The sequence below is a fragment of the Ruegeria sp. AL3 genome (genome assembly GCF_056536065.1).
Genome location: NZ_JBQFJG010000002.1, coordinates 114865 through 228066, shown reverse-complemented (window position 1 = coordinate 228066; position 113202 = coordinate 114865). Strand labels below are relative to the sequence as shown.

Here is a 113202-nt window from a genome sequence, read left to right as displayed (position 1 = left end):
GGTTGACGCTGGGGGTGGGTGCTTTGATTGTGGCGTTTCATAGGACATGACCTAAACGTTTCAATAGATCATTTTGGCTGGTGATATGAGAATACGGCCTCGGATTTCTTCCGGGGCCGTTCGCTAGTCTAAAAAGGACAGACGAATGAGATGGTACTGGGCTGACGACATTATCAGGCTTTGATACAAGGGGCGGGAAGCAGAAGTTCGCTGCGAGTGCAAAGATTATCTCATCGGGAGCCAAGAGCAGACCTTTGTCTGTCCATCACACACCCATTCGGTATCGATGAACTTTGTTTTGATCTCGTCTGGAGGTTCGTCCACTTCACAACCAACGCACCTCCTCCTTGGAAGCGCATGCCTCTGAACGAATTATTACAAACCCTATAGAAAATCGTCAGGGCTTGGCGGGTCCTGACCAACCTGCAGCTATCATTGCACTGATCAGCTCTTGAACTGGCTGTGGGTCTACAAACACCCGAGCCTTTAGTTTTTCGAGGGGGAAGCTTGGCCAAGTGTCCGAAAATACTCTTGCAAGCCGCTGTGCCTCAGCTTGTTCTCCGTTCCTCCAGTGGGCTGCCATAAGGTAAGCTGCGGAAATTGGTCCGAACGGCCCACCGCGAGATATTGTTTTATCAAACGTTCGGATTGCGGCAGCATAGTCTCCCGTGTGGAACTGAGCCGCACCCAATGCGTTGTCAAAAACTAGCCCTCCACCGTTTTGGGCCAGTGCTCTATATCTCACTGATTGCGACAGAACCCGATCAAAATCGGACGTGTAAAGGGAGATCAGGGCGTCGAATTCAGCAACATGTGAATCATCGGGTGCCAAGTCTACGGCCCTTTGGGATAATCCAACCGCGCTTTCATAATTGCCCACCCCAAATTCAAACCAGGCCCGAGCTGAAAGCGGCCAAGGTGCATTCGGAGCCATTTCCAAAGCGTAAGCACTATTCTTGTCCGCTGCGTGCAAAAACTCGTCTGAACCGGGCTTGCCCGATTGCATAATGGCGAGCATTGTTTCGACCTGAGAAGCACCAGCATATCCCCCGTAATATAACGGGTCTCGTTCAATCGCTGTTTTAAAAATCAACAACGCGGGCTGAAGCCGGGCCAGATCCGTAACAGGGAAAATCAGATCCCGGCCTGCGTCGCTTAGGTTCATTGCCTCGACACGGGCAGGTGACACGTCGTAGATTGCAGTTTTGCCGGTTTTGGGTGCTACAGATTGCGAATTGCGGCCAATCAGGACACCAAAAAGAATGCTGACTATTAATAGTGAAAGCGAGATAACGACTGCGGTAGCCCGTCGCCTTCCGCGTAAGCTTCGTCTGCTTCGACTGGAGCCCGGCAAAAATTCGGGTGCGTAACCCCCGACGGGCAGTGAGATAACCAATTCGTCAGCAATCCCTTTACCGTCATAATAAGATTGCAGCTTTCGCCGAACACGCCCGGCATCCACACGCACGACGCCCTCGCGTTTCAATAACTCATCCGCGTCGTATCCATAAACATCCATCGCAATGGTCTTGGCACGTATTTCGTCGGAACGACCCTCCAGCGTTTCCGTCACCACGTAAGATAGGAATGATCGCATGCGGGCGGATCCTTTGAATTCATCCGACCTCAGAACCTTGTCCAACGCGGCACGCAACTGCTCGCCCGAGAACGATTGAGTACCAGTCTGGCCCTGGTTGCCCACGCTGACGTTCAAAAACTATCCTTTCACAATAAGGGTTTGACGTCACGTTGCTACCGTAGCATGCGGCTTGAAACGTGCAATACATATTCTTTTGGATGCATGCTTAGAGGGAGAATGCCTAAAAAGCGCTGCCAATGACGGATGATGAATTCTTTGAATCTCAATTTCCCAAAGCGGGTCGTCTGCTACGGAACCTGCGGGAAAAAGACCAAGAGTTCGATCAAATTTGTCGCGACTACAAAGAGGTCTTCGCAGAAATGGCGATGCCGCCAAAGTCGCATTCAGTTCTACAGATGCGCTATCTCGCGGATCTGGCAGAAAGCCTCTCGGACCTGCGCAGCAGTATTGACGGACACCTGCGGGCTCAGGGCGCGCGTGCGGAATCGGTACGGAACAAAGATTTGGAGGTTTGACATGAAACTTAGATATATCTTGCCTACGTTGTTGATTGGTGCTGGCTCCGTGCTTGCTCAGGAAACCCCAATTGTTCATGACGGCGAGTTTGAATTCCTCCGCGCGCAGTTTGGTGAGGCATGGGATGCACAAGACGTTGAAGTCGACGCCAAGCTGGCCGAAATTCGTGCGGCCAATGGCGATAAGCCCCCTAACCTCCTCTACATCCTGATTGATGACGTCAGCTTTGGTCAGATGGGTGACCGCAAGATGAATTACGTCATGGGGATCGAGACACCCAGCATCAATCAATTGGCCACCGAAGGTTTGTCGCTGATGCGCATGTATACCGAACCTTCCTGCACTCCCACACGCACTGCCATGCTGACCGGGCGCCACCCAATTCGCGCCGGTGTGGAAGAGGTCAAAGTGGCTTTGGTCGGAGAGGGCCTTCCGGCCAGCGAAGTGACATTGCCGGAGATACTGAAACAGGTCGGCTACAATACGGCGCATGTCGGAAAATGGCACCAAGGCGACATTGAACAATCGTACCCACATAACCAAGGGTTCGACTGGGCCGCATTTCCACTACACCAGCAAGTACAGCTGAGCCTCATGACCCCCGAGGCAATGCGGTCCAACACTATGCTCGGCTATGTGCCCGAGGGGCAGAATAATCAGTTCCAACTGGATGAACGGTTCAAGCCATATGGTCTTGTCACAGGTGTCGAAGCCGAAGCCGGTGGTCCCGCCCTGGAAGTAGACATGTCGGCCGGTGAGGTGTGGACGCAGGCCAAATATGAAGAGATGAACGAGCGATATCAACGGCAGGCGCTCGAGCAACTTGAACGCGTAGCTTCCGAGGATGCACCGTTCTTCTTGCAATATTGGCCGCTTTATCCGCTGAACTTCGTTTACCCGGATCAGGCAATTTCACGAAATGGCGGATTTCACGCCGACAAGCTGCAACTGCTTGATGGTTGGATCGGAGATCTTTTGGCCAAGCTTGAAGAATCTGGCAAAGCGGACAACACAATTGTTGTTTTGATGGCGGATAATGGCCTGATGTATCACTACGAAGGCTCATCCGGTCTGAACCAGCTGATCTATCGCGGTGGCAAAACCCAGCATCTTGAAGGCGGCGTAAGAACCGATGCGTTCATTCGCTGGCCCGGTGTGATCGAAGCCAACAGCGCAGCCGGTGACATCTTTCACGTCTCAGATATCTTCACCACGATGGCGCGAATTGCCGGAGCCACAGACTTTATCCCAAGGGACCGCGTAATAGACGGCATCGACCAGACGGCCTTGCTGTTGAACGGCGAGGGAAATGGGCGGCGCGACTATGTCTATATCTACGAAGGACCTGTCTTGCGCTCGGTCGTCAAGCAGGAGTTCAAGATGCATCTTCCTGCCCCCGGTCAACCCGGCGCGGCTGCTCCGACTTATAATATTTATAGGGACCCCCGAGAGGAACACCCTTTGGTGGGCTACTCGCTTTGGGCCGGGGCATCTTTTCAAGATATGATCAAGCGTCACCAGAAGATGATCGCCAAGTATCCGCATTCAGAGATTGGCAAAGGTACACCTTATGAAGGCATTGAAAACCTGCGCCCGGAATCCGAACTGACCCGCGACGTATTCACGAGTTGGCAGTGAGATCACAAATTTAGTAATTATTCGAATATATCGATGTTACTGATGGTAATCACATCGAAGTCAAAAACCGAAGCTCGGCTTCGAACCCTGGGGGAGATGGAATGAAACTACAATGGCTTATGGTTTTGTGTGCAGGCATTGCCGCCCCACCTTTGCAGGCTCAGGACGACCCTATTCAACACGATGCTGAGTTTTATATTCTGCAAGCCCAACGCGCGGAACAATGGGTGCAGGATGACGCTGCCGTTGATCAGGCTTTGGCCGCTTTTCGTGACGGCAACAATGGGCAACCCCCAAATATCGTCAGCGTTCTGATTGACGATATGGGCTTTGGCGATATGGGTATACCCGAGCTCAACGCTGTCCGTGGGTACGACACTCCGAACATCAACGACTTTTCGGACGAAGCGTTGCGTATGGTTCGGATGTATACTGAACCGTCCTGCACCCCGACTCGCGTGGCACAAATGACCGGCCGCTTGCCCGTGCGTATGGGAATGGGTGATACGACCGTCGATATCGCTGGCTTTGGATTGCCCGATAATGAAGTGACGCTGGCCGAAGTCTTGAAACAGGCAGGATATGCAACCAGCCACGTCGGCAAGTGGCATATGGGCGATATTGCCGAAAGCTGGGCAATGAATCAGGGTTTTGACTATGCCCAGCACGCCATCCACCAGCAGGGCCAGCTGACAATCTTTAATGATGATGCGATCAAAGAACAGGTCTCGGTCGCGATCCGGGACTATGAGGATAAATACACACTGGACGGCTGGTTCCGACCGGATGCCTCGGCGATGATGACCGTCATCGAGGGCGAGACCGGCGGCGCCATTCGCGAAATCCGCATGGAAGCCGGAGAACGCTGGAACGCCGAAAAATACGACGAAATGAACCAGGCGTTTCAGGATAAAACACTTCAGGAACTGGAACGCCTTGCAACTGGGGACGCGCCCTTCTTCCTGCAATATTGGCCGATGATCCCGCTGGACAATACCCGCGCCGGCCGTGACGGGCCGGAAAGCGCGAATGGCGGCTTGTATGTCGACAAGATGCAGCTACTGGATCAGTGGCTGGGTGATCTGTTCGCGCGCATGGATGATCTAGGGCTCAGCGAAAACACCATCGTTGTGGTTATGGGCGACAATGGGCATTTTACCAAATACGCGCCGCAATCCGGGTTTACCCCACTGATTTACGCGGGCGGTAAAGGCGACACGACTGAAGGTGGCGTGCGCGTGGACGCCTTCATCCGCTGGCCGGGCATGATTGAAGCTGACGGGTTGTTAAACAGCATCATTCATGTTTCGGACCTCTATACCACGATCTCGCGCTTTGCCGGGGCGGATGGATTCATCCCAAGGGATCGTCTGGTCGATGGTGTCGATCAGTCGGCGGCGCTACTGTTCGCGGATGAATCGAAAGCGCGACGCGATCACGTGATCATCTATTCGGTCGCGAAACCCGAGGCGATCGTTAAGGATCAGCTTAAGCTCAAACTGCCGGGACCCGGCGAGAGCGCAATTTTAGCAAAATTCTTCGATCTTTACCGCGACACCCGCGAAGAATACTCGGTCTCAACCGAAGTCGGGTCTTGGGGTGGGCAGGAATTCGTACGTATACTGGGCCGCCACAAGGCGCGGAAAGAGAAATACCCCGATACTCCGCCCGCCTACGGCATGCCTTATGAGGGGATTGAGAACATTCGTCCCGAGACACAGCAAGCCGTTGAAGCTTTCATGATCAAGCGCGCGTCGCCCCAGAAGTAGGCCTGTTCTTTCGTAATGAACCGCGAAGGACTGTAATCACCAAAATCGAGGATCTCAGCATGGTTGGTAGCATAATTTTCGCACTGGGATTGATCGTGTCACTCGGAATCGGGTTTGTCTATTTCCGCGACCTTGGCGATGTCTCGCAAATGCTGCTGAAAGTAAAGCGCGAGAATATGGTGCGCTTTATCCGGCATGAATACCGCCTGATTGGCATTGGCCTGGGCGGATTTGTAGTGGCAACCCTTGCACATTTCCTTTTGGGGGGCGGCCCTTTCTGGCTTTGGCTCGTAACGGCTGCGCTGACCTTGCTTCTTTATGGGTTTCCCTATGTGTGGGTGCATTTGGGCCTGAGAAACCAGCTCAACGACGCCCAGTATTTTTCTATCGAGGAAGCGCGAAAATATGTCGGTCCAACAGCGCCAGTCATCGTCATCGAACACAATGGTCACGCGCGCGCGCACCCGGATGCGCAGATCATGCGCCCTCATTTGGCGGGCGATGTAGATGGGCTGGGGGGCGAGGATGTGGTAATGACTTACTGCGCGATGGCCAATCTGGGTCAGGGGTACACACCGCGAATAGAAGGACGGCGCCTGAACCTTGAGGTTCTGGCCCAGCATGGCAACAACTTGATACTGCGTGACAACGACACGGGCGATCCGATCCAGCATATCTACGGTTTTCGCGAGGCGGATCGCGACCCCAACTCCGAGGGTCCTGCTTGCCCTCTCCGGCCCGAAGCGCAAATGAGGCCTTGGCCCACCTTTCGAATGACATTCCGCGGGTTTCAGAAAGCCTATCCAGAAGGTGAGGTGTTTCTGAACAAACCATCCACGAACCCTTTGCTGCGTCTGCTGGACATGATGACCGAGATCACCTTTGGCTGGGGCATCGGACGCCAACATCAGGAAGACGCTCCTGTGATGGACAACATGGATCGTTCAGACCACCGGTTGCCGAACAAAACCTACGTCTGGGGAATTACGATTGGTCAAGATGTCGCTTGCTGGACCGACGATTTCATCATCGAGAACAACTGGATCGTGACCGCCAAAGTCGGAGGACGGGATGTCGTGGTCAGCCTGGATCCGAAATATGAAAGCCTGGGCATTTGGTATAACGACTCGGGTCAACCGGTGGCCAAATGCGATTTCTGGGGTCACTCGGATCAGGGTCAGCTAAAACGTGTAGAAACCCTGCGCGCAGGCGTATTCTGGCACGTTTGGTCCGAGTTTTTCCCGAACACAGATATCAATCGCGTCGGCAACAGTTCGATGGCGACGGAAGAAGCTGCGGAATGAAAATCAGGACCACACAATTTCAAACCAACGACAATTTATTGAAACTTGTATGTTTGTCGGGAGGAACAGAATGTTTTCGTCACTATGGGTGAAAAGTTGCTTGTGCGCGGCAACGCTATCGGCATCGGCAGCCACAACGGCTGCGGCACAACAATCCGATTGGTCCTACGAGGCCACGATTTATCTGTTCATGCCGGAAACAGAAACATCCTTAAGCACCCCCATGGGGACACTGGACGGTACACTCAGTTTTTCTGATGCATTGGAAAACCTAGATTTCGCCTTTATGGGAGCGTTCTCGGCCACCGACGGACGATGGCTTATACTTGCAGATTACAACTACACAGATTTGTCGTTCAGCAACAGCACTCCCGGCCCCGCCAGTTCGGGCCTCGAGACATCATTTACCACGCAATACCTAAGCGGTTATGTCGGCTACCGAGTGTATGAAGCACCAACTATCTCGGTGGATGTCGCCGGAGGGTTCCGGTGGTTCAGCACTGATACAGAGTTCACCCTTCTCCCTGGCGCGGCACCGGGGAGGACAACAACCGCCGACGACAGCTGGACCGACCCTGTCATCGCCGCCAGAGCACGCGTCCGGTTCTCGGACAAATGGTCCGGCACCGGTTTCGTCGACTACGGAGGTTTCCGCAGCGGCAGTGAAACATGGCAGGTTCTGTTGACCGCCGAATATGCCATCAACAACAGATGGCTGATCCGCGGCGGCTATCGCTATATCTCGTTTGACCATGAGATCGACGGTAGCGATTTTACATTTGATCAGTCAGGGCCAGTGTTAGGCGCGACTTATCGTTTCTAGAATTCTTTATTGGTGAACTCGAGACTGGGTTGTGATGTTACGAACATCGTTTGATTGGCGCGAGTAGACTGCAGAAAGTTCTAGAGAATCATATTCGCTGTGTCCTCAGATTTGTCTTCGTGTCTGGCACCAGTTCTTGAACCCCAGCATCGATAGCTGGTTGGAGTTTGTTCTCACTCTAGAAATCAAGCGATGAATGAAGCAAGTCTAAGTCGCGATGCCACTTTCAACCGCAGAGTGAGAATTCACCTCGGCTGGCTTTCGCAACCACAGCGAATGGCTGCAAAGCGGGCTGCGACCGCAGCATTGAAACATGTAGGCCAACGGCAGCTCAGGGCCGACCCGGGAAATCGATTGTGGACGCCGATGCCGAGTGATCTTGCGGCCAATCAAATCAAGGTTCGTTCGTTCTTCGGTATCTTTCAGGGGTGGTTCGTGTCCATTCCCTGAATGCACGATTGAACGAGCTGGGGTCGGCATAGCCAAGGAGGAATGAGATTTCGGAGAGCGGGAGCTCTGTGTTCCGAAGATAGGTCTTGGCTAGCTCGGATCTTGTGGAATTGACGAGCGCTTTGAAACTGGTCCCTTCCTGTTGAAGTCGACGTTGCAAGGTGCGCGCGGTCATCGAGAGCGCGCTTGCGACATGCTCGGCACTGGCCTGGTCGGCGGGAATGGCGCGGTGAAGGGCGACGCGGACCCGTTCCGAGACCGACGCGCTGTTTTGAAGTTCGGACAGTTGGTCCTTAAGCGCAGGTTCAAACGCGCTCCAAATTGCATCGTTTCCGCAGATGAATGGATGCTCTGCATCACGATTGGCAAAAGTGATCGACACGGCCTCGTCCCGCCTAATCGGAGCGCCAATATAGTCGAGATATGCGGGGGTGGATTGCGGCAACACTGGTGTCGAGATTTCGAGCGGATTGATGGCCATGCGCGTGCATTTCCGGGCGAGAAACACCCAGAACAACACTTCACTCATCAAAAGCGGATAGGGCGGCTGAAGGTGCGGCGGCCAATTCCACGTCAGCTTCAATCTGGACGCTCCATCATCGACATCTATCGTGATCGGCCCGGTCAAAGCCTTGAACTTTGCGACGCGATGCGTCGCCTGCCGCAGGTTGTGAGAACACACTGCCGCGTAGAGTGGAGGCGAAAACACTTCGACATCAAGCGCGTTGGCAAGCGCCAGCGGGACATCCTTGTTTCCACTATATGCCTCCATCGCGTCCCAAAACCGGAAGTAATTTTCCGCGTCTAACATGACGGGCAGTTCATCAAAGAGTTTCGGGGAAAGTCCGGCTGCCCTGAGCGTGTCGGCAACCGGCAGGCCCATCTCGGCAAATAGAATGCGCCAGCCGGGGTTGAGCACGAATGTTTCTGGTCTTTGCACAGGCATGGATGGACCATAACTCTACGTTCTTTGGGGTGACAGCTGGGAAAAGCGGCCCGCATTGCGCAGGCCGCCCATATGCTTGGTGCTACATGCCCATCTGGCTACGGATCAGTGCCAGGTATTCCGGGTCGTCCATGGCCTTGCGTGCCGCGATGATCTGTTCGGCGTCCTGGCCCGAGACATAGCGCAGCTGATCCGTTCCATCCGTCGCCGCTTGCCAGATCGTCTCGGCTACCTGGATCGGATCGCCAGCCCCGTCGCCGCCTTCGGCCATCGCAGTGGTAACACCGGCTACAAAGTCGGCGTATTCGGTCAGCGCCGGATCAAGGTTCATGTCGAAGGATGAACCGCCAAAGTTCGTGCGCATCATGCCCGGCTCTACCAGCTTCACCCTCACGCCGATGGCGGACAACTCGAAGGACAGGGCTTCGGTCATGCCTTCGACAGCAAACTTTGACCCATGGTAGAGTGTCCCAAGCGGGAAGGTAATTTTTCCGCCCATGGACGAGATGTTGATGATCGTGCCCGCGCCGCGCTCCCGGAAGTGTGGGATTATCGACTGCATCACCAGCATCGTGCCGATGACGTTCACGTCGTATTGCATCCGCATTTTGTGCTCTGGCGTGGCTTCCAGGAGACCGTAGGAGCCGTAGCCCGCGTTGTTGAGAATAACGTCGATCTTGCCGAACCGCTCGATCCCAGCGGCAATGGAGGCATCAATGGTGTCTTTCTTGGTCACATCGAGTGCCGTTACCAGAACGTTTTCGAGCGCGTTTAGCTCCGCATCGGCGTCAGGTTTCGAGCGCACTGTGGCGATCACGTTCCAGCCGCGCTCCTGGAAGTACTGGGCGGTCAGACGTCCGATGCCGCTGCTGCAGCCGGTGATGAGGATGGTTTCATTGCTCATGGGATCTCTCCTAGTCTTGTTCGTGCCAACAATCCGTCAGCCAGTAATCTTCAGAAGTCTTTCTTGCGGAAACTGTCGACGATGCCGTCGCCGACGAGACAGGCGAGATTGCCCCAGGTCGGCTCAACAGCGAAACGCGACATGTTCTCAGCCATGTTGTCGAACGCCTTGCGGTTGGTGTTCATCATGTGACCTGCTGACATGAAGTTCGCCTCGATGATCGACTTCTCGACGTTCTCGTAGTTCAGCAAGTTACCGAAGTTCCCGACGCCCGAGACAAACTCTTTGCCCTCTTCGTTGCCACCCCAGGTCAGATAGGGGCTGAGGAAGATGAAGGGCGGCATGGTGTTGATGGCGATGCCGCCATACTCCATGTCGGTGACGGCCTGATCGAGGACCGCGCGATGCGCTTTCGCCGTGTCATCGTCGATGATGATCGCACTGCCGAGGGTGCCGAGCAGCTCATTGTTGCAGAACTCAACAGCCTTCGGCAGGAAATCCGCCGCGTTGGCGAGCACGTCGAGCGGCACCTCGTCGATGACTAGCGTGAAGGCTTCATGCGTGCAGGCGTACCCACCCGGCTCAACACCTGTGATCAGTATCACTTCGCTGTTGGGGTGCTTTCCGCCCTCGGGCCTAAGTACTTTGGCGTCTGGGTAGGCGTCGCGAAATCCCTCGATCACCTTGTCCGAACCGGGGTAGTAGATACCCGTCGCCGGTGTCTGATCCTCCAACGCCCTTGCCAAGGCATCGAGAAATGCTTGCCGTTGTGGCCAGTGTTTCGATGTCACGAGTGTCTGGATACGTCCGCAAACCGCGCCGCCGTTCAGCTTTGACATAGTCGCGATCTGCACCGCCTGATGTTCGATCTCCTTATCGGTCCAGGGTCGGTCGCCAGGCACGATGATGCAGGGATTGTTGCCACCGCATTCGGAGATGAGCGGCGTGTCGGTGGCGGACATGATCGCTTGTGCGGTGCCGGTTCCGCCTGTGAAATAGATCTTCGACAACCGTGGATCGACCGTCAGATCACGGCCTTGATCCGAGGCGCAAAAACTCAGCACCCCATGATCAATCAGAGGCTGCATGATCTTGGCCCAGACCGCGTCGGTTTCTTCATTCAGGTGATGCGGCTTGTGCACGACGGCGCAGTTTTCAAAGAACATCGCCTTCATCATCTCAAGTGAGGACGAGTAGTTGCCTGCTCCCAACACAGCGATGATGCCTGCAGGCTTGTCCATCGGGTTGACCTGCTTCGGTTCCCCTTTGACCCGGATGCGATCCTTGCGGTCTGCATACATCAACTTGTCTTTCCGGGCTTGCGGGAAGACGTAGATGTCATAGAGATCATCCCCGACCTTCTCGACCTTGATCGGCTGAAGCATCTTGCCTTCGACTATCGCCTCATAGAGGTCGATGGCCGCTGTCACGGTGTTGGCCATGGGCACAACCGTGCCGACCTTCGACACCGGGTCGGAGTAGAGCGCCACTCCAAGAATATCGTTCTTCATCTTGCTATCGGCGGCGGCGAGATCATTGCCGTAGCGCTTCATGTTCTCGCGCACTTGCTCGAGCAGATGAAGGCGCTCTGCAGGCGGCGTGTCCGCCCATTTCTGCGGATCAAGTTGGTCTATGGCGTCTTTGGCTTTCATGAGAGCTTCTCCCGGTATCTATCTGTCGATCCCGACCTTGGCCTGGACCGCGATGGTCGGGATACCAGTGAGATAGACGCTTGGGAGGTGCACATCATTCGCCGGACGCGCCAATCGATTGACATAACGCGCCACTCTACCTTGCAGTAATTCGAAGCCGCTGGGATGATCTTCAGTTTCAATAAGACACATCTTCAGGATGTGCCTGAATTTCCCACGAGGCAGGTGCTCTCCCCAATAATGCCGAAACGCCCACAGCAAATGGCGACTTGCAGAAAACGATACTGGAATTGATTTCTTCATCATTTCATGATTTCATGAAATGATGAAAAATAATATTACTCAGGTTCTTTCTGCAATTGCCCATGATGGGCGTTTGTCGCTTATGCAAGAACTCCTAAACCGTGGTGAGCGCGGTGAGATCGCTGGCGGTCTAGCGCAAGCACTTGCCATCAATGCGACCACCGCATCGGTACAGCTTCAAACACTTGCTCAGGCGGGGTTGGTTACGTCGCGCCGTGTTGGAAGAAACGTCATCTATAAAGCGAATACGGAAACCATGAGACGACTTGTATGCCATCTCAACGCACTCTGTTGCCGCCCTGACGCCTGCTGCAAATGCTGCGAAAAAAGGACGTCTCGGAACGGCTCGGATAAGTGACACTGCTTTCCACTTCAACTGCAGTTGTTCTTGGCGCTCTTGCGCTCTTGCATGTCCTATGGGGTGCACGGATTTGGTGGCCGATCAGGAACGAGAAAGCCCTCGCGCGGGCAGTCACGGGGTTCCCGAAAGTCTCGACCATGCCACCTACTGTCGCTTGCCTTCCCGTTGCAATCGCTTTGCTACTTGCGGCATGGCTAGCGATTGCTTTGAATGGGGAGGGTCCTGCGGCTCAAAGTCAGATACTGACGGTCCTTGGCGTTATGGCAGCGACGGTGTTTCTTTTACGGGGTTTGTTCGGCTATTTGCCATTTTGGGCACGGCTTACCTCTGAACAGCCCTTCTGCGCGCTGGATGTGGTGCTTTACTCACCTCTGTGTCTTGCGCTCGGGAGTTCGTTTCTGGTCCTGGCATAAAGTCTACCTTGCGGGATGCTATGGTGCCCCTTGGTGGAGGTCTCCTTCGTCCCGAGAACTGCGCGCCCAATCTCATGCAGTTCTTGCGGTTGCGGCGATCGTCAGCCCTTGGAGACCTCAAGTCCGCGCACAGTCGATGCATATGTTCTGCTGACAGGGAGTTCTCGCCCATCCATGAGCTTTGCAAAGAGTTTGCCCTTGCGCCTGACAAGGCCACGGTAGGCGTCCGTTGCGATCCAGTGTGAGCGGTGTATGCGCACCCCGCCATAGCTGCCGGCTTCTTCCATCGCGTCACCAAGCGACATCAAGATCATCGTCGTGCCTTTTGTCGTGGTCACTTCGACGTAGTGATCCTGCATCGAAAACGAGACTAACTCCTTACCCAGTTCAAACGGCAGCCGATCCAGAAAAGGTGCTGGCGACCGGTCGGTTTGCGGCATTTTGCCGATACGCTGATTTATTCGGAAATACATCGTGGTCACGATCAGACCGCAAACCACGACAATATTCAGGGCAAAGTGAACAATCGGGATTGGGTCACGCTCGGGACGAAGCCACTCTTCAACCGCTTGCACACCCCACGCGATCGGAGCTGTTGCAATGGCGACGGCCAGTGCCGCCCTTGCCGCACCGGGCCAGTCATCCAGATCGGGATGTCGCAGAACCAGTGTCATGGACGCAATTATTGCCACCCAGCCAACGGCGAGTGCGAGGCTCCAATACAAGATGCGGTCAGGGGTTTGCAGCGAGAATGTCCCAAATGGGCCAAGCGTCGTAAGAACGGCAACCGCAATCAGGTACGCGAGGCATTGCTCTCGCCACTTCCAGATCTTGAGCTCCCAAACTGTTCTTCTGAGAAAGGTGTAGTTCACGAAGAAATCCCTGCATTTGACGCATCCGGTGTTGATCAGCGACCGGATGTAGCAGTTGTTCGCGAAAACCAGCGAAAATTCAACGGAGCGCAACGATGGACGGCATCAACTGGGTCTTGATGATCTTGATCGGCGGTGTGGCGGGACTGCTTGCCAGCCGCATCACAAACACCACACACAGTGTCGCAGGAAACGTGGTTCTGGGTATCCTGGGAGCGGTCGGCATGAACGCGCTTCTTCAATCCGCGTTTGGTGTCCATCTTGGTGGGTTCATCGGCCAGTTTGTGACAGCGATGCTTGGCGCCGCCGGGATCATTCTTGTGTTTCAGTTTATCCGCAACAACCGCACATAGCATTTCAGTCTTTGGAGCCAAGATGAAAGCCTACATCGTCGCACATGTATTTTTGCTGCCGTTTCTCGTTTTCACCATTCTCGCACCTTTCGGTTATCCGTTGCTCGGCGCGGTACTTGGCGTCGTGATTGGTGTGGTTGCTTGCGCAATGCGCTACGGGGCGACGATCCCGCCAGTGTTCATGGCGGCTCAAGTTCTGGGCGTGTTCACAGTCCTCGTCATCTTGCTGCTGGTGCCTGATCTGAAGGAAATCAATGGGCTGGCGATTGTGTTCGCATTCCTTGCAGGTGGTGCCTTGATCAGTGTTGTTCAGCGCAAGCCGTGGACAGCCGAGTTGTCTGCTGCCGACGTCGGAGATTTTGCAACGCATCCCGCGTTCATCAAATCGAACATTCTGTTCTCTGCCATGTGGATGGTGATCTTTGGGTGGTTTGCTTTTGCGAACTGGCAAGAGCTTTCGCCATGGTTTCGGTGGGTTCCGATGATCGTCGGGGGCATAATCACTGTTGTTGGCCCAAAGGTTCTCATGAACATCGGGATCACGCGTGGAATCGTGCCGCCGCGACAATAAAGGGTCTACCCAATGCAGTCGTGGGCGCAGTTGCAGCGAAAGTCTCAAATGTCCCGCAGACTGTGAGTCTGGCTACCTTTGGATTTCGCTATCACGGCGAATGACCTCAAAGCGGGTTGCGACCGCAGCATCTGACTTGGCTGTTGGATGACCGCAATATCTGCAAACCGCGAGTTAAACGAAGCCCAGAGTTCGCGTGCGCAGCGAATGACCGCAAAGCGGGCTGCGTCTGCAGCATTCTAAGACCGTGCTCAAGGTCGGCTTAGGGCCGTTCCTATCGGCTGACTTGGAGGGAGGCAGGCCTAATCGCCACTGTGCCAAACCGAGCTTTGGTAAGCTGTTAGACTTTCTCGTATTGAAGCTCTGTCCCCAGGAAGCCATTGTTGCCGCATGCATCCAGGATATGGCGCCGTACCGCCGCAACCTGGGGAGCAGCCAAACGTTCAGGACGGCAAAGCAAAGTCAGTGCCACTGGATCGGCAGACCAGTCAGGGATCAGGCGCACGAGATTGCCAGCTTGAATATGCACCTCTGTCAGTAAGGACGGGAGCAGTGCTGCTCCTTGCCCGGCAAGGACAGCTGCAAATGCAAGCTCCATCGAATTGACGCGCAGGCCGATCGTCGGCTCGATGATCTCCTGTTGCCCTTCCTTATTTCGAAACGCCCATTTGCCGGATTCTTGGGTGCGCAATACACAGGGCAACCTGGCCAAATCAACAGGCCGGGAGAGACGGGGCATCCTTTCTGCAAAGGCCGGGCTGGCAAGAGGCGCGCGCTGCGCGGACGGCAGGGCAGCCGAAATATATCGCCTTTTATCTGCAGGGCCGGTTCTGAAGGACAGATCTATGTCCTCTGCCGCAAAATCCGATTTTGAATCATCGGCATGCAATTCAAGTTCAATAGCCGGGTAGCGGGACCGAAGGCCTGCCAGAAGCGGGACAAGCACGGTGCAAAGAAGACTGTTGGGTCCTGAGACTGACACCCGTCCTGCAATCTTCCCGCTTCGGGCGAAGCCAAGCTGCGCCTCGGCCTCAAGCGCTGCATCCACCGGGCCGACGCAAATCTCGAAAATCCTGCGCCCAGCCGCGGTCAGGGCCACCGCCCGCCCAGACCGGTCCAGCAGGACCAGCCCCAATTCGGCTTCAAACAACGCAAGCTTTTGGCTGATCGCCGATTTCGTGGTGTTCAGCTCCGCAGCTGCCGCACTCATCGACCCGGCGCGCACAGTGGCCACCAGGGCCTTGGCGCAGGAATAGAATCTATCGTTCATAAATTCGAACAGTAGTTAACAAACGGGTCATTTTCCAGAACGAATGAGATCCCTAAATTCTGTCTCAGCGAACAGGCCAGGAGATGAGAAATGCAGACAGAGATGGTCTATCACCCCGCCGAGACCCGTGAGTTCAAGGACTTCGGCTTCATGCAGGCGCATCTGTCGTTCAAGCCGCACCTTGCAGAAGGGCGCCGGCGGTTCGGCCCGCTGATCACAATTGACGACGGCACGCTTGCACCGGACGCCCGAGGCTTTGGCCTGCATCCGCACCGGGATGTCGAAGTCGTCACCTTCATGGTCAGCGGAGAGGTTTCGCATGTCGATCCGGTGGTGCCCGTTCACAACGGTACTGTGAAGGCGAAAGGCCTTCAGGTGATCACCGCCGGCACAGGCATCCTTCACAACGAGGTGAACAACTCGCGGACGAAGCCGATGCGTGCGCTGCAAATCTGGTTCGAGCCGCTGGCCAGAGGCCTGGCACCGGCTTATTCCAGCAAGGAGCTGGAAACCGCGGACCACAGCAACCGGTTCCAGCTGGTGCTGTCGCCAGACGGCGCCGAGGACTCACTTGTCGTGCAGCAGGAGGTGCGCCTGAGTTACGGCAACTTCGACCGCCGCAGCGTGCTGAACTTCAGCCCGTCCAGCCCTGACCGCAGCCTCTACATCTTTATGATCGAAGGCGAGGCAACTGCTGCCGGCCGCGCCCTCAGGAAAGGGGATGGGCTGGGACTGCTCCGCGCCGGGGACGTCGCGGTTGAGGCTGCAGCCGGCGCTGAGCTCCTGATCTTCGAACTGCCCGCATCCGAAATCTCTTAACCAGGAAAGGACATCAACATGACCTCCAAAAAAGTGACCCCCGACAACGCAGCCATTGTTCTGATTGACCATCAGGTTGGCACCATGAACTGGGCAAAGTCCGTTGACCGCGATCTGATCGAAGCCAACACACGCGCCCTGGCGCGGACGTCGGCGGCGCTTGGCATGCCGCTGGTGCTGACTTCCAGCATGGAAGACAACATGCAGGGGCCGCTGATGCCCGCGCTGGAAGAGATTGCGCCGGATGCCTTCGCCGCGCGGATCAAGCGCCCTGGCGTGGTGAACTGCTGGGATGACAGCGCCTTTGCCGCTGCCTGCCGCAACACCGGGCGCAGGTATTTCATCATGGCAGGCATAACCACTGACGTGTGTCTTGCCCCGCCTGCGATCAGTGCCGCCGAAGAAGGCTTTGCCGTGACCGCAGTGGTTGATGCTTCCGGTTCTCCCACTGCGCTGACGGATGAGATGGCGTTCCGCAAAATGGAGCGAGGCGGTGTCGAGCTCACCACAACCAGCGCGCTGCTTGCAGAACTTGCGGTCAATTGGGCCAGCGAGGCCGGACAGAAAATCATGCAGATCCTCGGCGAGGAAATCCTGAGCCGCGGATAGGCTCTCCGCCCCATTGAGAGTAATGCAGGAGCGGCCGCCTCATTCATGGGGCGGCCATTGAACTTCGCAGGTGTTGCCAACTTCGAGAAAAAGCTCCCGATCAGGCATTTAAAGGAGCTTGAAAACGGCTGCTATGGGTCGGCTGCGCAGGTGGTGCCATGCGGGGTCGAAGGGGTTGTTCGCAGTGACACCGAATGGCTCATTCGAGCCCATTGAAGCTCATTAATGCTTGACTGCAGCAATAAAATTTCTGGCCAAATCAGGGAACGCCAGCAGCACAAAGACGATAAGCTTCAATGATCTCGGATGACAGAAGATCAGTATCCTCTTCCCTCATATCGTATCCGATTACAGAGACTCGAATGATCTTCCGACCCGCCCATTCACCGTGGGTGGGGTATACCTTTCCATTGTCTTGAACGCGCTGCAGGACCCGCATGGTCAGATCGTCGCCATCCGGCCCCTCGCCGCAGCAAATAGCGACCTGATTGCTGTGGATCTGGTTCAGAACTGTCAGGCCGGGCTCGTTCGAAACCGTTCGGGCAATTCGCTCCGCCAGCCGGCAATGGCGTGCTACCAGTTCGCAAACTCCCGTCCGGCCAAGGTGCCGAAGTATCGCATAGCTCGGGACACCTCTTGCACGCCGGGAGAGTTCCGGCGTTGAATCACTTGGTTCCCAATGCTCTGTTGTTTCCGGGAGATAGGCGCCGCGGGCAGACATTGACGCAACGAGCGGCGCCCGGTCGCGCACGATAACCATGCCAGCGTCGAATGGAGCATTAAGCCACTTGTGCAGGTCAATCGCCCAACTGTCCGCTTCAGCAACCCCCTCCAACCGGTTTGCCAGTTCGGGTACAGCAGCGAGCCAGAGCCCGAAAGCACCATCCACATGAACCCAGCCGTTCCGCTCGCGCACCATTGGTATGAGCTCGGCAAACTGATCAAAGGCGCCGGTGTTTATTTGACCTGCCTGCAGGATAACAAGCGGCGGGCTGCTGCAGCTGTCCAGAGCAGCCCGGAACGCATCCGGCTTTATCCTCCCTTCGCCGTCCGCCGCGACGATGTTTGTCCGGCCCGCGCCAAAGCCAGCATAGCGCAGGGCAGCGAATGGGGCGGAATGCGCATCCTGCCCAATCAATACAGAAATCTCGGGTGCAGAAAACAGCCCGTCAGCTTCAACATCCCACCCCTGGGCAGCCAGCAGCGCATTGCGTGCGGCCATAACGCCAACCATGTTTGCCACTGTGCCGCCTGTGACAAGACCGGCACCGCTTTTGGAAGGCAGTGACAGCAACTCAATAACCCAATTGCAAACAGCGCGTTCCATTCCGGTTATCGCGGGCGTTTCAAAAGATGAGCCCGCGTTCTGACCCCAGGCTGATACCAGAATGTCGGCAGCTACACCGACGGGATGCGACGCGCCGAGGACATAGCCGAAGAAGGTCGGCCCCGCCATTTTGTGCAGACCGCCTTCAGAAAGTTGCACGATGTCCCCAATTACCTCACTTTCCGGCGCACCCGTTTGAGGAAGAGGGTCCAAAAAGCGGCTGGCAGCTTCACCAAGTCCCAAGACAGGCCGGGCCGGCCCATTTGGCAGTTCCTCGCGGTAGGTTTTGGCTGCCTTGAAGGCTGCCTCTAAAGCTTGCACCTGCCCTTCACTCAAACCTCGCCGCACTAGTCTCATCTCAAATACCCGCTACCAGAATACTATCCGTGGGAAGGTAGCATGGATTGCACCGGAATGCCTTTGTTTACATGTGGCCAAAGAGCGTCTCGTCCCGGCCTAGGCATTGTTTGGATGGAAATGCTGCATCTGGTTGCTAATGGCCGCTTTGGGGAGGCCGCACTGCGGCGACGGGAACCCTGACAAATGGCAGGTGAGGGCCGGAGCCTTTTTGCATTATGTACCCGCCATATGCTGGACCAGTGAGGTCAATTGTCTGTCGCCATAGCCATCGACCCAAGCCGTTTTGGTGCGGTCATGCATCAACTGGATGAACTCGGCTGGGGCATTCACAGACTGGAAAGTCTTCAGCGCATCCTCCTGCGCCAATGCGTAGACTTTCAACGAGGCTTCGGCCTTATCGTAATCTTCGGTCGGAACAGTTCTGGCAAAGAGATCATGGTAGTCATTGACCAATTTGATCGTGGCAGGGAGTTGATCGGCATAAACCTGCATCGGGATGCCCGCTTTTTGGCAGACAAGTGCACCGTAGATCATTCCGAACATGAACCCCTGTCGAACCGTGAAGAGGCCGGCAAAGAGCGCGGCAAGTGCCGCTGGTTTCTCTCCAACATGGGCGGACTTTCCACCCAATTCTCTGATGATGCTGCCATAGCGGTCCCAGGTTCCGGCGCTGCCCACCGTGAGGATTGTGGTTTCGTCACCGCCAATGCCGGAAGGGTAGGCGTTGATCATGCCCAGCATGTAGCCAGCTCCCTGACCCTCCAGGATGGCGACAAGGCTATCAGCATCCGAGGTATCGCCCGTGCTCATGTCGCAGATGGTCTTACCCTTAAGCGAAACACTCAGCCCGTTGACCAGTTCAACAGTTTCCTTGTGGCTCTTGATACAGATGATAGCAAATTCAGACGCCGCAATGGCATCATCCGGTGAAGAGCTGATCGTGGCTCCAGCCTCAGCAAAAACCTCTGCCTTTTCCGACGTACGGTTCCAAACGCTGACATCGTGGCCTGCCTTGAGCAGGCAATTTGCCAACGCTGAACCCATATTACCCAGTCCCAATACAGCAAGTTGCATGATGTACGCCTCCAATGTCCGCCAGTAACTTCCTGCAGCAGCATGCGGCGGCATCGGGGGAACGCATAGTTGTAAATTCTTCTATATTGTTAGATAATTTTACTTATGGATTGGCGTACGCTTCCCTCGCTGACATCTCTCAGAGCCTTCGCCGCCGCAGCCGAGTATCGAAATCTGACCAGGGCGGCAGAGGCACTGAACGTGACTCATTCCGCAGTTAGCCAGCAAATCCACGGGCTCGAACAACATCTCGGCACCCGGCTTATCACTCGTACGCGGCACGGAATTTCACTGACATCCCAAGGCGAATTCCTGTCGGCTGGCCTGATTAAATCCTTCGCCGAAATGGCCTCCGCGACCGAAAGCGTTTCGAGTGCACAGACGGTTCGGCCGTTGGTGGTCAGCGCGACTCCGATGTTCTCAAGCGCGTTCCTGATGCAGCGTCTGTCGACGTTCATTGACGAATTCCCCAATATCGAATTGAGGATCGATTCAACGATCCAGGCTGTCGACCTCAAGCCGGGTGGAATTGATATGGCTATCCGATACGGAACAGGTCGCTGGCCAGGGCTTGTCTCGCAGATGCTGCTCCCCGGCTGCCTGACGGTCGTCGCGTCCCGCGAACTGATCGGAAACCGGGTGCTCAAGAATCCTGCAGAATTGCTTGATTTCACTCTTCTTCAGGAACAGGCATCGGTCGAATTTGACCTATGGTTGGAAAAGGTCGGAATTCCGCTCGAAGCCGACCGGAGAGTTGTCCGCATGCCGGGCAACATGTTGCTGGATGGCATCCGCCGGGGTGACGGTATCGGAGCGACGGTCCCGGCCTTTATCTCTGACGAGTTGAAATCAGGTCAACTCGTCGCGCTGTTTGATGATCCAATTCCGCAGATCGGCTACTACCTTGTCACGCTGCCTGGTCCGGTTCGGCCAGCGGCAAAGCTGTTCATGCAGTGGCTCTCGAATTCAACTACCGAATATGAGAAAAGCCTTTTCCGATGGACGCCCTCGCACTTGCTATAGGCAGTAAAGAGCACTGACCAGAGTCAAACTGGGTCTGACTTGCCGTATACGACTGTGCGTACAGTGCGCGAATTGGCGCCGGATATGGTCAAGCTCCCGCAACTTGGCGTTTATAATCCACACCATCGTACCAACCGAGCGATTTGGTGACGTTCAGGTTGTCGTCTAAGTACCATTCTTCCCAGCCCGAGAAACGAACATGGTTACCAGTTTCTTTATGATGGCCTTCGAAAGTCCACGCATAGACCATGTGGTGATCGGCGACGAGAACCGTGTCGAGGCTAAGAACGAGGTCAGGGAAGTCAGCCATAAATCCCGCCGCCATGTCGCCAATCTCGGTCCGACCCTTCATTGGGTCGCCACCGTTCATTATCATGATTGTATGTTCAGCATATCTTCCGGCGACATCGCCGGGCGCCCGGTTTGTCCAAGCAGCGCAATGATCTTGAGCTATGCGGCGGGCGGTTTGTACATCAGGCGTCATCTATATCTACATGTCCTAAAAATCGCGAAAATACATGGTTGCAGAAACGTTAATCGGGTCTCTAAAAGCAATCAAGTTTGCTTAACAGCGCTTCTCAACGATGGCAGGTTTGTTCGCCTCACGGCCATCCGCTCATTGAAATTGCCGCGCTTTGAACGAACGGCAGTTCTCGGAAAGCCGATGGGTGGACTCTGTGAGATATCTAATGTCGGCTGTGGGCCGCCCTAAACCTGTGAGCGCGGGTGTTTCCCTGTCATTCGCTGCTCCAAAACTGATGATCTGCTCCCATCTTTGATCGGCAGGTGAGCATAGTTTCTTTCAGACCGCAGCACATACCCGCAAGGCATCGAGAATTGCGGCATGCATATTGCGGCTTGTAACTGCGTCGCCAATGCGGGCCAAATAGAATTGACTGCACTGATTGGTGTCAACGAATGGAAACCCTCCGTCAATGAGCGCCTTGTGTTCAACCTGCCCATGATTGCGCGAGATTGGTTTGAGGTCGAGATAGAGTTCGGCCATCGGAGACAGACCATGTTCGACAACTACGTGATCAACAAGACGTTCTGTGACATTCCCCGTCAACACATGACGAAGGCTGGCGCGAACTCGGTCATCTTCGCGCACCAGGGAGGCGAGCTCCTGCAGGCAGGTAAAGGTAACTCCATTGGCGGCCAGATCGCGTAAGGCGACGGCAGAGGTCGTTGGGCCAAGGTCATACAGAATTGCCCGGTCCGGGGTCACGAGATTGACACTGCAACCATTGCCTGCCAGCGCATCGGCCGTGACGGCCGCAGGGTGGCCTCCAACCTCGTCGAACAACAGCACCTCGCCCGAGACACGTGCCTCACCAGACAACATCTCCCAGCTGGAGATCGTCAGATCACCACCGGGAATGGCCAAAGGTTCGGGCCAGCCGCCTGTCGCAATAATCACGACATCGGGGGCTTCGGACAGCACGTCATTGGCCTCGGCATAGGTGTTCAAGCGGATATCGACGCCAAGCACCGTCACCTCGGAAATCAACCAGTCAGCGACTCCCCAGACCTGTCTGCGCGTTTTCCCTTTAGAGGCCAGAACCAACTGCCCGCCCAGCCGATCCGATGCCTCGAACAGCACGACTTCGTGACCGCGCAGGGCGCAGACCCGTGCGGCCTCCAGTCCGCCGGGCCCGCCGCCGACGACAAAAACTTTCTTTCGGGTGTCGCTGTGGGCGATGATATGAGGCAAGGTCTGCTCACGCCCCGTGGCGGCATTGTGTCCGCAAACGGCAGGTTTGCCCTGATTGACCCGGTCCACGCAGTAGCCCAAGCCGACACAGGGGCGGATGCGTTCTTCTCCTCCACGCGCGAGTTTTTCTACCAGATAGGGATCTGCCATCTGTGCGCGGGTCATGCCCACCAAATCGACGAAGCCACCAGTGACTGCGTGGCGGGCCGTGGCAATATCTGCAATCCCTCCCGCGTGCAGGATCGGCAGATCCACGGCATCACGGATGCGTCCGGCCACTGTGATATGTGGGGCCGCCGGCAGGCCCATGGGGCGCACCCATTCGGCCAAGCCCAGGTCATCGTAGGGCGCGCCGGCAAGAATGTTGAGCAAGTCGACATGGCCGGATTTTTCCAGCATCCGGGCGACGGCAATGCAATCTTCGGCGCTCAGCCCTCCTTCGGTCAGTTCATCGCCGGTGATGCGCATCGACAGGATGAACTCAGAACCAACTTCAGCACGTACTGCGTCAAGAACTTGCAGGGTCAGACGCATTCGGTTTTCCAACACCCCACCATATTCATCGTCCCGCTGATTGGTCAGCGGGGACAGGAACTGCCCCAGAAGATGTGAGTGGGACAGAATCTCGATCCCGTCAAATCCACCCAGCTGACAACGTCGCGCAGCAGATACGAAATTACCGATCACGCGGTCGATGTCTTCTTGCTCCATCACTTTTGGAAAGGCGCGGTGAGCGCGTTCGCGGATACAGGAAGGGGCCAGAACCGGCAACCAATGCCCATCATCCCAGGCTGTGCGGCGCCCCATATGGGTGATCTGACACATGATGGCGGCACCATGTTCATGAACACCATCCGTCAGTTTCCGGAACCATGGAATGATACTGTCATCGCCGGCATAGAGCTGGCCGAACACCGATGGGCTATCAGGGGCGATATTGGTTGACCCGCCGACCACGGTCAGGGCAACCCCGCCCTTTGCCTTTTCCTCGTGATACAACCTGTAGCGGTCCCGGGGATGGCCATCTTCGACAAAATTCGGCGCATGGGACGTGCTGACGATGCGGTTGCGCAAAGTCAGGTGTTTCAATTGAAACGGATCGAGTAGGTGCGCCACTTTCGTGCCCCTTCGGCCAAATCTGCTGTTTGAAAACTATCCAGGGTCGGCTCCGCTGGTCAGTTTCAACACCTGATAAGTTTGGTTGTCGAAAGCACTTTACTTGGGAAGCTATGCGTAAGAATTCACTGCTTCCGACACTGCTGTATGAAAAGGCGACCCGACCAGGAAATCCAATGGTGGAACACCCTTTGAGCAGAGAAGGGAACCTGGCAGGGGCCGCTCGATCCGTCAAAGTCTTCAGCAGGCCGCGAGCGTGTGTAATCTTAGATTGGAGGTGCCGCATGCTCTGTGACTATCTGTCTGGCGACAACCCTTTCGCGATGTATCATGTACAGCCCTGCACTAATGATGACGGCAATACCAATCAGGCTCAGTGTGTTCGGAAAGTCATTGAAGACAAGGTAGCCAAACAAGGTTGCTACTGGCAGCTCAAAATACTGCAAAGGAGCCAATGTGGCAGACGGGGCAAACGACAGCGCATAGGTCATCATCATGTGGCTCACCGTCGCAAAAAACCCAGCTCCCAGAAGCCACAACAACGCGATGTTTGTCGGCCAAATGGGATCGAACAGCTCGGAGCCAGAACCTTGGGCAACAATAAGCATTGGAATGCAAAACAGACTGGCAATCAGGCCAGTGTGGAACTGTAGGGCCACGGGGTGCATCCGACGCGACAAGCCCCGCGTAACAAGAATGTAGAAAGCGAATGCAACTGCTGTACCAAGCGGAATTATTGCAACCGCGCCGAAAGCCGCGAAACTGGGTTGGATGACGAACAATACGCCGACAAACCCCACAAGAGCTGCCCCGACGCGACGAGGACCGACATCTTCACCAAGGTAAAACTTGCCGACCAGCAAGACAATGAACGGTGCCACAAACACGATGGCAAGGGCATCAGCAAGCGGCATCACTCGGATAGCCGTAATGAAACAAAAAGTCGCGAACAACAAGAGTAAGGAGCGGAATACGAGTACCATCAAATCACCCCGCGCCACACGCAATGACAGTCCCATAATCCAGACAAACGGCGCCATCAACGTGCACTGCACCACAAAGCGAGCAGCCGTAATCTGCCCAACTGGCACACTGGTCGATGCGAGTTTCGCAGCTACATCCAGCAAAGGAGCAGTCCGGCAAAATCCCAGCATCAGTGCAACACCGACAAGGATGCGATCTGTTGATTGAGGTATGGAATTAGGGGTGGTCATCCCATCATGTAGAAATATCGCCAATTGCGTGTCTGTTCTCAATGCGACGCCAGGCAAAAGTCCCGATATTCCCGTGTTCAATCTGAGCTGAAATTTGCACCCGCAGCGAATGGCAGCTTCAACGGGCCGCACCGCGGCAACATAGGTAGTGGATCAACGGCAGGTGTGGGCCGCCCCATGTAGGCGGCCCAACTTCACTAGATTTCAATGGCTTCAGCGATGGCTAGGGCATCCTCGAGTTCGACGCCCAGATATCTGACCGTACTGTCCATTTTGGTGTGGCCCAAAAGGAGCTGAACCGCACGAAGGTTTCCGGTCTTCTTGTAGATCTGAGTGACCTTGGTTCTTCGCATCGAATGCGTGCCATAGGCGCTTGCTTCTAGACCGATCGACGTGACCCAGTCGCGGACGATCCGCGCATATTGACGGGTCGAGATGTGCAGCCGCTCATGGAAGCGACCCGGCCAAAGGTACTCGGAGCCGACCATGAGCTCGTCTTCCATCCACTTCTCGACCGAGGCGCGTGTGCCTTCGGATATCTCAAATCGCACAGGCTTCTGTGTTTTGCTCTGTAGGACCGATGCCCGCTCCTTGATCTGACCGGACGCCATGACATCAACGACTTTCATCTTCACCAGATCGCAACCGCGGAGCTTGCTATCGATCGCCATGTTGAACAGCGCCAGATCGCGATGATTCTCGGCGAGTTCGCGCCTGACGCGGATCGCCCAGACATGTTTTGGCTTTAGTGGTCGCTTTTGACCAACGATGCGGCCTTTGTTCCAGGCTGGGCGCAAAGCGCGAATGGCAGGTAGGTTTGGTGTGTCCATGACTTATCCTCCGATCCGCCATGCCCTCCCAGAACGACAACCCGACGTTGACCGATGCAACATATCACAGGATGCTGCGCCGCATTTGAGGTCTGGAACGAGCCCACTTTGACCGATACTGCAATCAGCAACAACTGGAAGAAAGGGCGGAAAACGGACTTTCGCTGCAGGACGGACTAATGTCCGCTTGCGGCTACCCAAAGTGACCTGCAATTGCAGGTCTGTGTGCTTTCGCCACGCATTCCAAAGATCAAAGAGGAGCCGCAGCAACTGCAGACACATACTTCGATGAATTATTCGCTATGCCGCAGCTTAGCTGAATGCGCGAGAACGGTACTGTGTCGGCGATTGTCCAAACCACGTGCGGAACGCACGCCGGAAGCTGTTGACCTCGGAGAAACCAAGATAAAAGGCGATTTGAGACAGGTTCAGGTCGTTTTCACTCAAGAGCATCTTTGCCCGGCTAACTTGTTCGGACAGCGCGATCTCCTTGAACGTCACATCTTCGATCCGAAGCTGACGCTGCAATGTCCGAACCCCCACACCAAGTGCCGCCGCGACATCGTCGACTGCGGCGCTGCCGTTGTTGAGTTGCATGCGAAGCGCTTGGCGTACCGTTTCGGCATGTGTGCGGGGCGGGCGGTTCAACCGCAACCTCTCTATGCCTGCAGCCGTCATTTGCACGCGTCCGCCTTCGTCAAGGCGGGTCGGCGTCTGAAGTTGCGACATCGGTATTGCGATCCCCGGAAAATCTGCATTGGCCCGGACTTCTGTGCCGAGCAATCGTGCAAATGCAACTTTCTGAAGCCTGTGCTCAGCCGGAAGTTCGACCCAATCTGGCACCCAGCTTGTCCCAAGGTAGGGACGCACAAGAGCGATTAGGATCGAAGGAATTTCCTGCTCAAGCAATTGAGCCCCGATGCTCTTTTCAAATTGCACCCCGAAACTGAATACCAGACAATTTCCGTCGGTTCGTGTGCGAATTTGGGTCCCTCGTTGGATAAAGGGCAGCGCCCGGGCGGCCCGTTGAAGGGCGATGTCCAACCGAGAAGCCCCAAGTGCATAGCTCGAAAACGGATCAGGCCGGTTGAGAGAAGAGTAGGCAAAGTCTTTCGCCATGATCGCCCCGAGATGGCGCTCTCCAATTTTGCCGGAAACCGTTTCCAGAAGCTGTGCATGATACCGTATCGGCAGCGGAACCGGAGGGCCTTCAAGCACCGTGCGGGTTAACCCAACATCTTTGAGCGCACGTTCAACGAGCCTTGGGGACGCCATCTGGCCCAGGGCGTCGAGTGTCGGGAGTAAACCCCTTGAGTTCTGCATCGGGTCGCGCACGCGCTCACTATGTCGTCGATTGATCACTTTGAGAAGTGTTTGGCCCATCCCAACGCCATTCTTGGCCGCCTACCTGAGGAATGAGCCAAACAAAGCGGCCGAAATTGGAACGGTCGCGCTCTGACCCCAAAGGAGATTGAAATGAAAACGGTATCCTCTTTCCTTGCCATCGTTGCCGCCGCAGGCCTTGCCGTGCCTGCTTTTGCGGAGGCCCCGGTGACGGTGAATGTGACCAATTTTGTGCGAGCTGAGACCGACATGTATCATCAGCGCATTGTTGATCTGGGTGGCTTTGGTGGGTTGATGCATATCCGCGAACCGGTACCACTGGATGCGCAGGATGTGATCCGCATGAACCGTGATACACTTTATTCCGGCGTCGTGATCAATCTGACCGAGCCCGCCTCGATTGTGCTGCCAGACTCCGAAGGGCGCTTTATGTCCATGCTGATTCTCAACCAGGATCACTATGTGGTTGGCGTTGTACATGACGCGGGCACCTATCATTTCACTGAAGAGGAGGTCGGCACGCGTTATATGTCGGTCCTGTTCAGGACGTTCGCAGACGAGAATGACCCATCAGACATTGCCCTGGCCAACACGCTTCAGGACGCCATTGAAGTACATCAGTCTGACGCCGGAAGCTTTGAGGTACCAAACTGGGACGCCGCCTCCCGTGATTTGACACGCGAACTGCTGCTTCCGTTGGCGCAAGGGCTCAGTGGTAACACGTTTGAGGTGTTTGGGACGGCCGACGCCGTAAATCCAATCTCGCATTTGGTCGGCGCGGCGGCCGGATGGGGCGGCAACCCACCTGCGGCGGCGGTTTATGACGGCCAATATCCGGTGTTGGGCGATGGCACAATTCCCCACATCCTGACTGTCGGCGACGTCCCTGTAGACGGTTTCTGGTCGGTCACAGTCTATGATGCGAGCGGTTACATGGTGCCCAACGACGCAGGGGCCTATTCGGTCAACAACGTGACTTCCGTTCCCAACGAGGACGGCACCGTGACCATACATTTCGGGGATTGTGAGGATGGTCGGGTGAACTGTTTGCCGATCATGGACGGGTGGAACTACGTCGTGCGCCTGTATCAGCCGGGTCCAGAGATCCTTGAAGATGGCTGGGCCTTCCCGATTGCCCTGCCCATTGATCAGACATCCTGATCAACGCTTCGCGTCATTGCCTCGGTCGGCGGTTGTCCGACCGGGGCTTTATTTTGCCACCTGCCTCCCTTGGTTTGCACATCACAGGTCTGCTTCAAGACAAAAGCCCCAAGCAGACGCCCTTTTGTCGTCAAATGATCACTTTCGGCGGTCGCAAGGTGCAAGGCGCGAAATTACCTCAGGTTCATCAAAGACAAACACGGACACCTAAAACGTAGGAGATTGAAATGAAACGTCGTTCCGTTCTGAAAACTGCCCTGACCACTGCTCTTGTTGCAGCGCTTTCGGTACCGGCCTTTGCCGCTGAACCCCCTGTGAAAACCGCGGCTGATGGCTTGCCGTTGGCAGAGCGCACGGTGCCTGTCCCAGTGGGCGTATCCCCAGAATTGGCCGAGTTGATTGGCTCGCGCGAGATCGTAGGAATGCCGGCGGTTCCGGAGACACTGGAAGAGTGGCTGTCTTTCCAAGCCCAATTTGATGCAGCGTCTGCGCAAGGGGCCGAGGCGATGTTGGCCAAAACCGGAGCCAATTTCAGTGTTGGTCAGATCGCGGGTGTTACGACATATCTCGTCACGCCTGAGGAAATCGACCCGCGTTGGGCCGACACCGTTTTTGTTCATGTTCATGGCGGCGCTTTCGTGTTCAACGGCGGCAAAGCGGCAATCATGGAGGCCGCTTGGTTGGCAAATGGGCTGGGTGTAGAGGTGATCTCTGTAGATTACCGTCGCCCGCCCCTACACCCGTTTCCGGCAGCAACCGATGACGTGATTGCGGTTTGGGGCGAGATCACTCAGAACTATGATCCAGCCAAAATCGCCATGTTTGGGACATCGGCGGGCGGCAACCTGACGCTTTCTACAACTCTGCAACTGCGGGACGCAGGTCTGCCGGTGCCGGGTGCGATCATGGCTGGCACGCCCGCCACCGATCTTGCCAATGTGTCTGACAGCTGGACAACCCTCGAAGGTCTTGATCCGCTTGGCCAGCATGAGGGCGTAATCGCGGGCACTTTTGAGCTGTATGCGGGCGGCAAAAACGCCGACGATCCGTATCTCTCTCCGGTCTATGGCGACCTTGAGGGGATGCCGCCTGCAATCTTCCTTAGTGGCACGCGGGATCTGTTGCTCAGCGATACAGTGCGGATGCACCGCGCCATGCGGGATGCGGATGTAGCCGCCGAACTGCACGTCTATGACGGTCAGGCGCACGGCGACTACATCGCAGGTTTCATGGTCGATGCCCCGGAATCGCAGGATGCTTTGCGCGAGCTGAACGCCTTCTTTGACCTTCATCTGAAGTAAGCCCACGGCCCAAGGCAATCGACACAGTTGCCTTGGGCGTCCAACCCCGAATTTTTCTCAAAGGTGCGCATATGCCCAGTTTCAGCGCTCAAATTCACACTCTCAAATATCTCTTCATTGCTGTTGCCGCGATCCAACTGGTGACCGCGGCGTCCGGCACAATTGTCGCCCTGTATTTCGCGGAAACCGGTGCTTCGCAGGAAATCGCCGCGCTTGCACCGGCGGCCTACTCGCTGGGGTTCCTGATTGGCTGCTTTTACATCGCTGGTTGGATCACCAGTATTGGCCACATCCGCGCCTTTTCGGCGGCCGCCGCTATTTGTACGGCTGCGGCTTTGCTCTTTTCGGTCACAGATCACGAACCCACCCTTTTGTTTGTGCGGCTTATGACAGGCATCGCCACAGCCGGGCTGTTTGCCATCGGCGACGCTTGGATCAGCGAAACTGTGGATGGGACGTCGCGCGGGCGCCTGCTTGCGGTGTTTGCCATCATTCTGGGCCTGATGTCGGTGTTGAGCCAGGTTATCGTGATCGTGACTCCAGACGATTTGAACCAGTCTTTTGTGTTGGTGTCTTTGCTGTACTGTCTCGCTATCGTCGTGATTGCAGCCGCGCCAAGCACGCCACCGGAAGGCAAAGAGCGGGCCAATGTGCGTGTAAAAGCCCTTTTCATAGATGCCCCCACAGCTGCCTTTGGCGCGCTCGCTGTTGGCATAGTCTCCACGGTTTTCATGAATGTTGTGCCATATCGGGCGGCGACCATGGGCGTCGACGCCGTGGACGTAGCGATCGCAATGGGCGCGGTCTACGTCGGGCGTATCCTGTTTCTCTACCCGCTGGGGCTTGCCTCTGACCGGATGGACCGCCGGAAGGTCATTCTGGTCGCCTCCGCTGCGGCAACCTTCGCGCTCTTGATCTTCGCATTCTTTTCGACCGGAGACGGTGTGCAGTATGCGAGCACGGTGGGAACACCTCTTTATCGTCTGCTGTTAGCCGGTCTGGTTCTGTTGGGTGGTTCGATGCTCACGCTTTACTCGCTCTTGCTCACGCACGCGATGGACCGGACAGTACCCGTCTACGTTGCATCGAGTGCGGTGACCATGCTGTTTGTGTTCACCATTGGCGGCATTATCGGCCCACTCCTGACAAGCGTTGTCTCCGCAGTATTTGGCGACCTGGCCATGAACTGGATGCTCGTCATCGTGATGGCCGCTTTCACAGCCTTGGTTGTTGTGCGGATCAAAACGGTCGCACCTGCAGCAAAAGCTGAACAAACCAACTTTAAGGCGGCAGAGACCACCAGTCTCAAATCCGCACCAACCCAGAAACGCTAAGGCAGGAGACCCATAATGACCTTTTCTACTTCAAACATCCTGCGCGCGGAGAAAGCGACGGTATTGATCTGGTTGGTGTTTGTCGCATTGATCTTCGCCGGTGATCTGATCAAGCCCACCGCCATGGGCTCTGGCATGTCCTGGCTGCTGCTGGGCGGTATCTTTGGCGTGATGTTGGCTGCGGTGTTTCGTGTGGTGCATCACGCGGAATGTCTGGCCGTCATCTTCGGTGAGCCTTATGGCACACTGATCCTGACGCTCTCGGTGATCGGCATCGAGGTGGCGCTTATCACAGCGGTCATGTTGACTGGTGACAACAACCCAACACTGGCGAGGGACACGATGTTCTCGGTCCTGATGATCGTGATGAACGGTCTGGTAGGACTGAGCCTCTTAATTGGTGGTCTGCGCCACGGGCTGCAAGCGTTCAACCTTTCGGGTGCAAATGCTTATCTCGTGGTTTTGCTGCCAGTGGCCATCGTGAGCCTTGTGCTGCCAAGCTTCACCACATCCGCACCCGGCGGCGGCCTCTCGGCTCTGCAAACGGTGTTCATGATCGGGATGTCGGTTGTACTTTATGGCATCTTCCTCGTCTACCAGACCGCAGGCAAACCAGAAATCTTCCGCCAGCCCGCAGACGAACTCCCGACCACAGCAGGATCGGACGCCCACCATCTTGAAACCATAAGTGTTGGCTTTCACGTGGTCTGGCTGGTTCTGGCAATGTTGCCACTGGTTCTGATGTCCAAAAAGCTCGCGCTGTTTGTCGACTTCAAACTTCTGGAATTTGGCGCGCCCGTTGCGCTTGGCGGTTTCCTCGTGGCAGCCATGATCCTGACTCCCGAAGCGCTGGCTGCTCTGGACGCAGCGCGCGCCAACAAGCTGCAACGGGCCGTCAACATCTGCCTTGGCTCAGCACTGGCCACAATCGGCCTGACGGTGCCCGCGGTTCTGGTCGCTGCGCATTTTGTCGGCCTTCCGATTGAGCTCGGCTTGGGAGGCGCTGAGATCGTGCTACTGGCTCTGACCCTTGGGATCAGCATTCTGACCTTCGTAGGAACCCGCACAAATGCGCTTCAGGGCGTCGTGCATCTGGCCGCCTTTATGGCCTATGTGTTCCTGATTTTCGACGGGTCGTGATGGGGCCAAAACCTCTCTATCCATTTGGGAAGCCACGTTTCAGTGGCCTTCTAATCTCCTTCCCGCGAGCGACGCAAAAGCCGACATTGTCATTGGGTTGTGCCAACGACGGCTTTGGGCCGGTCGCGATCGTTCAGTCCGATTGACCGAAGGCCCGAAGCGTCCGGCTCTGCGGTCGCTTGATCCAACCTGGATCGTGCTCTCGCAGCGAAAGTCGGGTCTGACGGGCCGCACTGCAGCGATCAGGACTTGTGCTCAATGTCCGGAACGGACCGCTATAGATCTGGTGTTGTAAACAAGGTGGGCCCGTGTACGTGATTTTGCCAGGGAGAAACCCAGGCTATTTTCTCAGCTAATCATTACCGATGAACTAGAAATCCACCTTTCAATCAGTGTCTGAAGCCCAATTGGATACCTGCACAGGGTTTTTTGGTATTGCCTCGTGTTGGCTGTAACTCAGTGAATTCGGTAGCCGGCCTCGTTTTTAACCATCGAGCATCGCGAGAACGGCGTCGCGATCGGATAGCACTAGCAGCAAGGCAATATCACCCGGCTCCACCCTCTCAAGTATCACTGAAGCGGCCTGTGAGGGCGACGTAGCTCTGAGTATTTGTTTCGCTTCATACCCATGTTCCAAAGCTGTTCGTTCGATCAGATCAGAAATTTCTCCTAATTCGCGACCTCTTAAGTACCCTTCCAACTCCGTTGCGACGACCACATCAGGTCGGAAGTTCAGGGCTGTCGCTGTTACGTCACAGATATCTTGATCTGATCGATCCCCTGCATGGCTAAGCATGATGAAACGCCGTTTTGCCGGCAAGCTCGACAACGCATCGCAAACTGCCGAAATTGAATGCGGATTGTGGGCAAAATCCACGAAAACCTGGGCTCCGTTATGCCGAAACTCGTTGCAACGTCCTGGGTTATCTTTGGCGTCTGGCTTGAACCCGGCCAGCCCGTCGCGCAACGCCTGTTGCGGCAGACCCAGTGCCAGAGCAAGGCACAGGGCCGCCAGCGCGTTCTGGATGTTGTACTTTGCGGCCCCGCCCATTGTCAGGGGAACGTCGGCGACGGGGATCACCATTTGCTCGGTCGTGCCGTCGAAAAAGACAATTTTCCCGTGTTGAACATATGCACAGCAAGTGCCGGTTTCCCGCGCCTGACGGATCAGATCATTCTGTGCATCCAGAGAAAACCACCAGATGTTCGCCGACGTGTTTTCTGCCTCGGCGCGGACATACGCATCATCGGCGTTCAGCGCCAGCACGCCACCCTCCGCCAAGGTCCGGTGGACGGCGAACTTTGCCTGCGCCAGTTCTGGCACGGTGTTGACTCCATATTGCCCCAGATGATCATTCGCCACATTGGTCACTGCCGCCGCCGTCGCCGCGCGGGTCGGCAGGCCCCGGCGCAGGATCCCGCCCCGGGCCACTTCGAGGCAGGCAACCTCGAGCCGTTTGTCGCGCAGCAGCATCCGCCCGCCCCCGGGGCCGGAATAATCGCCGCGGTCCAGAATATCGTCACCCACCCGCACAAATTCGGTCGAGGTCAGCCCCGCCACTTTGCCCGAGGCGCGTGCAATCGCTTCGAGCAGCCGGGTTGTCGTGGTCTTGCCGTTGGTTCCGGTGATGAAGGCAACGGGGATGTTGTGAAGGCCGGACCAGTCCACATCATCGGGGGCGGGCAGCGCATCGACCGACCAGACCTGACTGCCGGTGCCGTGCCCGATCGAGATCTCATCATCGTCGCACAGGATATCCACGCCATGCGCCTCGGCCGCCTCGATCAGGGCGATCAGGGCGGGGTTGGCTTCGCTGGCCATGACACCTTTGACATCACCCACCATCTGATCAAAGTCGCCGGAGGGTGCGGCCAACAGCTCGGCGGCGCAGAAGTGCCAGGCAGTCTGCGCCGCGAAGATCGCGGAATAAAGCTGATCCATCGGGGCCGAGATGGCCAGATTGACGCCGCCGGTGAAGGTACGGTGGGTCACGCTCTGATCCTGCCAGCCAAGCGCATCCATCACCCGGCGCGCATGAGTTTCCCACAATGTCGTGACCTGCGCGGCGTCGATCCCGTTGAAGAACACATCCATCACCGCGCCGGGCTTGTTCCACAGTAGGCCGGGCCCGGTCAGGCGTCTGGCATCATCCACCCGGATATGATCGGCGGTCGCGCTTTCGATGGTCAGCGCGGTTTCAAGCTGTTCGATCCGATCCATTGCGATGCCCCCGATCAGTCCGCGTCTTCGCTGATGTCGCGGGCCAGACGCACGCCGCGCGCGTCCCGGATCAGGTTCTGGTCGCTTTCGAACATATCCTCAATCGAGGTGTCGACAGGTCGAGCCTTGGGTACAGCTTCGACTTCGGGGGCTTCGCCGTCGGAGTTAAAATATATAATCTGCTTCCAGCACCGCGTGGTGTCGTCGCCGAAGATCACCAGCAGATCGCCCGGCGCGGCCTGATCCAACCCGGCCGTCACCGCCTCGACCTCATCAGGGATGATTGTGATCGCAGCGGCGTCTACCCTGTTGTCGATCAGGGCCTTTCGCATCATCTGGGGCACCTCGTCATGGCCACGGCCCCGGCGGCGGTCGTCGGCCTTGCAGATGAATTGGTCAAAATGTCCGGCCAGCGCGGCGGCACCGTCGATGATATCCTCATCGCGCCTGTCGCCGGGCATGGCAACCACACACAGTCTTCGCCCCGTGATCTCAAGCTGGTCGGCCAACGCTGCCATCGCCTTGAGCGCAGCAGGGTTGTGGCCATAGTCCAGGATCACCTTGAAGGGATGTTCGTCATAGACATTCATCCGTCCCGGTGCCTGGAAATAGCTGGTGTCAAAGGTCCGCAGCCCGTGGCGGATATTGTCCAGATCCACACCGAAACTATATGCCATCGCAGCAGCGAACATCGCGTTCTGCACATTGAAGATCGCCTTGCCCTCAAGCGTGGCGGGGATCAGATGCGACCACAGAACCGGGATATGAAGCCCGTTGTCATAGATGGTCAGCATGTCGCCATTCATGCCTTTTTCCAGCACGATGGCCCTACCGCCCGCCTTGATATGTTCCTTGACCAGACTGTGACCCGGGTTTGTCGTTACATAGAAAATCTGACCCGCTTCTGCGTAATCGGCCATTTTTAGACAGTTGATGTCATCTGCATTCAGCACCGCCGTATTGGTGGCGCTTTCAACCACGACGCGTTTGACCACGGCCAGTTCCTCGACGGTATTGATGCCGCCAAGACCCAGATGATCCGCCGAGACGTTCAGGCAGGCCGCCACATCCGAGCGCTGATAGCCCAGGCCCGACCGCACCAGCCCGCCGCGCGCGGTTTCCATCACGGCGAAATCGACCGCCGGATCACGCAGGACGATTTGAGCAGATTTGGGTCCCGTCATGTCGCCCTTGACGCTCAACTTACCGTCTACATAGACACCGTCAGTGGAGGTCATGCCAACGGTCTTGCCGCTGGTTTTCATGATATGGCCCAGCATCCGCGAGGTCGTGGTCTTGCCGTTGGTGCCGGTGACTGCCGCAATCGGGATGCGGGTCTGTTCATTAGCCGGGAACAGCATGTCGATCACTTTGCCCGCTACGTCGCGCGGCTGACCTTCGGACGGGGCGACATGCATCCGGAAACCGGGGGCGGCGTTCACCTCGACAATCGCGCCACCGATATCCTTGTAGGACTTGGTGATGTCATCAATCAGGAAATCGACGCCGCCCACGTCCAGCCCCACCGCCATGATGGCACGTTCGGCCATGTCGCGGTTGTCTGGATGCACCACATCGGTCAGGTCAATGGCTGTACCGCCCGTCGACAGGTTTGCCGTGGAACGCAAATAGAAAACTTCGCCATCCGGCAGCACCGTCTCTTCGGTTACGCCCGCGTTTTCCATCAAACGTTTGGCCTGATTGTCAATCTCCAGCATGGTCAGTACTTTTTCATGCCCAATGCCCCGGCGCGGGTCTTCGTTCACGATGTGGACCAATTCCGCAATCGTGTGCTTGCCGTCGCCGACCACATGGCCTGGCACCCGCTTGGCCACCGCGACCAGCTTGTTGTTCACCACCAGCATCCGGTGATCGAACCCGGTGATGAAGCTTTCCACAAGAATGGCGCGGCTGCGCGAATGTTCCTTGGCCTCAGCAAAACCTGCCTCAACTTCAGCGTCCGAGTTCAGATTGATTGAAACCCCGCGCCCGTGATTGGCGTCCAGCGGTTTGACAACCACCGGATGTCCGATCCGTCCGGCGGCGCGCACTGCCTCGCGCGCTGAATAGACCATGCGCTGCTGCGGCACCGGAAGGCCCAGATCGTTCAGCAGGTTATGAGTGTCTTCCTTGTCGCAGGAAATCTCGACCGAGATATGTTTGGTCTCGGATGTGATGGTCGCCTGAATGCGTTTCTGATACTTGCCGTGTCCGAATTGCACCAGCGAGCCCGAGTTCAGCCTGATCCAAGGGATATCCCGCTCCTGCGCTGCCTTGACAAGCGAGCCGGTCGAAGGGCCGAATTCCTTACGCTGCGCCCGCAGGACGAAGCTCCGCAATTCGTCATCCCAGTTGAAATCAGGGTCGAAATCATAATCCACCTGATCCTTGAGGGATTGCGGCAGCAGGTGCATCAGCAACCGCAATGCCAGCTTGCCCGCGTCCAGACCGACATCGCGCTGGCGGTATTCATAGACCATGTTGTACTTGCCCGGCTCGCCCGTGCCACGGGTCCGGCCAAAGGTCACATCGGTGCCCGCCACATTCTGCACTTCGATGGAGCAATGTTCCAGTACATGACCCAACCAAGTGCCTTCATCCTCACGCAGGCGGCGGATGAAACCACCGGGTTCGCGGTAGGAACAGCCATGTTCCGCAAGACCGGGAAGTGCCTCAACCAGAGCGTCGATGAACTCTGAACCAATTTTTGCCGAGGGCCAATCTTCCAGAATACCCAGATCGATGACATGGCGGATGACCGGAAAACTTGCCCAGACATTCGGGCCGACAAAGACATTGGTCGAGATTATTTTCATGAGGCTCCCCGTTTGTTAGCTTTTTGTTTCCCCCCCGCTGGCGGCCTCATCCTCGGACAGGTCCGGCAATGTGCAGAACGCCAGATGCTCATCCGGCGGAAAAGCCTGGCGAGCCGTCAGATCATAACGGCACCCTTCGCCCAGAACGTCAAGGCGAAGTCCCAGAAGGCTCAGCGCCTCACCCGCGCGCGCGTCCCACATGGACGAATGGGTCAGGTGGCTGGCGTCCACCACCGTGACTGTTCCGCTGCCAACCACTTCCAGAACGTTGTCGGGCCCGATGAAGGCCGCCGTGTCTTCATCAATGCCCAATCCAATCAAAAAAGGGTTGAAAGATGAAGCCGTTAGCAGACGCCCGAGCCGGTTACGCTGAGTAAAGTGCTGATCTATGACGACGGCGTTGGTCAAGCCCATGCCCGGGGCCAGCGTTATATTGCCTTCTGCCGGGGCGGAATTGCTGCTGCCACCGGCAATCATATGCTCGGACATGATCGAGGCCCCGGCCGAGGTTCCGGCAACCGGCACGCCCGCCGCGTTGCGACGGCGGATTTTCTGTGCAACCAGCGTGCCTCCCAGAATCGCCGACAGGCGCAACTGGTTGCCGCCGGTCATGAATATGCCGGTTGCGCGGTCCAGAATCTCGACATAGTCCGGATTGTCGCAATCGGCCCGGCGCGAGATCGGCAGAAACTCGACTTGCCCTGAGCCAAGCTCGGAGAAGATGCGGTGATAATCCGGCCCTGTCTCCTCCAACATCGAGGCGGTCGGGATCACCACGATATCGGCGTCCGCGCCGCCCGACATCTCGACAAACTTGCGGTGGATCTGCATTTCCTTGACGCGGTCTTCGCCGCCGCCAACTGGAATGATGAACCCGCGCGGGGTTTCTGCATCAACGGGTGCAGGGCACATATCTTAACTACCTTCCGGTGCTGAAGCGGGCAGCCACCGGGGGCCGCGCGGGCGCTTACATCTGTTCATACATGCCCCGCTGGGCTATCTGGCCACCGCCGACATGCCATTCCCCCCCAGGCCATCACATGCCGCACGGTAAGGTTTTCGTCAAGAACCACCGGCTCCGCGTCCATTCCCACCTTCAGACGCCCATTGCGGCGCAGTTTCAGCAGATCGGCCACATTAGAGGTGAACGGGGCCAACGCGTCGGACAGCCGCGTAGGCAAAAGGCGGGTCTGTCCTCGTTCCGTGAATTCGATCTACTCCGGGATATTGCGGTCGCGGCGAATGGCGGCTACGCGGGCTGCGACCGCAGCATCTTGACCCGTTCGCTAACGGCAGGAACGGGCCGCTTGCCCCAACGATAAAGTTACCGATTTCGCCTTGCGCTTAGGGCAGCAAAGTCCGACATCGGCAAGAGATAAGCGGAGTCGTTCAAGTGCCCAAGGCTGTTCTGTATCGCATGGACCTACCGAACTATACATGTGGTTATGGGACGGCAGCCCGCGATCTACTGCGGCAACAGAACTTTGAGATTAAAGAACACATCTTGCGGACACGGCGGGAAACCGATGCGTTCAAAGACATGCACCACATTGCTACAACACCTCTCATCTTCATTGATGGGGTAAAGGTCGGTGGCTTCACCTATCTGAAGAAATATCTCAAAGCTAAAAAACCGAAATCTAAGTGCTTCTGGAAACGTTGATCTGATATGATCAATGCCCGCAAAGCACCGTACGTCTACCCGGCGATCATCGGTCTTCAGTTGACCTGTTGATACGCTCAAACTCCTCAGGTGGCAGGATTACATGTCGCTGACCATCCTCTCTCACGATGAAAACCGGCTCTCGCTCCGCAACCCTCAAGATCGCTTCCAGATTTGCCTGAAGTTGCGTGATCGTGATGTCAACCTTACTGCTATGCCAGAATTGAGCGACCGCATCACAAATGACGTCCTTGGCGTAGTCCTCCACTGACAACTCTGATCGGCGCGCCAAGGACTGCAATTCAGCGAAAACTACGTCTGGAATGTCGGGAAGCTCGAGATCGGCCATATCACGTCACTCGCATCGCACAGGTTTTGCACGTCTAAACGATACCAAAGCGATGCCGCTCAGAATTTGGCAAACGGCGGCCTGTTGTCGGATCGAACAATTTCCCGGTTTCGGTATACATAATTCTCGCATGTTCGTTGATTTCTTCGACGCTGCCAGGGAGCGGGTTTGACCCGTCTTCCTTGCGTAACTTCGCGGGCCCTCCACGCACCGGTACCTCAAACAGAGTTCCATTTTTTCGGATCGCCCAGCCATAGAATGAAAGCTGCGCATTCAGTCTGGAAAGCGCGAGGTGGCGTCTGAACATCGAACCAAGACCCGCGCCGGGAATACCGTTCACTTCAGCTAGGCGCGATCTGGCAATCCCGCTCATCTGCGCAAACTGTTCTGAATCGGCTTCGATCTTGCCGTCAGGGTACGCATCAAACATGTGAACATCCTCAGAATAAAGCCTTCCCCACAATATGATACGATAAGTCCGTAGACGATTAAACATCTTTCTTGCCGTTTCAAGGGATGAGAAATCGGTTCACAGCAGATGATTTCGGGAACAACCTGAGATCAGCCCGCAAGGCGCAAGGCTACTCGCAAGAGAGCTTTGCCCATGCGGTGGATCTGGACCGGACATATATTGGTGGAATTGAGCGCGGGGAGAGAAATCCCGGTCTCAAAACCGTCATCAAAATAGCCGACGCTCTGAATCTTGATGTCGCGGACCTCTTCCGGTTGAAAGATTAAGCCGCGCCTTCCTGGAGCCGGCATGTCTACATCGGCTTCCAAATGTAAATCAGCTGCTACCAACTCCTCTTTCTCGGCACCTCTCGTGGTCTCAGAGACAGTGCCGTGCGGCAGCCCCGGGTTGTGGTCGTCTGAGCTCACAACGCATCGAGGGCGTGACCGCCGCAAGGCATTTCCCTCGTCCAGAAACGTCTGTTTCACCACTTAAGTTAATAACAGAATTGAACATTCACGTAGTGCGCTCCTAACGTAAGTTAATAATCAAAACTAACATTGAAAATCATGCATTTACGGGGTGTTTGAGGTCGGATTGACTCTTGATTGTCCGACGGAGATGCCACTAGAATCGGGGGCGTTGGAACGTTCGTTTCAGCACCAGCGTAAACGCCTGTCCCGGACGGAGGCCACGAGCCATGGATGCCAACAAAATGCGCCAGCAGATTGTGAAACTGCATCTCGGGATGGCTCAGACCACAATCACCGAGCTCGCCGAGAGCATCGGGTATAGTCGTTCGGCGGTGTCGAACGTGCTTGCCGGGCGCAGGCGGTCGGCGGAGATCGAAGCAGCCGTAGCCCAGCGCACAGGATTTCGTGTCGAAGACCTGTGGCCAGTGGCTGCCTCTGGAAAGAAGGGGGATATGAAGCGATGATCTAGTAGAAAATAGAAAAGCCCCGAGAGCGGACTCTCAAGGGCCTTCATGTCGATTGGTACCCGACACACAGAAGGTCTCTCGAATCCCCTCAAAAGTCAAGTCTGGCGGCCGGGTCTTTTGACACGACTGGTCGAGCTCGGCCGCCTTCCATCATTCGACAAGAGGAGTGGTGCGGTTCACCTTGACCCAATTGGTCAGGGAGCGATCCCGCACAGCATCAAAACACATGGAAAAAGAATTCTTCATGGCCCCTCGGGCCAATCGTGCATCACGCAACATGCCAGAGCGCTCGCGTGTGCGTACTTTCGTGGAGACTGGCGCATTTCGCCCCAATGGGGGCGAAAGTCAGAAAGTGGTGTTCGACAGCCTTGGTGAATTTGACACCTTCACCACGACAACAGCTCTATACCCCGTGGCTGACATGGTCGAGCAGCCATCTGCCATTGACTACGTCGATGCTGATGGTCGCAGGCGACGGAAAGTAATCGACCAAGTCTACACGCTAAAGGACGGAACCAGAATCGCCGCTGAGATTAAGCCGGCAGAACGCGCCAGAGCTCAGAACCTTGAAGAGAAACCAGGTTATGTAGCGGCGGCAATGCCAGACGATTTTGCTGATTATCTGGTTCTAATCACAGAGGAAAACTACGACCAATGGGAGGCCTTGAATGCGCGTCGGCTGCTTGCCTACCGGCGAGAGGATGACCCGGAGGCGGCCGCGATAATCGCAGAGCTTGCGGATGAGATCGACCTGCCGGTCACGATCCACGAGTTGATTACGAAAGCCGCTATTGGCGGCAGGGCTTGGCCGGAAATCTTCAAAGCGATCTATGCCGGTATTCTGCGCCCGATCCAGGACGGGGTTATTGATCTCGACATGCTGGTCGAGGGAGGCTTGCAATGACTGATATCATTCGTCTCGAGCCCTATTCGCAGATTCAGCAAGGTGACGTCCCTGGTCTTCTCGTGGAACAAGGGTCGCTAGGTGTCATCATCAGTCGCTGGAGTGAAGGAGAAATTGTCTTTGACGAGCTCACCTATAATGAGATCAACGAAGGTCTGAAGACCGGTCACATCACCATTCGTGATGGCTATCACAGTGAAGAGGCCGTCCGACAGCGCGTGCAGTTTGCCGATCAGATTGTCACCCATCTGCCTGCAAAACAGCGCTCAACGGTCTTCTTCCGTCAGGCCTGGTGCGATCTCTTTCTGGATGCTGAAGCACGCGGAGAGATTGGCCGCTACTGGAAAGATGTGGAGATCTGGATCCGGAGTGTGGCGCAGGAAATCACGGTGCAGATTCCACAGCCTGATAAGGATGCCGGGAAGCGCAAATATGGAGGAAAGAAGCTGTCAAGCAACGAGATTGACCCGCCAGGCTCTTCGGCCTTGCTGCGTTGGGTCCGCGCTTATGAGGCTAGTGGTCGGTGCGTTCTAGCGCTCATAGACAAACGCTATCTTGCGGGGCGGACGAAGGTCAAATTTGGTCCGGAGAGCGCCGCCCTGCTTCGCAAATGCGCGGATCGATATGCGAGCTTCAAGCGCCCGTCGAAGAAGAGCGTAATTCGCCAGACAAAACGGGCATTCCGGCTGGCGAATGCGTACCGGATCGATCGCGGCTTACCGCCTTTGGCCGTTCCCGCAGAAAGCACAATCTACAGGGAGATATGTCGTCTTGAGCCTTACCATGTGATGTGCCAGCGCCAGGGGCTCGAAGCAGCCAACCGGCATTTTGCAATCATCGGCGAGGGACTGAACGTATTGCGCCCCGGGGAGCGGTTAGAAATCGATGAATGGAAGGTCGATCTGATCACCTTCTTTGCCGAGGCCGGTGTCTTCGGTCATCTGACAGAGGAGCAGATCAAAGCATTGCCGAAAGGACGACGCTGGATCTATGTCGTGATCGATGTGCGAACGCGACTGATCCTCTCGGTGAAGGTTTGCGCAACCCCGAATACCGAAGATGCGATCGCAGCGCTGGACCTGGCAACCCGGGATAAAGCGGACCTTGCCCGCCTTTTTGGCTGCGCGCTTCCAGACTGGCCGGGCACTGGTTTTGAAACTGTTGCCTCGGATCAGGGGGCGGCCTTTGCGAACTTTGATTTCCGGGGCGCTGTGACGGATCTTCGCGGAACGGTCATGTTCCCGCCTGCGGGTGTGCCCAAGCTTCGTGGACATATTGAGCGCTGCTTCAGGACCTTCGGGGTGGAGCTGATGGAGTGTTTGAGTGCGCGCACCTATTCGAACATCGTAGAAAAAGGTGACTTCGTACCTGAAGACTATGCTGCACTTGCTGGTGACGAGTTGACCCGGATCCTGGTTCGCTTTGTTGTGGATGTATATAACAACAAGCCCCATGGGGGCATCGGTGGACAGAACCCGCTGAACTGCTGGCGGGAATTGTGCTCAACCGTTGGCAAGCCGCGCCCTCCCAGCCGAATTGAGCGCCTCGGGGCCTTCGGTCGGAAATACACCCGGAGTATTTCCGGGCGTGGGGTTCGCTTTGCGGGCATCTTCTACACCTGTGAGATGGTCCGGCACCATTTCCTGGCCAGTCCCGATCTCGAGGTTGAGATCCGGGTGGATCATCAGGACCTTGGCCTTATTGAGGTCAATCTCGATGGTGTCTGGGTTGTCGCCCGCCCCCTGGCAAAAGGGTTTGATGGTCTGTCGCTGGATCTCTGGACCGAGGCCTGCAGCAATCTGCGCCGCCGTTTTGAGGCGGAGGCAGAACTGACGCAAGATGTCATTGATCAGGCATTCGCAGACTTCTCGGAGGAGGATCGCGCTGCCTCTCAACGGCTCGGGCTCTCAGCGCTTGCTCCGACAAAAGCCGATGTTGAGCGCAATCGGGAGCATCTCTGGCTTGGGCTGGAGGTCGTGGCGGGCATCACCCCCACGGTTTCCAGGAAAAAACGCGGCCTCCTTGATGGCGTAATTGCCAGGGCAGAGGTGGCGCCACCACAGCTGCCGGAGATCACTCCCTGGGAGGATGATGCGGAACAGGCCATGCCGATCTCGCGTCCGCGCTGGCGTATGGAGGACGGGCAATGACACATATGTCCCGTGAGGAGGTCAGCCACATCGTGGCTGACCTTGAACACCGCTTTATCGCCCATGACACTTATCTGGAACTCCGGGATCAGATCGACGATATTCTCTACCGGCGCAAAGCGCATACAGCTGCTGGCCGCACAACAGCGCAATGCGGCATTGTTGTCATTGGCAATGCAGGGGCCGGTAAGAGTTTTGGCATCGAATACCTTCTGCTGAAACACCCTCATCTGGCTTATGGGAAACCATTTAATGAGGCTTTGACAGTTCGCTTGGCGTCAGAAGCCACGATCAAAGGTGTCGGTCGCGATACCATCGAGGCATATGGATATGAGAGCAAGGGATCGCGGACAGGTCATTCGATCTGGCGGCAGGTGATGCGTTATGCGCGCTCGCATAAGACGCTTTTTCTGCACTTTGACGAAGCGCAGCATATCCTTCGAACCAAATCGAAGTCTGAATTTGACCAGGTGATGCTGGTCTGGAAATCGTGCCTGGAATACGCTGAGTGGCCGGTCAGCCTGATCCTCAGTGGCACCTGCGAACTGCTGGATCTGATCAACCGGGATGAACAGCTCAGCCGGCGGTTTGAGCCCGTGCATTTTGCGCCCATGAGCTATGCCGCCCATGGGCATGAGGTGATGGGCGTGCTGGGTGCCTATCTCGATGCGGCAAAACTGTCGCGCGGCAAAACGCTTGAGACATCGGCATTCGCGCGACGACTTCTGCATGCGGCCCGCTACGAGTTCGGGTCGAAAATCGGGCTGATCATATCGGCTATCAAATTGGCATTGCGCAATGGGAACCAAACCCTTGAACAAAGTCACTTCGCGGGGGCCTATCGGAAACAGAAGCGCTGTGTTGATGCATTGAACCCATTTATTGCTGAGAATTTCCGCTCCATTAAGACGGGTCAGCTTCTCAGCGGCGCAGAGCTGGAGATAGCGCCAGCAACCAAGAGGGGGGCTGCATAATGCCTGTGTTGCCGATCCTTGTTCCCTTGATGCCGGGGGAGACCCCGGCATCTTTCGCATCCCGCCTGGCCTGGGCGAATGGTCTTTCCTTTGCCTCGGAGTTCTGCACCGATCAGGGCTTTACGCTTCAGGCCATCGCCGACGGCGATGAACGGGCCCTTTCGATCCTCGCCCGGCTCGGCGGAGTGGAACTTGCTCAACTGATGTGTGGTGTCGTTTGCAAAGTGTCGACTGGGCAGTACCGGCTGGCCGGGCAGCTTATCGAGAAACGCTGGATCACGCGCAGGCGTCTGCGGTTCTGTCCGGAGTGTGTCGCAGATGACATCATGACAGACAATGGCGGTGGCGCGGCGCAGAGATGCGCCTGGCATGTGCCCTCGATCCGGACATGCCTTCACCACCAGGTCAGGTTGTATGACGACGACAGCTATTCGCACAGCCGTGGTCCCCATGATTTTGCCGGGCGTATCCGCGATCTCAAATTGGGGGCTGATCAGTTGAGAGAGCTGGTTGCATCTCAGGTCTCAACAGGTTTGGAAGACTATCTCACCCGCCGGTTGACGGGTGAACAACAGGGCACATGGCTCGACAATATCGGGTTCGGTGCGGTTGCGCTTGGCGCTGAGATCTTCGGAGTTGTTGATCTGTTTGGTGTCGATGCAAAGCTGAAGCATTTATCCGATAATGAGAAGCGTCGTGCAGGTGCGCGGGGTTTTGAGCTCCTGTCCGAAGGCGAGAAAGGGCTGTTTCGCCTGCTGCGGCGACTGCATGCTGAGGCCGGTTCTCCCATATCACTTTCGCGCGGAAACTTTGGCTGCCTGTTCAATTGGCTGGAACAATCCCATGCGGCGCAATACGAGCCGTTGCGGGATCTCGTTAGGAAATTCTTCGTCGAAACCTATCCCATTGGAGAAGGCGAGCTGGTGCTTGGCAAACCCAGTACAGCCCGTCGCATTCACAGTGTTGAAACCCTGCGGCGCGAACTGGGGCTCGGCCGCCGTCAGACAGTGGAACTTCTTGGTGCGAACGGGTTTCTGAAGCCGGAGGGTCAAGTAGGTAGCTCTGCGAAAGGTGTTGTGCTCGACGCACAGGCATTGGCGCCACTGGTCAAGAACTTTGCGAGAGCGATCTGTCAGGTTGCGGCTCAGAAAAAGATCAATGCGCCAAGGGCACAGTTTGGCGCTCTTGTTGAAGGTGGGATCATCAGCCCCATCGCAGGCTCCCCTGTCGGGAGACCATACTACGATGAAGGGCAACTCGATGCGTTCCTTGCCAGTATTGTGCCACGCACACAGGCGGCAAAAGCGGATGGGCTAGTCGGTATTCAGTCCGTCTGTCGCAAAGCCGTTGCTGGCGCGGTTGATGTGGTGCGACTGATCCAGAGCGGCGAGCTGAAGACCGTGGTCTGGGATGCCGAGCAGGACGGCTATTTGTCCGTGCTTCTGGACCCGGCAGAGGTCGCTGAGGCATTGCGTTTGATCAGACCGGACGGATACCTGCGATCGACCCTGGCGGGGTTCTTCGGGATCAATGCATCTGCAGTCCGCTATCTGGTGGACACAGGCCATCTGAAACTGGTTCGGGCGCGTCATCCGGTGTCCCGGAAGTCGGTGCAGGTGGTCCCGTATAGCTCTGTTGACCGGTTTCTGGAGCGCTATATTCCTGGAAAACACTGTGCGGAATTTCTTGGGGGCAGCACCAGGAAAGTCGGCGACCAGCTCATAAAGGAGCGGGTTCCGTTTATCCGAATGCCGGAAGAGTGTGGTGGACGCATATTCAGGCGGAGCGAGGTGACCTCCGGAGTAGAAGAGCTGGCCAATCGCCTCCCGCTCTCGCATGATGAAATTGCCTGGCCTGAGTTGTGAAGGTGTTGAGATGAGTAGAGAAAGCAAATTTCTGAGTCTGGTGCTTCGGCACAAACCTGAAGAGATCGGTCTTCAGCTTGATAAACACGGGTGGGTTCGTGTTGATGATTTGCTGCGGAAGCTGAAGAAAGCCAATCGCAAGCTAAGCCGCGACGAACTCACTCAGCTTGTCGAGAGCAACGATAAGATACGCTTCACTCTGTCTGATGACGGTCAGCGCATTAGGGCAGCCCAAGGACACTCAATTGATGTGGATCTGGGCCTGGAACCTCAACGCCCACCGGATGAGCTGTATCACGGCACGGCCAGCGCAAATTTGGATGCGATATTTTCCGAGGGGTTGAACCCCGGACGCCGTAAGCAAGTCCACCTTTCGCTTGATCCCGATACAGCTGAACGCGTCGGGCAACGACACGGAAAGCCGGTTGTTCTGCGTGTCGAGGCACAACGCATGTTCGAGGACGGTTTTGAGTTTTTCCGCGCCGACAACGGTGTTTGGCAAACTGACAAAGTGCCAACGACCTATTTGGGATTTGGCAGGATCGCTGAGAAATACAAGAGCACATGACAAACAGAAATCCGTAAAACTGTTTGTCAGTTCGCCTGCATGTATTGCCTTGCCAGCTTCATGGGACGTTTCGTGGGTGAGAGCAACGACAATTGGGGCAACTACGTCTAGACCGCATGGGGCCGAAGGCACCTTCGCCCTCTCAACCTAATCCAACCACGCGAATGCCGAGCGGGGCGTTCTCGATAGAGAATGCCAGATTTAATCTCATGCGGTGATACTTCTTCCAAAAACAAAGGGAAGGAGATCGACATGCGATTTGGTTTTGTCGGTTTGGGTCAAATGGGTGCGCCAATGGCGGTGAACCTTGCTAGCTCAAACAACGTAATGGTCTTTGATCTTAGCGAAGACGCTATGAATGCCGCCGCTGAAGCCGGCGCCAAGAAGGCCGGTAGTGCTGCAGATTTCTCAGAAGTGGACGTGCTGATCACTTGTTTGCCAAGTGGTGGGATCGTGGAAAAGTCACTGTTCGACCCTGAACATGGGATTGCACAGCATCTTTCAGCCGACACGGTTGTCATCGATACCTCAACCATAGAATACGGACTGACGCTCAGTATTAGCGAGCGTCTTTCAGCCCTCGGGTTGCGTTTTTTCGATGCGCCCGTCTCTGGCATGTGGAAGCGAGCCCAGGAGGGCACGTTGACGATGATGATCGGAGGAGACGGTGAGATTGTCGAGGCGCTGCGGCCAGCTCTGGCAAAAATGTCGAACCGCATCCTGCACACTGGCGCTGTTGGCTCAGGCCAGCTCACCAAGCTGATCAATCAGCTTCTCTTCGATATCAACGTGGCGGCTCTGGCCGAAATCCTGCCGATGGCAAAGAAGCTGGGCCTTGATCCGGAAAACACCGCCGAGGTTGTGAATTCAGGGACCGGCCGCAGCTATGCGTCGGAATATTTCATTCCCCAGGTCCTCGAAGGCAAGTTTGACACCGGCTACCCGCTACAAGCGGCCTACAAGGATCTGATCAGCGGTGCTGAAATCTCAGCCCGTTATCAGATCCCGGCACCTGTGTTGGCCGCTGCGACAACCACCTATCAGCAGGCACTTCTTGAGGGCCATGGGGACAAAGACAAGGGCGCGATGGTGCTCGTCTACGAACGACTGCTTGGTGTCGATTGCCGGAAGGAGGAACAGAATGTCTGAAGGAAAAGGTATTCAGGGCGGGCTGACAAACTACGGCGACAAGGATTTCGCCGCGTACCTACGTCGGTCTTTTGCTCGCTCGATGGGTCTGTCGCGGGAAATGCTCGACAAACCGATTGTCGGGATCGCGATGACCCCTTCGGGCTTCAACAACTGTCATAGAGCAATGCCTGAGCTGGTCGAAGCTGTCTCTCGCGGTGTGCTGGCTGCAGGGGCTTTGCCGCGGCCGTTTCCAACGGTGTCACTCGGCGAGGTCTTTCTGAACCCAACCAGCATGGTCTACCGGAACCTCATGTCAATGGACACTGAAGAGATGGTTCGTGCGCAGCCAATGGACGCAGTGGTTTTGATCGGCGGTTGCGACAAGACAGTTCCGGCCCAGCTGATGGGTGCGGCGTCTGCCGACATACCGGCCGTGCAACTTGTGATTGGCCCGATGATGACCGGTCGCCACAAGGGTGAACGCCTGGGAGCCTGCACTGACTGCCGCCGTTTCTGGGGTAAGTTCCGCGCTGGTGAGGTCGAAGGCGAAGAAATCGCGGAGATCGAAGGGCGGCTGGCGACAACGGCCGGCACCTGTGCTGTCATGGGAACAGCGAGTACCATGGCGTGCATCGCCGAAACGCTAGGGATGTCCTTGCCTGGCACAGCGGCTATTCCATCTGTTCACGCTGACCGGCTGGTTGCAGCTGAGGAATGCGGTAAACTGGCTGTTGATCTGATCCAGAACCCTCGAAAACCAAGTGAGGTGATCACCCAGAAGTCGGTAGAGAACGCTTTCCGCGTGCTGATGGCCGTCAGCGGGTCCACCAATGCCATCGTCCACCTTACAGCTGTTGCGGGTCGTCTCGGCATCCGGATTTCACCCGAACGCCTCAACGAAATCTCGGACGAAACGCCGGTTCTGGTTGATCTGAAGCCAGTCGGTGAAGGGTACATGGAAGACTTCTATGCCGCTGGCGGTGTCGGAGCAGTCTTGCGCGAGATCCGCCATCTACTGCACCTCGATACGGTGGATGTAACAGGTCAAACCCTGGCGGAGCGTCTAGACGACGAACCTGATTGGGTTGATCGCCGGGTGATCCGGTCGTTTGAAGATCCTGTTTCAAATGAGGGCGGATTGATAAGCCTTCATGGGAACATCGCCCCGCAGGGAGCCATTTTCAAACGCGCTGCGGCGACACCAGAGCTTTTTGAGGTCGAAGGCCGCGCCGTTGTGTTCGACAGTCTCGAAGATCTCGCCAGGCGCGTTGATGACCCGGATCTCGACATTGAGGCCGATGACATCATGGTTCTGAAGAACGCGGGACCAGTGGCTGCGGGAATGCCGGAGGCCGGGTATCTGCCGATCCCAAAGAAACTGGCACGGAAAGGTATAAAAGATATCGTGCGAATTTCAGACGCGCGGATGTCTGGCACGGCTTTCGGAACCATCGTTCTTCATATGTCACCCGAGTCCGCGGTTGGCGGGCCATTGGCTGCTGTCGAGAATGGAGATCGTGTACGTCTCTCGGTCGCTGACAAGCGTATCGATCTGCTGGTTGATGACGCCGAGATCGCCCGCCGTCTCGAACAGCACAAGCGCCCGGAGCTGCAAAATCGCGGTTATCGCGGGCTTTATAGCCGGACGGTTCTGCAGGCCGACGAAGGCTGCGATTTCGATTTCCTCACGCAAGAAGGCTGGTCCAAGGAGAACGCCGAATGAACCTCTTTACGAAACTTCAGGAGCGCGCAGCGAATGGTCAGCCGGTTCGTGTTGGAATGATCGGCGCAGGCAAATTTGGCACTATGTTTCTTGCGCAGGCACTTCGATTGAAGGGGATTCATATCGTTGGTGTCGTCGATCTGCGACCAGATGCGGCCAAATCCAATATGAAGCTCGTTGGATGGGATGCTGCGGCTTACTCAGCATCCAGCTTGGATGATGCGGCAACATCAGGCGCAACCTTTGTCGGTGATGATTGGGAAGCGCTGACAGCGCATCCGGATATTGAAATCATTATTGAATGCACCGGGAACCCGATCGCAGCTGTCACGCACTGCCTCAAGGCGTTCGAGAATGGCAAGCACATCATCAATGTAACAGTTGAAGCAGACGCATTTGTTGGGCCTGGCCTGGCTAATAAAGCTCGGGAAGCGGGTGTGATCTACAGCATGGCATATGGAGATCAACCTGCGCTTGCCAGTGACTTGGTTGATTGGGCACGGGGCTGCGGTTTCAGCGTCGTTGCGGCTGGTCGCGGCCACAAATGGATGCCACATTACCGGCAGTCGACGCCTGACACCGTGTGGGATCATTGGGGTCTAACGAAGGAGCAAGCGGAACGCGGGCGGCTGAACCCCAAAATGTTCAATGCGTTTTTGGACGGCTCGAAGCCAGCCATTGAAAGTGCGGCCATCGCCAATGTGTGCGGGTTGGACGCCCCTGAAAATGGCCTAGTCTTCCCTTCGGGTGGGATCGATGATGTTCCAAATCTGGCGCGGCCGCGCTCAGAGGGTGGGGTGCTGGATCACAAGGGCATGGTGGATGTTATCTCTTGCCTCACACCAGAAGGCGAGCAGATTCCGCATGACATTCGGAAAGGCGTTTGGGTCTGCTTTGAGGGGGACACCGAGTACCTGCGCAACTGCTTTGAAGAGTACAAAGTCGTGACCGACGACAGCGGACGCTACATGTGCAACTACAAGCGCTGGCACCTGATCGGGCTGGAGCTCGGGATCTCGGTCGCATCAGTGGGTATTCGCAAGGAGCCAACAGGGGCGGCGCATGAATTCCGCGCCGATGTTGCCGCCGTCTCAAAGCGAGAGCTGAAGAAGGGCGAAATCCTTGATGGCGAGGGTGGATACACCGTGGCCGGTGGTCTTCGCCCAGCATCGATTTCTGTTGCCGAGGGCTACGTCCCACTCGGCCTTGCCCACAATGTCACGTTGATCAGAGATGTTACTGAAGGTCAGCCGGTCAAATGGAGTGACGTGCAAGCAGATACGAACACGGACGCCTATCGTTTGCGGCGTGAAGTCGAAGCGAGTATTTCGAAGAACCTCGCGGCATGACCAACGAACCAAGCATATCCTATATCGGAAAAGGTTTAAGCCGTCCGGAATGTGTGCTTGCGACCCGTTCTGGCGATATTTTTTGCTCGCATAAAGGCGCTGGCGTCATGCGGATTCTTCCGGATGGTCGCCAGTTCCTGTTGCAAGACGACACTGAGTTTGGCGGAATGCCGGTCGTGCCAAACGGGATTGCGCTGCGGCAAGACGGCTCGTTCCTCATTGCCAACATCTCTGATGCAGGGGGGATATTGGAGCTGGATGCGGATGGTGTGAGACCACATGCCATCGCTGCCAAGGAAGACGCGCTTCCACCGGCGAACTTTGTCTATGTCGATGAACTTGGCAAAACTTGGGTGACGGTCTCATCGAAGCTGCGGCCGCGCTCACGGGCCTATCGGCGTAATGTGAAGAACGGCTATGTCGGGCTGATCAATTCCGACAATTCCTTTTCGATTGTCTTGCAAGGGCTGCACTACACCAATGAACTGCGTCCCGACTATGGAAACGGGTGGCTCTACATCGCGGAAACCTTTGGTCAGAAGATCACGCGCGTGCGCCTTGATGAACACGGCGTGCATGGTGAGCCGGAACTCTTCGTCCAGTTCGGGCCTGGCACGTTCGTGGATGGTATTGAACTGGACGGCGCTGGCGGTCTTTACGCAGCCTGTATTGTATCGAGCGAGCTTTATCACATTGATCCCGAAGCAGCACCTACCCTGGTTGTCGGGGAACGCGACAACAATTGGGTAGAAAGTGTTGAAGCAGCACTCGATGATCACACGATGGATCGAACGCACTTTGATAGTTCGCCTGCCGAGAGGCTTAAGAACATATCTAGTCTGGCTTTTACGGGAGAGAGCCGCGACCGGATTGTTTGCGGAAACTTGTTGGGGGATTCACTACCAGTTCTTGATGCTCCCCATAATGGACCCGAGCCACCATACTGGAATGTAGAGGTTCCAATTTGGGGCACACAAGTTTCCTGATCTTCCCGATAAGGGGTATCCACCGGACCAAGAGTTAGCTCTTCTATGTCCTCAGAAAAACTAAGGGCTCGCGCTTGAAGCAGAATTTTCCATCATCAATCTCTCACCACCTGGACTCGACTCAACTAACATATCAACGAGCGCGCGTGCTGCGGGCGGTAAGTTGGTCCGATCTCTAACGAGGACAGATCGGGTACGGATTGACCAGTCATCTTGCAGATTCAACAAGGCGATGTTCATCGTTTTTCTGTGGCGATTGGCTGCGGATTCCGGAACGATACCTATCCCAACTCCGGCTTCGATAAGCCGACACATCGCTTCAAAGCTCCGGACTTGTAAGCGAAGGTGCTTTTCATATCCACTACGCCGAAATTGTCGCCCTAAAAAGTCAAGGAGTGTACTGCCCTCGTGCAGCGAAATATGCTCAAAATTCAAGGTATCTTTGAACATTACGCCGTCGGATTTGGTCAATGGATGATGAGCTGACGTTGCGAGCATCAATCTATCAGTTGAGAATGGAATGATGTCGAGGTCATCTGTCTTGGGGTCACCGGAAATTATTCCGAGATCGGATGTGCCATCTGCAACTGAGCGAACAATGTCACGTGTCAGACGTTCCTGTAAATCTACCGTAACTCCCGGCCATTTTGACAAAAAATGCGCCAGCGTTTCTGGCAAGAACTCAGTCAATGCAGTGGTGTTTGCCGAGATTCGAATGTGGCCGGAATCCGGGTTGATCATTTCCTCGATCAGAAAGTCGACTTGACGGAGAACCAAACGCGCCTGACGTAAGAACACCTTGCCTGCATCGGTCAGCGTGACGCCTTTGTTGCTTCGTAAGAACAATTGCTGCCCGGTTTCCTGTTCGAGCGATTTTATACGGGCACTGGCTGCCGGTGGCGACAGAAATGCTTTTTCGGCTCCATGTGTAAGATTTCCACATTCGGCAATGCATACAAAGAGCTTCAGATCGATGAGTTCAAGGTTCATGGCGTTCACCTAACACGAACGCGGGCTTATTTATATGCGAATTTTCTGAAGGCAAGAACTGTGTAACCCTGTCTTTGAAACTGACTGTCGAGGGTGCTATGGAACAGGAACAACTCCAGGAATGGGTGGGGAAAACGGAACAAAGGATTGAGCGTATCGCGCCATTCCCGGCGAACGCGTTGGCCGCGACACTCGATCGTGACGACCCGGTCTACAGCAACGAGACCGCACTGCCACCGCTTTGGCACTGGTTGCATTTCCTGCCGGTCTTCAAACTGTGTGATGCTGGGTATGATGGTCATGCTGCCCTTGGTGGTTTCCTTCCCCCGGTGCCTTTGCCACGTCGGATGTGGGCAGGCAGTAGACTAAATTTCCATGCTCCAATGCAAATTGGACAAGAACTAAAGAAGATTTCGACAATCAAATCGGTGAAGGCAAAAACAGGGCGGTCCGGTCAATTGGTCTTCGTAACTGTTGGCCACCAGGTTTTTGACGGCGGCACGCTTGGTATCGATGAAGAGCATGACATTGTCTATCGCGAGGAACCGAAGGCGGGTGCCCAGGCCCTGACACCGCCGCAAGCCCCGAGCGCTTCCGATTTCTCCCGCGACATCAATCCGGATCCGGTTCTCTTGTTCCGTTACTCCGCGCTGACTTTCAATGGCCACCGGATTCACTACGATCAGCCATTCTGTGTGAACTCAGAAGGCTACGCTGGGCTTGTCGTTCACGGACCGCTGCTGGCAACTCTACTGCTTGATCTGCTACGCCGCGAAATGCCGGAAGCGACTGTAAAGAGCTTCGAGTTCCGAGCAGTTTCGACAATCATCGATAATGAAACCTTCTCGGTCCACGGCACGGCTGAAGAGGGTGGGACGAACTTCCGTCTCTGGGCCCGTCGCCAGGATGGCGCGCTAGCCATGAACGCCAAAGCGACAATTGCTTGAGGTTTGGCATGGAGTACGACCACACAGACATCCGTGAAGCCGTTCGGGCACTTTGCGCCACATTTCCTCCAGAGTATCACCGGACAATCGACGAACAGCGCGGCTATCCAGTGGCTTTTGTCAACGCCCTGACAGAGGCTGGTTGGCTTGCCGCCATGATCCCGGAAGAATATGGCGGCTCGGGCCTTGGACTCACCGAAGCCAGCGTCATCATGGAAGAGATCAACAGGGCTGGGGGCAATTCAGGCGCTTGTCACGGCCAGATGTACAATATGGGCACGTTGCTGCGCCACGGCTCGGACGCGCAAAAGCAGCGATATCTGCCCCGGATCGCCAGTGGCGAATTGCGACTGCAATCCATGGGGGTAACAGAACCCACAACCGGGACTGATACCACCAAGATCAAGACGACCGCGGTTAAGAAGGGGGACCGCTACGTTGTGAACGGCCAAAAGGTCTGGATCAGCCGAGTGCAACACTCGGACTTGATGATCCTGCTGGCACGCACCACCCCAATTGATCAGGTCAAAAAGAAATCGCTCGGCATGTCGATCTTTATGGTCGATCTCAAAGATGCCATCGGCAATGGGATGGATGTGAACCCCATCCCGAACATGGTCAATCACGAGACCAACGAGCTCTTCTTTGACGATCTGGAAATCCCCGCTGAGAACCTGATCGGTGAAGAGGGCATGGGCTTTCGGTATATTCTGGACGGGCTCAATGCGGAACGCACCTTGATCGCTGCCGAGTGTATCGGTGATGGTTACTGGTTCATCGAAAAGGTGAGCACCTACGTCAAAGAGCGCGAGGTCTTCGGGCGGCCCATCGGCCAGAACCAGGGCGTTCAGTTCCCGATTGCAGAAGCTAAGATCGAGTTGGAAGCCGCCAACCTGATGCGGTTTCGCGCCTGCCAACTCTTTGATGCTGGCCAGCCCTGCGGTTCTGAGGCCAACATGGCCAAGTATCTCGCTGCAAAAGCCAGCTGGGAAGCGGCCAATGCCTGCCTGCAATTCCACGGGGGCTTCGGCTTTGCCAATGAGTATGACGTGGAGCGTAAGTTCCGCGAAACCCGGCTTTATCAAGTCGCGCCGATCTCCACCAATCTCATCCTGTCTTACATCGCCGAGCATGTTCTCGGCCTACCGAGGTCTTTCTAATGCTCCCACTCGAAGGAATTACAGTCGTCAGTCTTGAACATGCGATCGCGGCTCCTTTCGCAACTCGACAGCTTGCCGATATGGGCGCGCGGGTCATCAAAGTCGAGCGCCCCGGCGTTGGGGATTTTGCGCGCAACTACGACACGCGCGTGAACGGGATGGCCTCGCATTTCGTCTGGACGAACCGGTCCAAAGAAAGCCTGACGCTGGATGTCAAACACCCTGACGGGGCCGAGATTCTGCAAAAGCTGGTCGCGAAAGCGGATGTTGTTGTTCAAAATCTCGCCCCAGGTGCAGCGGCGCGGCTGGGTCTAGGATATGAAGAGCTCTCCAAGGTCAACCCCGGTGTCATCGTCTGCAACATCTCTGGATACGGCAAAGGTGGGCCGGACGAAAACCGCAAGGCCTACGATCTTCTGATCCAGTCGGAAGCCGGTTTTATGAGCACGACCGGAACGCCGGATGATCCAAGCAAAGCCGGGATCTCAATCGCGGATATTGCGGCCGGAATGTACGCTTATACGAACATCCTGACAGCGCTCATGCAGCGTGAAAAAACTAGCAAGGGCTGCGAGATTGATCTGTCGATGCTGGATGCGATGACAGAATGGATGAGTTATCCGCTCTACTACGCCTATGAGGGGGCTGAACCTCCTGCGCGTGCCGGTGCCAGCCATGCCACTATTTTCCCTTATGGCCCCTTTTCTGTCGGGGACGGGCGCACGGTCATTCTGGGCCTTCAAAATGAACGCGAATGGAAAGCCTTCTGTAAACTGGTGCTTGAAGCACCAGGGCTTGCAGCAGACTCGCGATTTTCATCGAACAGCCTGCGCGCCGAGAACAAGATCGCACTTACCCAGATCATCACAACCAGTTTCGATGATCTGACAACCGAAACGGTGATCGAGCGGTTGGACCGGGCCGGTATCGCCAATGCGAACATGAATGACATGTCCGACGTCTGGCATCATGTGCAATTTGAAGCCCGCAATCGTTGGCGCGAGGTGCAAACACCAAAAGGATCAATTCCTGCGCTGCTTCCCCCAGGTGGAATTGGATCAGAGCCCCGTATGGATGCCGTACCTGCGCTAGGTGAACATTCCGCTGATCTCCTTGCAGAGTTTGGCTGCTCAGGCAGCGAAATCTCAAAGTTGCAAAAAGAAAGGGTGATCTGATGCCTAATCTAAAGTCAGCCCGCAGCTTTCTCTTCGTTCCCGGGGACCGGCCAGAGCGTTTCACCAAAGCGGCAGCCTCAGGTGCCCATGCCATCATCATTGACCTTGAGGATGCGGTGTCACCCGAGACCAAAGTGAAAGCACGCTATCATGCGCGAAGCTTTCTGGACAAGGCTGTCAGCCAGGACATACTGATCCGGATCAATGGCACTGACAGCGAGTTCCACCATGAAGATCTTGCACTGGCAAGTCACAAAAACTTGGGAGGCATCATACTTCCCAAAGCTGAAGCAAAGAGCTGTTCGGAATTGACACGAAGGTCAGGAACGCCTGTCTGGCCACTCATTGAAACCGTGCATGGCCTCGTCGACCTGCAGGAGATCGTGGCTTTACAAAACCTTGGTCGTCTTCTGCTTGGTACAATTGATTTGTCCCTAGATCTGGGGGTGGATCTATCCCATGCTGCCAGCCAATCCACACTCGACACAGCCCGGTTCATGCTTGTGTCAAATTCTCGGCTGGGCAACCTTCCTCCGCCGGTCGATGGTGTTTTCACGGATTTGAACGACGAAATCGGGCTTCAACGTGTAGCAGAGCATGCGAGAGCGTCTGGAATGGGTGGTATGATGTGTATTCATCCGCGCCAAACAAAAATTGTTCATACTGCATTTTCCCCGAGTTCCAGTGACTTCGAATGGGCAAATGCTGTTCTCCAAGCCTCTAAAACTGAAAAAAGCAGCTTCCAATTTCGTGGCCAGATGGTTGACAAACCGGTGCTTGCCCGTGCGCAACAAATTCTCGAAACGCAGCAAGCACAAAGCTCTTGAAGAGCTTCGTCAGTCGCCGGTTCTAGTGATTCTAGGTGTGCTTAACCAATCCAGAAGCGAAAGACCCCAAAAAGGCTCCTTAGCAAGAGAATGAAACAAAGCTTATGTTCATCGCGAAACGCGATGGCTCCGTTATCGAACCAATTCTGGGCAGATAACAGGTTTCGGCTGATCCTTCTGGGACCATAGAATTCTCGGGAGGAAACCATGAACTTCACACGACGCACTGCGATCAAAACTCTTGCAGCAGCAACGGCAACGGCCGCACTGACAACACCCGCTCTTGCTCAAAACAAAATCACAATACAGGTCAATACGACCATGAAACCGGGCGGCTCGGAAGAAGCCGGTATTATGCGCTTCAAGGCTGCGCTCGAGGAACTGGCTCCGGGCCGGTTTGAGGTTGTTCCATTCCTGAGTGGTCAGCTGGGCGGTGAAAATGCTGTCCTGGAACTGCTGAATATCGGTGAGACCCAGATCTCTCTGACAGGTGGTAACTGGCGCGCTCAGTACGCACCTGACTACGATCCGATCTCGATCCCGTTCCTGTTCCCGAACGGCGCGGCTGTCGAAGCCTTCATGGCCAGTGACTCTGGCAAGGCTCTACAGCAGCGCGGCATGGATCAGGGCGGTATCGTAGAGATGGGCGCTCAGATGCGTGCACCGCGCCATATGACCTCGAACAAGGCCATTACGACACCAGAAGACCTCGACGGGTTCCGGCTGCGTCTGCCGAGCATTCCTGTCTGGGTCGATGTATGGAGCGGTCTGGGCGCGCAAACTGTCGTTGTGCCCGCTACGGAGATCTACCTTGCAATGCAGACCGGTCAGGTCGATGGCCATGAAAACTCTCTCGTCTCGCCGTTCTCGCGCAAGCTCTATGAGGTGCAATCGCATCTCATCATGACCAGCCACGTGCACTTCCCATGGCATTGGGTGGCATCGAACTCCTGGTTCTCGGGCCTATCCGATGAAGACCAGGCCGTCGTCCGTGCGGCCGTCGAGATTGCGCGTACTGAAGGCACTGCTGTCGAAGCACAGAAGGATGTGTTCTATCTCGAAGAGCTCAAGAAAAAAGGCATGACCGTGGTTGAGCCTGACGTGGCTGCATTCAAAGCCAAGGCACAGCCCGCTATCGACAATGCAATGTCATCGCTGGCTGACGGTGTGATCGAAGACGTGCAAAGCGCGATCGCAGCAAATTCGTAACCTCCCTGAAACTGGACGCCCGTCTTTATGGCGGGCGTTTTTTTGAAAGCGCAGGGGGAAACCACATGCAGCTTGAACATGAAGATACGGACGCTGCGGCGATGCCGACACGCAACGTGGGCCGCGTCGAAAAGACGTTGGTAAAGATCACAGATCTGTTCTCGGGCATCATGCTGATGGGGCTTGTTGGATTGCTGGTCCTGTCGATCCTGTCGCGAGATGTCATGCGCTTTCCCGTTCCGTGGCTCGAGGAAATCGCTACGCTGATCACGATCTACGCCGTTGCCTTCGCCTCGATCGGCGCGTGGTCTCGCGGGGCCCACATTGCCGTTGAGCTGGTGCCTATGGCCATAAAAGGTGTCTGGCATTCACGGTATGCGCTCTTTCTGCAAATCCTGTCGATTGTATTCCTCGTGCTTGCTGCATGGGGAGCTGCCGAGATGATGCAGCGGAGCGTCAACAACCGCACAACGGCTCTCTCAATGAGTTTTTCGATTTACTATGGGGGACTGCTGCTGGCCTTCGCAGGCATGGTCTTTGCATCCCTTCTCCGTCTTGTCGGTGTTTTTTTCGACAAGCCAAAACAGGAAGGGTAGAGATCATGGAAATCTTCTTACCATTTGTTGGTGGCCTGATCTTTTTCATGGCGTTGGGTCTGCCAGTCTTTGTTGCACTTGGGGCAACCTGTCTTCTCGCCTTGGCGATGACATCCGCGTCCGGTGGCTTACCGGTGGAGCTGATGTCTCTGAAGATTACGCAGACGCTCAATAGTTTCCCACTGTTGGCAATCCCGCTCTTCATCCTCGCGGCAAACCTGCTCAACCGAGGCAGCGCCACGACACGGATTTTTGACTTTGCCAATGTCATGGTCGGGTTTGTCCGTGGGGGGCTGGGGCACGTGAACGTGGTGGCTTCAATGATTTTCGCCGGCATGTCTGGCACAGCGTCCGCCGACGCGGCCGGCCTTGGCGCGTTGGAAATCCGGGCCATGCGGGAAAAGGGATATGACCTGAAATACAGCACCGGCATCACAGCGGCATCCAGCGTGATTGGGCCGATCATTCCGCCAAGCGTTGCCATGCTTGTCTATGGCTGGCAGGCAGATGTGAGCGTCGGGGATCTGTTTCTTGCTGGCTTTGTACCTGGTGTACTGATGGCAATGTTGTTGATGGCGACGACGTTCATCATGTCGTACAAAATCGACATGCCGACGCGCCCGCTGCCAACAGCGCGCGAGGTGTTTGAAACCGGCCACCGGGCCGTGCTTCCGATGCTGACGCCGTTGATCATTGTAGGGGGCATATGGAGTGGCATTTTTTCACCCACCGAAGCGGGTGCCGTAGCCTGTGCCTACGCGATCGCTCTCGGCGTGTTTGTCTACCGCGATGTAAAGCTCAAAGAGCTGTTCCAGGTCTTTGTGCAAAGCATGGAGTTCAGTGCCGTCATTCTGCTGATTATCGCGATCTCAGGGTTCTATGGTTGGCTGCTGGTGCGCCTGCAGGTGCCGCAAGCTTTGGCTGCCGGTCTGGTCGCTATGGATCTGCACACGACGATCCTTCTGCTGATCCTGATGGTGTTCTTCGTCTTGGTCGGCTGCTTCATGTCTGTGATCGAAAGTGTGTTGATCCTGACGCCTATTCTGGTTCCGGCCGTCGCCACATCAGGAGTGGACCCGCTGTTCTTTGGCGTGTTTATGGTGATCACACTATCGGTTGGGGTGATAACGCCGCCATTTGGGACGGTCCTCTATATTCTTGTTCCGATCACGGGAATGCGGTTTGAAAAGGTCGTGCTATCGGTCCTGCCGTTCCTGATCCCGATCCTTGCAACCATCCTGCTGGTGCTGTTCTTCCCGCAGATCGTCTTGATCCTGCCAAGGCTGTTCTAATGGGGAAGCCACACCGCATCGCGTGGGCAGCACTGGATCACGCAGTGATCACTTGCGCCGACATCGAGAAGTCCGTCGCCTTTTATGGCGGCGGGCTTTGCATGGCGATCAACCGGTTGGATGATGGCCGTGTCGAAGCGACGTTCGGGCGCTGCAAGCTCAATCTTCAGCCCAACAATCGGCACTATGGGCCGCCCAAAAATGCTGGAAGGTCTTGGTCTGCAAATATTTGTTTGCTGGTCGAGCATGGCCTTTCTCATGTAGAATCCCACCTTAAAGAGATAGGTCTCCGCATAGAAGAAGGACCCGTGGAGCGCGTTGGCGCTCAAGGCGCAATCCTTTCGCTGTATTTGTACGATCCGGACGGCAATCTCATTGAGATAAGTGAGTACCTGAGCCATGCGGAAAAGATTTGACCTCGTTACCCTAGAACTCTTCCTGGCTGTGGCTACGTCGAAGAGCATCGCGCAGGCCGCTGCAACTGAGAACATCGCCGCGTCCGCCATCAGCAAGCGGATATCTGATTTTGAAGCCCAGGTTGGTACTGCTCTTTTTTACAGACAGCAAAAAGGCGTTGCCCTCACGCCTGCCGGCGAAGAAATGTTTCGCCATGCCAAAGACCTGCAGCGTCTGTTAGATCGTATCGACGATCATATGAGCGACTTTGCGCAAGGCTTGCGTGGAACTGTGCGGATCGCGGCCAATACGTCTGCGATTACACAGTTTTTGCCGGAGGATCTGGCGTTGTTTGTCGCGGATCATCCCGACATGCGGATCGATCTCACCGAGCAAACGTCAGATGAAATCGTAACCGCCGTCCGCGATGGTATTGCAGATGTCGGCATTTTCTCCGGCATGATCCCAAACCCGGATCTCGACGTGTTCACCTATCGCAGAGACACACTTGTTGTCCTGACACCGAAGGGCCATTCCCTAGGGACCGACGGGCCAGTTTCGTTCAACGAATTCTCAACACATGATCTTGTCGGCCTTCAGAAGGGAAGCTCTCTGCAGGCCTTCATCGAGAAGCGCGCCGCAGAGCAGGAGTTGGAGCTGAGAACACGGGTTGAAGTCCTCAGCTTCGATGGAGTGCGACGCATGGTCGAAGCGGGTCTTGGCATCGCGATATTACCGCTTGGAGCCGTGGAGCCATACCTGACGGCCTCTAACCTGCGGATGGCTCCTGTGGCGGATAGATGGGCTGAACGCACGTTGAAGGTGGCCGTGCGTGATGCTGAAGCACTGTCGCGGCCCATTAGATCGCTCATGGTCCATCTGACCAGTGAGTTCCCGAGGCCTCTTAATCCCGGCATCTGAGATCGAGATGGGGTCTGTCTTCATTGATCAATGGCTTAGGACGAAGGCAAACACCTATTTTGTCTGCAAAAGTATGGAGACCAAGCAATGCAAATTGATCGCGTGGATCATTTCGTCCTGACAGTCGCCTCGATCGATGCGACCTGTGACTTCTATTCAAAGGTTCTGGGAATGGAGGTGACGGAATTTGCGGGAGGACGTAAGGCGCTTTCGTTTGGGGCGCAGAAGATCAACCTTCACCAACATGGCAACGAATTTGAGCCCAAATCCCTGACACCGACACCGGGTAGTGGCGATTTTTGCCTGATCTCGGCTGTCCCGATCGCTGAAGTTGTTGCGCATCTCGAAAATTGTGGCGTCGAGATTGAAGAAGGTATCGTTCCGCGCACAGGCGCAACCGGACCCATCAAATCCGTGTATCTGCGAGATCCAGATCAAAACCTGGTCGAAATATCAGTGTACGAATAAAAGGCAGAGTGCGCTGCAAGGAGATAGCCGAATGGACGGTTCACATCTGCCCGAGACACATACGATGAACCGGCTTGTGGGATATGTCGAATTCCGCCAACGCTGCAGCGCCGATTTTCATCAACTCCACATCTCCAAAACCTGCATTCTACGTATCCGCTCCGGGCGTAAAACGGTGCGGACCTTTGCGGGTGCTGAGACCACGGTTGAGCAAGGCGAGTTTGTCTATCTGCGCCGTGGTGAAAATCTGACGATCGGGAATATCATCGGTGATACTGGCCTCTACTTCTCGGAAGGCTTGGTGATTGACGACAGTGTTATCTCTGATTTCCTGCAACTGCATCCAAACCCAAGCACTGCGCGCGAAGTCAGAAAAGGGATCATGCCGAACGGCTTCAACGACGCTTTCTCGCGCGTTGTCGCAAGCCTGGATGATCCCGAACTCTGTGATGGCATCTTATCCTATCGAACGCAGGAATTGCTCATGTGGCTACAGCTTCAGGGTGCCGCGCACCGTATTCACTGTTGTGAAGGACTGAAGGATCGATTGCGGATGCTCTTCGAGGGTGATCTGGAGCGCAGTTGGAAAGCACCGCAAGCAGCCCGAGAGCTTGGTATGAGCGAAGCTACATTGCGGCGGACGCTCAGCAAAGAAGGCACCGGTTTCACCGAAATGCTGCGTGATGTGCGCCTGTCGTTTGCATTGATGCGCATACAGACGACGCAACATCCATTGGCGGAGATCGCTTTTGAATGCGGGTTCAGTTCTCAATCGCGCCTCAGCGAAGCGTTCAAAGCACGATTCGATATCACGCCGGGAAAACTAAGGGCATCTGAGGCTCAACTTGAGCGAATAGCGTAAAAGCTTGATCGATTCCGGAGATAAAAGGCGCGGCCAGAGTGGCACATTACGATCATCCGAAATACTTCTGATGGAGATCGAAAATGAAACACCTGATCACAACTGTTGCACTGGTTGCTTCCCTCGTTACCCCGGCTTTTGCAGACGAAGCTTTCACCCTGTCCAGCCCTGACATCGCCGAAGGGCAACAGCTCGACAACACATTCGTCTTGAACGCCTTTGGCTGTGAAGGCGACAGCATCTCGCCCGCACTAGAATGGAGCAACGCTCCCGAAGACACCAAGAGCTTTGTCGTCACTGCATACGACCCAGACGCGCCGACTGGCTCCGGCTGGTGGCATTGGGTTGCCTTTGACATCCCTGCGGATGTGAACTCGTTGGCGCAGGGCGCAGGTTCTGAAGGTGGCAACATGCCTGACGGCGCAGTCCAGAGCCGTACTGACTTTGGAGCCACCGGCTTTGGCGGCGCATGTCCTCCTCCGGGCGAAGTACACCGCTATGAGTTCACCGTTCACGCTCTGGGCGTTGAAAACCTTGGCCTCGACGAGAATGCCAGCGCTGCTCTGGTGGGTTTCATGACCGGCGCGAACTCTTTGGGTTCTGCAGATATCACAGCTGTCTACACACGCTAAACCACTCACGGCACCAGTCGCCCGGATCTCCGAGCGGCTGGCTCATTTCCCATCTCCGCTTCACGTTGCTGATAGCGGATGGATTAATAACAGGATCAATTCCATGGCCGAACCAGAACAAGTTATCCCCGACAATACCGCATCCTTCGTGCTGACCAGCACCGACATCGCCGAAGGTGAGAGCCTTGGCAAAAAGCACGAGCTGAACGTCTTTGGTGGCAATGGCGACAACCTTTCACCTCAGTTGACTTGGGCGGGGGCGCCGGAGGGCACAAAGAGCTTTGTTCTCACCTGCTTCGATCCCGATGCACCGACAGGTTCCGGCTGGTGGCACTGGGTTGCGTTCAACATTCCTGATGACGTGTCTTCTTTGGACACTGGCGTTGGCACAGTGACCGGTATGCCAGCAGGAACTATTCAGGCGCGCAACGACTTCGGTGAAAAGAACTTTGGTGGAGCATGTCCGCCGCCAGGCGTGGTTCACCGTTACGAATTTCGTGTACACGCATTGAATATCGAAGCGCTTGACCTTGATGAAGACGCCACTCCGGCTTTGGTTGGGTTTATGACGCACGTTCATACGATTGCGACAGCGAAGCTGACTGCGGTTTATACTCGATAGAGCAGCGTAATGTTCCAGCAGTCGCATATGATTGACTGCTGGAGACAAACTAGAAAAAGGAAGTACTGGCGAATGATGCCCGGGTCTTAAGCTAGCGTTCGATGCAATTTCTCATATTGTTCCAATACGCAATCAAATCAAGCATGTCATTGAATTTCATAAGCCGAACGCATGTCACTAGTTGGACCGTGAAATACACGTCTGCATTAGCCATCGATTCAAGCGCCGCTGTCGATAGTTCTGCCTCTATAGCAAAGGGCTAGACCCATGGGCGAGCAGACATAGGTGGAAGTGCATCGAATGCCGGTTTGTCCGAACTACTGACTTTCAGGAACGCTTTGGCAAACGGGGGCGTGCCTGAACGTTGATAAGGCGCTTCTATTCAGATTGTCGGCTCTGTTTCTATCAAAACCTATGGCAACGAGTGAGGATTTGTTTTTCAAGAGGGTGGCGAGGCAATCGGTCGCGCCACTAAATGAAGGTAATTCATTACGAAAATTTTGGTCAGTATGCCACGCCGATGTGATAAGAGCGTGTTGATCTGAAAAGGCTTTATTGCGTGTGGTTAGGTAATGTCAGATGGTACGTCACATTGATGAACCGCAAGGCAATACGAACCCATCTCGACGATTTTAGCGCCCATACACAAGGTCATTAGCGCCCACAATTCGTAACTCTTCGGTTTTGCAGGAAAAAAGGCGCCGGAATTTAGGTCACCGGCGCCTTGTTCTTTGCTGGTGCGAGATTGAAAGTGTACCCAGAAATCTCACCAGAATTGATGCCGAGAGAGGCGATCAATAGTAGCCGGAGCTAACAATCGCTAGCCAATCGGAAAACCCACTTGGAACCTCAGCGAATTTCAGGGCGTGTTGTGAGGGTTGATAGGTTTTGGGACTACTTGCTTGCCGAGGTTGTCTCTTGCGCTGGACGACAGCGTGGTGACGCAACACCATCGACAATTAAAACTCTTCAACTTCACCCACTCCAGTATAAACACTAGAAGTGCTTACCTGCACACTGTCAATGATCTGGGTTGTTATCCCGCTCAACACACGCCGGTCATCGACACGCGGCTTACCGTGAGACTTGGGAAAGAAGGGCTCAAGACGCGCCATCTGCGCGTCGGTCAACCAGAAAAGATCAGACATGTTCACCGCTCGGTTTTCAGCCGTGAATCATGCCGCTCGCTGAAAATCAATGGGTCCTGACCCTAGCTATCGACTCCGAAATCCAATGATCCATGCCTACACTCAATGGCGCTGTTCAGCGCCCATCAAGCTCGGCAAAATCGTTTCAAGGCTTGACCTTTTGCGATTGCTTCTGCGCATAGGTGGGTATGGTCGGAATGTAAAACCCGGCTTGTCTTGTCTCGCAGTAAATGCACGAGCAGGTCTGCGTTGCGCAGACCTTCCCGTGTTGTGAGCTTGCTCATATGCCACAACAAAAAATCCAAAAAGATAAACTTTGTTTTTCTAGTCCTAAGTTGAGGTAGCTTCGCTTGTACCGCGAGAGGAGAAAGTTGGTGATAAATAATAGGCCGTTCCCACTAAGTCGAATTGCTCAGCGCATCACTCTGGCGAATATCGCATTCTTAATCTTGGCTTATTTGATGTCGCCAACCAAAGTGCAAGCCCAAAGCTCACAGGCCTGCGTGGAATTAGGTGCTCCTCGAATTGAGTACTCTTCTGGATCTGAAAGCATTCGCGTTAATCAAACAATCTCCACGACGGAACGCACGTGTCTCCCGATCCCAAACGGACCCATTACAGGACTTACAATTGGAAACTCCTCGATCACGTCCTCAGGTGAAATTGAGTTGTATGTTCCTGGCCAAAATACCGTTTCAAGCAATGCTTCAGTTTTAACTCTTCTGAATGTTGATGTCGCCGCAGGCAGCGGAGACTTCGTATCTCGGGAAGCGTTGGCAACAAACATCAATGGAAAGCTCAGAGTGAACCTCATTGGAACTTCGATTGGTTCCGGCAGATCAATGACGTTCGCTCCCTTCAACGGCGCGAATATCGACCCCACTGAAGTCTACTTCCAGTCTGACCGCCCGCTAACCTATGACAACCTTACCGTTATGGGAGCGACCGAAGTAGTTTTTGGGGCCTACTATATTCAGACTCGGGTTGCTGAGGCTTCTGATTTCACACTGACGAATAGTTCAATTTCTTCAACCAGTGACCTGGCGATAGCGGCAGGCACGACTGTTCGGCTTGATGCAGCAAGTAGTTTGAACACCGTAAACTTTGAGAATTTTGGCACGTTGGCCGGCACGGGAACCGTGAACGCATTCAACTTCACAGTTAAGAACGGGGGGGTGCTTTCGCCGGGCTTTTCAATTGGTACACTTAATAACAGTGGCGGAATCGCCTTTGAAACTGGGTCAAGGCTCTTAAGTGAAGTCGATCCAACTGCCGGGCAGAAAGCTGACTTGGTGTCATCCAGCGGGCGGGTGACAGGGATTGACAACGCCACAATCCAAGTCGAAGCCGCTCGTCCCGGTCTGACTGCGCAAGACTATGCGGCCGGCAACAATTACACGGTCCTTCAAGCCTCGAGTATTGATGGAGATTCGCCAACACTTGTTGCAGGTGGATCTCTGCCGGCTTTGTCTAATCTGACGATAGCCAATACGCCCACCGCAGATGGTCAGGTCGACATTGCATTCACCGCACAACCGGTCTCAAGCTTACCGCAGAACCCGGCGGTTACCAGTTCGCCAAACGCCAGCAACCTCGCTGGAGCGGTTGCTAATACCACAAACACATCACCGGGGACGGGGCTCAGTAGCGGTTCAACAATTGGTGCCGCTGTCAATACGCTCACCAATTCAGGTCTGGCTGGGTTTAATCGCGTGCATGCAGAACCCTATTCCTCCAACCTGACTATTGGGCTTGAGCAACTAGACCTGATAACAAACACTGTTCTGAGCCATGCTGACTGCCGCAAATATCAAGCAGTTGGTTTCAACAATCAAAACAGACCCGTTGCATCAGGTGGCATCGACACGGTCCGCAGCCCTAGTGGCGCAATCGACTGCTCTGATCGGCGCTGGTGGATCGACACGGCCTATGTGAGCGGGGACGTTGATGGAAGTAACGGCCTTGGCGCATTCGACTATTCGCTGGGCACCATTTTGGTTGGAGCGGATGTCGCAAGTACCAATAGAGGTGTGGTCGGTGTGTATGCAGGTTTCGGAACGTCCTCCATGGATGAGCACGATCAAGTCGACCAAGATTTTTCGACCGACAACTATCACGTGGGCGTCTATGGGCGAACAACACCCGGAACTTGGGAGTTCTCCGGACTGATCGGTTACATGTTCGGTGAAACCGACGCCAAGCGAAACAACCCTTCTGTTGATGGCTTTACGGGAGGCGAGGCTAAATCGGATTTGGACCAAGAGGGAATCCACGCCGGTATCCAGGCACGGAAGTTGTTTAACCTGGACAGCGGTGCAAGGGTTTCTACGGTTTTTGGATTGAACTACGGGCGTATTCAACAAGGTTCAGGCACAGAGACTGGCGGTGGTGACTTCAACTACTCAATTGAAAAAGCGGATGCAGAGTCTCTGGTCGCGTCCATTGGAGTTGACTACCAACGGGACTTCTTGACAGAGAATGGTGTGCTAACCCCAATTGCCTTTGCTCGTTATGAGTATGACTTCTTTGCCAACAAGGATAGTGAGCACGATATCACTGTAACGAGCCCGATATTTGGCACTTTCACACAAGTCGGACAAAACCGAGGGGCAAATGGCTTCGTGCTTGGTCTGGGGCTAGGGTATCAGATATCTGATCTGGCCAGACTAACGGCAGGATATGGCTATTCAGTTCGCTCCAACGGCCAAGAGCATGGCCTCGGTGCAAACTTAAGTGTTCGGTTCTGATTAGGGCGGACCAACGAAGAGGAGTGGTAAGCTAGCTGCAACAACTTGCGGAAGCTATCGTGGCAATGTGAGCGTCATTCTCTAGCGACTAAAATTTGGGGATATTAAAAACATAAAGCCGCGATTTCTTGGCGTCGTCTGTCAGGATGTAGAGAAGCCCTTTGGTCTCATCGAGAGCGATACCTTCGGGATGTTTAACTTCCTTTTGTTTGCCATCTTCTGTGAACGTCAAACTGATAGATTTTATGGACTTGGACTCTGGATTATAGACAAAAATTTGACGGCCTTTGTCACTTAGAATCCAAAGAGAACGTGAAGACGGGGACCATGCCAGGCCGCTCAAATCCAGTTCATCATTATCTACACGCTCGGAGATAAAACCTGCATCGCGGGCTAAAGGAATCATCTCAATAATTTCATCTAGCTCTGGTGATACGACCATTAACAACCTTGGTTGTCCCTCAATGCCAATGAAGACCCGCCCGGATTCCGGGTCGACGGCGATGCCCTCAGGTCCCTTGTTCAAAGGGTTACCGACGAGCAATTCAGCGGCGTCCGAGTAGCCTTTGAGAGATGTTAGGGGGATTGTAGTTAGTTGAATGGGGTCAGTCGGGTGAACGACTAGAATTGATCGATCAGTTTCCTGAAGTACTAAAACAGACCCATCTTTTCGTGATGCGACGCCCTCCAGATCTGATCCCGCCAATGAAGGCAGCTTGAATGAGTTTCCTAATGCCCCATCGATTCCAAGTAGGTGCAGTTTAGGTTCAGCGTCGCTTACTGACCATAAGAAGCCTTCCGCGTTGGACAGAGACAATCCGGAAGGCTCCGAGAAGCCTTCCGATTTATCCGCCACCTTGAAGGAGTCGATGAGAGTCAAACCGGGACTCTCGGCGTGGGCGAGCTCGATCCATGCCAGAAATGCAACAGTAGCGCTTGCAAAAGAAGCGAGTTCTCCAAGCTTGGGTAAGCACCGTGAAAACCCAAGTTTCGACCGAAGCAGCTTGTGTTCTGACATTGGATTTTCTCGCGCTTGGACCATATCCTTGTATCAGCGTTCGTATCACAGTCCGGACGCGATGTCCGAAGAATGCACGGTAATCTCTTTACCTGATCCCGCCTGTTGCGATTGAATTGAATAGGGCACGATGTGCCTTTGGTGAAGCGTAAGCTTTTGGCGTGAGCAGGAAGGAAGACAAGTTGAATACGACCCTCACATTTGTGACCGTGTTGTTGATGCTGCTGTTGCCAGGTGCTGCGGTGTCACAAGTCGACCCTGCGACGATGCTGGCCGGGGCTTCGGGGTCGGAAATCGTTATCGAACGCCGGTGGACGCAGTTTCGTGGCAAACAGGAACTGTATTTCTTTACTCTCGATGTGATCGTAACGATCATTCTGGCTGGCTTGATCGTCTATCATCCGGTGAGACGTAAAGCCCGTAGAAGTGTCAGCGATATCGTCATGCCGCGACTGTTCTTCCTTTATGCGCTTGTCGGCATGGCGGTTGGGTTTCTGGTCGTACAGCACGGATCGATGATCGGGTTCGTGATTTTTGGAATAGGAGCTCTGTTAAGGTTCCGATCAAATATGGATGACCCGGTCGACACGGTGGAAATGATTATAGTCACCGTGCTTGGGCTGGCGGTAGGGCTGGGCTTACCCTTGATGGCCACACTGGTGGCGATTGTATGTTGGTGTTTCATTTGGCTCGGTGGGCGAAACAAGGGCGTGGAAATTTCGCTCAAGGCTTCAAACGAAGAGCACTCATTGAAAGTCAGCGGGGACATTGAAGCCATGGCCGCAGACGCTGGCTGGAAGTTGGTCCGAAAACACCACGTTCCCGGCAAATCTCGCGTTTCATTGCTTTTCATTACTTCGGGAGGACTTTCAGAAGCCCGGATCGAAGAGATGGTAAACGATCTGGTCCCAGAAAAAGTTGAACTGAAACTCAATCTCTAGTCATTTGACAAGGTCTAATCGTTTCAACACCGCATTCGGGGATCTGATCTCTTTAGGGAGCGACTTGAAGTTTACCGACCTTTCGAAATCAGGTCCTCGATATACTGCTATCCCAAATTCGCCGTTTGGCTGGAACGTAACATGAGTGAAGCTGTGAGGTGATCTGGCTTTTGAGCCGATAAGCCGTCGGGGGCCACCTCCCAGACAAGCTTGGGAGACGTAAGCAACACCGTCTTTCCAACCTGGATAGAAGGCATGATGGTGGCCTGACAGATGCAGAACGACACCGCTTTCCAGGTAGATCTTCTCAAGTGTAGGGTCACCGATGATTTCTCGTTCGCGCTGGATCGCGAACGGCCAAAGTGGGAGGTGGCTGAAAGTAACAATAGGGTCTCCGTCTGCACCCAATTCCTGTAGCCGGTCCTGCTGGTCGCCGGATAGGGGACCTAGGGTCGTTGCATCCAGAGACGCAAACGTAATGCCCTGCATCTTAAATGCGTAGAAGAACGGGTAGTCATCTGAAACCAGGAAATCGACGCCTGGTTTTCTCGGCGTCCATTCCTCTGCGTATATTTTTCTTTCACGCTCGAACCCACGATAGGCGGAGGCATCGTGGTTTCCAGGCGTGACCGCAAATGGAATGCCGGCAGTCTCTAAAGGGTCTGATACGGCCTCGTGAAACGCCTTCCACATCTCCCTGACCTGTTTGTCGGACAAGTTGGGAATGCGCTGTCCCGCAACCATATCTCCGGTCGAAATAACCAAATCGGGATCAATCTCGATTATGCGCTCAATCGCTTTGTCGACGCGGGCATCGTATCTTACCGAACCATAGCTTCCATTCAGATCCGATATGACGATGACATCCAATGCCGCCGCTTTGCTGGCGAGCAGAGCGGTCCAAATGAACGCCGCAAAAAGGGTGGAAAGCTTACGGGGCATTACAGTCCACAGCCTCTACCTCGGTGTCGTTTCTCAAAAAGAATGCGACAGGATCCAAGTCGAACATCAAATCACCATTAGAACAATTGTCCCAGAGAATGGACGTTGCCAGCTCGGTGTTTTTCACAACTTGGGCAATCTGCCTATCTGACAACCCAAGGCTCCGCGACAACCAGCCGTAGACGAGACCTTGAGATTGAAGATCACTATTCAAAGCAACCAAGCGCCGATACGTGCTTGGAGAGAAGTGGCGAATTTTCTCCAGCATTTGGGTAGATTTCGCGAAGTTGGCATACTCGACACGCCCACCAGCATCGTTGTCGTTTAGATTGCTGCGACGGATCAATAACGCGTCGGCGGGAACGTCTCCATCGTTTGGCTCATGGTTCTTGGCTTTCTTATGCTTCAGCTTTCCGTCTTCGACCCAATACCAATAGGGTGTAAAGTCTATGTTTCCTACGCGGTCCTGCTGGCTAAAGATGAAATCGAGTAGAACAATCTCGGTAAGTTCTTGCATCCAAAATGCCATCTGTTGGTCGCTGACATCGGGGCCGAGATCCTTGTTGATCATCCGGTCTTTTCTGCCTTCTCTGACGCCCTCTGCAATGGCCTCTGACAAGGGTTTCGAAGAACGCAAAGCCAAGAAAGCGGGGGTTTCCTGAAAGTCACGGTTTTGGCCTTTCCCCCAACCAGACTTGCGAGTGCCGTTGATTTCCGAACCGTATCGATGCCCAGGACTATCAAGCAGGACACCGTAAATCTGCGTTCGATCTGCGGTGAATAGATCATCGGTCGGTTGGTATGAGTTCGGATCGGCGTCCGCAGCTGCAAAGACCCGCCAGCCTTCATGGTTCATGCGCCCGCCATGAGAGCCGCCAGAAATCGCAAGGCCAGGCTCTGCAACCTCGGAGAAATGCGCCTGGGCGTCCATGCTACGCCAAACGGCGACTGGAACTTTGACAGTTGCGTCGAAATATCTGGAGAAATGATAGTAAAGCAGCGACGAAGTGGAAAACGTTCCACTGGTGCCCTTTTGGTTCATGGTGGACTTGAATTTAGCGACCCTGTCCTTGGCCAGATCTTTCGCCGCCTTTCCCTCTTTGCAAGCGTTTCTCTCGAATTCAGAACGGTTCCTCGTGTAGGGTCCTTCCGAAATATCGTAGACGGCCATCCCTGGGCTGGTGCTCCAGGTTTTTGGGCAAATGGCGATTTCGGGCGCATAGAAATCGATTTCGCAATAGGCAGTTTCTTCCTCAAGATCGCTGTTCTTGTACTCGCCCGTTGGGACTTTTTCGATCCGAATGCAGTGTTCCGTAACACCATTGGGACTATCAAATGTCGTGGCTTCTCCGCGAACATCGTCGCTCGCCCACAAGGCAGTGGGCGCAATGAAAGCCAGTGACCCCAGAAGATTGAACCTCATTTGGATAGTCCTCCCGATGTCATTTGGGGCAAATCGCGGCCTGTTGTTCGCCGGAGATCTTCAAACTGGGGTCGACACTGAAGTTAGAGAACTTCGAGTCAATCCACTGGTCACACCCGCCTGAACATGGGGCCCCGTTTCGGGCATCATTCCAATATTCCTTGGCCCTTTCTTCCGTCCATCCGCAAAACTGAACAAGCGCCATTGCCGACAATGCACCAGAGGAATGAACGCCCCACATGCAGTGCACCAGGACAGGACCCTTTCCAGGGTCCTCAATCACCTCGTGTATGGCGGCCATGACAGTGCCGGGTCGGGACGATCTGGCGTTCTGATAGTCAAAGGATCCGTTTCCGCAACTGGTGCGGCCGTATTCGGTGTTCTTGCCGAAGTCCGCATAAAACCCGGCCGAAAACCCTTCATCGCACAGTGTTTCGCGCTGAGCGTTGCTCAAGCCCGTTCGACCCTTGTCGCCGCCCTTGAAGCCAGAGCGATACAAAACTCCGCTTAGGACTGGGCGAAAGAAAGCGACGCCATCGACGCCTCCGTCGCTGCCCTTTGAGAGCATCTGGCTGTTGCTTGGGCCACCGTTCCGACTGGTGACGTCAGAATTCGCCGCAGTTGCCAGAACACCGATGAATATGAGGGACGTCAAAAACCGCATGCCAGTTCCTTTCTATTCTTAAGCGCTATATGCTCAAACTCTTCCCACTTGGTAATCTATTGGAGCGGCTCATTCTCAGCAGCCGTATCAAGTGCGCGATAGACTTTCCGAACTGAAGCTTTAAATTGGCCACACCAGATTGATGATAAAGACGACCACGAAGTAGGCCAGAAATACTTTCCAGTTCAATTGGTCTTTGTTTTCTTCGTTTATCACGCCGGCCAATTTCAAGGCCAGGTTTGTTACAATTAGAGCGACGATGGTAACCGCCGCATGTGCCTAGTCGAAATGCAAACTGAAGCTCCCTTTTGCAGATGTTTGATTGATGAAAAATGTGTCAGCAGTCACCTGATGGCAGCATAGTTACATCTGAGTACCTTCCGTCAGATGTCGTGATCCGAGCACATGCACCAGTATCTCTGTTAAACCAGTACGAGGTCAGCCCTTCGCTGCGGATGAGTTCAAATCCGAGACTTTGGATGCCCATTTCAGCTTGGCCCGCTCTTGCCCCTTCAAATGACGAAAGATCGCTAGAGCTGCCCACAGTTGGTGCACTTGCATCCACTGATCCAACACTGTCGTCGCATGCTGCAAGCGCAGTAATACACGCCGTGCCGATCACCAATAGGACCTTGGGTTTCATCTGTTTTTCCCTCGCTTGTTTGGACTTGCGTTCCAGGGTTTCTGATTGACCACCTATTCAATTCCGAAAATGACGTTGTAGTCGACAGAAGAGTTGCTGCGATTGATAACCTCCACAACATGATCACCGGATTGCCAAAGCTGTCCTCGATACTCTTTGTCCGCCGACATCAATCCTAACAATTCAGATCCATCAGGGTTACGAATAACATAGTCCAAGGAGCCATTTCGCGGCGCAACTCGGACGTAAAGAAACTGTTCGTTCTTTGCACCGAGAACATATTGCTGCGACGCTCCGGGCGCGAGTTCACCAACTAGTTCGGCGCCGGTGGAATCAGCATCGAATTTGACACGTTGGCTACCGGTAGAACCGGCGGCGCCTGCCACTGCTCCACCGCCATCATCCATCGCTTCGACAACCGACATCTCGCCGATGCTTCCATCCTTGTAAGCGATGCAGCGCCAAAGTGTTCCACCTGCATCACGCAGCATAACGAGCGTACCAGCTTCCGAGAACTGAGAGCTTTCAATCGTTCCGGATTGACCGTCTGGTCCACCAACCAGCCGCAAATGGTCGATACACGCGTCGTCGGCTTCTGACATTGCAAAAGCAGCTGTGCTCGCGATTGCGAACATGGGTGTGAGGAGTTTGAGTAAAACGAGTTTCATCAGATGGTTCCCTGTTGGCTTGTCCTTGAAGTTTTGTTCCGTACAAAGCGGAACCTCACTTTGCTTCTCGTAACTTTGACAGAAATTCATCGCATGCCTGTGCGCTGCCGACGATCTCATCTGTCGTTTCAATTCCTTGCAGAGATGCCATCTCGGAATTTACGCGATTGAGGATTTGATCCGCTTGCTCGGCGGTGATCAGGTTCTCGGCTTGTGCTCCTTTCAATGTGGTGCAAACACCGGCGGACAAGCCTGTCGCAACGCCGACCCCCATTGCGGCCCCGCCACCCAAGGTCATCGCTCCAACCACGCCGAGGACGAGCCCGATCACAATTCCCAAGATTACTTTTCCCATGTTTTCCTCCTTTTGGGTGAGACAGAGCTCCGCCTTCACTTCTGGCGCAAACTGCGTACCCATCTGCAAATCAAGACCAGCGCTAACAGGTTGAGCACCGGTACAATCGCCGCAAACCACGGTTTGGCTGACTCTGAGACCAAATCCACTAGAATTATCCAAGGCAATCCCAACGGCAAAAGGAACACCCCGGACAAGGGATCTCGTTCCTGTCCCAACCAGCCAAATGTGCCGGTCAAGAATGCAATCAACGCCAACAGGTACAGGATCGAGAATACGATGATGGTGGTTCTACAAACCAAGTCGAGCCTCAGCAGATCAAGCCAGTGCTGCGCAGCCATTATTGGCCACGCATCAGACTGCTCACAATGCGCCTTCGTCGCCCAGGAACTCGATACCAGCCGTCGCGCCATCACTGTAGGCAATACAATTCCACGGAGCCCGATCCTCTCCAACGCCGACGGTGACCTGTGTTCCAGCTTCGCTGAATGCGGATGAGAGCACCACGACTTGCGAATTGTTCGTTGTTTTGGCCACATCTCGCAAACACGCCTGCTGAGCGGGTGTGAGTTCGGCGGGCGCACTGGATGTACCCGTGTCCTCACAGGCCGCAAGCAGTGTGAAACAAGTTGCGCCCGCAATCATCACTATCTTGTTGGTCATTTTCTTCTCCCTCTGAGTCTGGTGAAATTAACGAAGTTGGATACGCTTGTTTGAGGATCTCGCGTTTGGGCAGCCGACAGAACATACCTCGATCCTGTGACGACCTTTTCCAAAACTTGCTGCGGGGGGGCTTGGCGGGCAGATCACTATTACGTTGACTGCCAAGACCTCCAACAACGTGGGATGGCCGAATGACGTCACTAGCAAATGCTAGAGCAAACTCTGGAAAGAGGGCGAGTACGTTAAGTCTAAGCATCGCGCCCTCCCAACGACTGATCCGTGTAAAATGCCTTCCGACCGCCAGCACTCACACCAGCAGTCGGAAGGGCCCGACAAATCGGGCGACAGCGACAACAACGGAGGTAAAATGAAAGCTGTGTCGAATTCGCATGTTTGAATCTATTTTCTAATAAATCAATGTTTTTTCCGCGCGTAAAATTCATTACGCTCTCGTGCGATAGGCTTCTGCTTTCAAACAAAGGTAAGAAGGAGCATCCGTAGGGGCGAGTTCGCTCTCCTAAGCGGCGCAGCGTTTAAGGCCGCACAGAAGTTAAGAATGGAGTGAAATATGGGATTTAGCGAAGCCGTTAAAACGTGTTTCTCGAAATACTTTCAGTTCTCCGGTCGGGCTTTACGCTCAGAATACTGGTGGTTCTTCTTGTTCGTGGTTCTCGCGAGCGCTGCTTTAGCTGTGCTGGATACGATCATATTCGGGACCAACCCCGAAACAGGGCAGGGATCTCGGGTTCTGTCCTCTGTTTTCCAACTGGCTGTTCTCATACCCATGCTGGCCGCCGGTTGGCGGAGGCTGCATGATACAGGACGACCTGGCTGGTATTTGCTGCTGCCGATGGCGCTCAGCATTACAACGCTTTTTGTTATGCTGGGCGGCGTGGCGTTCTTCTCGGTATTGGAGCAAGGGACGGAAAACCCCGATGCATTACGAGGACCCGCGGCAGTCCTGGGCGTGACCGGTATTGTTGTTGTCTCAATTCTTCAATTCATTCTGTCCATCCTGATGATCTGGTGGCTGACGCGACCTTCCCAAGAAGGCGAAAACGAATACGGCGCACCTGTTTCCTAACCTTGTTGCCCGGGTAACGGACCGGAAACTTTGGCTGAATGACAGTACGAACCACACCCCTGGAGAGAGAAAATGAGGTTCAAAACGATTTCCATTGGAATGCTACTGATGGCTATGGCGACCACAGCATCAGCGGAGTGGTCGTTCAACTCCGGGCCTAATCCCAATGCATTTATTCAGACCGGAAACATGACGCTGGAGCTTCAGTGTGACCGTATCCGCTTTGCTCCGGCTGGATATGAGGACAGCCAGGACATTGTACAGAAGCAAGGGCTTTCCATTCGGTTTTTAAAGAATGGCACCACCGAAGTTGGGGCATTTCAGGTTGGCGCAGAAAACGCGGCTTTGCAGATCGTCGACAATTATCCTGTCGAGGTCAGTTTCAATAGTCAGCAGGATTATGGTTTTGTACTGGACCAGCTCGCGGCCAATGCATCCGTTAACCTGTCCATGATTGATCAAGATGTCAGCTACGGAATCTTTGACTTGAAAGGTTCCAGCGCGGCAATTCGGTCCCTTCGTTCCGCCTGCGATTCAGGAGCTAGCCAAGGGGCCTCCTACGAACCCCCAGAAGGCATCGTCTATTGTGGTGGCGGAGCGGTAGAGCGTGTCATCGAACCGGTAATTTTGGACAACCCGGACGGAGAATGGGACGCGCGAGTAACGGTCAACGGCGCGTCCATCAGAGCCATGACAGCCTACAGCTATTTCGGAAACTCTGAGCCACCGGCCGGATTTGTCGTTGCCCTGCTTGGGGAAGACAGGTCCGAATTTCTGATTTTTAACGAAGGCTTGGCAAACTGGCTGGAATATGGGGACTACAGGTATGATCAGTGCAACTGAAGCCACCTTCCAACCGGCTTCCCAACTGGCAAACTACTTGAAACGTTTGGTATCTGCGATCCTGCTTGGTTCGGGCCTGGTTTGGACCTCACCAGTTGTCGCGGCTGACGTTTCGCAACTTCCAACCGGTTTGCGAGCAAAGGTTGATCTGGCGGCACGAGCCTGCGCGGAGTTCAACAACGGTCAGTTTGGCTTAGATTGGGGCGCGGTCGAAAGGGTCGATCTCAACGGAGATCTACAACGCGACTGGGTTTTGAATGAGTCTGGTTTTGCGTGTTCGAGCGCCGCATCTCTTTACTGCGGAACTGGCGGATGCATGTCGCACTTTTGGGTTAGCGAAGAGGTGCACTCCTTGCTCAACCAAGGCTGGACGGTCGTTGATTTTGGGCGTCGACGCGTTGTCGTAGCGGATATTCATGGATCCAATTGCGACGGAATAAACCCAACGCCATGCGTCAGCGCTAGTGTTTGGGATGGCGAAGCCGACACTTGGCGCTCATCTGCTGGCGATTGGGAGTAAGCTGCATTTGGGCACCGCAGATAAGCCTGACGGCCTGTTTATTCGATGAGTTCTCTGTGGCACGCAATGAGGTCATTGGCCATGGATCTACCGAACCAATCTCTGGTTTGTGAGTGATCAAAATCAACGCATTGGACAAAGCCACCAGTCACTCTGTCCAGTGTTGGAAACTAGTACCGAGCGTGGGCTCTCTTTTCGACGATCACGATCCTCTTCGTCTGACACTCCCGCAAAAAGACAAACAGTCCTGATCCCAAGATTAGCGTGACACCAAGCGGGATGGGAAGGTTCTGTATTTCTACCGACCTAAATTCCTTTCTCTGGTCACAATACGGACTGACCATTCCAAAAATTTCCTACCGCCACCTTGATTTTCTGGATCAATCATTCCAAATCATGCGCATGAGCAAAAAAACTCTACCCAATGGCGACATCAAATCATCCGCAGGTCCAGGCAGACCTCGTGCCTTTGACGAAGCTGAGGCTTTGGAAAAAGCCTTGTGCGTATTTTGGCACAAGGGCTACGAGACCGCGTCCGTGGACGATTTGACCAAGGCCATGGGTTTGAGCCGGTCCAGCTTCTATGGAACGTTCGTCAACAAGCAGACTTTATTTCACAAAGCTCTCAGGCACTATTCAAGGCGTGGTTTGAAAAATCTGCGTGACGTTGCAGATGCGAGCGGAAATGACCCCGTTGGTGCGATAATGGAAGCTTTGGCGAACCCACAAGGTGGTCGTGACGGCTGCATGCTGATCAATTGCCTTACGGAGCTTGCTCCTCATGATGATGAAGTGGCGGCTCTCGGGCGACAGCATTTGGAGAGTATTGACGAGATTATTGCGAGAGCGCTTGAGCCTTCAGATCCGGGTGTGGCTCTCGGCAAGGCGCGCGCCTATGCCTCCCTTGCAATTGGCACGCTAGCCTTGCGCAAGGCGGGCGTTCCCGATGAGCAGATATCGCAAACCCTGAAACAAGCCCGGTTGGTGATTTCGCCATAAGGCCCCCCGCCACCATAAGGAAATGAAACCTAACACAAACTCAAACAAGAGACAGTGATCCTGTTATTGGACTAATCGGTCCAATAATATCTAAACGAAGTTTACCAAAGAAGGAAGCAGCAATGGCTGATGAAAAACTGTTCTCCGGCATCAAAGCTGGTGCAATCGAGCTGAAAAACCGCATTGTCATGGCGCCATTGACCCGCAACCGGGCAAGAGCCGAGGATGACAGTGTCCATGAATTGCAGGCCAAGTACTACGCCCAGCGGGCGGGTGCAGGTCTGATCATAACGGAGGCTTCGCAAATCTCGCCCCAAGGCAAGGGCTATGCCTGTACGCCCGGCATTTATTCCGAAGCGCAGATCGACGGCTGGAAAAAAGTAACTGAGGCCGTCCATGCCAAGGACGGGAAGATTGTAATCCAGCTTTGGCATGTGGGCCGGATTTCGCATTACAGCTTGCAGCAGGATGGTGGCGCCCCTGTTGCACCATCCGCAATTGGAGCTAAGGCCAAGACGTTTGATGGTGAGCAGTTTGTTGAAACATCTGAACCGCGGGCTCTGGCCATCGAAGAAATTGCTGGCATCGTTGCGGACTACCGGAGGGCCGCGGAAAACGCCAAAGAGGCCGGTTTCGACGGTGTTGAGGTCCATGCAGCCAACGGATATCTTATCGATCAATTCCTGCGGGACGAATCCAACCAGCGCGAAGACGAATACGGCGGTCCTGTCGAGAATAGAGCACGGTTCCTGAAAGAGGTCATGGACGTGGTTGTCGATGTCTGGGGCGCCGACCGCGTTGGTGTCCGCCTCAGCCCATTCTCGGACGCCAACAATATCTCCGACAGCGACCCACAGGCGACATTCACCCATGCCGTCAAATTGCTGAATGGTTATGGGCTGGCCTATCTCCATCTCGTGGAGGGACAGACCGGCGGCCCGCGCGATGTTCCGGAAGGTGGCGATCTGAAGGCGCTCTATGAATTGTTTGACGGTGCGAAAATGGGCAACAACGCTTATGACCGGGAAATGGCGATAGAAGCGGTTGAAACCGGAGCCGTCGATCTGGTGGCCTTTGGTCGGCCGTTCATTTCCAACCCGGATCTTGTCAACCGGCTGGAGAAAGACGCCGCGCTGAATGAGCTCGATCCAACCACTCTCTACGGCGGCACTGAAAAAGGGTACACCGATTACCCGGCACTGGAAGAGGAAGCGGTTGCCGCAGAGTGATACATCGCTCTTAACTCCGTAGTGACAAACAAAACCAAGCAAAGTGAGCGCGTCGGTTTGAACGCGCTCACCTAGCAGTTACGGAAATGCCCATTCTTGAAGCGAGGATCTATCACTAGCCTGCGAATTAACTGCTTCCCTATGATCAGGGTTGAATATTTCCAATCAGAATGCACTCTTGATTGAAAGGCGCCCGGTTTTAGTTGAAGAAGATGTGCGGTGACTACTTTCAATTTAGCGCGTTTCTTGAACCGCGCAAACTTATGGGCAAATCGTGCAAACTTATGCGCAAATGCCGCGCAAAATTATGGGCGAACACAGCCGAATTTCCTGAATGAAATCAACGATAGTAATGCATCGTTATGAGAACACCTACATCATGTGTAGGTTTGCGAATAACACTTCGCGCACCCCATAAGTTTGCGTAGTTTGCCCATTGTATTGCGCGGCACGATTGTCTGCCTTAACGATGAATTCAATCAGTTTTTGGCTTAGTCGTTGCGGTTATGGTCCTTTGCGTTGCTCGATCACGCAAAGGGCCTTCCTAAGGAACCTTGGGTTCCATGCGGCCTTTTTGCTTGGATTCTCGCGAACGTCTGCGACGCGCAGAATGCGGGCTTTGCAAATCTGCAAAGCCCATCCTCAATCGACAGACGGCGTGGTCTGGCTCTATCACCGATTTTATCAACGCCGTGTGATTTAAAAGCGGAATTATATGAATAGAATTTGACGCTCGTTTCTAGGCAATAGGCGCGATACGTTTCGTCAGTATCTACTCAGCGTCTCCAGTATTATGTTCCGCGTATTGACGTCGTTGTGGAAAATCCTGCCGGCGAGAAACTCGGACGGAAACTCAGGCCATGTCCTGCGCATTTCAGTGACGAGCCGTCGTGCTTCTTCTGAATTTCCCAACTGATCATACGCAACGGCTTGGAATAAGAGCGAAGGCGCGCTGACTGGCGCTCCGGCAGCTGGCGCTCCCTGAAAGGCTTCAACAACACTTTCGTAGTTCCCGAGCATTAGTTGTGAAACGCCCCAGATGTTTCTCGCACCAAACCTACCAGATCCTGATTTGGGTCTCTCTGGGTTGCTAACCTCGGCAGCAAGTTCCGGGGCGTTAGCCAAGATGGCGGTCATACCTGCAACGTCGAGAATATGGCCATCCTTCGGCGCCAGTTCGACGGACATTCTAGCGTATTTCAATGCCTCGTTTGGCTGGTTTTTGACAGCCAGCACCCAACCATTTGCGCCGTTTGCCCACGCATCAGAGGGGGACAATTCAAGCGCTTTTCCAGACATTTCCGAGGCTTGATTGAAGAGATCATCCCTTTGTGCTTCATCCGGCGACAACACCGCCAGGATCGCCAAGACCTGCGCTGATCCGGCATAGCCGTCGGACAGACCCGGGTCGAGTTCCCTAGCGTACTGGAACATTCCCAGCGCTATTTGCTGACGCTTGACATCAAAAACGGGGAAAAACATGCCGCGGGCTTGATCCGCAAGGTTGACCGCCTGGAGTCGTGTCAATGATTGTTCACCAAGCGCCACACGTTCTGCTTGTTCGATGGATCGAGTTGTTGGCACAACCTCCCTGCTATCCTGGCTCATCCAGATGCCAAGCACAGCGACCAATGCAAGAACACCCAGTCCTGCATGCAGCAGTTGCCGCGAACGCCAACGGCCTTCTGGATTGTCGCTCTTCAGCTCACTTGATGTGCGGTCTTCGATTGTAGGTTCGAATGAAAACCGCGGCTTGTATCCGCCGGGGTCAACAAAAATGCGAACTCCATTGCCGTCCCAGTGATCTTCGTAGAACTGATGCAAAAGACGACGCAGCCGCCTTGCCTCAACGCGAACCAGGTTTTGACCACCAGTACCATCTATGCGCCGCCCATAGACCTCAACAGCGATAGCTTTGCCTCTAATCTGATTGCTTCGACCAGATAGAGATTCCTCGACTATATAGGTGAGAAATTGCGTGAGTCGTGGTGAAGCTTGAAACCCGTCGCTTGATACGATTCGACTCAGAGCTTCCCGAATGAGTTCCGGAGAAGGCTGCCCAACATGTTGATTTATTGTTAAATCGTTGGATTTGTTCAATGTCAACTCACCCCCAACTCACGGTGACTCACTTGGCCTTTGCGGTCAACCGCACTCATCTTGATTTGAGAATAGATAGTGGGTGTCGGGACTTTTCCAGTGACGGTCGACCTGATTGAAGAAATTCCAGAACTTTCTGATGTGCTGTCGGGGCGTATCGGAACGGATGCGCTACTCGGCGAGGTCATCGAAGACCTGAAGAAAGCATCTGCGTTTTCGAAAGACGCATCGATCTCGGCCTTAGAGCGCGCCGAATGGGCCCACATCAAATCTGAACTCATCAACGAGCTTCGTCGGATGTTGAAGCGCAACCTTTGAGATACTTCCAACTGAGGACCAATCCATGACCAAGGAAGACAATAGAAAAGACCAGGACGACAAACAGGTTCGGGCATCAGATCAAATTGAAGACCCGTCGCGGCGGAGTGTTCTTAAGGGCTTGGCAACTGGAGCGGCTGCGACAGGGGCAGCTGGGTTTGCGGCAGGAAGTGCCGAGGCCCACGAAGGAGGCGGTCCACTGGGAGAAACACTCAAGAACCCATATGGTGGTCGACCCGCAGGCGGCATCTCTTTGCCAGAGTACTTCCGTCCTACGAAGTACATGACTGGTTCAAATGCGAACTATTTTCCGCTTAGTGAGGAGTTGGGGCCAGATGAGATGCGCATCTCATTCTGCGGCTCAACACCATATCCGCCGCGCGAAGATCAGGCGGGTACTTGTATCATGGTGGAGTTGGGGAATGGAAAACGGTTCTTCTTCGACTTTGGGTCCGGTTGTGTCCGCAACATCATTGCGATGCAAGTGCCTGGGCAGTTGATCAACGATATCTTCATCTCTCATTTGCATGTCGATCACTACGCCGACATTCCTTATATCTATCCGTTCCGGGCTTGGTCTGGAGGGTATACACCATTGCGCATCCATGGTCCCTCTGGTCGGACACCCGAACTTGGCACAGCTGGAATGGTCAAAGGCATGCAACAGATGCTCAAATGGCATCTGGAGGCCTTTGATGTGTTCCCGATTGGGGACGGCTATGAGATCGAGGTCAACGAGTTCGATTTCCGCCAAGAAGGTGGCATCGTTTATGACCAAGACGGTGTGACTGTTCGGTCCTGGCCGCGCAGTCATGCCAAGGACGGCGCAGTTGGTTATCGGCTCGATTGGAACGGTCTGAGCTTTGTATGGACCGGCGATGGACGCCCGGATGAGCTTTCACGGAAATACGGCGAAGGCGTTGATGTCTTTGTAACCGAAATGTCGGGACAGGATATTGGTCAGTTGATGACTTACAAATACGGTATCCCACAGGATCTCTTTAATTACACTATCGATACGCATCACACCTCCCACTATGCCGTGGGTAAGCTCTTTGCTGACACAAGGCCGCGTTTGGGAATGGTGACACACTATACCCAGGACGAAGACATTGACGCTGAAATGTTGGCTGGTATTCGCGCTCACTACGACGGTCTGTTCCAATGGGGTCTCGATGTAGCCGTTGTGAACGTGACCAAGGATGCAATCTGGTACAGGAAAGCTGCATTGCCCGGAAAATCCGGTACTGTGCCACCATTTCGTGAACTGGCTGCGGCAGCCGAGGCCGGGCGTATTGAGCTTCCGGATGAAATCACATTACCGAATCCGAGGCTCACCCGAGCAGATCAGCAAGACCAGAAGTACCGTGATATGGAGATCGATCCACGCGAATACTACCCAACTGACGTTTTCCGAGCACCCGGCGGAGATTGGCCGCAGAACTTTACCATCAAAGTTTCTGATATAATCGGCTCGCGCGATGAAGACTGAGAGGAGATCCAATCATGATTGAATTCGGTTCGACTTCTGCGATCCCCGTAACGATCCTTACCGGCTTTCTTGGAGCCGGTAAGACAACACTTTTGAACCGCATCCTGACCGGCAATCACGGGTTGCGGGTTGCGGTTCTTGTAAATGACTTTGGATCCATAAACGTCGATGCAGACTTGGTGGTCGGCCTCGAAGATGACGTCATGAGCCTCGCGAATGGCTGCGTTTGCTGCTCGATCCGAGATGACCTGATCGAAACGGTGGAAGCCGTTCTCGCCCGGCCCGAGAAACCGGAATACATCGTCCTTGAAGCAAGCGGAGTGTCGGATCCGTCATCAATTGCGATGACATTTACCGATCAGAAGTTTCGGGACATGATCCGCTTGGACAGCCTTATGTGTCTGGTTGATGCGGAACAGCTTTTTGCTGCGCCGGAACAAATGGAACTGAAGCTCCGTCAAATCGCGTTCTCAGATATGGTTATTTTGAACAAAGTCGATCTTGTCGACAGGGCCGCTGTTCAAAGGGTGCACGATTGGCTCGGGTCTCGCTTCCGTCGCTATCGTTTGGTCGAAGCTGTCAATGCGGACGTCCCGCTGGATATACTTCTTTCAGTCGGTCGCTTTGCCGCCGAACAGCTACAAACAGAAATACCCGATCATCATGAACATGGCCCCGACTGCGGTTGCCGCCACGCTGATCATTCAGACAGCTTTTCAACAACTATGATGAAAGCTGAACACCCCATAAGCCTATCCTCTCTCCGCAGCGCTATTCGGAAGCTTCCCGGTGATGTCTATCGTCTCAAGGGTTTTGTCTTCAGTGAGGAGGATCCGGATCATCGCATTCTTGTTCAGGTCGTTGGAAAACGTATGGACATCGCACGGGATGGAACATGGGGTGACCGCAAACCCGAAACAAGGCTTGTCGCGATAGGCGCACCGGGGGCCCTCTCCGAGGATGTGCTTTCGGATTCGCTTATGGAGACAGTCTGAAAGCCATGTTCGATCAAGTATTTTGGCTATAAGTCAACCGTGCTGGATAATTTCATCCAGTTCGGCGGCGGCGGACTGTGAGTGGGCCATTGACGTCATTGCCAACCTGGCGATCTCAAGTGCAAGCCACTGATCAGCCCCATTTGTGTGGTCCAATTTGATTGTCAGTGCATGACCGGCCTTTGGTCCATTTGAACGATGGTTTCCGGGGCCGGCGGTTTATATCCCAGAGCACTGTGAGGGCGTTTTGTGTTGTAGTGTTTCCTCCATTCTTCGATCAAAATCTGCGCTTCTCTTAGACAGTAGAAGACTTCTCCATTCAGGAACTCATCTCTGAACCGCGCATTGAAACTTTCACAGTAACCGTTCTCCCATGGGCTGCCTGGCTCGATGTATGCGGTCTTTGCTCCAACTGCATTGATCCAGTCTTGCACCGCCACGGCAATGAACTCAGGGCCATTGTCGGAGCGAATGTAGCTTGGCACACCGCGCATGATGAACAGGTCACTCAGCACGTCGATGACATCGCTGGAGTTCAGCTTGCGGTCCACACGGATCGCCAAGCACTCCCGGCTGTACTCATCGATGACGTTGAGCGTGCGGAATGCCTTTCCGTCATCCGTTCGACAATGCACGAAGTCATAGCTCCAGACATGGTTTCGATGCTCCGGCCGCAGCCGAACACACGATCCATCATTTAACCAGAGCCGCCCCTTCTTTGGTTGTTTCATTGGCACTTTCAGCCCCGCCCGACGCCAAAGCCTTTCGACACGCTTGTCATTCACCTGCCAGCCCGCATCTCTCAGCAAAGCCGCGATCCGGCGATAACCGTAGCGGCCATACTGGCGGGTCAATTCTATCATGTCCGCCACCAGGCGCTTCTCGTCAGCTCGACCTTTCGGCAGCTTTCGCTGTGTGGATCGGTGCTGTTTCAGGACGCGACACGCCCGGCGTTCTGAGACACGCAGTTTGTGGCGCACATGGTTGATGCAGGCACGGCGACGGGCGGGGCTCAGTAGTTTCCCTTGGCCGCCTCCGTCAGGATCAGTTTGTCCAGGGTAAGATCCGAGACGACCTTTCGAAGACGCTCATTCTCTTTTTGAAGGCGCTTGAGTTCCTTCAATTGATCCGTACCCATTCCGCCGTACTTCTTCTTCCAGCGATAATAGGTCTGTTCAACAACACCAATCTGCCGGATCGCATCCAGACGGGACATGCCTTGCCCCATCAATATCTCAACCCGCCGCAACTTCGAGACAATCTTTTCCGGCTTCGGTCGCTTGTTCACCATGTGGTTCCTCCATTTTCTTAACCATAACGGCGGACCACTTCAGAGGGGGAGGATCATGACCAAAGTCGACGAGGTGGCTTGTGTCTTTACCGATGTCGATGCCCATGACTGCGATCTTTTCCATGTCTTCTGGGATTTTTGGCAAGCTCAAGGATTGGAGACGCGTGACGACACGCTATGACCGATCACCAAAGGTGTTCCTCTCGGCCATCGCACTCGCCGCACTCGTCATCTATTGGTTATGAATCCTGACCCTAGGATTGCGCTGGCCAATAGAAGAAAACCAAATCCACCGGCATGCCCGGGCTGATCAGTGAATATTCAAACACAGGATCATCATAGAGGTCATTCATTCCCGAAACAGCATGACCTTCCGTTGGCATCCAGTTTTCGTCAAAACCCATCTCATAGTCGCCATTTTCGTCATGGTAGGCCACAACGCTATAGTAATCGGCATTCAGTTCAGGGAAGTCCACGCGTTGCGGTTCCATGCTGGCCGGAAGCGCGATAAAGCCAGCGGCTGCGTTGTAATCCAGTATGTCGAAGGCGGCAGCATTATCAAAGGCCATGACAACAAGTTGACCTTTGTCACTGCGTGCGCCGCGCAGGTTGATCACCAGCCCATAGTCGGAAGGCGTTCCTGTCGAAGAGGCCGAGGTCACGGCGATGTCGGTGCGAAAACCTGAGGCGACCCAGGCTCCGCCAACAAACAGGGCGGCTGTGGCCAGAGCCCCGAAGATGCGTTTTGAGTTGGACGGCATGGCTTGATCCTCGCCTTAAGAGTGGTTCGAAGTTTTGGCGTCTTGTTTCTTGGGCTGCCAGCCGGGCGGACGGAACAGAACCCCCAGCTTGTTCCGGAAACCCGGCATACGCCACGCATCGCGAAAGACACGGGTAAAGCCGTGAAAAAACGCCACAAACGGATTCACCGAATTGATGGGCGTAACCAGACCATAGGTGACTTCCTCGTTCTCCTCTTCGAATGTGCCAAACATACGGTCCCAGATGATGAAGATCCCGCCATAATTCTTGTCCAGGTACTTGCGGTTTGACCCATGGTGCACACGGTGATGCGACGGCGTGTTCATGATGTACTCAATGGGCTTCCAAAGCTTGCGAACCACCTCGGTGTGCAGCGCCGTCTGGTAGAGCTGCACCAGAAGTTCCGCAATCAAAACAACGAAGGGATTGAAGCCGAGAAGAACCAACGGCAGGTGGAAGAAGACGGGCCAGAAGCCATCCAGCGGACCATGCCTGTAAGCCACCGAGATGTTGAAGAAAGGTGAACTGTGATGCACCGAATGGGTGGCCCACAGAATATTGATCCGGTGCAGAATTCGGTGTTCCCAGTAATAGGCAAGGTCCGCAAGAACCAGCACAATCAGGAACGACGCCCATGTCGTGGGAATGTCGAACACAGCATATTGCGACGCCCAGACATACGCTCCGACATAAAAGCCGGCCATCAGCACAAAGGTAATCGCAATGAAAAAGCCAAGAGTGATGAAGTTGGTGGCCGTGTCCCCAACCATCTCGAAGCTAAGCTTTTTCCCTATGGCGTAGCGTACAAGCTCAAAGATCAGGAAACCTATTGCAAAGACGAAAAACCACTCGTCGATCATTGTCTCCCAATAGTTGAGCTGAAAGTCGCTAATGTACGTGTTGAGGAGTTCCATTCTCATCGCCTCCTAATAAGTTGTCTTTTGTGACAAGTAATGGATTTCAGACCCATGTCAAGTAGACCGCTCGACAAATGAAGCTCTGGTTTAAAAACGCATTCACCGCAGGAAAACGCTGCTTAATAAAGAAAAGGGTTTGGCCGCTCTCGAGCTCAGATCTTCTTCCCGAGCACAGCATCGTCGTTTCGCAATATATAATACAGCCCGGGCCGGAAACTTCGGACGGGGGTTCACCAGAACGAACCATCCCCGGTCGGATGGCAATCTCGATGACGAATGGCATCTGGACGAAGTTGTTGTCTCGATCGTGGGAGCCGACGCCTTCAGAACCAATAGCGAGCAAGCATTCAAGTGTTTACACTTGGCCGCCTGCGGTCAAACGAATGCCACGATCATTGCGGGGCATTTCATGCGATCACCGCTTGAAAGTATGGTGTTACCCAATCAACCCAAGTCGTTCGCCCGGAGCCGCAAAACGCCGTAGATTGGGGAGTATCTCAGTTAGGGCCGCATCCTGAACACCAAACCAACGAGAAAGGTCTGCATAGAGCTGATCGGTAGAAGTCGTTGGGATCAGCACGCCGTCACCCACATCCAGCGGGTTGTCATCGCCCAACCCCAGGACAGGGTAGTCACCGAAAATTCGGCCACCGACAATGGGATCCCCCATCACCAAGGTATTGCCGCCCCAACCGTGGTCCGATCCGTTGCCATTCGATGTGAGCGTGCGGCCAAAATCGGAACCGGTAAAGGTGACAACCCTGTCCGCCAGCCCCATGTCTTCGAGCGCGGACTGGAAGGCGCCCAGAGCTTGGGACAACACGGCAAGCATGCTGGCATGGGTTTCAAGCAACTCATCATGATGGTCCCAGCCGATGTAGCGCACAAAAAAAGTCTGCTGCTCCAGCCCGAGACGATCAGAGGCGGCGATGGTGCGGCCACCATCTTGAGTTGCTGTGCGAGGTCAGTTTCAGGGAACCTGCCCGGGGCCTCAATGCCCTTGGTGGCGGCAGCGAAAGTCTCGTGCTGGGCCTGGGCGTTTCGCGTCAGGCGCAGGTAGGTTTCCCTGAAGGGATCTCCGGACTGATCGGCTGACATCATACGATTGAAACTGTCATTCAGCAGATCATTGAGTGGGGTAAAGCATGTTTGACATTGGGTGCATTCCTCTTCTGGAAAAGTTAAGCCACCGATGGAAAGAAGTCGCCCGGCAGCATGAAAAAACCCAGCACAACCCTGGCGATCTGGATACACCAGAACAGGACCGGCTCAGTTGCCATGCAGACATCGGTCAACAAGAAAGCTTGTCCAGACGATATGCCAAGGACGCTCCAATATAGAAACAACAGACCCCAAAGAAATTGATAGCCCAGGAGAATCGAGGTCATCAGCAGGGCGAACACAATGTAGTTTGCGGAATGGCTGCGTTTTATGCGGGGTCTGCCAGATTTTCACATAGCGAAATTGCCATCGCCTTCGACTGGTTCACCCACTCTGCCGGCATCTCCAAGGCAGCAAGCGATGCCGTGTTGAAGTAAAGCGCCACTATGCCATGCGCTGCGCGCTGGGTGTTGACCTCTGAAGCCCCGGGATAGTTCCGCTGCAAAACCTCAGTAACCTGCGCTTCAAATCCAAGGATCGAAGCCCGGCAGTTTAATCTGAGTTCACCATCCTCTTTGGCCCGAGCCGTAAGAGCCGCAAATGCCAGAACCAGATCGGGTGACGAATCTGACTGATCGGAGAATAGGTAGTTCACCAAGGCATGCGCGGGCTCTGAATCCGGCAATGCGGCAACCAATTCGTTCGCAGCACTGTTGAACTGGTCCAACACGTAATCCTGCAAGGCCACGATCATCTCATCCCGGTTGCCAAGGTGGTGACGGATCAGTGGGCGAGTCAACCCCGCCTCTTTTGCAATCGCACTCAAGGTGGCACTATCCAGGCCCATCCGTGCGACACAGCGCACAAACGCCTCCATGACCTGACCATAGCGCTCATCGCGATTTGAAGGGCGTCCCATTGTTCTAATCCCAATATTTCAGCCGCAATGACGACTGAGCGGTTCCACCGGCTAAGACAGCAACATCCTTGAATTCTGGAGGCAGGCCCTCGGTCGGGACCTGGACCTTCATGTCCAGGTCACCATCCATGTCCTCATCGTAAAGAGCGGCAAAAGCGTAGTCTCCCAGGGGTATATAATGAAACGTGAAGGCGGTCTTTGAGCCGGACGCTGGTATCTGTGCCATCGCTGCCGCATTGGTTACGTCCATTGCCTCAAATGCGTCAGCTTTATTGAAGCCGGCTACGATGATTACTCCATTTCCGTTTCGAAGGCCTTCAACAGTAGTCAGAAATGGTGCGTTATTGGAGGGTTGAGCAAAAGAGCTGTTTGCAATGGCCAAAAAGGCTGTCATTGCCGTGTATCTCAAAAATCGCATCAGATCACCGAAAGCTGCCAAGTGTAAGCGAACATAGGTGAAGCACGATTAATTCTCAAATGCGACAGCAAACTGCAATCCCAAACCCCTGAACATTCAAATCGATCATAAGAACGTTGGTTTCCACACTCTCCCACACACGAACTAGGCTCCAGACTCATTGAATTACAGCCAGAACAGCACGGTAGCTGCTAGAGCGATGGCCAAAAGGAATACCTTTGGGCATCTGTCATATCGGGTTGCCACACGCCGCCAATCCTTCAGGCGTCCGAACATGATCTCGTATCACTGCCCGGCAGTGCATTGCACAGCAATGTCACGAGAGGGGCGGTTGCGTCGTTTGTAGCGGCGCTTGTGGCGACCGCTAAATTTCTGTTCATCATCTACAACCGGCTCAAGAATCCCTGCTTTCAACTATTGCTGCGCCTGCGCCCTCTTGCACTCGATGTAATCCGGAATTTTAGCTACAGGCACAGCTCGGACCAATTTTTTGATCAATTTCTCAGCTTGCTAGACGCGAGCGGTTTGACGCATTGAAAAGTGGTCGTTTGGGCCGCGAAGAAGTCCGGACTTTGTCAAAGCACTCCTAACCGTTTTCGGATGCAGAGCATACTTTCTGGCAAGCGACGCTACTGTGTGAACCCTCGCTTGATCTACCACTGAGCCAAATAGCAACGTACCTAGCTCTAATCGGACGTTGTCCAAAATGAACTCCCGAAAAACCTCTTTGAAAGGTCCGATGTGCTTAACACCACGGTCGGCCTGGGCCCAGTGAAAAAGTCCTCCGAATGTTCCCTGCGGCCCGGACTGAGACTGGTTCTTTTCAGAGTTATTCAATAGGTATCTCAGGCCTTCTCTAATTCCCTCCTCGCCCCTCGATGTGAACTCGTAACCTACCTTAGCGGCGTGATCCCAGTTGTCTTCGTTTAGCTTCGAAAGCGCGGTATGAGCCCCAAACTCAACACATGCCCCAAGCATCTCGGTAGAACGGCTCGCCAGGTCAATCGGCTGGCTATCCATCCAGCTCGATACCATATGACCTTCCAACCGTTTCTCCACATAACCTTGAAGTTCAGAAGGTCTTCGAGTTTTTGAGTGCGCCAGGATGTCCTCAAGATCCGCAATGTCAGGTTTCAAGTACGACGCGTCGATCTTCGCACCATTGCTTGTTGCCTTACGCGCTCGAACCAAAGGCACGTTGTGATATCGACAGGTTCGAACCGGGCTAAATGTCCAATTGATGCGTGCTGCGCCCACTCTCAATCCATCTCGGTTGGTCTCAATGTCCGACTGATCCTCCCCCTCTGAAGTGGTCCGCCGTTATGGTTAAGAAAATGGAGGAACCACATGGTGAACAAGCGACCGAGGCCGGAAGAGATTGTCTCGAAGTTGCGGCGGGTTGAGATATTGATGGGGCAAGGCATGTCCCGTCTGGATGCGATCCGGCAGATTGGTGTTGTTGAACAGACCTATTATCGCTGGAAGAAGAAGTACGGCGGAATGGGTACGGATCAATTGAAGGAACTCAAGCGCCTTCAAAAAGAGAATGAGCGTCTTCGAAAGGTCGTCTCGGATCTTACCCTGGACAAACTGATCCTGACGGAGGCGGCCAAGGGAAACTACTGAGCCCCGCCCGTCGCCGTGCCTGCATCAACCATGTGCGCCACAAACTGCGTGTCTCAGAACGCCGGGCGTGTCGCGTCCTGAAACAGCACCGATCCACACAGCGAAAGCTGCCGAAAGGTCGAGCTGACGAGAAGCGCCTGGTGGCGGACATGATAGAATTGACCCGCCAGTATGGCCGCTACGGTTATCGCCGGATCGCGGCTTTGCTGAGAGATGCGGGCTGGCAGGTGAATGACAAGCGTGTCGAAAGGCTTTGGCGTCGGGCGGGGCTGAAAGTGCCAATGAAACAACCAAAGAAGGGGCGGCTCTGGTTAAATGATGGATCGTGTGTTCGGCTGCGGCCGGAGCATCGAAACCATGTCTGGAGCTATGACTTCGTGCATTGTCGAACGGATGACGGAAAGGCATTCCGCACGCTCAACGTCATCGATGAGTACAGCCGGGAGTGCTTGGCGATCCGTGTGGACCGCAAGCTGAACTCCAGCGATGTCATCGACGTGCTGAGTGACCTGTTCATCATGCGCGGTGTGCCAAGCTACATTCGCTCCGACAATGGCCCTGAGTTCATTGCCGTGGCGGTGCAAGACTGGATCAATGCAGTTGGAGCAAAGACCGCATACATCGAGCCAGGCAGCCCATGGGAGAACGGTTACTGTGAAAGTTTCAATGCGCGGTTCAGAGATGAGTTCCTGAATGGAGAAGTCTTCTACTGTCTAAGAGAAGCGCAGATTTTGATCGAAGAATGGAGGAAACACTACAACACAAAACGCCCGCACAGTGCTCTGGGATATAAACCGCCGGCCCCGGAAACCATCGTTCAAATGGACCAAAGGCCGGTCATGCACTGACAATCAACTTGGACCACACAAGTGGGGCTGATCACCGGGCTTACGCGGCCCCACTGGGGCCACAGTCCCCTTCAACTGTGCGGGCCGTATTCCTTCGGCGCATCGCGCCAGCGCAAACCATTGCGATTAATGAAGACTATTCCGCTCAACACCCGCTACCTGGGCGTCGGTCAGCCAAAACAGATCAGACATGTTCACCGCTCGTTCTTCGCCCGCGCACGTGAGGTTAACGGTTTGCCGCGCAAGATCGTCATCGACAAAAGTGGTGCCAATACAGTTGGCATCACGGCAATCTACAAGATGCTCAAAAGCTTTGGTTGCCCGATCCTGATTGAGACGGTCAGGCTGAAATACCTCAACAACATCATTGAACAAGATCACCGCTTCATCAAGCGAAGAATCAGACTCATGCTGGGGTTCAAATCACTCGTTTCAGCCGCATCTGTCCTGGCAGGCATAGAATTGGCAAACATGATCCGCAAAGGTCAATTTGCGTCCGGGCGTCGTCCGTTTCAGCAATTTATCCAGCTGGTGGGGTATTCGCCTCTCAAGTTTCGTCTATACAACTCTCAAAGAAATTTGCGACAGAACCCGCGCAAGTCCGGCGACCTTTCAGCCGGCCAGTTTCACCTTCCGCAAATAAGGCCGGATCTCTTCCCAACCTTGCGGGAACAGTTCCCTGGCGTTTTCATTCGGAATTGATGATGGAATGATCGCCGCACCACCAGGCACCCAATCGGCGGGCAGGGCCACGCATTTCGCGTCGCTGGTTTGCAGCGCATAGATCACACGCAGGACTTCTTCGAAGTAGCGCCCAACGTTGATGGGATAGGTCATGGTCAGGCGTAGCACCTCGTCGGGGTCGATGATGAACACCGACCGTACCGCGGCGGTTTCGGACTGCGCCGGGTGGATCATCTGATACAGTTTGGCGATCTTCAGATCAGGGTCGGCCACGATGAGAAAGGTCAGGTTCGTATGCTGGGTGTCGTTGACGACTTCGATCCAGCGCAGGTGTTCGGCGACGGTGTCGGTGCGCAGACCGATGGTTTTCACGCCACGCTCGGAAAATTCGTCGGCCAGCTGCGCAGTGCGGCCCATTTCAGTGGTGCAGACCGGAGTAAAGTCGGCGGGATGGATGAAAAAAACGCCCAGTCGTCGCCGATCCAGTGTTGGAAGGAAATCGGGCCGGTCGTGGTGCCGGCCTGGAAATCGCGAACAACGTCCCCAAGAAGCAAGGTCATTGGTCTTCCTTTCGGTCTTTTGGGCTTTGTTTCATCGGTTCAGGTAGTTCCGTGCCGCATCCCGGTCAGTGACAAGATCGCCGAGCTTGCTAATAAATTATATTTAAAATAGAGGTTTAGAAAAGAGACGTACATGAAACTCACATCCTATTCCAATTTCGCTCTGCGTTCGTTGCAGTTGGCGGCGCTCAAGGCGCCGAACCGCATCCGCGTAGACGATGTCGTGCGCGTGCACGGGCTGGCCCGACCGCATATCGTGAAGATCGTGCACGAATTGGGCCGCGCCGGTTATCTGGAAACCACGCGGGGTCGGGGTGGTGGGTTCCGGCTGGCCAAACCGGCCGAGGACATCGTCATCGGCGATGTCATTCGCCTGACCGAAGGGCCACTGGACGTGGTCGAATGTTTCAATCCTGAAAAAAATACCTGTCCGCTGATCGGAATATGCAAGCTGTCACAGGCGATTCAAAAAGCGACCCGGGCGTTCATGGCGGTGCTCGATGATCTGACCCTCGCCGACATCGCCGCAAACCGGGGTGAGTTGCTGAACCGCATCGCGCCGATCGAGGAGGGCATCGTGGCACCCATGCGCAAGGCAAGATGACGATCACCGACTGGACCGAGCGTTTCCACGGCACCAGCCGCCTTCCCAAACCGGTACGGGAAAGGTTGCGGACAGCCGCCCGAATCCTGAGTTTCCCGAAGGGTGCCCAGGTATTCGGGCCCGACAATGTGCCCGACAGCCTGCTCTTTCTGTATCACGGCCGGGTCCGGGTCTCTCAAAGGTCGGATTCCGGGCGCGAGATTGTGTTGTATCGAGTCGAGGCCGGTGAAAGCTGTGTACTGACCACAGCCTGCATGTTGGCCGAAGAAGCTTATAATGCAGAAGGTATTGCCGAGACCGATGTCGTTGCCGTGGTTCTGCCGAAACTCTCGTTTGATCGTCTGGCCTCGGAAGAGGATGCCTTTCGCCAGTTTGTCTTCGAGGCCTATTCGCGCCGATTGATCGATCTGTTGCGGGTGGTGGATGATGTGGCCTTCGGGCATCTGGACGTGCGCTTGGCCGAGCGTCTTCTTGTCTTGGCCGAGGGGGGCGATGAAATCCGGGCCACCCATCAACGGCTTGCCAGCGAGCTGGGCACTGCGCGCGAAGTCATCACGCGGATTTTGCAGGATTTCCAAAAGCGCGAGATGATCAGCCAATCGCGCGGACGGATCACTTTGACCGACAAGCCCGCATTGGAAAGACAGGCTCAGGGCGTCTGAAAGTTGCCAAAGGGTTGCGGGTTTCGTGACTTTGTCACTGAACTGGTGCTTTGAAAGTTATATTTGCATTTCAACTTTAGATTCGCGCCCAAGGTGTCGAGGCCCTGAACAGAATCTCGGTTGCGGGCGGACCAAAACCCAGGAGACGGAAATGGATGACCGCAAAAACATCCCGAAGCTCGGCGGCATTGCCCTTGCGGCGCTTGCCGCTGCGGCGGTCGGTGCGCTCGGCACCTGTTTTCTGCGGCACGATGCACCCGGCCGCAAGGCTGGAAGGGCCGGCAGCCCGATGCGGCATCGCCACACAGCGGAAGGGCAAGGCCATGACGACGTGAACACGCCGGGATTGCGCGGGCGAAATGCGACGCCCGAGGAAATCGCCAAACTGGCAGCGATGTTCCGCAACTTCGATCCCATCACGCGAAATGTCGAAAACCTGCCGGACGGCATCCGTACCGTCACCCGGTCATCGGATACCCGGGTCATGGCGGCCGTTCACGAAATGATGATGACGGGCTGCTGACAAAGGCTCGACTCGCGCCCAAGAGGAGGCACGAATATGAACGATCAGAAGTCCATTGACACGCACAACCAAAGGATGACAGACGCGATCGCGACGCCGATTGGCGCCTATCCTGTTGACCAAAGCGTCAAACCCGAGGTTCAGGGGTTCTATGACGAGGCGACGGCGACGATCAGCTATATCGTCAAGGACCCGACGTCGAACGCCTGCGCGATCATCGACAGCGTGATGGACATCGACTATGCGGCCGGCAGGATCACGTTCGACCATGCCGACCTGCTGATCGCCGAGATCGAAAAGCAGGGTCTGAAGTTGGAATGGATCATCGAAACGCATGCGCATGCGGATCATTTGTCGGCGGCGCCCTACATCCAGCAGAAGCTGGGCGGCATGATCGGCATCGGCGAGAACATCAAGATCGTGCAGGAGGTGTTCGGCAAGATCTTCAACGAAGGCACCGAGTTCCAGCGCGACGGCAGCCAGTTCGATGCGCTGTTCACCGATGGCATGACCTACAAGATCGGCAACATGACCGCCTTTGCCATGCACACGCCGGGCCACACGCCGGCCTGCATGGTGCATGTCATGGGCGATGTGGCTTTTGTGGGTGACACGCTGTTCATGCCCGATGGCGGCTCGGCCCGGGCCGATTTCCCGGGCGGGGATGCCGGCACGCTGTATGACTCGATCCAGAAGGTGCTGAGCCTGCCTGACGAGACGCGCCTGTTCATGTGTCACGACTATGGCCCCAACGGGCGGGACATCCGCTGGGAAACCACCGTGGCCGAGGAGAAGGCGCACAACATCCATGTGGGCGGCGGCAAGAGTCGGGACGAGTTCATCAAGATGCGCACCGAGCGTGACGCGACGCTGGCCATGCCGACACTGATCATCCCGTCGATCCAGGTCAACATCCGCGCGGGCGACGTCCCGACCGATCAGGATGGGAATCAGATGCTCAAAGTTCCCGTCAACAAACTCTGATCTGCGGAGGCAACATGGATATTAGGAAAATATCAGACGCACTGTCGGTCTCGCCGCAGATCACGCCGGGCGACATGGAAACCGTCAAGGCGGCGGGGTTTCGGGCGATCATCTGCAACCGGCCCGATGGCGAAGGTGCCGATCAGCCCAGCTTTGACGAGATCGAGGCTGCGGCCCGGAAACATGGCCTTGAGGCGCGCTATGTCCCGGTACAGAGCGGGATGGTCAAGGATGATGACTCGCAGGCATTTGGCCGTACCCTGACCGAGTTGCCGGGCCCGGTTCTGGCCTATTGCCGGACGGGCACGCGCTCGGCCACGTTGTGGTCGCTGCACGAGGCAGCGCACAAGCGGCCCGTCTCCGAGATTCTGACGGCCACCAAGGTCGCCGGTTACGACATGAGCGGCGTCGCCCGCCGAATCGCCAATGGCGGCAAGACCCCGACCGACACGGGGGATGCGTCCTTTGACGTGGTGATCGTAGGCGGCGGCGCCGGGGGCATCGCCACCGCCGCCAGCCTGCATGCGCGCAAATCCGACTTGTCGATCGCCATCATCGACCCGTCCGACGTGCATTATTATCAACCCGGTTGGACCCTGGTGGGCGGCGGCGTATTCACGCCCGAACAGACGGCCAAGACGATGGGTTCGCTGATCCCGAGGGGAGTCAAATGGATCAAGGCCGCTGTGGCCGCGTTCGAGCCGCAGAACAACGCCGTGATTCTGGATGGTTGCCGGGTCGTCAAATACGACCGTCTGGTGGTGTCTCCGGGGCTCAAGCTGGACTGGGGCGCGGTTGAGGGGCTGGAGGAAACGCTGGGCCGTAACGGGGTGACCTCGAACTATCGCTATGACCTGGCGCCTTATACCTGGCAGTTGGTCGAAGGGCTGAAGGCGGGCCGCGCGCTGTTCACCCAACCGCCGATGCCGATCAAATGTGCCGGCGCGCCGCAGAAGGCGATGTATCTGTCGGGCGATGCGTGGGTCCGGCGCGGGGTTCTGAAGGATATCGACATCCAGTTCATGAACGCGGGCGGGGTGCTGTTCGGGGTAAAGGACTATGTCCCGGCGCTGATGGAGTACGTCAGGAAATACGACGCCACGCTGAATTTCTTTCACAATCTGGTTTCAGTGGACGGTCCCGCGAAAACGGCCACGTTCACGGTGGCCAAACCCGATGAGCAGCCCGAGCAGGTGACGGTCGAGTTCGACATGATGCATGTCTGCCCGCCGCAGGTGGCGCCGGACTTCATCCGGGTCTCGCCGCTGGCCGATGCGGCGGGTTGGGTCGATGTCGATCAGGCGACGCTGCGGCACAAGAGCTTTGACAACATCTGGTCTCTGGGCGACGTGATGAACGCCCCAAACGCCAAAACCGCGGCCGCCGCGCGCAAGCAGGCGCCGACCTTGGCCGACAACATCCTGGCCGATATCGAAGGGCGCTCGCCGGTGGCGGCCTATGACGGCTATGGCTCGTGCCCGCTGACGGTGGAGCGCGGCAAGATCGTGCTGGCCGAGTTCGGGTATGGCGGTGTTCTGAAACCCAGTTTCCCAAAATTCCTGATCGACGGCACCAGACCCAGCCGCGCGGCCTGGTTCCTCAAGGAAAAGCTGCTGCCACCGGTCTATTGGTCGGCAATGCTGAAGGGCAAGGAATGGATGGCCAAGCCCGAACCGTTGAAAGTCGCGGCTGAATAAGCCGCCCACCCCCGAAACCGACGCAAGTTCTGTCCTGTCTTCGCGCAAGTCAGGCCTTGATCTGGCGGTCAGAGCCATCTCGTGCTGACCGCCGCCTTTTCAGGACGAAACCCCATGCAGAGCCTTTATCGTTACCTTCCCATTCTCGACTGGGGCCGCCGGTATGATCGGGCGGCGCTGTCGAACGACCTGATCGCCGCAGTGATCGTCACGATCATGCTGATCCCGCAATCGCTGGCCTATGCGCTGCTGGCGGGGCTGCCGCCCGAGGCGGGGATCTATGCCTCTATCGTGCCGATCATCCTCTATGCGGTTTTTGGAACCAGTCGGGCGCTGGCGGTGGGGCCGGTGGCGGTGGTGTCGCTGCTGACGGCAAGCGCCGTGGGGCAGGTGGCCGAGCAGGGCACCGCCGGATATGCGGTGGCGGCGCTGACACTGGCCTTTCTGTCAGGCGGGTTCCTGGTGTTGCTGGGCGTGTTCCGGCTGGGCTTTCTGGCCAACTTCCTGTCGCATCCGGTAATTGCGGGCTTCATCACCGCATCGGGCATCCTGATCGCCACCAGCCAGCTCAAGCACATCCTGGGGGTCAGCGCGCATGGGCATACTCTGCCCGAGATGCTGGGATCGATCGTTGAGAATCTCGGCCAGACCAACGGGATCGCCCTGGTGATCGGCGTGCTGGCAACGGCCTTCCTGTTCTGGGTGCGCAAGAACCTCAAACCCGCGCTGCGACGCATCGGGGTGCCACCGCTGCTGGCGGATGTGCTGACCAAGGCCGGGCCAGTGGCGGCCGTTGTGGCAACCACCGTTGCGGTCTGGGCCTTCGGGCTGGACGCGCGGGGTGTCAAGATCGTCGGCGAGGTGCCTCAGAGCCTGCCGCCGCTGACCCTGCCGGGACTGTCTTCGGACCTGATCGGCGCGCTGCTGGTGCCCGCCATACTGATCTCGATCATCGGCTTCGTCGAAAGTATTTCGGTTGCGCAGACGCTGGCCGCCAAGAAACGCCAGCGTATTGACCCGGATCAGGAACTGATCGGCCTTGGGGCGGCCAATCTGGGCGCCGCGTTCTCCGGGGGATACCCCGTTACGGGGGGATTCGCACGATCGGTGGTCAATTTCGATGCGGGCGCCGAAACCCCTGCGGCCGGTGCCTTCACCGCCATCGGGTTGGCGATAGCCGCGCTGTTCCTGACCCCGCTGGTCTACTTCCTGCCCAAGGCAACGCTGGCCGCTACGATCATCGTGGCGGTGCTCAGCCTGGTGGATTTCTCGATCCTGAAAAAGACCTGGGGCTATTCGCGGGCCGATTTTGCCGCCGTGGCCGCCACCATCCTGCTGACCCTGCTGGCCGGGGTCGAGACCGGCGTGGCCAGCGGTGTGGCGATCTCGATCCTGCTGCATCTGTACAAGACCTCGCGCCCGCATGTGGCCGAGCTGGGGCTGGTGCCGGGCACCCAGCACTTCCGCAACATCCTGCGCCACAAGGTCGAGACCGACCCCACGCTGGTCACGCTGAGGGTGGATGAAAGCCTGTACTTTGTGAACGCCCGCTTCCTCGAGGATCTGATCCAGTCGCGCGTGACCGAAGGCTGCGAGATCTGCAACGTGGTTCTGATGTTCTCGGCGGTGAACGAGGTCGACTTTTCGGCGCTGGAAAGCCTCGAGGCGATCAATGACCGCCTGCGCGACATGGGCGTCGGTCTGCATCTGAGCGAGGTCAAAGGCCCGGTCATGGACAGGCTGAAACAGTCCCACTTCCTCGACGACCTGAACGGCAAGGTCTTTCTGTCACAGTATGACGCGTGGAAATCCCTGACCGACCGCGAACCGGTGCGCGCGGCGGAATAGCCCTGTCAGATCAGTTCTTCATGGGCCTTGCGCGCGATGGTTTCGATGACCTGGCGACCGGAGCGGCCCACCATGGAATATTCCCACCGCCCATCCTGCCAGAACACGATGCCCAAATCCCCGTCGCGCCGGTATTGAAACGAGGTTCGAGCTGGGTCCGTGGTCAGATTGGCAAACAGGCTGAGGCGGTCGCCGGATTCGTTTTCGTACAGGAAGAAGGCCGCCGGGCCTTGGCCCAGTGGCAGCAGCCGACCTCCGATCAGCCGGTAGCCGGTCTCTCCCAGTTCCGGCGCGATCACCGGCGCGCCCAGCCGGTTGCTGAGCCAGGTTTGCAGATGCTCGCGCTCATCGGCGAACACCTCGACCGGGTGCAGAACCTCGGGTGAATAAAGGGCGTGTGCCGCTGCCGCCTGAATTGGTGCCTGCGCCATCAATTTCTCGGGCTTGACAGAATCCCGCGACAGGAGCAGACCACTGCCCAGACCCAAGGCAAAGATCGCCACCGCTGCGGCCAGCCGCCCTAATACACCGTGACTGGTGCCCTCGCGCGCCCTGTGCATCAGCCGGTCCAGTTGCGCGGGATCGGGCTGCGGCACCGAGATGCGCATTATTCCCGCCTGCCGGATCATTGCCGCCAGCCGCGCACGGTCGGCGGGATGTGCGGCAAGGTGCCGGTCCAGACGGTCCTGCTGAGATGGCGTCAACTGGCCGTCGACTGCGGCCTGAATCAGAGTGTCCATGTTCGGTTCGGTCGTCATGTCATGCTCCGCAATCGTGATTTGCCCGCCTGTTCTTCCGGGGCTTGCAGCCGTGTCCGGGCCCGGGACAACCGAGACATGACGGTGCCCTGCGGGACGCCCAGCAATCGGGCGGTCTCGGCATAGGTCAACCCCGCGATGGTGACCGCCAGCAGAACAAGTTTCTGATCCTCCGGCAAGGCGTCGATCCGACGCCACAGCCAGCGCAGTTCCAATCGCTCTTCGGCGGTCGCCCCGGGCGAGACCAGTTGATCCAACGCCCGAGGATCGGTTTCGGGACGATTCGCAGCGCGCCGCCGGTCATTGCGAAAACAATTAAGCAGGATTTTCATCGCCCAGGGCTTGACCGGGTGGCCCGGCCATCTGAGCCCCTTTTTTCGGATCGCGCGCAAGACCGCATCCTGCACCAGATCGTCGGCCAGGTCGCGATTCCGGGTCAGTGAAAACGCAAATCGCCACAGATCGGGCAAGGCGTCTTCGAGTTGCTGGTCGAATGTCCGTGTCATCGTCTAAGCCAAAGGCGGCCCGGTCGGACCGCCCCCTGGCGCCGCAATCAGGGCCGCGCGGTATGCCACACGCCCTTAACGCCGTCGCCGGTCATTTCTCCGGGTTGCTTGTCCTTGATCCACAGATACAGCGGTTGGCCCTTGTAGGCGACCTGCATTGTTCCATCGTCGCGCTGGATCAACGAATAGTTCTTGGGCAGTTCGGTTCCCGCGGCTGCGGTCAGCGGCGGCCAGTTCACTGCGCATTGATCATAGCAGTAGGACTTGCCCGTTTCGTCTTTGTCGAACGTATAAAGAGTCATCTTGTTGGCATCCATCAAAATAGTCTGATCGCCCAGTTTCCCGGTCAGGACCGGGGCGTCGCCAGCTGCGGCGGCGGTTGCAAGGGCGCATGCCATCAGGGTGGATGCGGTCAGCGCAAAAGAAGTGCGGGTCATTCGGGTGTTCCTCCGTGTCGGGCGTCTGCATCATCGCAGATATGACACTTACACGCAGGCGATCGGGTTTATTCCCCCGGGCTTGAATTTTATTCGCGCCCGGCAGGGTCATGCGTGCCGCGCCAAATGCCGGTTGATTGGACAAAGACATCGGGAAGTGGATGTCGGGTCGCTGCGGAGCGATCGGAACATCGTTGATGCCGCGCCCGGATCGCCCAGCAACATTGCGACAGCAGGACCGGTGATATACCGGCCAAAGTTGGCGACTCTCACGCCGGTCACCGGAAGATCGGAGAACGGCTTGCGCGTGGTTCCTCTGGGAAGTTGTTGCACCCGGATGCCTACAGGATTTATTGACCGGCCAGCATCCAGCCTGCGGCCTTTTCTGCAATCATGATCGTGGGCGAATTGGTGTTTCCACTGGTGATCTCTGGCATGATCGAGGCATCAACGACGCGCAGCCCAATCACCCCCTTCATGCGCAAATGCGAATCGAGAACGGCGGTTTCATCATCCTCTCGGCCCATCTTGATCGTACCAACCGGGTGAAAGATCGTGCTGGCGATGTCGCCTGCCAAACGGGCCAGTTCCTCGTCGGTTTGATACTGAATGCCCGGCTTGAACTCTTCCGGCTCGTAAGCTTCCATCGCGGGCTGAGACATGATTTCGCGTACCTGCCGCAAACTTTGAGCGGCAACCCTGCGATCTTCGTCTGTGTCGAGATAATTGGGGGTAATCTGGGGCGGCTGACGGAAATCCGAAGACGCGATGCGGACATGCCCGCGGCTGGTCGGATTCAGATTGCAGACGCTGACGGTGATGGCGGGGAAATCATGCAGGTCTTCGCCAAACGCCTCAAGGCTCAGCGGCTGGACGTGGTATTCGAGGTTGGCGTGTGGTCTTGCCGGATCAGACCGGGTGAAAGCCCCCAACTGGCTGGGCGACATGCTCATCGGGCCAGAGCGCTTCAGCACATATTCCAGTCCGATCTTGGCCTTGCCTATCAGCGAATTGGCCAGGGTGTTCAGCGTCTTGGTGCCCTTGACCTTGTAGACCGCGCGAATTTGCAGGTGATCCTGTAGGTTCTCGCCCACATAGGGCGCATCCATAACGACATCAATTCCGTGCTTTTTCAGAAGCGCCGCCGGGCCGATCCCCGACAGTTGCAGGATTTGCGGCGAGTTCACGGCGCCCGCAGACAAAACCACCTCCTTTGAGACCTCGACCGCAACGGGCTGTCCTTTGTGGCAGACAACTGCCCCGGAACAATGCAACCGACCGGTCTCGCCTGTTTCGAAAGTCAGTTTCTCAACCTGCGCCTCGGTCCAGATCGTCAGGTTCGGGCGCGACTTGGCGGGACGCAGAAATGCCTTGGAGGTATTCCAACGCCAGCCAGAACGCTGGTTGACGTCGAAATAGCCAACCCCGGCATTGTCGCCGGTGTTGAAATCATCGGTCTTGGGGATGCCGTATTCGACCGCGGCTTCGGCAAAACTGTCCAGAACATCCCAGCGCAGTCGCTGTTTTTCCACCCGCCATTCGCCGCCATGCCCGTGCAGATCGGAAAACCGGCTGTTGTCGCCGGTGCGCGGATCGGCGCCGTCATCCAACCGGTAGTGGTTCTCATGAGCCTTGAAGTCGGCCAGCGCGTTTTCCCAGTTCCATGCCTCTTCACCGGTGAGCTTGGCCCAGTTGTCATAGTCACGGGCCTGGCCCCGCATATAGATCATCCCGTTGATTGAGGAACACCCGCCCAGCGCTTTCCCGCGCGGGTAAAGCAGGCTGCGCCCGTTCAGCCCCTTAGCGGGTTCGGTTTTGTACATCCAGTCTGCGCGCGGGTTGCCGATGCAATAGAGATAGCCAACCGGAATGTGTATCCAAGGATAGGTATCGGGCTTGCCCGCCTCAAGCAGCAAAACCCGGTTCCCTGGATCGGTGCTCAGCCTGTTGGTCATCAGGCACCCGGCCGAACCGCCGCCAATCACAATATAGTCGTACCTGTTTGCGCCATCAGACATCTTTGTCTTCCACCTGTTCTGTCTTTTCGTTGCCAGTTGTGCGCCAGAGGGAACAAGGTATGCTGTTCTCTTGCAGGCTGCACGATTATGCGGCACGTTTTCTCCGCCACAAGCCAACGATGTGGTTCACGCCCCCTCCCGGAACGCTGGTTTTACCGATCTCTGCGGGAGCGGCAGGCAAAAAGCTAATGACAATTTGCACAATACCATATTAGCAAATTTTATATGGACCGGTTTTCGAGCATTAACCCCGTCTTGGCCTTCGTTACGGTGGCCCGGGAAGGCAGTGTTTCACGCGCAGCCGAGGTGCTGAACCTGACACAGCCGGCCATCAGCCATCAAATCAAGCGTCTTGCCGAAGATACGGGGCTTACCTTGTTCAACCGAACCGCTACCGGGTTGCAGATCACTCATGACGGCACTGCGGTATTGGCGAAGGCTCAACACGTCCTCGATGCAGTCAGTGATTTCCAACGCAGCGCCCGCCTGCGCGTTGGGCGCTTGAGTGGAAAACTGACGATCGGTACGATCGTCGATCCGGAGTTCATCCGGTTGGGGCGTCTGTTGGCGTATTTGCGCGCAGAGCATCCTGATGTTGAAACCGAACTGAAGCACGGGGTCAGCGGAGATATTTTGACATGGCTCAAGCGGGGTCGGGTTGATGCCGGGTTTTACTTGTGTGGGCCCGATGACCTATCCAGCATCGGGTCGGACGGAGACGATCCGGTGCATGCCATCAAGTTGGCCGAATTCACGTATCGCGTGATCGGACCGGCTGGCTGGCAGAAGCAGGTGGAAGAGTCCGACTGGTCTTCGCTTGCAGCCCTTCCTTGGATCGGCACGCCCGAAGCCTCTGTTCACCATCGCCTTCTGGCCAAAGTTTTCGAACGTCACGCCTGCCGCGCGAACGTGGTTGCGCTGGTGGATCAAGAAGCTTCGATGCTTGAAATGGTCAGGTCCGGCATTGGCCTGAGCCTCTGCCGCGAGTCCATCGCGCTGCATCAAAAGCAATCCTTCGGGCTTGCCGTCTGCAATTCCGTGTCTGTTCCTGCGTGTCTGAGTTTCGCGGCATTGGAACGTCGCAAAGACAACCCGATGATAGCCGAGACATTTGACCTGTTGCTCCGGTCCTGGTGATCGCGTCTGGGAGGTTGCAAAATACTTCTGAGGCGTGTTGCAAATTGCCATCCGGCGCGTTCTGCGCGTGGTACGGCGGGCGGCGCTATAAACCTGGTCGGCCCCAAGTGCCATGTTCTGCACAGACAGCAAGTGAGCACAGGACAACTTATTGCATAGTGGGGTGGGTTTCAAACAATGGGTGGTGACGATATCGGCCCGGCTGCTGCGAAGACCATGCATGGTGCAACCGTGCCGCCTTCGTTTTTTGTCGCGTTCCACGCCAAAAACATTGGGAAAGACGTTCAGACAACCTATGATCTGATCCCGGGCGACGACAAGAAACGACACTGGGTCGAGGACGGCGATACGTGACGCTTCATCGGCTGTAACCTCTTTGGCGAGCACCCCGAAACGAAGGCCGAGTTCTGCAACCCGCACATAAGATGACGGCAAAGCTCATACGGGAACGGTCAAGCGATCCTGTAATTGACCAACCAAAATGGCAGAGGTCGCGGACTGACTCTGCCTTGTCAGTTTATCTGCCAAAGAACTCAACCACCGCATCCGACGATGCTTTTACCGCCTCGGGTTTGTAGTAGAAGTCCACGTGCGAGAACTGATCAAATGCCAGTTCCTCGTGCTTATTCGTTAGCTTTCCGACAAATTGCGTTGAGCTAGGGGCGGTGAAGGCCGTACTGCTGTAGATGGTCAGGGATGGCTGCACGATCTTGTCGGCTTAGACTTCTCCGATGGAAAACAGAGACTGCATGCCCCGACCGCCGATGAGCATGTTGGTATAGGTCGGAACCGCCTTCGGCCCTTTGACCCGGATCGTGACTTCGTCGAGCAATTGAAGGAAGCCTTGCGGCGCTGCATTGGGGTGATTACGGAAGAGACGGCCATCGGACTGAATCGGATGGTCATCTCAGAATTGATCCGTGACCTTGACCGGCCCCGGCAATTCTTCACTGAAACCGCGACACTTGATTACCCAATTACCAGGCTGTTCAGCGAAGCCGTGGATGTGGGCGTTATCCGAAAGGCTGATCCGGTTTTTGCAACCAACCAGCTATTGGCGCTGGTAAAGAACTTCTTTTTCTGGCCAGAGTTCTTCCTCGGTAAAAACCCGACGCCCAAAGATGTTTTGGACGATTGCGTCGCGATGTTCCTGGCGCACTACAAAGCAGACGTTTGACGCGTGATCGCGAACGCCCGCTTCGTACCGCGAAATGCACCTTCGAAAGGTTCAGGACTTTGCACCTGCGGCCAAAGTCCGGTCTGGCGGGCGCCGCAGAAGCGATGACCGGTCTGGGCCGCCCATATCGATGCGTCATAGAACCAAAAGGTCGTGGTCATGCGTTGCATCTTGAACGACGATTAATCGCTTGAATTCGCCGCGCTTTCGGAGTTCATCCTTTCATCCAGCGTTTTCAGAAGCCTGTTCAAGTCTTTGGCTTCTGCCGAGGTTAGTCCGCGCAAAAGGTGATGCTGTGTGTCGACATGATCGACGACGGCTTTCTCGATCGTCGCAAATCCGGCTTCTGTCAAACGGATCAGAAACCCGCGTTTGTCTTCAGGGTTTGGCACCCTCTCGACGAGGCCGTGTTTGACGAGTTGATCGATGCGATTGGTCATTGTTCCCGAGGTCACCATGGTCAGATCCAGCAATGCTCCAGGGGATAAGCCATCGGGTTTTCCGGATCTGCGCAGGGTCGCCAGGACATCAAAGCTGGCGGCGTTCAACCCATGAGCCTTCCAGGTTCTTTCCATTTCGCCCCGAAGCTTGGAAGTCAATCGTGACAGCCGACCGATGATTTCCATCGGTCCGACATCAAGGTCGGGCCGGGCCTTGTTCCATTGGGCAATGATGCGGTCTACGTGGTCCATGAAACTATATTGCGGAGTTATCTCTTGACGTCAAGATAAATGGATATATCTTGACATCAAGATAATGGAGATCCGCGATGAGACATCTCGACATTGCACTAACAGCCATTGCGCCGCTGGTTTGGGGCAGCACCTACTTTGTGACGACGGAATTCCTTCCTTCAGGGTATCCGGTGACGATGGCCGCCCTGCGCGCTCTGCCTGCCGGCCTTCTGCTGCTGGTAATGGCGCCGCGCTTGCCGAAAGGAATTTGGTGGCTGCGCATTTTCGTTCTCGGCGCGCTCAACTTCACGCTTTTCTGGGCCTTTCTGTTTATCGCAGCCTATAGGCTGCCTGGAGGGGTCGCGGCGACAGTCGGTGCGATACAGCCTCTGATCGTCGTGTTCCTGGCCGCGCTGCTGCTTGGGACAGCGATCAGAGCGTCGGCCGTGATGGCTGCCTTGATCGGCATCTTTGGTGTCGGGCTGCTTGTCCTAGGGTCAGGTATAAGGCTTGATCCCATCGGTTTGATTGCCGGAGTTTGCGGGGCGGCCTCGATGGCGGCAGGCACGGTCTTGACTCGGAAATGGCAACCTCCGGTGCCGCTGCTTACCTTCACCGCCTGGCAACTGACCGCCGGCGGTTTGTTGCTGGTGCTTCTGGCCGTCTTCATCGAGCCGCCGCTTCCAACACTGGATGCACGGAACCTCTCAGGCATCCTCTACCTAGCGCTCATCGGGGCTGCGCTCACCTATATCCTGTGGTTTCGCGGTATCTCACGGATAGAGCCAGGGGCCGTCTCGGCGCTTGGTTTTCTCAGCCCGCTCGCCGCCGTTCTGATCGGTTGGGCATTGCTGGGTCAGGCGCTGACACAGATGCAAATCGCCGGCGCCGCGCTTGTCTTTGCAGCAATCTGGGTTGGTCAAAGAGCGGCGCGTACCCGCCCATCTGAGCTTTCGAAAAACCCCATCCGCCACCCATCGTAAAGGAGAACTCTGATGAAACTCATAGTATTTGGTGCCACCGGCGATGTCGGATCTCGCGTCGTAACGGAAGCGCTTGCTCGCGGGCATCTCGTAACCGCAGCTATTCGAAACGAGGCAGCGATTGCCAAGCTGCCCGAGGGTGTCAGACCGGTCATCGCGGATGCGACAGATCCCGCAACCCTCGTCAAAGCCATGGAGTCTCAGGACCTTGCGATCAGCGCGTTGCGCTCTCCGCCCGGGCGCGAAGGCGAGATCGTGGCTCTGACACGTTCGATCCTAAATGCTGCTTCACGCACGGGTCTTCGGGTGATCATCGTTGGCGGCGCCGCGCGCCTGCATCTGCCAAACGGCAGTCCGCATACGGTTCTGTCAGATCCGGATTTCTTGCCTGACAACATCGTTCCAACAGCCCGCGCATCGATGGCGCAATGGGAGCTCTGCGCCTCTGAAACATCGGCAAATTGGACTTATGCCAGCCCTCCAGCCCTTTTGCAGCCCGGCCCACGCCTGGGCGCGTTCAGAACCGGCACCGACACGCTGCTGGTCGATGAACTGGGCAATTCGGAGATATCGATGGAAGACTTTGCCGTTGCGCTGGTAGACGAGGCACAATCAGCCAATTTCCAGTGTGCTGCGTTCACGGTCGGTTACTAGCACTTGTTCAAGAGCGCCAGGGAAAGGCAGACCGGCCAGCCGACCAGCAGGCCGGGCAGGGACTAGCGGGGGCAGGTCAGACCAGATAAACCGTTTCACCGGTTTCAATTGCCTGTTGTGCCGCTTGCCCCATCCTGACAGCCCAGAGGCCGTCCTTCAAACTTACATCCGGTTTTGCTGTTTCGCCACGAAGCACGGCCAGGAACCCTTTGTGCTGATAATAGGTCGACCCATTGTGATCCCCTGCCGCCAAAAGGGTGGGGTCGACCGGAACGTCCATTGATACCGGACCTTTGGGGTTGCGCGGGCTCAGGATCACCTGAGGCAGCGGCGGGGCACCCAAATGGTCGGGCCAGAATCGTCCAGGTCCGGGAACAAACGCCTCGATCTTGGCGTCCGGTCCGACGGCCGATATTTCTTCTTGGTAGCGTGCGCCTTCGGCAAACATGCAAAGTTCCAACATCGCGCGCGCGCCCGAAGCGAAGTCGACCAGAACATAGCCGTGATCCAGAATATCCGGGGTTTGACCGTCGTAACTTTCGTCCAGATGGTTCACCGCCTGCCCGCCGCTTGCCGTGATGCGCACCGGATCGGATCGCAATATCAGACGCATCAAGTCGAAGAAGTGGCAGCATTTCTCGACGAAAGTACCACCAGTATTTCGGTTGAACCGGTTCCAGTTGCCGACCTTGTTGAGGAAGGGAAAACGATGCTCGCGGATCGACAGCATTTTCACCCCACCTGTCGCCTCGGCCTTGTCGATCAAAGCAGCGATAGGGGGCATATACCGGTATTCCATCGCAACCCAAATCGGGCAGGGGTAGTCGCGCTGCAACTGCTCGAGCCGGGGCGCGTCCTGCGGGTCGGTGAACAATGGTTTTTCTACCAGAAGCGGCAGAGGACGTGTTTCAGCGATTTCGCAGATCTGGTCCACATGAAGATGGTTCGGGCTGACAATGACGACGCAGTCCAGTTCCTCTACCGCCAGAAGCTGTTGCACGGAACCTGCCATGGTTGCAGTCGGCGCAATTGCCTTGGCGGCTTTTGCCATCTCCTGATCGGGTTCAAAGATCGCAGCCACACTGGTACCTTCCAGCAATCCGATATTGTGCAGGTGCTCTTGCCCCATCATTCCGCATCCAATCAGCCCGTAATTGATGGTCCGGGTCATGTGCGTTTCCTTCTACTTCAGACGTTGAACGTAGTTGGCCCGATCCGGGTCGAACCAGGTTTTTGAGAATTCGACGGGTTCGGCGCTTTCCGACCAGCTGAACCGCTCGATGTAACCGACTGCTTGGCCGGCTGGCTTGGTGAAGTCAGAAGGTGTCCAGTCCGGTAGAGGCCGGACCGAAACCCTGTCTTCGGCTCTTGCGATCCAAAAGCCCAACTGGCGCTGATAATAGCGATAGAGCGAGTCGGACAGCAGGCTCTGGTCGATCAGGCCCGCTGATTCGTCCAGCCAGATTTCTTCGACAGCGATGATTGTATCATTCAGGTAGCGCATCCTCCGGACACGCGAACCGGCGTCAGAAGCACCGAATTTTGGCAGACCAACCGGCTTTTTCAGATGGTCAACCGACAGGATATCCGCACGAGGCAGGCCACCCCCTTCGGGCAGTTCCAGCCTAAACATTGCATAGACGCTGCTTTGCGTACCGGTCTCGCGTATGTAGTTCCCCGAGCCTTGGATTCGCTCCAACATCCCCTTTTTTTCTAGCTCTGAGAGCGATTTTCGCAGCGTCCCAACCGAGACATTCAGCTCTGCGGCCATCTCGCGCTCGGGCGGCAATCGTTCACCGTCAATAAGGCGACCAGCCGCGATGTCACGGATCAGAAGTTCCGCGATCTGAATATATACCGGCAAAGCATTGGGGTTTCGGTTGGATGCAGGCACGGCAGACGCTTCACTCGGTCGCAGGAAAAATTGATACACTATTGATCTACATCAAAGCGATTGCTACGCAAGAGGAAAGTCAAAGATGTACGGAGCGTGAATCAAATGAGCATCGTCCCCATCACATCCCCCGATCTGGATGCGGCCGAAGTTTCGTGGTTCGCTGCCCTGTGTTCCGATGATTACCAGTTCCTTGGCGTTCCCGACGGTGACCTGCGGTCGAGTTGGGAGCATTGCTCGAACATTGTGAAAGAGGCCGAAGCGCAGGGTTTTCGCAACATCCTCTGCCCGTCCTCCTATCAGGTCGGTCAAGACACGCTGAGCTTTGTCGCCGGCTGCGCTCCGATCACCGACCGGATCAACCTGCTGGCCGCCGTACGCTGTGGCGAGATGCAACCGATCATGCTGGCCCGCACCATCGCAACGCTGGACCACATGCTGAAGGGGCGTTTGACGGTCAACATCATCTCATCCGACTTTCCCGGTGAGAAGGCCGACAGCGCGTTCCGCTATCAGCGCTCGCGCGAAGTGGTGGAGATTCTGAAACAGGCCTGGACGCAGGATGAGATCAATCATGCAGGCGAGGTCTACAACTTCTCGGGCCTGACCACCGACCCGGCCAAGCCATATCAGACCGGCGGCCCGCTGCTTTATTTCGGCGGCTATTCTCCCTCTGCCCTGGACCTGTGCGGCGAGCATTGTGACGTCTACCTGATGTGGCCTGAAACCAAGGATCAACTGGCTGAACGGATGAAGGCCGTTCACGCCGTCGCTGAAAACTGCGACCGCACGCTGGATTACGGGTTGCGTGTCCATATGATCGTTCGCGATACCGAGGCTGAAGCACAGGAATACGCGGATTACATCGTCTCGAAGCTGGACGACGAATATGGTCGCGCTATCCGCGAACGGGCGCTGGATTCGACCTCGCTGGGGGTGGCGCATCAGGCCAGAAACCGCGATCTGGCGGATGAATACGGCTATGTCGAACCCGGTCTCTGGACCGGTGTTGGCCGGGCACGGTCTGGTTGCGGTGCCGCTCTGGTCGGATCGACGGATCAGGTTATGTCGAAGGTCGAGGAATACCAGAAGATGGGCATCCGCGCCTTCATCTTCTCGGGCTACCCGCATCTGGACGAAGCCCGCCATTTCGGCGCTCGCGTGTTGCCGAATTTGAAAACCTGTTCTCTTCCCGAAGCTTACGGAAGGGTTCCCAAAACGACCCCGGCCACACCGCTGGGCAACGGAGAACGCCGCTGATGCAACGTGTGAAACTTTCTGACACGCTGGAGATGAGCCGCCTTGTCTATGGCATGTGGCGGTTGGGCGATGACAGTGACACGTCCGCGGGCCATGTCGAGGCCAAGATTCAGACCTGTCTGGATCAGGGTATCACCACCTTCGATCAGGCCGACATCTATGGCGGCTACCAGGCCGAGGCCGTGCTGGGTGCCGCCCTGCGCGCCAATCCAAACCTGCGTCAGAAGATGGAGATCGTCACCAAATGCGACATCGTCGCGCCGGTTGGCCGTTACGCGGATGCGAAGGTAAAATACTACGACACCTCGCGCGCCCACATTCTGAAATCGGTCGACACGTCGCTGTCGGAAATGGCGATTGACCACATCGATCTGCTGTTAATCCACCGCCCGGATCCCATGATGGACCACCATGAAACCGGTGCAGCGCTGGATGAGGTTGTCGCCAGCGGCAAGGTCGGCGCGGTGGGTGTGTCCAACTTCCGCCCGTGGGATTGGTCGTTGCTGCAATCGGCGATGAATACGCCGTTGGTCACCAACCAGATCGAAATTTCTCTGGGTCAGATCAGCTCATTCACCAACGGTGATTTGGCCTTTCACCAACAGCATGGCCATCCGTTGATGGCATGGTCACCGCTGGGTGGAGGCTTGTTGATGGCCGGAAACCCGCCGGTTGGGGTCGTTGCCGATGAAATCGCAGCCGGGTTCGGCGTAGATCGCGCCGCCGTCGCTGTGGCGTTCCTGCTGGCCCACCCGGCCAACATCCTGCCGGTTCTGGGCACCAACAATCTGGACCGGATCAAACGCGCCTCGGACGCATTGAAAGTCAAACTGGATCGCGAAAGCTGGTTCCGCCTGTACGAGGCGGCACTGGGACATGAGGTACCATGATGAACGCAATCTCAAAGGACATGACTCGCACCTTCACTCCACATAAGGACGACACACGTACCCTGCGCGACGCCTTCGGCCGCTTTGCAACCGGTGTCACCATCGTGACCTGCGACAGCGCGGACGGTCCGGTCTGCATCACCGCCAACAGCTTTTCGTCCCTGTCGCTTGACCCACCGCTGATCATGTGGGCCGGAGACCGCAACTCGCGTCGCTTCCCCTATTTCCACAAGGCCCGCCATTTCAGCGTGCATGTGCTGTCGTCGGACCAGGCCGAGCT

112 protein-coding genes and 7 pseudogenes (2 of these 119 cut by a window edge) are annotated in these 113202 nt (G+C 55.6%); 70 read left to right on the top strand and 49 right to left on the bottom strand.

Annotated elements, in window-relative coordinates; genetic code table 11:
* Window positions 1-6: the end of an adenosylcobalamin-dependent ribonucleoside-diphosphate reductase gene (locus ACR3E6_RS17495; protein ID WP_480488434.1), read on the top strand. It extends 2277 nt beyond the left edge of the window; 6 of the gene's 2283 nt are visible here — the last part of the coding sequence; its start codon lies off the left edge, out of view; the stop codon is at window positions 4-6.
* A 391-nt stretch (window positions 7-397) separates the two neighbouring features.
* On the opposite strand, the gene ACR3E6_RS17490 is transcribed toward ACR3E6_RS17495, so the two are convergent.
* On the bottom strand, window positions 398-1714 hold the full coding sequence (locus tag ACR3E6_RS17490; protein WP_216600164.1) for a tetratricopeptide repeat protein: 1317 nt from the start codon (window positions 1712-1714) through the stop codon (window positions 398-400).
* A gap of 122 nt (window positions 1715-1836) precedes the next feature.
* Between ACR3E6_RS17490 and ACR3E6_RS17485 the strand changes: the two genes are divergently transcribed.
* From ACR3E6_RS17485 to ACR3E6_RS17465, 5 genes are all read left to right on the top strand, one after another.
* Window positions 1837-2115, top strand: coding sequence for a hypothetical protein (locus tag ACR3E6_RS17485; protein ID WP_170347524.1), 279 nt, complete (start codon window positions 1837-1839; stop codon window positions 2113-2115).
* A 1-nt stretch (window position 2116) separates the two neighbouring features.
* The gene (locus tag ACR3E6_RS17480) at window positions 2117-3754 is read left to right on the top strand and encodes a sulfatase-like hydrolase/transferase (RefSeq protein ID WP_480488432.1); all 1638 of its coding nucleotides are present in this window, start codon (window positions 2117-2119) and stop codon (window positions 3752-3754) included.
* 101 nt (window positions 3755-3855) lie between these two features.
* A complete protein-coding gene (locus tag ACR3E6_RS17475; RefSeq protein ID WP_171724060.1) occupies window positions 3856-5523 on the top strand; it encodes a sulfatase-like hydrolase/transferase in 1668 nt (555 codons plus the stop codon).
* Between the two features lie 59 nt (window positions 5524-5582).
* Window positions 5583-6827 (top strand): DUF3179 domain-containing (seleno)protein, encoded by a 1245-nt coding sequence (locus tag ACR3E6_RS17470; RefSeq protein ID WP_480488430.1) that lies wholly within the window; start codon window positions 5583-5585, stop codon window positions 6825-6827.
* A 70-nt stretch (window positions 6828-6897) separates the two neighbouring features.
* On the top strand, window positions 6898-7650 hold the full coding sequence (locus tag ACR3E6_RS17465; RefSeq protein ID WP_171724058.1) for an outer membrane protein: 753 nt from the start codon (window positions 6898-6900) through the stop codon (window positions 7648-7650).
* 394 nt (window positions 7651-8044) lie between these two features.
* Here ACR3E6_RS17465 and ACR3E6_RS17460 read toward each other — a convergent pair whose 3' ends face one another.
* The 4 genes from ACR3E6_RS17460 to ACR3E6_RS17445 all read right to left on the bottom strand — a co-directional run bounded on the left by ACR3E6_RS17460 (window position 8045) and on the right by ACR3E6_RS17445 (window position 11908).
* Window positions 8045-8983 carry an AraC family transcriptional regulator gene (locus tag ACR3E6_RS17460; protein ID WP_480488428.1) on the bottom strand — a complete coding sequence of 313 codons (939 nt, stop codon included), beginning with the start codon at window positions 8981-8983 and terminating at the stop codon, window positions 8045-8047.
* Window positions 8984-9128: 145 nt separating this feature from the next.
* Complete coding sequence (locus ACR3E6_RS17455; protein ID WP_209834556.1) at window positions 9129-9950, bottom strand: SDR family oxidoreductase; 822 nt, start codon at window positions 9948-9950, stop codon at window positions 9129-9131.
* A gap of 50 nt (window positions 9951-10000) precedes the next feature.
* Window positions 10001-11602, bottom strand: a complete 1602-nt coding sequence (locus tag ACR3E6_RS17450) for an aldehyde dehydrogenase family protein (RefSeq protein ID WP_210093286.1) — start codon at window positions 11600-11602, stop codon at window positions 10001-10003.
* Between the two features lie 18 nt (window positions 11603-11620).
* On the bottom strand, window positions 11621-11908 hold the full coding sequence (locus tag ACR3E6_RS17445; protein ID WP_210093287.1) for a hypothetical protein: 288 nt from the start codon (window positions 11906-11908) through the stop codon (window positions 11621-11623).
* Between the two features lie 16 nt (window positions 11909-11924).
* Between ACR3E6_RS17445 and ACR3E6_RS17440 the strand changes: the two genes are divergently transcribed.
* Together ACR3E6_RS17440 and ACR3E6_RS17435 are read left to right on the top strand one after the other, a co-directional pair.
* Entirely contained in the window at window positions 11925-12263 is a 339-nt protein-coding gene (locus tag ACR3E6_RS17440) for a helix-turn-helix domain-containing protein (protein WP_209834560.1), read from the top strand.
* A complete protein-coding gene (locus ACR3E6_RS17435; RefSeq protein WP_480488426.1) occupies window positions 12260-12679 on the top strand; it encodes a DUF3995 domain-containing protein in 420 nt (139 codons plus the stop codon). The genes ACR3E6_RS17440 and ACR3E6_RS17435 overlap by 4 nt, the downstream gene beginning before the upstream one ends.
* A gap of 101 nt (window positions 12680-12780) precedes the next feature.
* On the opposite strand, the gene ACR3E6_RS17430 is transcribed toward ACR3E6_RS17435, so the two are convergent.
* The gene (locus ACR3E6_RS17430) at window positions 12781-13353 is read right to left on the bottom strand and encodes a LytTR family DNA-binding domain-containing protein (protein ID WP_480488424.1); all 573 of its coding nucleotides are present in this window, start codon (window positions 13351-13353) and stop codon (window positions 12781-12783) included.
* A gap of 293 nt (window positions 13354-13646) precedes the next feature.
* On the opposite strand from ACR3E6_RS17430, the gene ACR3E6_RS17425 reads away from it, so the two are divergent.
* A complete protein-coding gene (locus ACR3E6_RS17425) occupies window positions 13647-13904 on the top strand; it encodes a GlsB/YeaQ/YmgE family stress response membrane protein (RefSeq protein WP_209834566.1) in 258 nt (85 codons plus the stop codon).
* A gap of 22 nt (window positions 13905-13926) precedes the next feature.
* Window positions 13927-14475, top strand: coding sequence for a hypothetical protein (locus ACR3E6_RS17420; RefSeq protein WP_480488422.1), 549 nt, complete (start codon window positions 13927-13929; stop codon window positions 14473-14475).
* Window positions 14476-14815: 340 nt separating this feature from the next.
* Here the strand turns inward: ACR3E6_RS17420 and ACR3E6_RS17415 are convergent, their stop codons facing one another.
* Window positions 14816-15745 (bottom strand): LysR family transcriptional regulator, encoded by a 930-nt coding sequence (locus ACR3E6_RS17415; RefSeq protein ID WP_480488420.1) that lies wholly within the window; start codon window positions 15743-15745, stop codon window positions 14816-14818.
* A 90-nt stretch (window positions 15746-15835) separates the two neighbouring features.
* Here ACR3E6_RS17415 and ACR3E6_RS17410 point away from each other — a divergent pair, with 90 nt between their 5' ends.
* Together ACR3E6_RS17410 and ACR3E6_RS17405 are read left to right on the top strand one after the other, a co-directional pair.
* Window positions 15836-16564 (top strand): pirin family protein, encoded by a 729-nt coding sequence (locus ACR3E6_RS17410; RefSeq protein ID WP_171638631.1) that lies wholly within the window; start codon window positions 15836-15838, stop codon window positions 16562-16564.
* Between the two features lie 18 nt (window positions 16565-16582).
* Entirely contained in the window at window positions 16583-17173 is a 591-nt protein-coding gene (locus ACR3E6_RS17405) for an isochorismatase family protein (RefSeq protein ID WP_480488418.1), read from the top strand.
* 259 nt (window positions 17174-17432) lie between these two features.
* Here the strand turns inward: ACR3E6_RS17405 and ACR3E6_RS17400 are convergent, their stop codons facing one another.
* Both ACR3E6_RS17400 and ACR3E6_RS17395 read right to left on the bottom strand, forming a co-directional pair.
* Window positions 17433-18857, bottom strand: a complete 1425-nt coding sequence (locus ACR3E6_RS17400) for a pyridoxal phosphate-dependent decarboxylase family protein (protein ID WP_480488416.1) — start codon at window positions 18855-18857, stop codon at window positions 17433-17435.
* 216 nt (window positions 18858-19073) lie between these two features.
* Entirely contained in the window at window positions 19074-19988 is a 915-nt protein-coding gene (locus tag ACR3E6_RS17395) for an NAD(P)-dependent oxidoreductase (protein WP_480488414.1), read from the bottom strand.
* A gap of 51 nt (window positions 19989-20039) precedes the next feature.
* Between ACR3E6_RS17395 and ACR3E6_RS17390 the strand changes: the two genes are divergently transcribed.
* Window positions 20040-20957, top strand: a complete 918-nt coding sequence (locus tag ACR3E6_RS17390; protein WP_480488412.1) for a LysR family transcriptional regulator — start codon at window positions 20040-20042, stop codon at window positions 20955-20957.
* A gap of 88 nt (window positions 20958-21045) precedes the next feature.
* On the opposite strand, the gene ACR3E6_RS17385 is transcribed toward ACR3E6_RS17390, so the two are convergent.
* The 5 genes from ACR3E6_RS17385 to ACR3E6_RS17365 all read right to left on the bottom strand — a co-directional run bounded on the left by ACR3E6_RS17385 (window position 21046) and on the right by ACR3E6_RS17365 (window position 27214).
* Window positions 21046-21441, bottom strand: a complete 396-nt coding sequence (locus ACR3E6_RS17385) for a nuclear transport factor 2 family protein (protein WP_480488410.1) — start codon at window positions 21439-21441, stop codon at window positions 21046-21048.
* Between the two features lie 318 nt (window positions 21442-21759).
* The gene (locus ACR3E6_RS17380; protein WP_480488408.1) at window positions 21760-23787 is read right to left on the bottom strand and encodes an oxidoreductase; all 2028 of its coding nucleotides are present in this window, start codon (window positions 23785-23787) and stop codon (window positions 21760-21762) included.
* Window positions 23788-24053: 266 nt separating this feature from the next.
* The gene (locus ACR3E6_RS17375) at window positions 24054-25001 is read right to left on the bottom strand and encodes a DMT family transporter (RefSeq protein ID WP_480489147.1); all 948 of its coding nucleotides are present in this window, start codon (window positions 24999-25001) and stop codon (window positions 24054-24056) included.
* A gap of 197 nt (window positions 25002-25198) precedes the next feature.
* On the bottom strand, window positions 25199-25831 hold the full coding sequence (locus tag ACR3E6_RS17370) for a tyrosine-type recombinase/integrase (RefSeq protein ID WP_480488406.1): 633 nt from the start codon (window positions 25829-25831) through the stop codon (window positions 25199-25201).
* Between the two features lie 312 nt (window positions 25832-26143).
* Entirely contained in the window at window positions 26144-27214 is a 1071-nt protein-coding gene (locus ACR3E6_RS17365; RefSeq protein ID WP_480488404.1) for an AraC family transcriptional regulator, read from the bottom strand.
* A 93-nt stretch (window positions 27215-27307) separates the two neighbouring features.
* On the opposite strand from ACR3E6_RS17365, the gene ACR3E6_RS17360 reads away from it, so the two are divergent.
* From ACR3E6_RS17360 to ACR3E6_RS17345, 4 genes are all read left to right on the top strand, one after another.
* Window positions 27308-28336, top strand: coding sequence for a DUF1214 domain-containing protein (locus ACR3E6_RS17360; protein ID WP_209834791.1), 1029 nt, complete (start codon window positions 27308-27310; stop codon window positions 28334-28336).
* A gap of 227 nt (window positions 28337-28563) precedes the next feature.
* Window positions 28564-29637 carry an alpha/beta hydrolase gene (locus ACR3E6_RS17355; protein WP_480488402.1) on the top strand — a complete coding sequence of 358 codons (1074 nt, stop codon included), beginning with the start codon at window positions 28564-28566 and terminating at the stop codon, window positions 29635-29637.
* Window positions 29638-29708: 71 nt separating this feature from the next.
* Window positions 29709-30971, top strand: coding sequence for an MFS transporter (locus ACR3E6_RS17350; RefSeq protein ID WP_480488400.1), 1263 nt, complete (start codon window positions 29709-29711; stop codon window positions 30969-30971).
* A 15-nt stretch (window positions 30972-30986) separates the two neighbouring features.
* Window positions 30987-32111, top strand: coding sequence for a calcium:cation antiporter (locus ACR3E6_RS17345; RefSeq protein ID WP_480488398.1), 1125 nt, complete (start codon window positions 30987-30989; stop codon window positions 32109-32111).
* A gap of 484 nt (window positions 32112-32595) precedes the next feature.
* Here ACR3E6_RS17345 and ACR3E6_RS17340 read toward each other — a convergent pair whose 3' ends face one another.
* From ACR3E6_RS17340 to ACR3E6_RS17330, 3 genes are read right to left on the bottom strand one after another with little or no spacing between them, the layout of a single operon-like run.
* Window positions 32596-34332 carry a Mur ligase family protein gene (locus ACR3E6_RS17340; protein WP_171636979.1) on the bottom strand — a complete coding sequence of 579 codons (1737 nt, stop codon included), beginning with the start codon at window positions 34330-34332 and terminating at the stop codon, window positions 32596-32598.
* 14 nt (window positions 34333-34346) lie between these two features.
* On the bottom strand, window positions 34347-37148 hold the full coding sequence (cphA, locus tag ACR3E6_RS17335) for a cyanophycin synthetase (RefSeq protein WP_480488396.1): 2802 nt from the start codon (window positions 37146-37148) through the stop codon (window positions 34347-34349).
* Window positions 37149-37163: 15 nt separating this feature from the next.
* The gene (locus tag ACR3E6_RS17330; protein ID WP_171636974.1) at window positions 37164-38060 is read right to left on the bottom strand and encodes a cyanophycinase; all 897 of its coding nucleotides are present in this window, start codon (window positions 38058-38060) and stop codon (window positions 37164-37166) included.
* A gap of 481 nt (window positions 38061-38541) precedes the next feature.
* On the opposite strand from ACR3E6_RS17330, the gene ACR3E6_RS17325 reads away from it, so the two are divergent.
* Window positions 38542-38811, top strand: coding sequence for a glutaredoxin family protein (locus tag ACR3E6_RS17325; protein ID WP_480488394.1), 270 nt, complete (start codon window positions 38542-38544; stop codon window positions 38809-38811).
* A 46-nt stretch (window positions 38812-38857) separates the two neighbouring features.
* Here ACR3E6_RS17325 and ACR3E6_RS17320 read toward each other — a convergent pair whose 3' ends face one another.
* Together ACR3E6_RS17320 and ACR3E6_RS17315 are read right to left on the bottom strand one after the other, a co-directional pair.
* Window positions 38858-39160: a hypothetical protein gene (locus ACR3E6_RS17320; RefSeq protein ID WP_480488393.1), complete on the bottom strand. Its 303-nt coding sequence runs from the start codon at window positions 39158-39160 to the stop codon at window positions 38858-38860.
* Between the two features lie 34 nt (window positions 39161-39194).
* Window positions 39195-39590, bottom strand: coding sequence for a hypothetical protein (locus ACR3E6_RS17315; protein ID WP_480488391.1), 396 nt, complete (start codon window positions 39588-39590; stop codon window positions 39195-39197).
* An 86-nt stretch (window positions 39591-39676) separates the two neighbouring features.
* Here ACR3E6_RS17315 and ACR3E6_RS17310 point away from each other — a divergent pair, with 86 nt between their 5' ends.
* The 12 genes and pseudogenes from ACR3E6_RS17310 to ACR3E6_RS17255 all read left to right on the top strand — a co-directional run bounded on the left by ACR3E6_RS17310 (window position 39677) and on the right by ACR3E6_RS17255 (window position 52201).
* A complete protein-coding gene (locus ACR3E6_RS17310) occupies window positions 39677-39898 on the top strand; it encodes a helix-turn-helix transcriptional regulator (protein ID WP_074738218.1) in 222 nt (73 codons plus the stop codon).
* 413 nt (window positions 39899-40311) lie between these two features.
* Window positions 40312-40548: a helix-turn-helix domain-containing protein gene (locus ACR3E6_RS17305; RefSeq protein WP_480488388.1), complete on the top strand. Its 237-nt coding sequence runs from the start codon at window positions 40312-40314 to the stop codon at window positions 40546-40548.
* Window positions 40549-40777: 229 nt separating this feature from the next.
* On the top strand, window positions 40778-41455 hold the full coding sequence (locus tag ACR3E6_RS17300; RefSeq protein ID WP_480488387.1) for a hypothetical protein: 678 nt from the start codon (window positions 40778-40780) through the stop codon (window positions 41453-41455).
* Window positions 41452-43605 carry a hypothetical protein gene (locus ACR3E6_RS17295; protein ID WP_480488385.1) on the top strand — a complete coding sequence of 718 codons (2154 nt, stop codon included), beginning with the start codon at window positions 41452-41454 and terminating at the stop codon, window positions 43603-43605. The genes ACR3E6_RS17300 and ACR3E6_RS17295 overlap by 4 nt, the downstream gene beginning before the upstream one ends.
* The gene (locus tag ACR3E6_RS17290; protein WP_480488383.1) at window positions 43602-44579 is read left to right on the top strand and encodes a TniB family NTP-binding protein; all 978 of its coding nucleotides are present in this window, start codon (window positions 43602-43604) and stop codon (window positions 44577-44579) included. The genes ACR3E6_RS17295 and ACR3E6_RS17290 overlap by 4 nt, the downstream gene beginning before the upstream one ends.
* Window positions 44579-44980: pseudogene (locus tag ACR3E6_RS17285) on the top strand (TniQ family protein); the annotation flags it as partial. The gene ACR3E6_RS17290 and the pseudogene ACR3E6_RS17285, both read left to right, overlap by 1 nt.
* Before the next feature lie 9 nt (window positions 44981-44989).
* The gene (locus ACR3E6_RS17280; protein ID WP_480489177.1) at window positions 44990-46444 is read left to right on the top strand and encodes a hypothetical protein; all 1455 of its coding nucleotides are present in this window, start codon (window positions 44990-44992) and stop codon (window positions 46442-46444) included.
* Entirely contained in the window at window positions 46416-47012 is a 597-nt protein-coding gene (locus ACR3E6_RS17275; RefSeq protein ID WP_480488381.1) for an RNA 2'-phosphotransferase, read from the top strand. Before ACR3E6_RS17280 ends, ACR3E6_RS17275 begins: the two co-directional genes overlap by 29 nt.
* A gap of 252 nt (window positions 47013-47264) precedes the next feature.
* On the top strand, window positions 47265-48161 hold the full coding sequence (locus ACR3E6_RS17270; protein WP_480488380.1) for an NAD(P)-dependent oxidoreductase: 897 nt from the start codon (window positions 47265-47267) through the stop codon (window positions 48159-48161).
* Complete coding sequence (locus ACR3E6_RS17265; protein WP_480488377.1) at window positions 48154-49866, top strand: dihydroxy-acid dehydratase; 1713 nt, start codon at window positions 48154-48156, stop codon at window positions 49864-49866. The genes ACR3E6_RS17270 and ACR3E6_RS17265 overlap by 8 nt, the downstream gene beginning before the upstream one ends.
* Window positions 49863-51215: an NAD(P)H-dependent oxidoreductase gene (locus ACR3E6_RS17260; RefSeq protein WP_480488375.1), complete on the top strand. Its 1353-nt coding sequence runs from the start codon at window positions 49863-49865 to the stop codon at window positions 51213-51215. The genes ACR3E6_RS17265 and ACR3E6_RS17260 overlap by 4 nt, the downstream gene beginning before the upstream one ends.
* Window positions 51212-52201 carry an SMP-30/gluconolactonase/LRE family protein gene (locus ACR3E6_RS17255; RefSeq protein ID WP_480488373.1) on the top strand — a complete coding sequence of 330 codons (990 nt, stop codon included), beginning with the start codon at window positions 51212-51214 and terminating at the stop codon, window positions 52199-52201. Before ACR3E6_RS17260 ends, ACR3E6_RS17255 begins: the two co-directional genes overlap by 4 nt.
* Before the next feature lie 60 nt (window positions 52202-52261).
* Here the strand turns inward: ACR3E6_RS17255 and ACR3E6_RS17250 are convergent, their stop codons facing one another.
* Window positions 52262-53191 carry a LysR family transcriptional regulator gene (locus ACR3E6_RS17250; protein WP_480488371.1) on the bottom strand — a complete coding sequence of 310 codons (930 nt, stop codon included), beginning with the start codon at window positions 53189-53191 and terminating at the stop codon, window positions 52262-52264.
* A gap of 74 nt (window positions 53192-53265) precedes the next feature.
* Here ACR3E6_RS17250 and ACR3E6_RS17245 point away from each other — a divergent pair, with 74 nt between their 5' ends.
* The 13 genes from ACR3E6_RS17245 to ACR3E6_RS17185 all read left to right on the top strand — a co-directional run bounded on the left by ACR3E6_RS17245 (window position 53266) and on the right by ACR3E6_RS17185 (window position 64298).
* The gene (locus tag ACR3E6_RS17245; protein WP_480488369.1) at window positions 53266-54138 is read left to right on the top strand and encodes an HTD2 family dehydratase; all 873 of its coding nucleotides are present in this window, start codon (window positions 53266-53268) and stop codon (window positions 54136-54138) included.
* 8 nt (window positions 54139-54146) lie between these two features.
* Window positions 54147-55298 (top strand): acyl-CoA dehydrogenase family protein, encoded by a 1152-nt coding sequence (locus tag ACR3E6_RS17240; RefSeq protein ID WP_480488367.1) that lies wholly within the window; start codon window positions 54147-54149, stop codon window positions 55296-55298.
* On the top strand, window positions 55298-56473 hold the full coding sequence (locus ACR3E6_RS17235) for a CaiB/BaiF CoA transferase family protein (protein WP_480488366.1): 1176 nt from the start codon (window positions 55298-55300) through the stop codon (window positions 56471-56473). The genes ACR3E6_RS17240 and ACR3E6_RS17235 overlap by 1 nt, the downstream gene beginning before the upstream one ends.
* Window positions 56473-57300, top strand: a complete 828-nt coding sequence (locus tag ACR3E6_RS17230) for an HpcH/HpaI aldolase/citrate lyase family protein (protein ID WP_480488364.1) — start codon at window positions 56473-56475, stop codon at window positions 57298-57300. Before ACR3E6_RS17235 ends, ACR3E6_RS17230 begins: the two co-directional genes overlap by 1 nt.
* Before the next feature lie 207 nt (window positions 57301-57507).
* Window positions 57508-58509: a TRAP transporter substrate-binding protein gene (locus ACR3E6_RS17225; RefSeq protein ID WP_480488362.1), complete on the top strand. Its 1002-nt coding sequence runs from the start codon at window positions 57508-57510 to the stop codon at window positions 58507-58509.
* A 65-nt stretch (window positions 58510-58574) separates the two neighbouring features.
* A complete protein-coding gene (locus ACR3E6_RS17220; RefSeq protein WP_480488360.1) occupies window positions 58575-59105 on the top strand; it encodes a TRAP transporter small permease in 531 nt (176 codons plus the stop codon).
* A gap of 5 nt (window positions 59106-59110) precedes the next feature.
* Window positions 59111-60397 (top strand): TRAP transporter large permease, encoded by a 1287-nt coding sequence (locus ACR3E6_RS17215; RefSeq protein WP_480488358.1) that lies wholly within the window; start codon window positions 59111-59113, stop codon window positions 60395-60397.
* Window positions 60397-60813 carry a VOC family protein gene (locus tag ACR3E6_RS17210; protein ID WP_480488356.1) on the top strand — a complete coding sequence of 139 codons (417 nt, stop codon included), beginning with the start codon at window positions 60397-60399 and terminating at the stop codon, window positions 60811-60813. The genes ACR3E6_RS17215 and ACR3E6_RS17210 overlap by 1 nt, the downstream gene beginning before the upstream one ends.
* Window positions 60797-61714, top strand: a complete 918-nt coding sequence (locus tag ACR3E6_RS17205) for a LysR family transcriptional regulator (protein WP_480488354.1) — start codon at window positions 60797-60799, stop codon at window positions 61712-61714. The genes ACR3E6_RS17210 and ACR3E6_RS17205 overlap by 17 nt, the downstream gene beginning before the upstream one ends.
* A gap of 87 nt (window positions 61715-61801) precedes the next feature.
* Window positions 61802-62182, top strand: coding sequence for a VOC family protein (locus ACR3E6_RS17200; protein WP_209835562.1), 381 nt, complete (start codon window positions 61802-61804; stop codon window positions 62180-62182).
* Window positions 62183-62213: 31 nt separating this feature from the next.
* Complete coding sequence (locus tag ACR3E6_RS17195; protein WP_171637017.1) at window positions 62214-63044, top strand: helix-turn-helix transcriptional regulator; 831 nt, start codon at window positions 62214-62216, stop codon at window positions 63042-63044.
* Between the two features lie 83 nt (window positions 63045-63127).
* The gene (locus ACR3E6_RS17190) at window positions 63128-63676 is read left to right on the top strand and encodes a YbhB/YbcL family Raf kinase inhibitor-like protein (protein WP_480488352.1); all 549 of its coding nucleotides are present in this window, start codon (window positions 63128-63130) and stop codon (window positions 63674-63676) included.
* Between the two features lie 103 nt (window positions 63677-63779).
* Window positions 63780-64298 (top strand): YbhB/YbcL family Raf kinase inhibitor-like protein, encoded by a 519-nt coding sequence (locus tag ACR3E6_RS17185; protein ID WP_480488351.1) that lies wholly within the window; start codon window positions 63780-63782, stop codon window positions 64296-64298.
* Window positions 64299-65335: 1037 nt separating this feature from the next.
* Here the strand turns inward: ACR3E6_RS17185 and ACR3E6_RS17180 are convergent.
* A pseudogene (locus tag ACR3E6_RS17180) lies at window positions 65336-65446 on the bottom strand (IS5/IS1182 family transposase); the annotation flags it as partial.
* Window positions 65447-65820: 374 nt separating this feature from the next.
* On the opposite strand from ACR3E6_RS17180, the gene ACR3E6_RS17175 reads away from it, so the two are divergent.
* A complete protein-coding gene (locus ACR3E6_RS17175; RefSeq protein ID WP_480488350.1) occupies window positions 65821-68193 on the top strand; it encodes an autotransporter family protein in 2373 nt (790 codons plus the stop codon).
* An 88-nt stretch (window positions 68194-68281) separates the two neighbouring features.
* Here ACR3E6_RS17175 and ACR3E6_RS17170 read toward each other — a convergent pair whose 3' ends face one another.
* A complete protein-coding gene (locus ACR3E6_RS17170; protein WP_480488348.1) occupies window positions 68282-69211 on the bottom strand; it encodes an SdiA-regulated domain-containing protein in 930 nt (309 codons plus the stop codon).
* 182 nt (window positions 69212-69393) lie between these two features.
* Here ACR3E6_RS17170 and ACR3E6_RS17165 point away from each other — a divergent pair, with 182 nt between their 5' ends.
* On the top strand, window positions 69394-70152 hold the full coding sequence (locus ACR3E6_RS17165) for a DUF4956 domain-containing protein (protein ID WP_480488346.1): 759 nt from the start codon (window positions 69394-69396) through the stop codon (window positions 70150-70152).
* Here the strand turns inward: ACR3E6_RS17165 and ACR3E6_RS17160 are convergent, their stop codons facing one another.
* The 7 genes from ACR3E6_RS17160 to ACR3E6_RS17130 all read right to left on the bottom strand — a co-directional run bounded on the left by ACR3E6_RS17160 (window position 70153) and on the right by ACR3E6_RS17130 (window position 75510).
* On the bottom strand, window positions 70153-71094 hold the full coding sequence (locus ACR3E6_RS17160; protein WP_480488344.1) for a metallophosphoesterase family protein: 942 nt from the start codon (window positions 71092-71094) through the stop codon (window positions 70153-70155).
* Entirely contained in the window at window positions 71084-72517 is a 1434-nt protein-coding gene (locus tag ACR3E6_RS17155; protein ID WP_480488342.1) for a hypothetical protein, read from the bottom strand. The genes ACR3E6_RS17160 and ACR3E6_RS17155 overlap by 11 nt, the downstream gene beginning before the upstream one ends.
* Before the next feature lie 19 nt (window positions 72518-72536).
* A complete protein-coding gene (locus ACR3E6_RS17150) occupies window positions 72537-73181 on the bottom strand; it encodes a hypothetical protein (protein ID WP_480488340.1) in 645 nt (214 codons plus the stop codon).
* A gap of 696 nt (window positions 73182-73877) precedes the next feature.
* Window positions 73878-74492, bottom strand: coding sequence for a hypothetical protein (locus tag ACR3E6_RS17145; protein WP_480488338.1), 615 nt, complete (start codon window positions 74490-74492; stop codon window positions 73878-73880).
* 55 nt (window positions 74493-74547) lie between these two features.
* A complete protein-coding gene (locus ACR3E6_RS17140; RefSeq protein ID WP_113790468.1) occupies window positions 74548-74847 on the bottom strand; it encodes a hypothetical protein in 300 nt (99 codons plus the stop codon).
* A gap of 35 nt (window positions 74848-74882) precedes the next feature.
* Entirely contained in the window at window positions 74883-75188 is a 306-nt protein-coding gene (locus ACR3E6_RS17135) for a hypothetical protein (protein ID WP_171638328.1), read from the bottom strand.
* A 22-nt stretch (window positions 75189-75210) separates the two neighbouring features.
* Entirely contained in the window at window positions 75211-75510 is a 300-nt protein-coding gene (locus ACR3E6_RS17130) for a hypothetical protein (protein ID WP_171638330.1), read from the bottom strand.
* A gap of 568 nt (window positions 75511-76078) precedes the next feature.
* Between ACR3E6_RS17130 and ACR3E6_RS17125 the strand changes: the two genes are divergently transcribed.
* The 5 genes from ACR3E6_RS17125 to ACR3E6_RS17105 all read left to right on the top strand — a co-directional run bounded on the left by ACR3E6_RS17125 (window position 76079) and on the right by ACR3E6_RS17105 (window position 80185).
* The gene (locus ACR3E6_RS17125; protein WP_480488336.1) at window positions 76079-76594 is read left to right on the top strand and encodes a DUF805 domain-containing protein; all 516 of its coding nucleotides are present in this window, start codon (window positions 76079-76081) and stop codon (window positions 76592-76594) included.
* 72 nt (window positions 76595-76666) lie between these two features.
* Window positions 76667-77437, top strand: a complete 771-nt coding sequence (locus ACR3E6_RS17120; protein WP_480488334.1) for a hypothetical protein — start codon at window positions 76667-76669, stop codon at window positions 77435-77437.
* The gene (locus ACR3E6_RS17115) at window positions 77421-77957 is read left to right on the top strand and encodes a hypothetical protein (RefSeq protein ID WP_480488332.1); all 537 of its coding nucleotides are present in this window, start codon (window positions 77421-77423) and stop codon (window positions 77955-77957) included. Before ACR3E6_RS17120 ends, ACR3E6_RS17115 begins: the two co-directional genes overlap by 17 nt.
* 264 nt (window positions 77958-78221) lie before the next feature.
* Window positions 78222-78956 carry a TetR/AcrR family transcriptional regulator gene (locus ACR3E6_RS17110; protein WP_371807744.1) on the top strand — a complete coding sequence of 245 codons (735 nt, stop codon included), beginning with the start codon at window positions 78222-78224 and terminating at the stop codon, window positions 78954-78956.
* A gap of 122 nt (window positions 78957-79078) precedes the next feature.
* Window positions 79079-80185: an alkene reductase gene (locus ACR3E6_RS17105; RefSeq protein WP_480488330.1), complete on the top strand. Its 1107-nt coding sequence runs from the start codon at window positions 79079-79081 to the stop codon at window positions 80183-80185.
* 765 nt (window positions 80186-80950) lie between these two features.
* Here the strand turns inward: ACR3E6_RS17105 and ACR3E6_RS17100 are convergent.
* Window positions 80951-82285, bottom strand: coding sequence for a tetratricopeptide repeat protein (locus tag ACR3E6_RS17100; RefSeq protein WP_480488328.1), 1335 nt, complete (start codon window positions 82283-82285; stop codon window positions 80951-80953).
* Window positions 82286-82384: 99 nt separating this feature from the next.
* On the opposite strand from ACR3E6_RS17100, the gene ACR3E6_RS17095 reads away from it, so the two are divergent.
* The 3 genes from ACR3E6_RS17095 to ACR3E6_RS17085 are packed head-to-tail and all read left to right on the top strand — an operon-like array spanning window position 82385 to window position 85090.
* Window positions 82385-82603, top strand: coding sequence for a hypothetical protein (locus tag ACR3E6_RS17095; RefSeq protein WP_171638341.1), 219 nt, complete (start codon window positions 82385-82387; stop codon window positions 82601-82603).
* Between the two features lie 25 nt (window positions 82604-82628).
* On the top strand, window positions 82629-84095 hold the full coding sequence (gene gntH / locus ACR3E6_RS17090) for a guanitoxin biosynthesis MBL fold metallo-hydrolase GntH (RefSeq protein ID WP_209834444.1): 1467 nt from the start codon (window positions 82629-82631) through the stop codon (window positions 84093-84095).
* A gap of 14 nt (window positions 84096-84109) precedes the next feature.
* Entirely contained in the window at window positions 84110-85090 is a 981-nt protein-coding gene (locus tag ACR3E6_RS17085; RefSeq protein WP_480488326.1) for a CobW family GTP-binding protein, read from the top strand.
* Window positions 85091-85254: 164 nt separating this feature from the next.
* Here the strand turns inward: ACR3E6_RS17085 and ACR3E6_RS17080 are convergent.
* Both ACR3E6_RS17080 and ACR3E6_RS17075 read right to left on the bottom strand, forming a co-directional pair.
* Window positions 85255-86381, bottom strand: a protein-coding gene (locus ACR3E6_RS17080) for an IS3 family transposase (protein ID WP_480488324.1) whose coding sequence is annotated in 2 segments (ribosomal slippage) — window positions 85255-86117 and window positions 86117-86381 — 1128 coding nt in all. Because the reading frame shifts where the segments join, the coding sequence is not laid out codon by codon here.
* Window positions 86326-86505: a hypothetical protein gene (locus ACR3E6_RS17075; RefSeq protein ID WP_480488322.1), complete on the bottom strand. Its 180-nt coding sequence runs from the start codon at window positions 86503-86505 to the stop codon at window positions 86326-86328. Before ACR3E6_RS17075 ends, ACR3E6_RS17080 begins: the two co-directional genes overlap by 56 nt.
* Window positions 86506-86515: 10 nt before the next feature.
* Here ACR3E6_RS17075 and ACR3E6_RS17070 point away from each other — a divergent pair.
* A pseudogene (locus ACR3E6_RS17070) lies at window positions 86516-86626 on the top strand (IS5/IS1182 family transposase); the annotation flags it as partial.
* Between the two features lie 9 nt (window positions 86627-86635).
* Here the strand turns inward: ACR3E6_RS17070 and ACR3E6_RS17065 are convergent.
* From ACR3E6_RS17065 to ACR3E6_RS17035, 7 genes and pseudogenes are all read right to left on the bottom strand, one after another.
* The gene (locus tag ACR3E6_RS17065) at window positions 86636-87142 is read right to left on the bottom strand and encodes a DUF2141 domain-containing protein (protein WP_480488321.1); all 507 of its coding nucleotides are present in this window, start codon (window positions 87140-87142) and stop codon (window positions 86636-86638) included.
* 15 nt (window positions 87143-87157) lie between these two features.
* Entirely contained in the window at window positions 87158-88057 is a 900-nt protein-coding gene (locus ACR3E6_RS17060) for a sterol desaturase family protein (RefSeq protein ID WP_480488319.1), read from the bottom strand.
* A 439-nt stretch (window positions 88058-88496) separates the two neighbouring features.
* Window positions 88497-89000: pseudogene (locus ACR3E6_RS17055) on the bottom strand (DUF1501 domain-containing protein); the annotation flags it as partial.
* Between the two features lie 241 nt (window positions 89001-89241).
* Complete coding sequence (locus tag ACR3E6_RS17050) at window positions 89242-89463, bottom strand: hypothetical protein (protein ID WP_480488317.1); 222 nt, start codon at window positions 89461-89463, stop codon at window positions 89242-89244.
* Window positions 89464-89489: 26 nt separating this feature from the next.
* Complete coding sequence (locus tag ACR3E6_RS17045; protein WP_171638349.1) at window positions 89490-90080, bottom strand: TetR/AcrR family transcriptional regulator; 591 nt, start codon at window positions 90078-90080, stop codon at window positions 89490-89492.
* Window positions 90081-90084: 4 nt separating this feature from the next.
* Window positions 90085-90474 carry a DUF2141 domain-containing protein gene (locus ACR3E6_RS17040; RefSeq protein WP_480488315.1) on the bottom strand — a complete coding sequence of 130 codons (390 nt, stop codon included), beginning with the start codon at window positions 90472-90474 and terminating at the stop codon, window positions 90085-90087.
* A gap of 189 nt (window positions 90475-90663) precedes the next feature.
* A pseudogene (locus ACR3E6_RS17035) lies at window positions 90664-90780 on the bottom strand (IS5/IS1182 family transposase); the annotation flags it as partial.
* Between the two features lie 1065 nt (window positions 90781-91845).
* Here ACR3E6_RS17035 and ACR3E6_RS17030 point away from each other — a divergent pair.
* Window positions 91846-92972 (top strand): IS3 family transposase gene (locus ACR3E6_RS17030; protein WP_480488313.1). Its coding sequence is split into 2 segments (ribosomal slippage): window positions 91846-92110 and window positions 92110-92972, totalling 1128 coding nucleotides; the frame shifts between segments, so codons are not numbered across the junction.
* Window positions 92973-93052: 80 nt separating this feature from the next.
* Here ACR3E6_RS17030 and ACR3E6_RS17025 read toward each other — a convergent pair.
* Window positions 93053-93164, bottom strand: a pseudogene (locus ACR3E6_RS17025) (IS5/IS1182 family transposase); the annotation flags it as partial.
* 12 nt (window positions 93165-93176) lie between these two features.
* Between ACR3E6_RS17025 and ACR3E6_RS17020 the strand changes: the two are divergent.
* Window positions 93177-93509, top strand: a pseudogene (locus ACR3E6_RS17020) (DDE-type integrase/transposase/recombinase); the annotation flags it as partial.
* Window positions 93510-93584: 75 nt separating this feature from the next.
* On the opposite strand, the gene ACR3E6_RS17015 reads toward ACR3E6_RS17020, so the two are convergent.
* Complete coding sequence (locus ACR3E6_RS17015; protein ID WP_253283276.1) at window positions 93585-94073, bottom strand: redoxin domain-containing protein; 489 nt, start codon at window positions 94071-94073, stop codon at window positions 93585-93587.
* Window positions 94025-94216: a hypothetical protein gene (locus ACR3E6_RS17010; RefSeq protein ID WP_480488311.1), complete on the bottom strand. Its 192-nt coding sequence runs from the start codon at window positions 94214-94216 to the stop codon at window positions 94025-94027. Before ACR3E6_RS17010 ends, ACR3E6_RS17015 begins: the two co-directional genes overlap by 49 nt.
* 133 nt (window positions 94217-94349) lie before the next feature.
* Here ACR3E6_RS17010 and ACR3E6_RS17005 point away from each other — a divergent pair, with 133 nt between their 5' ends.
* The 6 genes from ACR3E6_RS17005 to ACR3E6_RS16980 all read left to right on the top strand — a co-directional run bounded on the left by ACR3E6_RS17005 (window position 94350) and on the right by ACR3E6_RS16980 (window position 100534).
* A complete protein-coding gene (locus tag ACR3E6_RS17005; RefSeq protein WP_171638354.1) occupies window positions 94350-94820 on the top strand; it encodes an Rrf2 family transcriptional regulator in 471 nt (156 codons plus the stop codon).
* Window positions 94817-95482, top strand: coding sequence for a Crp/Fnr family transcriptional regulator (locus tag ACR3E6_RS17000; RefSeq protein WP_480488309.1), 666 nt, complete (start codon window positions 94817-94819; stop codon window positions 95480-95482). The genes ACR3E6_RS17005 and ACR3E6_RS17000 overlap by 4 nt, the downstream gene beginning before the upstream one ends.
* A 151-nt stretch (window positions 95483-95633) precedes the next feature.
* Window positions 95634-96005 (top strand): hypothetical protein, encoded by a 372-nt coding sequence (locus ACR3E6_RS16995; protein ID WP_480488307.1) that lies wholly within the window; start codon window positions 95634-95636, stop codon window positions 96003-96005.
* A gap of 99 nt (window positions 96006-96104) precedes the next feature.
* Window positions 96105-96989 carry an MBL fold metallo-hydrolase gene (locus tag ACR3E6_RS16990; protein WP_480489145.1) on the top strand — a complete coding sequence of 295 codons (885 nt, stop codon included), beginning with the start codon at window positions 96105-96107 and terminating at the stop codon, window positions 96987-96989.
* Between the two features lie 14 nt (window positions 96990-97003).
* Window positions 97004-98686 carry a bifunctional protein tyrosine phosphatase family protein/NAD(P)/FAD-dependent oxidoreductase gene (locus tag ACR3E6_RS16985; protein WP_171723847.1) on the top strand — a complete coding sequence of 561 codons (1683 nt, stop codon included), beginning with the start codon at window positions 97004-97006 and terminating at the stop codon, window positions 98684-98686.
* A 114-nt stretch (window positions 98687-98800) separates the two neighbouring features.
* Window positions 98801-100534, top strand: coding sequence for a SulP family inorganic anion transporter (locus ACR3E6_RS16980; RefSeq protein WP_171723846.1), 1734 nt, complete (start codon window positions 98801-98803; stop codon window positions 100532-100534).
* A 5-nt stretch (window positions 100535-100539) separates the two neighbouring features.
* Here ACR3E6_RS16980 and ACR3E6_RS16975 read toward each other — a convergent pair whose 3' ends face one another.
* From ACR3E6_RS16975 to ACR3E6_RS16960, 4 genes are all read right to left on the bottom strand, one after another.
* On the bottom strand, window positions 100540-101292 hold the full coding sequence (locus tag ACR3E6_RS16975; RefSeq protein ID WP_171723845.1) for an anti-sigma factor family protein: 753 nt from the start codon (window positions 101290-101292) through the stop codon (window positions 100540-100542).
* Complete coding sequence (locus ACR3E6_RS16970; protein WP_480488305.1) at window positions 101289-101798, bottom strand: RNA polymerase sigma factor; 510 nt, start codon at window positions 101796-101798, stop codon at window positions 101289-101291. Before ACR3E6_RS16970 ends, ACR3E6_RS16975 begins: the two co-directional genes overlap by 4 nt.
* Window positions 101799-101845: 47 nt before the next feature.
* A complete protein-coding gene (locus ACR3E6_RS16965) occupies window positions 101846-102235 on the bottom strand; it encodes a COG4315 family predicted lipoprotein (protein ID WP_171638368.1) in 390 nt (129 codons plus the stop codon).
* Window positions 102236-102585: 350 nt separating this feature from the next.
* Window positions 102586-104253 carry a GMC family oxidoreductase gene (locus ACR3E6_RS16960; RefSeq protein ID WP_480488303.1) on the bottom strand — a complete coding sequence of 556 codons (1668 nt, stop codon included), beginning with the start codon at window positions 104251-104253 and terminating at the stop codon, window positions 102586-102588.
* 225 nt (window positions 104254-104478) lie between these two features.
* Here ACR3E6_RS16960 and ACR3E6_RS16955 point away from each other — a divergent pair, with 225 nt between their 5' ends.
* The 3 genes from ACR3E6_RS16955 (at window position 104479) to ACR3E6_RS16945 (ending at window position 106567) form a co-directional block, all read left to right on the top strand.
* Window positions 104479-105390 carry a LysR family transcriptional regulator gene (locus tag ACR3E6_RS16955; protein ID WP_480488301.1) on the top strand — a complete coding sequence of 304 codons (912 nt, stop codon included), beginning with the start codon at window positions 104479-104481 and terminating at the stop codon, window positions 105388-105390.
* Window positions 105391-105567: 177 nt separating this feature from the next.
* Window positions 105568-105744 (top strand): hypothetical protein, encoded by a 177-nt coding sequence (locus ACR3E6_RS16950; RefSeq protein WP_480488299.1) that lies wholly within the window; start codon window positions 105568-105570, stop codon window positions 105742-105744.
* Window positions 105745-106222: 478 nt separating this feature from the next.
* Entirely contained in the window at window positions 106223-106567 is a 345-nt protein-coding gene (locus ACR3E6_RS16945) for a TetR/AcrR family transcriptional regulator C-terminal domain-containing protein (RefSeq protein ID WP_210092974.1), read from the top strand.
* Between the two features lie 182 nt (window positions 106568-106749).
* Here ACR3E6_RS16945 and ACR3E6_RS16940 read toward each other — a convergent pair whose 3' ends face one another.
* Window positions 106750-107259: a MarR family winged helix-turn-helix transcriptional regulator gene (locus tag ACR3E6_RS16940; protein ID WP_480488297.1), complete on the bottom strand. Its 510-nt coding sequence runs from the start codon at window positions 107257-107259 to the stop codon at window positions 106750-106752.
* A 77-nt stretch (window positions 107260-107336) separates the two neighbouring features.
* Between ACR3E6_RS16940 and ACR3E6_RS16935 the strand changes: the two genes are divergently transcribed.
* Entirely contained in the window at window positions 107337-108224 is an 888-nt protein-coding gene (locus ACR3E6_RS16935; RefSeq protein ID WP_480488295.1) for an EamA family transporter, read from the top strand.
* A 12-nt stretch (window positions 108225-108236) separates the two neighbouring features.
* Window positions 108237-108878, top strand: coding sequence for an NAD(P)-dependent oxidoreductase (locus ACR3E6_RS16930; RefSeq protein ID WP_480488293.1), 642 nt, complete (start codon window positions 108237-108239; stop codon window positions 108876-108878).
* 76 nt (window positions 108879-108954) lie between these two features.
* Here the strand turns inward: ACR3E6_RS16930 and ACR3E6_RS16925 are convergent, their stop codons facing one another.
* Both ACR3E6_RS16925 and ACR3E6_RS16920 read right to left on the bottom strand, forming a co-directional pair.
* Window positions 108955-110049: a Gfo/Idh/MocA family protein gene (locus ACR3E6_RS16925; RefSeq protein ID WP_480488291.1), complete on the bottom strand. Its 1095-nt coding sequence runs from the start codon at window positions 110047-110049 to the stop codon at window positions 108955-108957.
* A gap of 12 nt (window positions 110050-110061) precedes the next feature.
* The gene (locus tag ACR3E6_RS16920) at window positions 110062-110772 is read right to left on the bottom strand and encodes a GntR family transcriptional regulator (RefSeq protein WP_171723837.1); all 711 of its coding nucleotides are present in this window, start codon (window positions 110770-110772) and stop codon (window positions 110062-110064) included.
* 105 nt (window positions 110773-110877) lie between these two features.
* Between ACR3E6_RS16920 and ACR3E6_RS16915 the strand changes: the two genes are divergently transcribed.
* The 3 genes in view from ACR3E6_RS16915 to ACR3E6_RS16905 are tightly spaced (each overlapping or abutting the next) and all read left to right on the top strand, a layout consistent with a single transcriptional unit that may run on beyond the window.
* A complete protein-coding gene (locus ACR3E6_RS16915; protein ID WP_480488289.1) occupies window positions 110878-112032 on the top strand; it encodes an LLM class flavin-dependent oxidoreductase in 1155 nt (384 codons plus the stop codon).
* Window positions 112032-112922 (top strand): aldo/keto reductase, encoded by an 891-nt coding sequence (locus ACR3E6_RS16910; protein ID WP_480488287.1) that lies wholly within the window; start codon window positions 112032-112034, stop codon window positions 112920-112922. The genes ACR3E6_RS16915 and ACR3E6_RS16910 overlap by 1 nt, the downstream gene beginning before the upstream one ends.
* Window positions 112922-113202 carry the 5' portion of a flavin reductase family protein gene (locus ACR3E6_RS16905; protein WP_480488285.1) on the top strand. It continues 235 nt past the right edge of the window, so only the first 281 of its 516 coding nucleotides appear in the window; the start codon lies at window positions 112922-112924; its stop codon lies beyond the right edge, outside the window. The genes ACR3E6_RS16910 and ACR3E6_RS16905 overlap by 1 nt, the downstream gene beginning before the upstream one ends.

Coding starts and splice junctions, on each gene's coding strand:
- ACR3E6_RS17485 (WP_170347524.1), top strand. CDS start 1,837: ATGACGGATGATGAATTCTTTGAATCTCAATTTCCCAAAGCGGGTCGT.
- ACR3E6_RS17480 (WP_480488432.1), top strand. CDS start 2,117: ATGAAACTTAGATATATCTTGCCTACGTTGTTGATTGGTGCTGGCTCC.
- ACR3E6_RS17475 (WP_171724060.1), top strand. CDS start 3,856: ATGAAACTACAATGGCTTATGGTTTTGTGTGCAGGCATTGCCGCCCCA.
- ACR3E6_RS17470 (WP_480488430.1), top strand. CDS start 5,583: ATGGTTGGTAGCATAATTTTCGCACTGGGATTGATCGTGTCACTCGGA.
- ACR3E6_RS17465 (WP_171724058.1), top strand. CDS start 6,898: ATGTTTTCGTCACTATGGGTGAAAAGTTGCTTGTGCGCGGCAACGCTA.
- ACR3E6_RS17460 (WP_480488428.1), bottom strand. CDS start 8,983: ATGGGCCTGCCGGTTGCCGACACGCTCAGGGCAGCCGGACTTTCCCCG.
- ACR3E6_RS17455 (WP_209834556.1), bottom strand. CDS start 9,950: ATGAGCAATGAAACCATCCTCATCACCGGCTGCAGCAGCGGCATCGGA.
- ACR3E6_RS17450 (WP_210093286.1), bottom strand. CDS start 11,602: ATGAAAGCCAAAGACGCCATAGACCAACTTGATCCGCAGAAATGGGCG.
- ACR3E6_RS17445 (WP_210093287.1), bottom strand. CDS start 11,908: ATGATGAAGAAATCAATTCCAGTATCGTTTTCTGCAAGTCGCCATTTG.
- ACR3E6_RS17440 (WP_209834560.1), top strand. CDS start 11,925: ATGATGAAAAATAATATTACTCAGGTTCTTTCTGCAATTGCCCATGAT.
- ACR3E6_RS17430 (WP_480488424.1), bottom strand. CDS start 13,353: ATGACACTGGTTCTGCGACATCCCGATCTGGATGACTGGCCCGGTGCG.
- ACR3E6_RS17425 (WP_209834566.1), top strand. CDS start 13,647: ATGGACGGCATCAACTGGGTCTTGATGATCTTGATCGGCGGTGTGGCG.
- ACR3E6_RS17420 (WP_480488422.1), top strand. CDS start 13,927: ATGAAAGCCTACATCGTCGCACATGTATTTTTGCTGCCGTTTCTCGTT.
- ACR3E6_RS17415 (WP_480488420.1), bottom strand. CDS start 15,745: ATGAACGATAGATTCTATTCCTGCGCCAAGGCCCTGGTGGCCACTGTG.
- ACR3E6_RS17410 (WP_171638631.1), top strand. CDS start 15,836: ATGCAGACAGAGATGGTCTATCACCCCGCCGAGACCCGTGAGTTCAAG.
- ACR3E6_RS17405 (WP_480488418.1), top strand. CDS start 16,583: ATGACCTCCAAAAAAGTGACCCCCGACAACGCAGCCATTGTTCTGATT.
- ACR3E6_RS17400 (WP_480488416.1), bottom strand. CDS start 18,857: ATGAGACTAGTGCGGCGAGGTTTGAGTGAAGGGCAGGTGCAAGCTTTA.
- ACR3E6_RS17395 (WP_480488414.1), bottom strand. CDS start 19,988: ATGCCGCCGCATGCTGCTGCAGGAAGTTACTGGCGGACATTGGAGGCG.
- ACR3E6_RS17390 (WP_480488412.1), top strand. CDS start 20,040: ATGGATTGGCGTACGCTTCCCTCGCTGACATCTCTCAGAGCCTTCGCC.
- ACR3E6_RS17385 (WP_480488410.1), bottom strand. CDS start 21,441: ATGACGCCTGATGTACAAACCGCCCGCCGCATAGCTCAAGATCATTGC.
- ACR3E6_RS17375 (WP_480489147.1), bottom strand. CDS start 25,001: ATGACCACCCCTAATTCCATACCTCAATCAACAGATCGCATCCTTGTC.
- ACR3E6_RS17370 (WP_480488406.1), bottom strand. CDS start 25,831: ATGGACACACCAAACCTACCTGCCATTCGCGCTTTGCGCCCAGCCTGG.
- ACR3E6_RS17365 (WP_480488404.1), bottom strand. CDS start 27,214: ATGGGCCAAACACTTCTCAAAGTGATCAATCGACGACATAGTGAGCGC.
- ACR3E6_RS17360 (WP_209834791.1), top strand. CDS start 27,308: ATGAAAACGGTATCCTCTTTCCTTGCCATCGTTGCCGCCGCAGGCCTT.
- ACR3E6_RS17355 (WP_480488402.1), top strand. CDS start 28,564: ATGAAACGTCGTTCCGTTCTGAAAACTGCCCTGACCACTGCTCTTGTT.
- ACR3E6_RS17350 (WP_480488400.1), top strand. CDS start 29,709: ATGCCCAGTTTCAGCGCTCAAATTCACACTCTCAAATATCTCTTCATT.
- ACR3E6_RS17345 (WP_480488398.1), top strand. CDS start 30,987: ATGACCTTTTCTACTTCAAACATCCTGCGCGCGGAGAAAGCGACGGTA.
- ACR3E6_RS17340 (WP_171636979.1), bottom strand. CDS start 34,332: ATGGATCGGATCGAACAGCTTGAAACCGCGCTGACCATCGAAAGCGCG.
- cphA (WP_480488396.1), bottom strand. CDS start 37,148: ATGAAAATAATCTCGACCAATGTCTTTGTCGGCCCGAATGTCTGGGCA.
- ACR3E6_RS17330 (WP_171636974.1), bottom strand. CDS start 38,060: ATGTGCCCTGCACCCGTTGATGCAGAAACCCCGCGCGGGTTCATCATT.
- ACR3E6_RS17320 (WP_480488393.1), bottom strand. CDS start 39,160: ATGGCCGATCTCGAGCTTCCCGACATTCCAGACGTAGTTTTCGCTGAA.
- ACR3E6_RS17315 (WP_480488391.1), bottom strand. CDS start 39,590: ATGTTTGATGCGTACCCTGACGGCAAGATCGAAGCCGATTCAGAACAG.
- ACR3E6_RS17310 (WP_074738218.1), top strand. CDS start 39,677: ATGAGAAATCGGTTCACAGCAGATGATTTCGGGAACAACCTGAGATCA.
- ACR3E6_RS17305 (WP_480488388.1), top strand. CDS start 40,312: ATGGATGCCAACAAAATGCGCCAGCAGATTGTGAAACTGCATCTCGGG.
- ACR3E6_RS17300 (WP_480488387.1), top strand. CDS start 40,778: ATGGAAAAAGAATTCTTCATGGCCCCTCGGGCCAATCGTGCATCACGC.
- ACR3E6_RS17295 (WP_480488385.1), top strand. CDS start 41,452: ATGACTGATATCATTCGTCTCGAGCCCTATTCGCAGATTCAGCAAGGT.
- ACR3E6_RS17290 (WP_480488383.1), top strand. CDS start 43,602: ATGACACATATGTCCCGTGAGGAGGTCAGCCACATCGTGGCTGACCTT.
- ACR3E6_RS17275 (WP_480488381.1), top strand. CDS start 46,416: ATGATGAAATTGCCTGGCCTGAGTTGTGAAGGTGTTGAGATGAGTAGA.
- ACR3E6_RS17270 (WP_480488380.1), top strand. CDS start 47,265: ATGCGATTTGGTTTTGTCGGTTTGGGTCAAATGGGTGCGCCAATGGCG.
- ACR3E6_RS17265 (WP_480488377.1), top strand. CDS start 48,154: ATGTCTGAAGGAAAAGGTATTCAGGGCGGGCTGACAAACTACGGCGAC.
- ACR3E6_RS17260 (WP_480488375.1), top strand. CDS start 49,863: ATGAACCTCTTTACGAAACTTCAGGAGCGCGCAGCGAATGGTCAGCCG.
- ACR3E6_RS17255 (WP_480488373.1), top strand. CDS start 51,212: ATGACCAACGAACCAAGCATATCCTATATCGGAAAAGGTTTAAGCCGT.
- ACR3E6_RS17250 (WP_480488371.1), bottom strand. CDS start 53,191: ATGAACCTTGAACTCATCGATCTGAAGCTCTTTGTATGCATTGCCGAA.
- ACR3E6_RS17240 (WP_480488367.1), top strand. CDS start 54,147: ATGGAGTACGACCACACAGACATCCGTGAAGCCGTTCGGGCACTTTGC.
- ACR3E6_RS17235 (WP_480488366.1), top strand. CDS start 55,298: ATGCTCCCACTCGAAGGAATTACAGTCGTCAGTCTTGAACATGCGATC.
- ACR3E6_RS17230 (WP_480488364.1), top strand. CDS start 56,473: ATGCCTAATCTAAAGTCAGCCCGCAGCTTTCTCTTCGTTCCCGGGGAC.
- ACR3E6_RS17225 (WP_480488362.1), top strand. CDS start 57,508: ATGAACTTCACACGACGCACTGCGATCAAAACTCTTGCAGCAGCAACG.
- ACR3E6_RS17220 (WP_480488360.1), top strand. CDS start 58,575: ATGCAGCTTGAACATGAAGATACGGACGCTGCGGCGATGCCGACACGC.
- ACR3E6_RS17215 (WP_480488358.1), top strand. CDS start 59,111: ATGGAAATCTTCTTACCATTTGTTGGTGGCCTGATCTTTTTCATGGCG.
- ACR3E6_RS17210 (WP_480488356.1), top strand. CDS start 60,397: ATGGGGAAGCCACACCGCATCGCGTGGGCAGCACTGGATCACGCAGTG.
- ACR3E6_RS17205 (WP_480488354.1), top strand. CDS start 60,797: ATGCGGAAAAGATTTGACCTCGTTACCCTAGAACTCTTCCTGGCTGTG.
- ACR3E6_RS17200 (WP_209835562.1), top strand. CDS start 61,802: ATGCAAATTGATCGCGTGGATCATTTCGTCCTGACAGTCGCCTCGATC.
- ACR3E6_RS17195 (WP_171637017.1), top strand. CDS start 62,214: ATGGACGGTTCACATCTGCCCGAGACACATACGATGAACCGGCTTGTG.
- ACR3E6_RS17190 (WP_480488352.1), top strand. CDS start 63,128: ATGAAACACCTGATCACAACTGTTGCACTGGTTGCTTCCCTCGTTACC.
- ACR3E6_RS17185 (WP_480488351.1), top strand. CDS start 63,780: ATGGCCGAACCAGAACAAGTTATCCCCGACAATACCGCATCCTTCGTG.
- ACR3E6_RS17170 (WP_480488348.1), bottom strand. CDS start 69,211: ATGTCAGAACACAAGCTGCTTCGGTCGAAACTTGGGTTTTCACGGTGC.
- ACR3E6_RS17160 (WP_480488344.1), bottom strand. CDS start 71,094: ATGCCCCGTAAGCTTTCCACCCTTTTTGCGGCGTTCATTTGGACCGCT.
- ACR3E6_RS17155 (WP_480488342.1), bottom strand. CDS start 72,517: ATGAGGTTCAATCTTCTGGGGTCACTGGCTTTCATTGCGCCCACTGCC.
- ACR3E6_RS17150 (WP_480488340.1), bottom strand. CDS start 73,181: ATGCGGTTTTTGACGTCCCTCATATTCATCGGTGTTCTGGCAACTGCG.
- ACR3E6_RS17145 (WP_480488338.1), bottom strand. CDS start 74,492: ATGAAACTCGTTTTACTCAAACTCCTCACACCCATGTTCGCAATCGCG.
- ACR3E6_RS17140 (WP_113790468.1), bottom strand. CDS start 74,847: ATGGGAAAAGTAATCTTGGGAATTGTGATCGGGCTCGTCCTCGGCGTG.
- ACR3E6_RS17135 (WP_171638328.1), bottom strand. CDS start 75,188: ATGGCTGCGCAGCACTGGCTTGATCTGCTGAGGCTCGACTTGGTTTGT.
- ACR3E6_RS17130 (WP_171638330.1), bottom strand. CDS start 75,510: ATGACCAACAAGATAGTGATGATTGCGGGCGCAACTTGTTTCACACTG.
- ACR3E6_RS17125 (WP_480488336.1), top strand. CDS start 76,079: ATGGGATTTAGCGAAGCCGTTAAAACGTGTTTCTCGAAATACTTTCAG.
- ACR3E6_RS17120 (WP_480488334.1), top strand. CDS start 76,667: ATGAGGTTCAAAACGATTTCCATTGGAATGCTACTGATGGCTATGGCG.
- ACR3E6_RS17115 (WP_480488332.1), top strand. CDS start 77,421: ATGATCAGTGCAACTGAAGCCACCTTCCAACCGGCTTCCCAACTGGCA.
- ACR3E6_RS17105 (WP_480488330.1), top strand. CDS start 79,079: ATGGCTGATGAAAAACTGTTCTCCGGCATCAAAGCTGGTGCAATCGAG.
- gntH (WP_209834444.1), top strand. CDS start 82,629: ATGACCAAGGAAGACAATAGAAAAGACCAGGACGACAAACAGGTTCGG.
- ACR3E6_RS17085 (WP_480488326.1), top strand. CDS start 84,110: ATGATTGAATTCGGTTCGACTTCTGCGATCCCCGTAACGATCCTTACC.
- ACR3E6_RS17075 (WP_480488322.1), bottom strand. CDS start 86,505: ATGGAAAAGATCGCAGTCATGGGCATCGACATCGGTAAAGACACAAGC.
- ACR3E6_RS17065 (WP_480488321.1), bottom strand. CDS start 87,142: ATGCCGTCCAACTCAAAACGCATCTTCGGGGCTCTGGCCACAGCCGCC.
- ACR3E6_RS17060 (WP_480488319.1), bottom strand. CDS start 88,057: ATGGAACTCCTCAACACGTACATTAGCGACTTTCAGCTCAACTATTGG.
- ACR3E6_RS17045 (WP_171638349.1), bottom strand. CDS start 90,080: ATGGGACGCCCTTCAAATCGCGATGAGCGCTATGGTCAGGTCATGGAG.
- ACR3E6_RS17040 (WP_480488315.1), bottom strand. CDS start 90,474: ATGACAGCCTTTTTGGCCATTGCAAACAGCTCTTTTGCTCAACCCTCC.
- ACR3E6_RS17015 (WP_253283276.1), bottom strand. CDS start 94,073: ATGGGCCGCACTGCGCAGCTGGCCGACGAATTTTCCGAGCGTGGCGTG.
- ACR3E6_RS17010 (WP_480488311.1), bottom strand. CDS start 94,216: ATGACCTTGCTTCTTGGGGACGTTGTTCGCGATTTCCAGGCCGGCACC.
- ACR3E6_RS17005 (WP_171638354.1), top strand. CDS start 94,350: ATGAAACTCACATCCTATTCCAATTTCGCTCTGCGTTCGTTGCAGTTG.
- ACR3E6_RS17000 (WP_480488309.1), top strand. CDS start 94,817: ATGACGATCACCGACTGGACCGAGCGTTTCCACGGCACCAGCCGCCTT.
- ACR3E6_RS16995 (WP_480488307.1), top strand. CDS start 95,634: ATGGATGACCGCAAAAACATCCCGAAGCTCGGCGGCATTGCCCTTGCG.
- ACR3E6_RS16985 (WP_171723847.1), top strand. CDS start 97,004: ATGGATATTAGGAAAATATCAGACGCACTGTCGGTCTCGCCGCAGATC.
- ACR3E6_RS16980 (WP_171723846.1), top strand. CDS start 98,801: ATGCAGAGCCTTTATCGTTACCTTCCCATTCTCGACTGGGGCCGCCGG.
- ACR3E6_RS16975 (WP_171723845.1), bottom strand. CDS start 101,292: ATGACGACCGAACCGAACATGGACACTCTGATTCAGGCCGCAGTCGAC.
- ACR3E6_RS16970 (WP_480488305.1), bottom strand. CDS start 101,798: ATGACACGGACATTCGACCAGCAACTCGAAGACGCCTTGCCCGATCTG.
- ACR3E6_RS16965 (WP_171638368.1), bottom strand. CDS start 102,235: ATGACCCGCACTTCTTTTGCGCTGACCGCATCCACCCTGATGGCATGC.
- ACR3E6_RS16960 (WP_480488303.1), bottom strand. CDS start 104,253: ATGTCTGATGGCGCAAACAGGTACGACTATATTGTGATTGGCGGCGGT.
- ACR3E6_RS16955 (WP_480488301.1), top strand. CDS start 104,479: ATGGACCGGTTTTCGAGCATTAACCCCGTCTTGGCCTTCGTTACGGTG.
- ACR3E6_RS16950 (WP_480488299.1), top strand. CDS start 105,568: ATGGGTGGTGACGATATCGGCCCGGCTGCTGCGAAGACCATGCATGGT.
- ACR3E6_RS16940 (WP_480488297.1), bottom strand. CDS start 107,259: ATGGACCACGTAGACCGCATCATTGCCCAATGGAACAAGGCCCGGCCC.
- ACR3E6_RS16935 (WP_480488295.1), top strand. CDS start 107,337: ATGAGACATCTCGACATTGCACTAACAGCCATTGCGCCGCTGGTTTGG.
- ACR3E6_RS16930 (WP_480488293.1), top strand. CDS start 108,237: ATGAAACTCATAGTATTTGGTGCCACCGGCGATGTCGGATCTCGCGTC.
- ACR3E6_RS16925 (WP_480488291.1), bottom strand. CDS start 110,049: ATGACCCGGACCATCAATTACGGGCTGATTGGATGCGGAATGATGGGG.
- ACR3E6_RS16915 (WP_480488289.1), top strand. CDS start 110,878: ATGAGCATCGTCCCCATCACATCCCCCGATCTGGATGCGGCCGAAGTT.
- ACR3E6_RS16910 (WP_480488287.1), top strand. CDS start 112,032: ATGCAACGTGTGAAACTTTCTGACACGCTGGAGATGAGCCGCCTTGTC.